103 protein-coding genes, 4 tRNA genes, 1 pseudogene and 1 riboswitch (1 of these 109 only partly in view) are annotated in these 112,557 nt (G+C 70.8%); of the genes and pseudogenes, 59 read left to right on the top strand and 49 right to left on the bottom strand.

Going from position 1 to position 112,557, the window contains the following annotated elements:
• A protein-coding gene (locus ACIBA9_RS35075; RefSeq protein ID WP_362149729.1) for an RNA polymerase sigma factor SigF crosses the window boundary here: on the top strand, positions 1-130 show its end. Its footprint begins 809 nt before the window's first position; only the last 130 of its 939 coding nucleotides appear in the window; the start codon falls outside the window, past its left edge; the stop codon is at positions 128-130.
• A 38-nt stretch (positions 131-168) separates the two neighbouring features.
• Positions 169-1,017 (top strand): hypothetical protein, encoded by an 849-nt coding sequence (locus ACIBA9_RS35070; RefSeq protein WP_399369412.1) that lies wholly within the window; start codon positions 169-171, stop codon positions 1,015-1,017.
• Positions 1,018-1,033: 16 nt separating this feature from the next.
• Here ACIBA9_RS35070 and ACIBA9_RS35065 read toward each other — a convergent pair whose 3' ends face one another.
• Positions 1,034-1,228, bottom strand: coding sequence for a hypothetical protein (locus tag ACIBA9_RS35065; protein ID WP_362149731.1), 195 nt, complete (start codon positions 1,226-1,228; stop codon positions 1,034-1,036).
• Between the two features lie 205 nt (positions 1,229-1,433).
• Between ACIBA9_RS35065 and ACIBA9_RS35060 the strand changes: the two genes are divergently transcribed.
• From ACIBA9_RS35060 to ACIBA9_RS35045, 4 genes are all read left to right on the top strand, one after another.
• Positions 1,434-1,937, top strand: a complete 504-nt coding sequence (locus ACIBA9_RS35060) for a MarR family winged helix-turn-helix transcriptional regulator (protein WP_399369410.1) — start codon at positions 1,434-1,436, stop codon at positions 1,935-1,937.
• 13 nt (positions 1,938-1,950) lie between these two features.
• A complete protein-coding gene (locus tag ACIBA9_RS35055; RefSeq protein ID WP_399369408.1) occupies positions 1,951-4,488 on the top strand; it encodes an MFS transporter in 2,538 nt (845 codons plus the stop codon).
• A gap of 108 nt (positions 4,489-4,596) precedes the next feature.
• Positions 4,597-5,418, top strand: a complete 822-nt coding sequence (locus ACIBA9_RS35050) for a YceI family protein (protein ID WP_399369406.1) — start codon at positions 4,597-4,599, stop codon at positions 5,416-5,418.
• A gap of 382 nt (positions 5,419-5,800) precedes the next feature.
• On the top strand, positions 5,801-6,271 hold the full coding sequence (locus ACIBA9_RS35045) for a PPOX class F420-dependent oxidoreductase (protein WP_393900460.1): 471 nt from the start codon (positions 5,801-5,803) through the stop codon (positions 6,269-6,271).
• A gap of 14 nt (positions 6,272-6,285) precedes the next feature.
• Here the strand turns inward: ACIBA9_RS35045 and ACIBA9_RS35040 are convergent, their stop codons facing one another.
• From ACIBA9_RS35040 to ACIBA9_RS35010, 7 genes are all read right to left on the bottom strand, one after another.
• Positions 6,286-7,044, bottom strand: a complete 759-nt coding sequence (locus ACIBA9_RS35040; protein WP_399369404.1) for a TetR/AcrR family transcriptional regulator — start codon at positions 7,042-7,044, stop codon at positions 6,286-6,288.
• Between the two features lie 176 nt (positions 7,045-7,220).
• Positions 7,221-9,467, bottom strand: coding sequence for an ArnT family glycosyltransferase (locus ACIBA9_RS35035; protein ID WP_399369402.1), 2,247 nt, complete (start codon positions 9,465-9,467; stop codon positions 7,221-7,223).
• On the bottom strand, positions 9,464-10,867 hold the full coding sequence (locus ACIBA9_RS35030; protein ID WP_399369400.1) for a glycosyltransferase: 1,404 nt from the start codon (positions 10,865-10,867) through the stop codon (positions 9,464-9,466). The genes ACIBA9_RS35035 and ACIBA9_RS35030 overlap by 4 nt, the downstream gene beginning before the upstream one ends.
• 14 nt (positions 10,868-10,881) lie before the next feature.
• The gene (locus ACIBA9_RS35025) at positions 10,882-12,594 is read right to left on the bottom strand and encodes an ATP-binding protein (RefSeq protein ID WP_399369398.1); all 1,713 of its coding nucleotides are present in this window, start codon (positions 12,592-12,594) and stop codon (positions 10,882-10,884) included.
• Positions 12,591-13,331, bottom strand: a complete 741-nt coding sequence (locus ACIBA9_RS35020; RefSeq protein ID WP_362149740.1) for a response regulator transcription factor — start codon at positions 13,329-13,331, stop codon at positions 12,591-12,593. The genes ACIBA9_RS35025 and ACIBA9_RS35020 overlap by 4 nt, the downstream gene beginning before the upstream one ends.
• Before the next feature lie 155 nt (positions 13,332-13,486).
• A complete protein-coding gene (locus tag ACIBA9_RS35015; RefSeq protein ID WP_399369396.1) occupies positions 13,487-14,359 on the bottom strand; it encodes a DUF2797 domain-containing protein in 873 nt (290 codons plus the stop codon).
• A 183-nt stretch (positions 14,360-14,542) separates the two neighbouring features.
• Positions 14,543-14,923, bottom strand: coding sequence for an HGxxPAAW family protein (locus ACIBA9_RS35010; protein WP_399369394.1), 381 nt, complete (start codon positions 14,921-14,923; stop codon positions 14,543-14,545).
• Between the two features lie 32 nt (positions 14,924-14,955).
• On the opposite strand from ACIBA9_RS35010, the gene ACIBA9_RS35005 reads away from it, so the two are divergent.
• Together ACIBA9_RS35005 and ACIBA9_RS35000 are read left to right on the top strand one after the other, a co-directional pair.
• Positions 14,956-15,384, top strand: a complete 429-nt coding sequence (locus ACIBA9_RS35005) for a MarR family transcriptional regulator (protein ID WP_399369449.1) — start codon at positions 14,956-14,958, stop codon at positions 15,382-15,384.
• A 152-nt stretch (positions 15,385-15,536) separates the two neighbouring features.
• Positions 15,537-15,731 carry a DUF1918 domain-containing protein gene (locus tag ACIBA9_RS35000; protein WP_399369392.1) on the top strand — a complete coding sequence of 65 codons (195 nt, stop codon included), beginning with the start codon at positions 15,537-15,539 and terminating at the stop codon, positions 15,729-15,731.
• A gap of 355 nt (positions 15,732-16,086) precedes the next feature.
• Here ACIBA9_RS35000 and ACIBA9_RS34995 read toward each other — a convergent pair whose 3' ends face one another.
• Positions 16,087-16,287 (bottom strand): hypothetical protein, encoded by a 201-nt coding sequence (locus tag ACIBA9_RS34995; RefSeq protein WP_399369390.1) that lies wholly within the window; start codon positions 16,285-16,287, stop codon positions 16,087-16,089.
• Positions 16,288-16,461: 174 nt separating this feature from the next.
• Here ACIBA9_RS34995 and ACIBA9_RS34990 point away from each other — a divergent pair, with 174 nt between their 5' ends.
• From ACIBA9_RS34990 to ACIBA9_RS34975, 4 genes and pseudogenes are all read left to right on the top strand, one after another.
• Positions 16,462-17,214 (top strand): DUF6879 family protein, encoded by a 753-nt coding sequence (locus ACIBA9_RS34990; protein WP_399369388.1) that lies wholly within the window; start codon positions 16,462-16,464, stop codon positions 17,212-17,214.
• Positions 17,215-17,226: 12 nt separating this feature from the next.
• Positions 17,227-18,078, top strand: a complete 852-nt coding sequence (locus ACIBA9_RS34985; protein ID WP_399369386.1) for a Scr1 family TA system antitoxin-like transcriptional regulator — start codon at positions 17,227-17,229, stop codon at positions 18,076-18,078.
• A 92-nt stretch (positions 18,079-18,170) separates the two neighbouring features.
• A pseudogene (locus ACIBA9_RS34980) lies at positions 18,171-18,290 on the top strand (site-specific integrase); the annotation flags it as partial.
• A gap of 9 nt (positions 18,291-18,299) precedes the next feature.
• Positions 18,300-18,524, top strand: a complete 225-nt coding sequence (locus ACIBA9_RS34975; protein WP_393901715.1) for a cold-shock protein — start codon at positions 18,300-18,302, stop codon at positions 18,522-18,524.
• Between the two features lie 122 nt (positions 18,525-18,646).
• Here ACIBA9_RS34975 and ACIBA9_RS34970 read toward each other — a convergent pair whose 3' ends face one another.
• The 4 genes from ACIBA9_RS34970 to ACIBA9_RS34955 all read right to left on the bottom strand — a co-directional run bounded on the left by ACIBA9_RS34970 (position 18,647) and on the right by ACIBA9_RS34955 (position 20,174).
• Entirely contained in the window at positions 18,647-19,117 is a 471-nt protein-coding gene (locus ACIBA9_RS34970) for an NUDIX domain-containing protein (protein WP_399369384.1), read from the bottom strand.
• 75 nt (positions 19,118-19,192) lie between these two features.
• A complete protein-coding gene (locus tag ACIBA9_RS34965) occupies positions 19,193-19,609 on the bottom strand; it encodes a DUF6234 family protein (protein ID WP_399369382.1) in 417 nt (138 codons plus the stop codon).
• Positions 19,610-19,804: 195 nt separating this feature from the next.
• A tRNA-Arg gene (locus tag ACIBA9_RS34960) sits at positions 19,805-19,877 on the bottom strand.
• 206 nt (positions 19,878-20,083) lie between these two features.
• A tRNA-Ser gene (locus ACIBA9_RS34955) sits at positions 20,084-20,174 on the bottom strand.
• A 217-nt stretch (positions 20,175-20,391) separates the two neighbouring features.
• Here ACIBA9_RS34955 and ACIBA9_RS34950 point away from each other — a divergent pair.
• Together ACIBA9_RS34950 and ACIBA9_RS34945 are read left to right on the top strand one after the other, a co-directional pair.
• Complete coding sequence (locus ACIBA9_RS34950; RefSeq protein ID WP_399369380.1) at positions 20,392-20,886, top strand: SSI family serine proteinase inhibitor; 495 nt, start codon at positions 20,392-20,394, stop codon at positions 20,884-20,886.
• A gap of 370 nt (positions 20,887-21,256) precedes the next feature.
• Positions 21,257-25,705 carry a PAS domain-containing protein gene (locus ACIBA9_RS34945; RefSeq protein ID WP_399369378.1) on the top strand — a complete coding sequence of 1,483 codons (4,449 nt, stop codon included), beginning with the start codon at positions 21,257-21,259 and terminating at the stop codon, positions 25,703-25,705.
• Positions 25,706-25,771: 66 nt separating this feature from the next.
• On the opposite strand, the gene ACIBA9_RS34940 is transcribed toward ACIBA9_RS34945, so the two are convergent.
• The 6 genes from ACIBA9_RS34940 to ACIBA9_RS34915 form a co-directional block, all read right to left on the bottom strand.
• A complete protein-coding gene (locus ACIBA9_RS34940; protein ID WP_399369446.1) occupies positions 25,772-27,427 on the bottom strand; it encodes a long-chain fatty acid--CoA ligase in 1,656 nt (551 codons plus the stop codon).
• A gap of 100 nt (positions 27,428-27,527) precedes the next feature.
• Positions 27,528-28,139 carry a SigE family RNA polymerase sigma factor gene (locus tag ACIBA9_RS34935; RefSeq protein ID WP_399369376.1) on the bottom strand — a complete coding sequence of 204 codons (612 nt, stop codon included), beginning with the start codon at positions 28,137-28,139 and terminating at the stop codon, positions 27,528-27,530.
• Between the two features lie 255 nt (positions 28,140-28,394).
• Positions 28,395-29,561 (bottom strand): lipid-transfer protein, encoded by a 1,167-nt coding sequence (locus tag ACIBA9_RS34930; RefSeq protein WP_399369374.1) that lies wholly within the window; start codon positions 29,559-29,561, stop codon positions 28,395-28,397.
• Positions 29,558-29,962 (bottom strand): MaoC family dehydratase, encoded by a 405-nt coding sequence (locus ACIBA9_RS34925; protein ID WP_393901682.1) that lies wholly within the window; start codon positions 29,960-29,962, stop codon positions 29,558-29,560. Before ACIBA9_RS34925 ends, ACIBA9_RS34930 begins: the two co-directional genes overlap by 4 nt.
• 103 nt (positions 29,963-30,065) lie before the next feature.
• Positions 30,066-31,133, bottom strand: a complete 1,068-nt coding sequence (locus ACIBA9_RS34920) for a bifunctional MaoC family dehydratase N-terminal/OB-fold nucleic acid binding domain-containing protein (protein ID WP_399369444.1) — start codon at positions 31,131-31,133, stop codon at positions 30,066-30,068.
• 293 nt (positions 31,134-31,426) lie between these two features.
• Complete coding sequence (locus ACIBA9_RS34915; protein ID WP_393901681.1) at positions 31,427-31,738, bottom strand: hypothetical protein; 312 nt, start codon at positions 31,736-31,738, stop codon at positions 31,427-31,429.
• Between the two features lie 368 nt (positions 31,739-32,106).
• Here ACIBA9_RS34915 and ACIBA9_RS34910 point away from each other — a divergent pair, with 368 nt between their 5' ends.
• Complete coding sequence (locus ACIBA9_RS34910; protein ID WP_399369372.1) at positions 32,107-32,979, top strand: bifunctional DNA primase/polymerase; 873 nt, start codon at positions 32,107-32,109, stop codon at positions 32,977-32,979.
• A gap of 150 nt (positions 32,980-33,129) precedes the next feature.
• On the opposite strand, the gene ACIBA9_RS34905 is transcribed toward ACIBA9_RS34910, so the two are convergent.
• A tRNA-OTHER gene (locus ACIBA9_RS34905) sits at positions 33,130-33,214 on the bottom strand.
• Between the two features lie 223 nt (positions 33,215-33,437).
• On the opposite strand from ACIBA9_RS34905, the gene ACIBA9_RS34900 reads away from it, so the two are divergent.
• Positions 33,438-35,117 carry a pentapeptide repeat-containing protein gene (locus ACIBA9_RS34900; RefSeq protein ID WP_399369370.1) on the top strand — a complete coding sequence of 560 codons (1,680 nt, stop codon included), beginning with the start codon at positions 33,438-33,440 and terminating at the stop codon, positions 35,115-35,117.
• Positions 35,118-36,477: 1,360 nt separating this feature from the next.
• Positions 36,478-36,744, top strand: coding sequence for a hypothetical protein (locus tag ACIBA9_RS34895; RefSeq protein WP_399369368.1), 267 nt, complete (start codon positions 36,478-36,480; stop codon positions 36,742-36,744).
• A gap of 135 nt (positions 36,745-36,879) precedes the next feature.
• On the opposite strand, the gene ACIBA9_RS34890 is transcribed toward ACIBA9_RS34895, so the two are convergent.
• A tRNA-Ser gene (locus ACIBA9_RS34890) sits at positions 36,880-36,966 on the bottom strand.
• A 166-nt stretch (positions 36,967-37,132) separates the two neighbouring features.
• On the opposite strand from ACIBA9_RS34890, the gene ACIBA9_RS34885 reads away from it, so the two are divergent.
• Together ACIBA9_RS34885 and ACIBA9_RS34880 are read left to right on the top strand one after the other, a co-directional pair.
• Positions 37,133-37,273 (top strand): hypothetical protein, encoded by a 141-nt coding sequence (locus tag ACIBA9_RS34885; RefSeq protein WP_399369366.1) that lies wholly within the window; start codon positions 37,133-37,135, stop codon positions 37,271-37,273.
• Between the two features lie 22 nt (positions 37,274-37,295).
• Entirely contained in the window at positions 37,296-37,847 is a 552-nt protein-coding gene (locus ACIBA9_RS34880; RefSeq protein ID WP_399369364.1) for a hypothetical protein, read from the top strand.
• A 62-nt stretch (positions 37,848-37,909) separates the two neighbouring features.
• Here ACIBA9_RS34880 and ACIBA9_RS34875 read toward each other — a convergent pair whose 3' ends face one another.
• Positions 37,910-39,370: a S1C family serine protease gene (locus ACIBA9_RS34875; RefSeq protein WP_399369362.1), complete on the bottom strand. Its 1,461-nt coding sequence runs from the start codon at positions 39,368-39,370 to the stop codon at positions 37,910-37,912.
• 230 nt (positions 39,371-39,600) lie between these two features.
• On the opposite strand from ACIBA9_RS34875, the gene ACIBA9_RS34870 reads away from it, so the two are divergent.
• From ACIBA9_RS34870 to ACIBA9_RS34860, 3 genes are all read left to right on the top strand, one after another.
• Positions 39,601-40,428, top strand: a complete 828-nt coding sequence (locus ACIBA9_RS34870; RefSeq protein WP_399369360.1) for a glycerophosphodiester phosphodiesterase — start codon at positions 39,601-39,603, stop codon at positions 40,426-40,428.
• A 62-nt stretch (positions 40,429-40,490) separates the two neighbouring features.
• Positions 40,491-41,129 (top strand): ATP-binding protein, encoded by a 639-nt coding sequence (locus tag ACIBA9_RS34865; protein ID WP_399369358.1) that lies wholly within the window; start codon positions 40,491-40,493, stop codon positions 41,127-41,129.
• Between the two features lie 255 nt (positions 41,130-41,384).
• The gene (locus ACIBA9_RS34860) at positions 41,385-42,374 is read left to right on the top strand and encodes a DUF5926 family protein (RefSeq protein ID WP_393900919.1); all 990 of its coding nucleotides are present in this window, start codon (positions 41,385-41,387) and stop codon (positions 42,372-42,374) included.
• Between the two features lie 278 nt (positions 42,375-42,652).
• Here the strand turns inward: ACIBA9_RS34860 and ACIBA9_RS34855 are convergent, their stop codons facing one another.
• Together ACIBA9_RS34855 and ACIBA9_RS34850 are read right to left on the bottom strand one after the other, a co-directional pair.
• Complete coding sequence (locus tag ACIBA9_RS34855; RefSeq protein ID WP_399369356.1) at positions 42,653-43,225, bottom strand: hypothetical protein; 573 nt, start codon at positions 43,223-43,225, stop codon at positions 42,653-42,655.
• 54 nt (positions 43,226-43,279) lie between these two features.
• Complete coding sequence (locus tag ACIBA9_RS34850; protein WP_399369354.1) at positions 43,280-43,960, bottom strand: bifunctional DNA primase/polymerase; 681 nt, start codon at positions 43,958-43,960, stop codon at positions 43,280-43,282.
• A gap of 614 nt (positions 43,961-44,574) precedes the next feature.
• On the opposite strand from ACIBA9_RS34850, the gene ACIBA9_RS34845 reads away from it, so the two are divergent.
• Positions 44,575-45,999, top strand: coding sequence for a SpoIIE family protein phosphatase (locus tag ACIBA9_RS34845; RefSeq protein ID WP_399369352.1), 1,425 nt, complete (start codon positions 44,575-44,577; stop codon positions 45,997-45,999).
• Positions 46,000-46,195: 196 nt separating this feature from the next.
• Positions 46,196-47,656, top strand: a complete 1,461-nt coding sequence (locus ACIBA9_RS34840) for an aminopeptidase P family protein (protein WP_393900916.1) — start codon at positions 46,196-46,198, stop codon at positions 47,654-47,656.
• Between the two features lie 366 nt (positions 47,657-48,022).
• On the opposite strand, the gene ACIBA9_RS34835 is transcribed toward ACIBA9_RS34840, so the two are convergent.
• Complete coding sequence (locus ACIBA9_RS34835) at positions 48,023-48,469, bottom strand: ATP-binding protein (RefSeq protein WP_399369350.1); 447 nt, start codon at positions 48,467-48,469, stop codon at positions 48,023-48,025.
• A 186-nt stretch (positions 48,470-48,655) separates the two neighbouring features.
• On the opposite strand from ACIBA9_RS34835, the gene ACIBA9_RS34830 reads away from it, so the two are divergent.
• The 9 genes from ACIBA9_RS34830 (at position 48,656) to ACIBA9_RS34790 (ending at position 58,598) form a co-directional block, all read left to right on the top strand.
• Entirely contained in the window at positions 48,656-49,501 is an 846-nt protein-coding gene (locus ACIBA9_RS34830; protein ID WP_399369348.1) for a hypothetical protein, read from the top strand.
• Between the two features lie 160 nt (positions 49,502-49,661).
• The gene (locus ACIBA9_RS34825; RefSeq protein ID WP_399369346.1) at positions 49,662-50,414 is read left to right on the top strand and encodes a YcnI family protein; all 753 of its coding nucleotides are present in this window, start codon (positions 49,662-49,664) and stop codon (positions 50,412-50,414) included.
• Between the two features lie 92 nt (positions 50,415-50,506).
• Positions 50,507-51,160 carry an SCO family protein gene (locus ACIBA9_RS34820; RefSeq protein ID WP_399369344.1) on the top strand — a complete coding sequence of 218 codons (654 nt, stop codon included), beginning with the start codon at positions 50,507-50,509 and terminating at the stop codon, positions 51,158-51,160.
• Positions 51,157-51,648, top strand: a complete 492-nt coding sequence (locus ACIBA9_RS34815) for a copper chaperone PCu(A)C (RefSeq protein WP_399369342.1) — start codon at positions 51,157-51,159, stop codon at positions 51,646-51,648. Before ACIBA9_RS34820 ends, ACIBA9_RS34815 begins: the two co-directional genes overlap by 4 nt.
• Positions 51,649-51,661: 13 nt before the next feature.
• Positions 51,662-53,692, top strand: coding sequence for a copper resistance protein CopC (locus tag ACIBA9_RS34810; protein WP_399369340.1), 2,031 nt, complete (start codon positions 51,662-51,664; stop codon positions 53,690-53,692).
• Positions 53,693-53,700: 8 nt separating this feature from the next.
• Entirely contained in the window at positions 53,701-54,984 is a 1,284-nt protein-coding gene (gene efeB, locus ACIBA9_RS34805; protein WP_399369338.1) for an iron uptake transporter deferrochelatase/peroxidase subunit, read from the top strand.
• A gap of 79 nt (positions 54,985-55,063) precedes the next feature.
• Complete coding sequence (gene pheA, locus ACIBA9_RS34800; RefSeq protein ID WP_399369336.1) at positions 55,064-55,996, top strand: prephenate dehydratase; 933 nt, start codon at positions 55,064-55,066, stop codon at positions 55,994-55,996.
• Between the two features lie 530 nt (positions 55,997-56,526).
• A complete protein-coding gene (gene serS, locus ACIBA9_RS34795) occupies positions 56,527-57,804 on the top strand; it encodes a serine--tRNA ligase (RefSeq protein ID WP_362149776.1) in 1,278 nt (425 codons plus the stop codon).
• Positions 57,801-58,598 carry an HAD family hydrolase gene (locus ACIBA9_RS34790; RefSeq protein WP_362149777.1) on the top strand — a complete coding sequence of 266 codons (798 nt, stop codon included), beginning with the start codon at positions 57,801-57,803 and terminating at the stop codon, positions 58,596-58,598. Before serS ends, ACIBA9_RS34790 begins: the two co-directional genes overlap by 4 nt.
• Positions 58,599-59,089: 491 nt before the next feature.
• Here the strand turns inward: ACIBA9_RS34790 and ACIBA9_RS34785 are convergent, their stop codons facing one another.
• The 5 genes from ACIBA9_RS34785 to ACIBA9_RS34765 all read right to left on the bottom strand — a co-directional run bounded on the left by ACIBA9_RS34785 (position 59,090) and on the right by ACIBA9_RS34765 (position 62,887).
• Positions 59,090-59,308, bottom strand: coding sequence for a hypothetical protein (locus tag ACIBA9_RS34785; protein ID WP_399369333.1), 219 nt, complete (start codon positions 59,306-59,308; stop codon positions 59,090-59,092).
• 78 nt (positions 59,309-59,386) lie between these two features.
• Positions 59,387-60,106: an ABC transporter permease subunit gene (locus ACIBA9_RS34780; protein WP_393900906.1), complete on the bottom strand. Its 720-nt coding sequence runs from the start codon at positions 60,104-60,106 to the stop codon at positions 59,387-59,389.
• 12 nt (positions 60,107-60,118) lie between these two features.
• Positions 60,119-61,030: an ABC transporter ATP-binding protein gene (locus ACIBA9_RS34775; protein ID WP_393900905.1), complete on the bottom strand. Its 912-nt coding sequence runs from the start codon at positions 61,028-61,030 to the stop codon at positions 60,119-60,121.
• Positions 61,027-61,935 (bottom strand): ABC transporter permease, encoded by a 909-nt coding sequence (locus ACIBA9_RS34770; protein ID WP_399369330.1) that lies wholly within the window; start codon positions 61,933-61,935, stop codon positions 61,027-61,029. Before ACIBA9_RS34770 ends, ACIBA9_RS34775 begins: the two co-directional genes overlap by 4 nt.
• Complete coding sequence (locus ACIBA9_RS34765) at positions 61,925-62,887, bottom strand: ABC transporter ATP-binding protein (RefSeq protein WP_362150432.1); 963 nt, start codon at positions 62,885-62,887, stop codon at positions 61,925-61,927. The genes ACIBA9_RS34770 and ACIBA9_RS34765 overlap by 11 nt, the downstream gene beginning before the upstream one ends.
• A 239-nt stretch (positions 62,888-63,126) precedes the next feature.
• Here ACIBA9_RS34765 and ACIBA9_RS34760 point away from each other — a divergent pair, with 239 nt between their 5' ends.
• From ACIBA9_RS34760 to ACIBA9_RS34730, 7 genes are all read left to right on the top strand, one after another.
• Positions 63,127-63,969 carry a M24 family metallopeptidase gene (locus ACIBA9_RS34760; RefSeq protein WP_362149782.1) on the top strand — a complete coding sequence of 281 codons (843 nt, stop codon included), beginning with the start codon at positions 63,127-63,129 and terminating at the stop codon, positions 63,967-63,969.
• The gene (locus ACIBA9_RS34755; RefSeq protein WP_362149783.1) at positions 63,966-65,720 is read left to right on the top strand and encodes an SDR family oxidoreductase; all 1,755 of its coding nucleotides are present in this window, start codon (positions 63,966-63,968) and stop codon (positions 65,718-65,720) included. The genes ACIBA9_RS34760 and ACIBA9_RS34755 overlap by 4 nt, the downstream gene beginning before the upstream one ends.
• 97 nt (positions 65,721-65,817) lie before the next feature.
• Positions 65,818-66,765, top strand: a complete 948-nt coding sequence (locus ACIBA9_RS34750) for a MerR family transcriptional regulator (protein ID WP_399369328.1) — start codon at positions 65,818-65,820, stop codon at positions 66,763-66,765.
• A gap of 122 nt (positions 66,766-66,887) precedes the next feature.
• Complete coding sequence (locus ACIBA9_RS34745) at positions 66,888-67,448, top strand: RNA 2'-phosphotransferase (RefSeq protein ID WP_399369326.1); 561 nt, start codon at positions 66,888-66,890, stop codon at positions 67,446-67,448.
• A 10-nt stretch (positions 67,449-67,458) separates the two neighbouring features.
• On the top strand, positions 67,459-67,929 hold the full coding sequence (locus ACIBA9_RS34740) for a hypothetical protein (protein ID WP_399369323.1): 471 nt from the start codon (positions 67,459-67,461) through the stop codon (positions 67,927-67,929).
• Positions 67,930-68,004: 75 nt separating this feature from the next.
• Positions 68,005-68,907: an LLM class flavin-dependent oxidoreductase gene (locus ACIBA9_RS34735; protein ID WP_362149787.1), complete on the top strand. Its 903-nt coding sequence runs from the start codon at positions 68,005-68,007 to the stop codon at positions 68,905-68,907.
• Positions 68,908-69,062: 155 nt separating this feature from the next.
• On the top strand, positions 69,063-69,932 hold the full coding sequence (locus ACIBA9_RS34730; protein WP_399369321.1) for a Cof-type HAD-IIB family hydrolase: 870 nt from the start codon (positions 69,063-69,065) through the stop codon (positions 69,930-69,932).
• Between the two features lie 169 nt (positions 69,933-70,101).
• On the opposite strand, the gene cydD is transcribed toward ACIBA9_RS34730, so the two are convergent.
• The 3 genes from cydD to ACIBA9_RS34715 are packed head-to-tail and all read right to left on the bottom strand — an operon-like array spanning position 70,102 to position 76,301.
• The gene (cydD, locus tag ACIBA9_RS34725; RefSeq protein WP_399369319.1) at positions 70,102-73,698 is read right to left on the bottom strand and encodes a thiol reductant ABC exporter subunit CydD; all 3,597 of its coding nucleotides are present in this window, start codon (positions 73,696-73,698) and stop codon (positions 70,102-70,104) included.
• A gap of 59 nt (positions 73,699-73,757) precedes the next feature.
• The gene (cydB, locus tag ACIBA9_RS34720; protein WP_399369317.1) at positions 73,758-74,777 is read right to left on the bottom strand and encodes a cytochrome d ubiquinol oxidase subunit II; all 1,020 of its coding nucleotides are present in this window, start codon (positions 74,775-74,777) and stop codon (positions 73,758-73,760) included.
• Positions 74,778-74,792: 15 nt separating this feature from the next.
• The gene (locus tag ACIBA9_RS34715; RefSeq protein ID WP_399369315.1) at positions 74,793-76,301 is read right to left on the bottom strand and encodes a cytochrome ubiquinol oxidase subunit I; all 1,509 of its coding nucleotides are present in this window, start codon (positions 76,299-76,301) and stop codon (positions 74,793-74,795) included.
• A gap of 209 nt (positions 76,302-76,510) precedes the next feature.
• On the opposite strand from ACIBA9_RS34715, the gene ACIBA9_RS34710 reads away from it, so the two are divergent.
• Entirely contained in the window at positions 76,511-76,891 is a 381-nt protein-coding gene (locus ACIBA9_RS34710) for a cyclophilin-like fold protein (RefSeq protein ID WP_362149792.1), read from the top strand.
• A gap of 27 nt (positions 76,892-76,918) precedes the next feature.
• Here the strand turns inward: ACIBA9_RS34710 and hisC are convergent, their stop codons facing one another.
• Entirely contained in the window at positions 76,919-77,998 is a 1,080-nt protein-coding gene (gene hisC, locus ACIBA9_RS34705) for a histidinol-phosphate transaminase (protein ID WP_399369313.1), read from the bottom strand.
• A gap of 429 nt (positions 77,999-78,427) precedes the next feature.
• Between hisC and ACIBA9_RS34700 the strand changes: the two genes are divergently transcribed.
• From ACIBA9_RS34700 to ACIBA9_RS34690, 3 genes are all read left to right on the top strand, one after another.
• Complete coding sequence (locus ACIBA9_RS34700; RefSeq protein ID WP_399369311.1) at positions 78,428-79,540, top strand: LacI family DNA-binding transcriptional regulator; 1,113 nt, start codon at positions 78,428-78,430, stop codon at positions 79,538-79,540.
• Between the two features lie 223 nt (positions 79,541-79,763).
• Complete coding sequence (locus ACIBA9_RS34695) at positions 79,764-80,843, top strand: metallophosphoesterase (protein ID WP_399369309.1); 1,080 nt, start codon at positions 79,764-79,766, stop codon at positions 80,841-80,843.
• A 182-nt stretch (positions 80,844-81,025) separates the two neighbouring features.
• Complete coding sequence (locus tag ACIBA9_RS34690; protein ID WP_399369307.1) at positions 81,026-81,895, top strand: hypothetical protein; 870 nt, start codon at positions 81,026-81,028, stop codon at positions 81,893-81,895.
• 19 nt (positions 81,896-81,914) lie between these two features.
• Here the strand turns inward: ACIBA9_RS34690 and thiC are convergent, their stop codons facing one another.
• Positions 81,915-83,702, bottom strand: a complete 1,788-nt coding sequence (gene thiC, locus ACIBA9_RS34685; RefSeq protein ID WP_399369305.1) for a phosphomethylpyrimidine synthase ThiC — start codon at positions 83,700-83,702, stop codon at positions 81,915-81,917.
• A riboswitch (TPP riboswitch) is annotated at positions 83,695-83,872 on the bottom strand. It overlaps the preceding gene by 8 nt.
• Before the next feature lie 80 nt (positions 83,873-83,952).
• On the opposite strand from thiC, the gene ACIBA9_RS34680 reads away from it, so the two are divergent.
• Positions 83,953-85,470: a YibE/F family protein gene (locus ACIBA9_RS34680; protein WP_399369442.1), complete on the top strand. Its 1,518-nt coding sequence runs from the start codon at positions 83,953-83,955 to the stop codon at positions 85,468-85,470.
• A 189-nt stretch (positions 85,471-85,659) separates the two neighbouring features.
• On the opposite strand, the gene ACIBA9_RS34675 is transcribed toward ACIBA9_RS34680, so the two are convergent.
• The 4 genes from ACIBA9_RS34675 to ACIBA9_RS34660 form a co-directional block, all read right to left on the bottom strand.
• Positions 85,660-86,097, bottom strand: a complete 438-nt coding sequence (locus tag ACIBA9_RS34675) for an SsgA family sporulation/cell division regulator (RefSeq protein WP_362149798.1) — start codon at positions 86,095-86,097, stop codon at positions 85,660-85,662.
• Positions 86,098-86,195: 98 nt separating this feature from the next.
• Entirely contained in the window at positions 86,196-86,921 is a 726-nt protein-coding gene (locus ACIBA9_RS34670; RefSeq protein WP_399369303.1) for an IclR family transcriptional regulator, read from the bottom strand.
• A gap of 452 nt (positions 86,922-87,373) precedes the next feature.
• Positions 87,374-87,586: a DUF5326 family protein gene (locus ACIBA9_RS34665; RefSeq protein ID WP_362149799.1), complete on the bottom strand. Its 213-nt coding sequence runs from the start codon at positions 87,584-87,586 to the stop codon at positions 87,374-87,376.
• A 131-nt stretch (positions 87,587-87,717) separates the two neighbouring features.
• Positions 87,718-88,035: a cupin domain-containing protein gene (locus ACIBA9_RS34660; protein ID WP_399369301.1), complete on the bottom strand. Its 318-nt coding sequence runs from the start codon at positions 88,033-88,035 to the stop codon at positions 87,718-87,720.
• A gap of 61 nt (positions 88,036-88,096) precedes the next feature.
• On the opposite strand from ACIBA9_RS34660, the gene ACIBA9_RS34655 reads away from it, so the two are divergent.
• The 5 genes from ACIBA9_RS34655 (at position 88,097) to ACIBA9_RS34635 (ending at position 91,887) form a co-directional block, all read left to right on the top strand.
• Entirely contained in the window at positions 88,097-88,474 is a 378-nt protein-coding gene (locus ACIBA9_RS34655) for a phage holin family protein (protein ID WP_393900888.1), read from the top strand.
• Between the two features lie 7 nt (positions 88,475-88,481).
• Positions 88,482-88,973: a low molecular weight protein-tyrosine-phosphatase gene (locus ACIBA9_RS34650; protein WP_399369299.1), complete on the top strand. Its 492-nt coding sequence runs from the start codon at positions 88,482-88,484 to the stop codon at positions 88,971-88,973.
• Positions 88,970-90,118 carry a cystathionine gamma-lyase gene (locus ACIBA9_RS34645; protein ID WP_399369297.1) on the top strand — a complete coding sequence of 383 codons (1,149 nt, stop codon included), beginning with the start codon at positions 88,970-88,972 and terminating at the stop codon, positions 90,116-90,118. The genes ACIBA9_RS34650 and ACIBA9_RS34645 overlap by 4 nt, the downstream gene beginning before the upstream one ends.
• 154 nt (positions 90,119-90,272) lie before the next feature.
• Positions 90,273-90,755 (top strand): NUDIX hydrolase, encoded by a 483-nt coding sequence (locus tag ACIBA9_RS34640; RefSeq protein ID WP_362149803.1) that lies wholly within the window; start codon positions 90,273-90,275, stop codon positions 90,753-90,755.
• Between the two features lie 265 nt (positions 90,756-91,020).
• Positions 91,021-91,887 (top strand): GNAT family N-acetyltransferase, encoded by an 867-nt coding sequence (locus ACIBA9_RS34635; RefSeq protein WP_399369295.1) that lies wholly within the window; start codon positions 91,021-91,023, stop codon positions 91,885-91,887.
• A 75-nt stretch (positions 91,888-91,962) separates the two neighbouring features.
• Here the strand turns inward: ACIBA9_RS34635 and ACIBA9_RS34630 are convergent, their stop codons facing one another.
• Complete coding sequence (locus ACIBA9_RS34630; RefSeq protein WP_399369293.1) at positions 91,963-92,382, bottom strand: heme-binding protein; 420 nt, start codon at positions 92,380-92,382, stop codon at positions 91,963-91,965.
• Between the two features lie 86 nt (positions 92,383-92,468).
• Positions 92,469-93,677, bottom strand: coding sequence for an MFS transporter (locus ACIBA9_RS34625; RefSeq protein ID WP_399369291.1), 1,209 nt, complete (start codon positions 93,675-93,677; stop codon positions 92,469-92,471).
• 144 nt (positions 93,678-93,821) lie between these two features.
• Between ACIBA9_RS34625 and ACIBA9_RS34620 the strand changes: the two genes are divergently transcribed.
• Together ACIBA9_RS34620 and ACIBA9_RS34615 are read left to right on the top strand one after the other, a co-directional pair.
• The gene (locus tag ACIBA9_RS34620) at positions 93,822-94,280 is read left to right on the top strand and encodes a MarR family winged helix-turn-helix transcriptional regulator (protein ID WP_399369289.1); all 459 of its coding nucleotides are present in this window, start codon (positions 93,822-93,824) and stop codon (positions 94,278-94,280) included.
• An 11-nt stretch (positions 94,281-94,291) separates the two neighbouring features.
• Positions 94,292-94,744, top strand: a complete 453-nt coding sequence (locus tag ACIBA9_RS34615; RefSeq protein ID WP_399369287.1) for a GNAT family N-acetyltransferase — start codon at positions 94,292-94,294, stop codon at positions 94,742-94,744.
• Positions 94,745-94,810: 66 nt separating this feature from the next.
• Here the strand turns inward: ACIBA9_RS34615 and ACIBA9_RS34610 are convergent, their stop codons facing one another.
• Both ACIBA9_RS34610 and dnaB read right to left on the bottom strand, forming a co-directional pair.
• Entirely contained in the window at positions 94,811-96,193 is a 1,383-nt protein-coding gene (locus tag ACIBA9_RS34610) for a serine hydrolase domain-containing protein (protein WP_399369285.1), read from the bottom strand.
• A gap of 55 nt (positions 96,194-96,248) precedes the next feature.
• Positions 96,249-97,727 carry a replicative DNA helicase gene (gene dnaB / locus ACIBA9_RS34605; RefSeq protein ID WP_362149809.1) on the bottom strand — a complete coding sequence of 493 codons (1,479 nt, stop codon included), beginning with the start codon at positions 97,725-97,727 and terminating at the stop codon, positions 96,249-96,251.
• Positions 97,728-98,209: 482 nt separating this feature from the next.
• Here dnaB and ACIBA9_RS34600 point away from each other — a divergent pair, with 482 nt between their 5' ends.
• A complete protein-coding gene (locus ACIBA9_RS34600) occupies positions 98,210-99,547 on the top strand; it encodes an MATE family efflux transporter (protein WP_399369283.1) in 1,338 nt (445 codons plus the stop codon).
• 112 nt (positions 99,548-99,659) lie between these two features.
• Here the strand turns inward: ACIBA9_RS34600 and rplI are convergent, their stop codons facing one another.
• The 4 genes from rplI to rpsF form a co-directional block, all read right to left on the bottom strand.
• Positions 99,660-100,106: a 50S ribosomal protein L9 gene (gene rplI, locus ACIBA9_RS34595; RefSeq protein WP_399369281.1), complete on the bottom strand. Its 447-nt coding sequence runs from the start codon at positions 100,104-100,106 to the stop codon at positions 99,660-99,662.
• A gap of 18 nt (positions 100,107-100,124) precedes the next feature.
• Positions 100,125-100,361, bottom strand: a complete 237-nt coding sequence (gene rpsR / locus ACIBA9_RS34590; RefSeq protein ID WP_003949403.1) for a 30S ribosomal protein S18 — start codon at positions 100,359-100,361, stop codon at positions 100,125-100,127.
• A gap of 57 nt (positions 100,362-100,418) precedes the next feature.
• Positions 100,419-101,015: a single-stranded DNA-binding protein gene (locus ACIBA9_RS34585; protein ID WP_362149813.1), complete on the bottom strand. Its 597-nt coding sequence runs from the start codon at positions 101,013-101,015 to the stop codon at positions 100,419-100,421.
• 81 nt (positions 101,016-101,096) lie between these two features.
• The gene (gene rpsF / locus ACIBA9_RS34580) at positions 101,097-101,387 is read right to left on the bottom strand and encodes a 30S ribosomal protein S6 (protein WP_009189556.1); all 291 of its coding nucleotides are present in this window, start codon (positions 101,385-101,387) and stop codon (positions 101,097-101,099) included.
• Positions 101,388-101,670: 283 nt separating this feature from the next.
• Between rpsF and ACIBA9_RS34575 the strand changes: the two genes are divergently transcribed.
• The 3 genes from ACIBA9_RS34575 (at position 101,671) to ACIBA9_RS34565 (ending at position 104,336) form a co-directional block, all read left to right on the top strand.
• Positions 101,671-101,988, top strand: coding sequence for a hypothetical protein (locus ACIBA9_RS34575; RefSeq protein ID WP_362149814.1), 318 nt, complete (start codon positions 101,671-101,673; stop codon positions 101,986-101,988).
• Positions 101,989-102,093: 105 nt separating this feature from the next.
• Complete coding sequence (locus tag ACIBA9_RS34570; protein WP_362149815.1) at positions 102,094-103,215, top strand: peptidoglycan bridge formation glycyltransferase FemA/FemB family protein; 1,122 nt, start codon at positions 102,094-102,096, stop codon at positions 103,213-103,215.
• 89 nt (positions 103,216-103,304) lie between these two features.
• Positions 103,305-104,336: an alanine racemase gene (locus ACIBA9_RS34565; RefSeq protein ID WP_362149816.1), complete on the top strand. Its 1,032-nt coding sequence runs from the start codon at positions 103,305-103,307 to the stop codon at positions 104,334-104,336.
• Between the two features lie 122 nt (positions 104,337-104,458).
• On the opposite strand, the gene ACIBA9_RS34560 is transcribed toward ACIBA9_RS34565, so the two are convergent.
• Complete coding sequence (locus tag ACIBA9_RS34560) at positions 104,459-106,018, bottom strand: glycosyltransferase family 87 protein (protein ID WP_399369279.1); 1,560 nt, start codon at positions 106,016-106,018, stop codon at positions 104,459-104,461.
• Between the two features lie 129 nt (positions 106,019-106,147).
• Complete coding sequence (locus ACIBA9_RS34555; RefSeq protein WP_399369277.1) at positions 106,148-108,859, bottom strand: transglycosylase domain-containing protein; 2,712 nt, start codon at positions 108,857-108,859, stop codon at positions 106,148-106,150.
• A gap of 394 nt (positions 108,860-109,253) precedes the next feature.
• Between ACIBA9_RS34555 and ACIBA9_RS34550 the strand changes: the two genes are divergently transcribed.
• From ACIBA9_RS34550 to ACIBA9_RS34540, 3 genes are all read left to right on the top strand, one after another.
• Positions 109,254-109,937, top strand: coding sequence for a helix-turn-helix transcriptional regulator (locus ACIBA9_RS34550; RefSeq protein WP_399369275.1), 684 nt, complete (start codon positions 109,254-109,256; stop codon positions 109,935-109,937).
• A 43-nt stretch (positions 109,938-109,980) separates the two neighbouring features.
• Entirely contained in the window at positions 109,981-111,063 is a 1,083-nt protein-coding gene (locus tag ACIBA9_RS34545; RefSeq protein WP_399369273.1) for an inositol-3-phosphate synthase, read from the top strand.
• A 100-nt stretch (positions 111,064-111,163) separates the two neighbouring features.
• Positions 111,164-112,456 (top strand): MFS transporter, encoded by a 1,293-nt coding sequence (locus ACIBA9_RS34540; RefSeq protein WP_399369271.1) that lies wholly within the window; start codon positions 111,164-111,166, stop codon positions 112,454-112,456.
• The last annotated feature ends 101 nt before the right edge of the window (positions 112,457-112,557 follow it).

Raw genomic sequence — 112,557 nt, 5'->3', positions numbered from 1 at the left:
CATGTTGCGCTTCTTCGCCAACATGACCCAGTCGCAGATCGGCGAGGAGGTCGGCATCTCCCAGATGCACGTCTCGCGGCTGCTGACCCGGACGCTGTCCCAGTTGCGGGAGGGCCTGATCTCCGACTGACGCTTCTCTTCTGACGGCCCGTCATCCACACTGACCCGATGCTGCGAGCGACAGGGTCGGGCCGGGCCGCGGGGACGACGCGTACGACAGGGACGCGTGGCCGCCGAGGCGCCGTTACGGCAGCGTCGGCGGCCGTCGTCTGTCTGGGCGGCGCCCTGGCCGGGTGCGCGGGTGCCGGGCAGGGCGGCGGTTACGCCGCCGTCGGGGCGGCGACGGGTTCCGGGCGGGGCGGTCCGGCGGCCGTCGCTCCCACCGGGTCGGTGACACTGGTCCCGCTCGACGGCGGGCGGGGCGACAAAATCGGCCGAGGCGGTGGTCCCGCCTCCGCGACGGCCGGTCCGGGTACGGACGGCGGGCGCGCGCGGACGAGCGGCGCGGACGCGGACGCCGGGGGCGCGAACCGGAGTACCGGAGGCGCGACAGACACCCCGCGGGCGCACACTCCGGAGCCGGACACGGCCCCTCCCGCCGGCACCGCGCACCCTCCCGGCGGCCAGGACGGCGACGGGCCCGGTCGTACGAAACCGACGCCCGCCTCCTCCACCCCGGCGCCCGGCCGCACCACGACCGCGCCCGCGTCCCCGGCCGCCCTCTCCTGGGGCGCCCCGGCGACCGAGGGAACGGGCCGGCGCTGGTGTCAGAAGGTGACGGTCGGCTTCCGCAACTCGGGCGGCACGGCGGTGCGTTCGGGCTCGGTGACGTTCGGGACGCACATCATCGGCGGCCTGGGCATCGACTGGGGCACGGTCGCGTCGAACGAGGACCTGCCGGTGCCGATCGGCGCGAGGACGCGCGCGGACCACACCTGGACGGTGTGCGTGGACGCCTGGCGCGTACCGCTCGGGATGCACATCGAGACGCGGGACGTGTCCGTCCGGTGGGAGTAGGCCCCGCGGCGCCTTCCTAGCCGAGCGCCAGCCACGCGACTCCGGCCACCACGAGGAGCGCGACGACGATGCCGACGATCAGGCCGATGCGGGGACCCGAGGAGGCCGCCTGCTGCTGGCGCGCGGGGGGAGCCTCGTCGACGAACGCGCGGAACATCTGGGTGTTGCCGGCGGGGTCGTAATTGCCCTGGGGGCCCTGGGTGTTAGCCATGCCCCGAGACACTAGCGAATCCCGTCGGCCGACCCAAGTGCGGGGCCACCGGGACAGACAGGGGCACGTCACCCGGGGTCATCTGCGTATTTACAGTAGCAATACTTGCCTTTGCCAAGTTTTTGCGTCCATGGACCCCTACTTGTTTGCCTGCAGCAACCAATCACCTCTATGGTTGCCCCAAGCAACGAATACGGGAGGTGTGATGGCCGAGCAGGCGCAGTTCGAAGAGCTGGCACGTCAGCTCAGTGCCGTCGGAGCCGTGAAACGGGACATGGGGCGGATCCTGCCGCCCGACTGCCCGGCCGGCTCGGCCGCCGTGCTGACCCTGCTCGGGCGCCACGGCGACATGCGCATGAGCAAGCTCGCGGAGCTGCTCGCCGTGGACATGTCGGTGACCAGCCGGCATGTCGCGCACGTCGTGGCGCGCGGCTGGATCGAGCGGTCCCCGGACCCCGCCGACAAGCGCTCGCGCATCCTGCGCCTGACGCCCGAGGGGATCCAGCAACTCGACGAGCTGTCCCGGCGGACCACGCATCTGCTCGCCGAGCGGCTGAGCGACTGGACCGACGACGAGGTCGGCCAGCTGATCGGGCTGATGTCACGCCTGCGCGCGTCCTTCGGCGACTGCCGGTCCGCCCCGGTCAGGGCGGTCCCCGCGGCCGCCCCCGTATTCGAAGAGACCACCCGTACACCCGCAAGCACGTAAGAAAAGGAAGCCCATGGCAACGACCACACCAGCCGGTGTGCGGGCTCACGCCAAGCACGGGGGAGGCTCCCACGGCGACGCCCCGATGACGCACCGGCAGATCATGGAGGCCCTGTCCGGGCTGCTGCTCGGCATGTTCGTGGCGATCCTGTCGTCCACGATCGTCTCCAACGCCCTGCCGCACATCATCGGTGACCTCGGCGGCGGCCAGTCCGCCTACACCTGGGTGGTCACCGCCGCCCTGCTGTCGATGACGGCGGCCACTCCCCTGTGGGGCAAGCTCGCCGACCTGTACAGCAAGAAGGCTCTCGTACAGATAGCCCTGATCATCTACGTCGTCGCCTCGATGGCGGCCGGTCTGTCGCAGAACCCGGGCATGCTGATCACCTTCCGGGTGTTCCAGGGCATCGGTGTGGGCGGTCTGTCCGCCCTGGCGCAGATCGTCATGGCGGCGATGATCTCCCCGCGCGAACGCGGCCGGTACTCCGGCTACCTGGGCGCCACCTTCGCCGTCGCCACCGTCGGCGGCCCGCTCCTCGGCGGTGTCATCACCGACACCTCCTGGCTGGGCTGGCGCTGGTGCTTCTACGTCGGTGTCCCCTTCGCGGTCATCGCTCTGATCGTGCTGCAGAAGACCCTGCACCTGCCCGTGGTCAAGCGGGACGTCAAGGTCGACTGGGGCGGCGCGACCCTCATCGCCGCCGCCGTCTCCCTGCTCCTGATCTGGGTCACCTTCGCCGGTGACAAGTACGACTGGATCTCCTGGCAGACCTACGCGATGGTCGGCGGTTCGATCGTCCTCGGCGCGCTGTTCGTGCTCGTCGAGTCCAAGGCGAGCGAGCCGATCATCCCGCTGCGCCTGTTCAGGAACCGCACCATCACGCTCGCGTCGCTCGCCTCGCTGTTCGTCGGTATCGCGATGTTCAGCGGCACCGTCTTCTTCAGCCAGTACTTCCAGCTGGCCCGCGACAAGTCCCCGACCATGTCGGGCGTCATGACCATCCCGATGATCGGTGGTCTGTTCGTCTCCTCGACCGTCTCGGGTCAGTTCATCACCCGCACCGGCCGCTGGAAGGCGTGGCTGGTCAGCGGTGGCGTCCTGGTGACGGCCGGCCTGCTGCTGCTCGGCGGCATCCGGTACGACACCGACTACTGGAAGATGGCCATCTACATGGCCCTGCTGGGTCTCGGCATCGGCATGATGATGCAGAACCTGGTGCTCGCCACGCAGAACCAGGTGGCGCCCTCCGACCTCGGCTCGGCCAGCTCCACGGTCACGTTCTTCCGTTCCCTCGGTGGCGCGGTCGGCGTCTCCGCCCTCGGCGCCGTGATGTCCCACAAGATCACCGACTACGTCAAGGACGGCGTCTCCGCCCTCAGCCCCAAGTACCAGGCCGCGCTGGCGGGGGGCTCCGGCTCCACCGACAGCATCCCGGACATGAACAAGCTGCCGGCACCCATCCGGACGCTGCTGGAGAGCGCCTACGGCCACGGCATCGCGGACGTCTTCTTCATCGCCGGCTGCCTCGCGGCCCTCGCCTTCCTGATCACGCTGTTCATCAAGGAGGTCCCGCTGCGCACCAAGGGCGCGCTCGCGCAGACCGCCGAGAGTGAGGCCCCCGTGACCGACCCGGCCGCCGCTCCGGTCGTCGCCGAGGCGCAGGCCCCGGCCGCCGAGCCGGTCCCGGCCGCGGTCGCCGACGCCCCGCTGTCCGCCGGTCCGCGGTCCGACGGCACGGCCACCCTGCCGATGACGGCCGTCGCCACGGCCGCCGAGCCCGGCACCGGTGGCGGCACCCCGGTCCACGGCTTCGTCCGCGGCGCCGAGAGCGCCCCGGTCCCGCAGGCCGCGGTCACCCTGATCTCGCTGTCCGGCCGCCAGCTGGGCCGCTCGGTCGCCCAGGCCGACGGCTCCTACGCGCTCGCCGCCCCGGGCACGGGCTCGTACGTCCTGATCGCCTCCGCCGACGGCTACCAGCCGCAGGCCTCCACCATCGTGGTGGGCGAGGAGCCGCTGTCCTACGACATCCTGCTCAGCGGCACCAGCGGGCTGACCGGTGTGGTCCGGGCCGTCGGCAGCGCGCTGCCGGTCAAGGACGCCATGGTGATCGTCACCGACGTCCGCGGTGACCTGCTGGCCACCGTCGCCACCGGCGAGCAGGGCGAGTTCGCCTTCACCGAGCTGGTGCCGGGCGTGGTGACCCTCGCGGTCAACGCGAGCGGCTTCCGGCCGCGCGCGCTGCCGGTCGAGATCGGCGCCACCGGGGTCACCCGGGTCGAGGTCGACCTGGACGCCGGTGCCCGGCTGCAGGGTGTCGTGCGGGCCCCGCACGGTCCGCTGGCCGACGCCCGCGTGACGCTGGTCGACCAGGCGGGCAACGTGGTCGGCACCGCCACCACCGGTTCGGACGGGGCGTACGCCTTCACCGACCTGGACAGCGGCGAGTACACCGTCATCGCGACGGGTTACCCGCCGGTGGCGACGGCCCTGACCGTCTCCGGCATCGGCGCCGACGGCCACGACATCACCCTCGCCCACCCCGGCGAGTAGCTCGAACCACGGCCCCGTGGCGCGCACCGCCCCCTCAAGGTGCGGCGCGCGCCACGGGCCGGTTGCACACGACCGAATTTTTGCAAGGCCTCGCAGGGAGAAAACGGGATGGGACTGACCGCGAAGATCCGCACGCGGGACGGGTGGGCCGTTTCGCACGCGGTCGTCACGGTGACCGACATGACCGGTACGCAGGTACTGCGGGCCGAGACGGACGCCGAGGGTGCCGTACGGGATGCCACCGAGCTGACGCCGGGGGCGTACACCGTGATCGTGACGGCCGTCGGGTACGCGCCCGTCGCCTCCAGCGCGATCGTCACCGCGAGCGGCCGGGCCGAGATCGGCACGGTCACGCTGGCCCGGCAGGGCGGCGCCGAGCTGCCGCCGCCCGGCCCGTGGACCATCGACCCGGTGCACTCCTCCGTCGCCGCGGTCGCCCAGCACCTGGGGATCTCCAGCGTGCACGGCCGGTTCACCGAGTTCGGCGGCACGATCGAGATCGCGCCGGACGACGTCGCCAAGTCCCGGGTCGAAGCGGTCATCGGGGCCGCTTCCATCGACACGGGCAACGCCATGCGCGACACGCACCTGAAGTCCGGGGACTTCCTGGACGTCGAACGGCACCCGCGGATCACCTACCGCTCGACGGGTCTGACCCTGGCCGGACCGGACCGCTGGACGGTGCACGGCGACTTGGCGATGCACGGAGTGGTGCGGCAGGTCGACCTGGACCTGTCCTACCTCGGCAGCGGCGCCGACCCGTGGGGCGGCACCCGAGCGGCCTTCCGAGCCACCGCGGAACTGCACCGCGAGGACTTCGCGATGAACTACAACCAGGTCCTGCAGGCGGGCATCGCCGCCATCGGCACGACCCTGCGGGTCGAGCTGGACATCCAGGCGGTCCAGGGCGACACCCTGCCCGCCGTCTAGCCACCACGCACACCCCCGACGCGGCGGACCGGCCCCCGGTCCGCCGCGTCCGCGCGTTCATGCGGCGCGTCGGGGCCGGCGCCTCGGGGGCGGCGCATCAGGGCCGGCGCCTCGGGGCCGGCGCCTCGCGGGTCGGCGCCTCGCGGGTCGGCGCCTCGCGGGTCGGCGCCTCGCGGGTCGGCGCCTCGCGGGTCGGCGCCTCGCGGGTCGGCGCCTCGCGGGTCGGTGCCTCGCGGGTCGGCCCTCAGGGCCGGTGCGTCGGGGCCGCCTCAGGGCCGGTGCCTCGGGGGTCGGTGCCTCGGGGGTCGGTGCGCGGCGGCGCGCCGAACCTGAGCCTCGCAGGGGCAGGCAGGCCGCCGCCCTCGCGCCCTAGGCTGCGTCCATGGCACCGAACATCGCGAGCAACACCCGGGTATCGCTGGCCGAGCTGCTGGAGTTCGTCCGCCCCCGCCACCGCGCCCTGCTGATCACCCGCCGCGCCGACGGCAGCCCCCAGGCCTCTCCGCTGACCTGCGGTGTGGACGACTCGGGGCGGATCGTCGTCTCGACCTACCCCGAGCGCGCCAAGACCCGCAACGCCAAACGGGACGACCGGGTCGCCCTGGTCGTCCTGAGCGACGAGTGGAACGGCCCCTGGGTGCAGATCGACGGCACGGCCGAGGTCGTCGACGCACCCGACTCCGTGGAACCGCTGGTGGAGTACTACCGCAACATCGCCGGCGAACACCCCGACTGGGACGAGTACCGGCGGGCCATGGCCGAGCAGGGCAAGTCCATCATCCGGGTGACACCGCAACGCTGGGGCCCCGTGGCCACGGGAGGCTTCCCGGCCCGCCTGGCGGGCGACCGGTAGCCGCCCCCGAGGGGTCAGCCGCGGATCACCATCGCCTCCATGCCGGCGATCAGCAGGTCCAGGGCGAAGGTGAAGTCGCGGTCGAGCATCTCGGCCACGGTGTCCCCGCCCCGGGCCGCCATGAGCTCCTTGGACTCCGCCATCACCTCGGCGGTGCCGGGATCCTCCGCCACCATGGTCATGGCCCGCTCCATGTACTCCTCGGGGCTCAGCCCGGTGCTCTCGATCCGCGCCGAGAAGTGGCCCTCGATCGTGCCGTAGCCGTACACGAACCGGAAGACGGCCGCGATCGCCCCGGTCACCCCGTGCGCGGGCAGCCCCGCCCGGCGCACCACCCGCTGGACCACACGGGAGAAGGCGAGCGAGCGCGGGCCGATGTTGAGGTAGCGCCCGGCCAGCGGCGACAGCCACGGATGGCGCGCCAGCAGCGCCCGGTAGTCGGTGGCCAGCGCCCGCAGCTGCTCCCGCCAGTCCTCGTCCGCGTCGTCCGGATCGGGCAGCGCCAGCTCGCCGAAGGCCGCGTCCAGGGCGAGTTCGAGCAGGTCGTCCTTGGTGTCGACGTACCAGTACAGGGACATCGCGGTGACGTTCAGCTCGCCGGCCAGCCGCCGCATGGAGAACCGCGCGAGCCCCTCGGCGTCCAGCAGCCGTACCGACACCTCGGTGATCCGCTCCCGGTCCAGCCCGGACGGCTGCCCGCCGCGTCCGCCGCGGCGGCCCTTGCCCGCCAGCCACACGCTGCCGCGCGCCGCCCGATCCGCTGCCTTCGTCACCGGCGCACCTTCCTCGACTCCCGGCCCCCGACCACGATGCCAGGGCCGCCGTCGGCCCGGAACACCGACGCCATGGCAGCCCTGGCCGCACGCATACCCATACCCCCGGGCGCGGGACGCAGCATGTCGTACACCGTGCGGCCATCGCCATCCGGTGTACGACACGGTGTCGGGCGTCAGCCGCTCGTCGTCACCTTCCGTGTGAGGTCGTAGAAGGTGACCGAACCGGCCGTCACCTTCTTGAAGTTGCTCTGCACCCACGTGCTGATCCGCGCGGACGTGCCGCTGTCGCCGCCGCGCGCGCCGCCTCCCATGCCGCCGCCGACGATGAAGTAGTGGATGCGTCCTTCCGCCACGTACTTCTTGAACTGCGCCGGCGTCGGGGACGGGTCGGTGCCGTTGAAGCCGCCGAGGGCCATCACCGGGTCACCCGTGGCGAGCTGGTAGCCGGCCGCGTTCTGGGAACCGACGGCCGCGGCGACCCAGGTGTAGGCGGACGCGTTCTTCGCCAGCAGCTTCTCGGCCGCGGCGGACACGGTCGCGCCGTTCAGCAGGCCGCCGGCGCCACCGCCGCCGCCCATCCGTCCGCCCTCGCGGCCGGCTCCGGCTCCGGCTCCGGGTCCGGCTCCGGGTCCGGCTCCGGGTCCGGCTCCGGGGAAGCCGTTGCCGTTCTGCTGGTTGCGGGTGCCGCCGGTGCCGTTCTGCCCCTGACCGCCCGGCATACCGCCGCCGAAGCCGCCGCCGGGGAATCCGTTGCCGTTCTGACGGCCCGGAGCGCCGCCGCCGAAGCCGCCGCGCGGGCCGCCATCGCCGCCCGGGCCGCCGCCCCGCCCGCCCATCATGCTCGCGCCCGCCGGTCCCGCCGTGACGATCGAACCGGTGTGGCCCTGCCCAAGGGTGCTGAGGGTGTACGCGGTCGGGCCCGCCAGCGCCGCCACGAGGCCCACCGCCGCCGCCACGAGGGCCAGTCGCCGCGGGATCCGGCCGGCGAAGACCAGGCCGAGCGCCGCCGCCAGTCCGCCGATCAGCACCAGCCAGCGCAGCCACGGCAGATAGTCGGGGGTGCGGTGCAGCAGCACGTATCCCCAGGACGCCGCCGCGACCACGGAGGCGGCGAGGGTGATCGACGCCCACAGCTCGCGCCGCCTGTCCCACAGCAGTCCGGCGCCCATGCCGACGACGGCCGCGAGGTAGGGGGCCAGGGCCACGGTGTAGTACTGGTGGAAGATGCCCGCCATATAGCTGAAGACGGCCATGGTGATCAGCAGCGAGCCGCCCCAGACCAGGAACGAGGCACGGGTGACGGACGTCCGCCTCAGTTTGCGGGTCGCCACCAGAGCGGCGACCAGCAGGATCAGCGCGGCGGGCAGCAGCCAGGAGATCTGGCCGCCGACCTCGGAGTCGAACATCCGGTTCCAGCCGGTCTCGCCCCACATGCCGGTGCCGCCACCGCCACCGCGTCCCCCGCCGCCGACACTGCCGGTCTCGTCGCCGTTCAGCCGGCCGAACCCGTTGTAGCCGAACGTCAGTTCAAGGAAGCTGTTGTTCTGCGAACCGCCGATGTACGGGCGGGAGGAGGCCGGCCACAACTCCACGATCGCGACCCACCAGCCGCCCGAGACGACCAGGGCGAGCGTCGCCGCGGCCAGCTGTCCGAACCGCCGGCGCACCGGCACCGGCGCGCAGACCGCGTACACGATCGCCAGCGGCGGCAGGATCAGGAAGGCCTGGAGCGTCTTGGCGAGGAACGCGAAGCCGATCGCGACCCCGGCCCACACCAGCCAGCGCGTCCGCCCGTCCTCCACGGCCCGGACCACGAGGTAGCAGGCCACGGCCATCAGCAGGGCCAGCATCGCGTCCGGGTTGTCGAACCGGAACATCAGCGCCGCCACGGGGGTGAGCGCGAGCACCACGCCCGCGACGAGCCCGGCCACGGCGCTGAACCGCCGGCGCACACCGGCGTACACCACGGCGACGGTCGCCACGCCCATCAGCACCTCGGGCGCGAGGATCGCCCACGAGTGGAGGCCGAAGATCCGCACCGACAGCTCCATCGGCCACAGCGAGGCCGGGGGCTTGTCGACGGTGATGGCGTTGCCCGCGTCCAGCGAGCCGAAGAAGAGCGCCTTCCACGACGTGCTGCCCGCCTGTACGGCAGCGGCGTAGAAGGAGTTGGCGTAACCGGAGGCGCTCAGGTTGTACAGGTACAGCAGCAGCGTGCCGGCCAGCAGGCCGAGGAAGGCCGGGCGCGCCCAGCGTGGATCCCCGGGCCGGCCACGCCACGGTCCACGAGCGGAAGCGGTCGCGGGGGTGGTGGTCGTGGGGGTGGTGGTCGTGGGGGTGGTGGCCGGGGGCGGGCTCCAGGGGGGCGGGGTGCCGGTGGTGTCGTCCCGCTGTGCCGACGGGTCGTGGTGGGTGGTCATCGGGTGTCCCCCGGGTCGGTGTCGTCCGCGGCTTTGCCTGCGCGGGCCTGGGTGGTCTGGTGGTCCTGCCGGTACGGCCGCTGGTACGGCCGCTCGTACGCCTGCTCGTAGGGCCGCTGGTACGTCTGCTCGTGCGGCACCGGGGTCCGGTGGAGTGGGGCGTCCCGGTCGGGGAAGACCCAGGCGCGGAAGAGCAGGAACCGCAGCACCGTCGCCGCGAGGTTGGCGGCGACGAGGACGGCCAGCTCGGTGGAGTGCGCCGGGCCGGCGGTGGCCGCGCCGAGAGCGGCAAGCGAGCCACTGGTCAGGGCGAGTCCGATGCCGAAGACGACCAGCCCCTGCGCCTGGTGGCGGACGGCACCGCCGCGACCGCGGATCCCGAAGGTGAGCCGGCGATTGGCGGCGGTGTTGCCCAGGGCGGAGACCAGCAGCGCGAGCGCGTTGGCGATCTGCGAGCCGGAGAACTGCCGGAAGAGGCTGTACAGCAGCAGGTAGAACAGGGTCGACAGCGCGCCGACCACACAGAAACCGACGAGCTGGCGGGCCAGCCCCCGCGGCACGTCGGACAGTTCGCGGTCGCGCGGGTCGTCTCCGAAGGGCCGGGCCAGCCGGTCCAGTGGCAGCGAACCGGTGGCCAGCGCCTTGCCGACGCGCCACACGCCCCTGAGGTCGTCGGTGGCGGTCCGCACGATGTGGACGGTGGAGTCGGGGTCGTCGACCCAGTCGACCGGCACCTCGTGGATGCGCAGCCCCGCCCGCTCGGCGAGCACCAGCATCTCGGTGTCGAAGAACCAGCCGGTGTCCTCCACCAGCGGCAGCAGCACCCGCGCCACGTCCCGCCGGATCGCCTTGAACCCGCACTGCGCGTCCGAGAAACGGGCCTGCAGGGAGCCGCGCAGGATCAGGTTGTAGGCCCGGCTGATGAACTCCCGCTTGGGGCCCCGTACGACCCGGGAGGCGTGGGCCAGCCGGGAGCCGATCGCCAGGTCCGAGTGCCCCGAGATCAGCGGCGCCACCAGCGGCAGCAGGGCGTTGAGGTCGGTGGACAGGTCGACGTCCATATAGGCGAGGATCGGCGCCTCGGACGCGGACCACACGGTCCGCAGGGCGCGACCGCGGCCCTTCCGCTCCAGGCGCACGTCGGTGACCTCGGCGAGTTCCGCCGCCAGGCGCGCCGCCACCAGCGCGGTGGTGTCCGTGGAGGCGTTGTCCGCGATGGTGATGCGGAACGCGTACGGGAAGGTCCGGGTGAGGTGCTCGTGCAGTCTGCGGACGCACGGCCGGAGGTCCTTCTCCTCGTTGTAGACGGGAATCACCACGTCCAGGACCGGGCTGCCGGCGTCTTGGGCCGGGAGGTGCTCCCGCGCCGGCAGGGCGCCGGGAGAAGAGTCGGTTCGCATGGGACCGACTCTTCTCAACCGCCCTGTCGCACCGATGTGGTGGCGCTGTGCCGGGCCTGTGAGTGCGCCGGCCGACCGGTCTCGGACACCGGGCGCGGCGCGGGCACCGAGAGCGGGGGCGCGGCTTGTGGGGGCGTGGCTTGCGCGGGCACCGCGGCTTGCGCGGGCGCCGCGGCTTGCGCGGGCGCCGCGGCTTGCGCGGGCGCCGCGGCTTGCGCGGGCAGGCGCACCGTGAACACCGTCCGCCCCGGCTCGCTGTCCACGGTCACGGCACCGCCGTGCGCGGTGACGACGGACCAGACGATGGCGAGCCCGAGGCCGGTCGACCCGGTGGCCCGGGAGCGCGCGGAGTCGCCCCGCGCGAACCGCTCGAAGACATGGGGCAGCAGGTCGCGCGGGATGCCGGGCCCGTCGTCCGCCACGTCGACGCACGCCCACGGCCCCTCCCACCGCACGCGCACGGTGACGGTCGTACCCGGGGGCGTGTGCGTGCGCGCGTTGCCCAGCAGGTTGACCAGCACCTGCTGCAACCGGGCGGCGTCCGCGGACACCGGCGCCGGCTCGTCGGGCAGCTCCAGCCGCCAGTCGTGGTCCAGGCCGGCCGCGCGGGCGTCGCTGACGGTGTCCACGACGAGCGGGACCAGATCGGTCCGCTCGAACTCCAGCGGCCGCCCCGCGTCGAGCCGCGCGAGCAGCAGCAGGTCCTCGACCAGGAGGGTCATCCGTCCGGCCTCGGACTCAATCCGCCCGAGCGCGTGCCGGGTGTCGGGCCCGACCCGCTCGCGCCCGCGCCGGGTCAGCTCCGCGTAGCCGCGGATGGAGGCGAGGGGCGTCCGCAGCTCGTGGCTGGCGTCGGCGACGAACTGCCGTACCCGGGTCTCGCTCTGCTGGCGTGCGTGCAGGGCGCCGTGCACATGGTCGAGCATGCGGTTGAGCGCGGCACCAACCCGGCCGACCTCGGTGTGCGGGTCGCACTCCGTCTCCGGCACCCGCTCGCCGAGGTTCACCTCACCGGTGTGCAGCGGGAGTTCGGAGACCCGGGTGGCGGTGCGGGCGACCCTGCGCAGGGGGCGTGTGGCCACGCCGACGAGCACGTATCCGGCGATGCCGGCGGCGACCAGTCCGGCGACGGTGACGCTGACCTCGATGAGGACCAGCGTGTTGACGGTGCCGTCGGTCTCCTTGGTGGGGATGCCGACGTAGTAGGCCCCGCTGGGCCCCTCGGCGTACCGCGCGCGGTAGGAACCGAGGCCGGGGAGGTCCACGGAGTGCGAATCGCCGTCCCGGGCGACGGTGGCGAGGGCGGCCAGCTGGCCGTGGTCGAGGGCCTTGGCGCTCATCGCGTACGTGTCGTGGGACTTGCTGCCCACCTTGCCGTGGATGGCGGCACCGTTGTCGACCTCGGCCGCGACCGTGTACTGGGGCTGCGGGCTGTGCGTGACGAAGTTCGCGAGGTCGTTGTTCCGCACCTCCCGCCCGTCCTGCCGGGCGGCCGGGCCGAGCGCGCCGGGTGGGGCGAACCGGCCGGAGACACGGACCCCGAGCTCGCCCAGCTGGTCGTCGAGCTGCGCGTACAGATGCGAGCGCAGGGCCAGCGCGGTGACCGTGCCGATCACCGCGCAGACCACGGCGATCAGCACCACCGAGGCGACGACGAGCCGGGTCCGCAGGGTGCGCGGCCGGCCCACTCGCCGGCCGCGCGGTCGCGGCCGCCCTCGTCCGCTCACGAGACGGCGGGCTTGATCAGATAACCGGCCCCCCGCCGGGTGTGGATCATCGGCTCCCGGCCGGCGTCGATCTTCCGTCGCAGATAGGAGATGTACAGCTCGACGACGTTGGCCTGGCCGCCGAAGTCGTACGACCACACGCGGTCCAGGATCTGCGCCTTGCTCAGCACCCGCCGCGGGTTGCGCATCAGGAAGCGCAGCAGCTCGAACTCGGTGGCGGTGAGGTGAATGGAGACACCCGCGCGCGAGACCTCGTGGCTGTCCTCGTCGAGCGTCAAGTCCCCTACGACCAACACGGATTCCGACCTCCGATCGGCTGCGCCGGCCCGGCGGATGAGCCCCCGCAGCCGCGCCACGACCTCTTCCAGGCTGAACGGTTTGGTGACGTAGTCGTCGCCGCCGGCCGTCAGCCCCGCGATCCGGTCCTCCACGGCGTCCTTCGCCGTCAGGAACAGGACCGGCACGTCCGGCCGTTCACGGCGCAGCCGGCCAAGGACGGTCAGCCCGTCCATGTCGGGCAGCATCATGTCGAGCACGACGGCGTCGGGCCGGAACTCGCGGGCCGCCTGTATGGCGCCCTGCCCGTCGCCCGCGCTCCTGATCTGCCAACCCTCGTACCGCAGGGCCATGCTCAGCAGTTCGCTGATCGACAACTCGTCGTCCACCACAAGCACGCGGACGGGGCTCCCGTCCGGCCTCAGCAGTTCGGTGCGCCCCTGGGGCGAGATCGTGGTCATGGCGGACACCTTGTCGGCGCCCTCTGAGAAGACGCTTTTCCCCGTCTGTGATTTCCCTGAGAAACACACAGGCGCCTCTCAGGGAACCCCTGGGAAGCGCGCTCGCACGGTATCCAGCCGGCCGGCCGGCCCCCTGGAACAGCCTCTCCCGCTCCCTAGAACAAGCCCTCCTGCTCCCTCGGGAACTCCCTTACGGGCACGGTGGATCCGTCCCCGCCGGCCGGGACGGGCAACAGCTCCCAGCCGGTGATCAGCCGGGTGTCGAGGACGACGGTCCCGCGTCCGCCGACCGCCAGATGGAGATCGGGCCCGGCGGCGGCGACCAGCTCACCGCTCAGGGCACCGCCCGGCACCAGCCCCACGACCTCGCCCAGCGCCGGCGGGCACCCCTCCAGCCCGAACACCCGCATGTGGTCGGTGACATGGCAGGGTTCGGGGCGCAGCGACTCCGGCCACCCGGCGAGCGCGGCGGCACGCGCGTGCAGCTCGCGCACCTCGGCGGCGCGCTCCGCCTCCGTCCCGGGCAGCTGCGACCGCACCGCCCGCTTCTCGGCGTAGGGGATGCGGTCCGGCACGCTCAGCGCGGCCCGCAGCAGTTCCTCGGTGCGCCGCGCGGCCATCAGCGGACCGCTGCCGAGCCAGCTGAAGCAGACGGCGCCCTGTTCGAGCAGCCGGGCCGGGCCCCGCTCCACGGCGGTGATGCCGACCTTGACCATGCCGGGCCCGAACCAGGCCAGGTACACGTGGTACGGCCGGGGGTCGTCGGCGATGGTGTCGGCGGCCACCGAGTGCGCCCGGTCCAGCCGCGCGCACTCCTCGCACCGGGCTCCCGTACCGCGCGCCGGCACCGGTGCCCGCACCGGGCAGGCATTCCCCCGGGCCCCCACGCAGGTACGCGCACCGCGCTCCGGCACCGCGAAGGCGACCCGCTTCCCCCAGGCCAGCGCACTGCGCCGGCCGCCGTCCCACACCAGCACGGGACCGTCCGCCGACCACCGCAGCCCCGAGCACTTCCACATCCGCTCCATCACCGGCGAGGGTACTGACCGGGTCGGACAACGCGCCCGGCCGCACGCCCGGCGAGCGCGCTCACACACCGGCCGACTCCGCCGGACGCCCCCTCAGCGGACGTCAGCCGCCAAGCTCCCCTCGGCCCCGATGCGTGACAAGGTCCGTCCCGGAGGGACGCTGCTGTTCGTGGGTGCCAGAGGTCACTCGACGGGTGACAGAGGCCTGGACCCGGCCCCCGCACCGGCGCCGCCGCTGCCCGAGGTCGTCACGGGGGTGGTGGCCACCCGCCGGCCGCGCCCCGCGAGCCTGCACCCCACACACCCCGGATGCCCTTCCCGGGCCCGCGTGTCCCGCACCCGCATCCCCCATTCCTCCCGGGGCCGCACTCCGGGTGCCTTGCCCCGGCCCGTCAGATGCAGCGCCCAGGCCACCAGGGGGCTCACGGCCACGAGCGCCAGACCGACCACGATCAGGGACGGCGAGCAGACGCAGACCCCCCATCCAGCCAGGCCGCCCCCGGCGGTCGCGATACCGACGCCGGTCCAGCCGGCGATCGTGTGACCCTCGTCGTACAGACTCATGGAAGCGCCTCCAGGCCCTCCGGGGACACCTCATCGCCGCCCATCTGATCGGCCGGCAGGAGCTGGCACGGCGACTGGGACTGAACCTCACCGACCTCACGTGCTTCGCCTTCGTCCTGGAGGCGGGCGACGACCTGCTCACGGCCGGCGACCTCGCCGCTCGCGTCCACGTCACGACCGGCGCGATGACCGGCATCCTCAACCGCCTGGAACGCGCCGGATACGTCACCCGCCGCCCCGACCCCGACGACCGCCGCCGCGTCCGGGTGGCCGCCGTACCGGACGCCGTCAGCCGGGTCGAGGCGGTCTACTCCGGCCACCATGCCCGCCTGACAGCCCTGTTCGCCGCCTACTCCGCACCCGAACTGGCGACCATCGCGGACTCGTTCACCCGCGCCACGGCCCTGGCCCATGAATACCTGGAGAAACTGAACCGGAACGACCCACAGGAAGACTGCTGACCCGGATCGCGTCCGCCGCGCATGGCATAGCCGCTGTACTTGTAGGCCGCCCGATCGGCCCTTCACTCACCCTTCCGGTGGCACCAGCGGTTCCGACACGGTGGCCTACGGGGTAGGGACAGAGGAGGACAGATCGACAGAAAGGGGCCACTGTGCGGGCGAGTGTTGGTGACAGACTTCTGGTTCACGGCCGGATCGCGGGGCAGCACGATCGCACCGTGGAGGTCATCGAGGTGCTCGGGGCTGAAGGAGGACCTCCCTACCGGGTTCGTTTCGAGGACGGGCACGAGACGCTGATGAGTCCCGGCCCCGACACCGTCGTCCGCCCGTTCGCTCCCGAGGGGTAGGCGGCTCCCTCGCGCCGACGGTCGCGGTCGCACACTGCCGTCAAGCAAAAGCCAGGGGCCCTGTGGATCACTCCACAGGGCCTCTGGTCTGTTGTGCACTCGACTGGATTCCAGCCTGCAACCACGAGGCGGTGTCGGTGGTGGGGGGCTCATCGCACTGCTCTCATGGCCCGGTGGTGAGGGCACGCACAGGGAGGGAACTCCTGCCCAAGGCTTGTGGGCGTCTCCGCTTCGGCGCCCTCGAAGCCGTGGATGCCGGAGTCGCTCGTGACGCGACCTTTGCGATCCACGGTGTAGACCCGCAGGGTCATCCGAGGCGGGAGACCGCCGTCCTCGCCGGGCTTACCCGCGCCGCTCACTCGTCGCCGCCGTGCCGGAGCGCCTCTGCCAGTCGCATCGCCACGTCGGCGCGTACGCGCCCCAGTTCCACGAGCCCAAGAGCGGGCGAGCCGGCATCGACTCCGAGCGACGGCAGCACGATTCGTGCCTGATCGAGAGCGGCACGTAGGGACTCCATGGCTGCGAGGGGATCAACATCGTCGCGTGCTGTGACCATGGACAGGACGCTAAGGATGGGGAGTTACTGGCCGCGATGCGATGTTCTCGAATGTTCTCTGAGTCTGGCTGAATGTTCTCGTGTGGTCTCACGCGAGGGGGTGCACGCTGTGGTGCGGGTGCTTCAGCGCCGGTGATGCTGATGGCGACAGGGCCCACACCATGGGAGGCGACCGTGGCACGACGACTGCGCTTCAACGGCACCGACAGCAAGAACGGTGGCTGCCCAGCCGTTCACGAGGATCTCGACTCTGGTGAGGTCATCGTCCAAGGAACACCGCTCACTGACCCCGAGGACATCGCCCGGCTCCAGCACTTCGGCCCTGGAGATGCTGCGGTGGTCGTGCCGCGTGAACTCCTCGTCAATCACGGGCCCAAGGAGGTCACCCGCGTGCCCAAGCTGATCGACCTGGAGGACTTCGGGAGGCTCTTTGAGACCTTCGAGCACTCGGCTTGGCATCTGGAGACCCGGCGGGGTTACGCATCAGACCGCGAAGACCCCGGATACGCGGAATTTCTTGCGACCGGAACGGCCCCGTGCGACCTCGACAGCGAGTGGTGCGCGAACATCCGCCAGCAGACGGCCGGCGGCAAGTACGTCGGGCGGGTGCGCGTCGTCGACAACCCGCCGACCGAGGGACAGTTGTTCCTGCTCGACTATGCGAAGTGCAACGCGGCGACGGGTGAGGACGTGCGGAACCTGTGGCGCGAGGACGCGGAGCGGCTCCGGCTGCCCGCGGAGGACTTCTGGATCTTCGACAGTCGGCTGGTGGCCGTGCTGCTCTTCGATGACGAGGACGCCTTCCATGACGTCGAGATCATCACGGAGCCTGCCGAGGTCTTGCGGTACTGCCAGGTCCGCGACGCAGCGGTGCACGTGGCTGTCCCGTACGACGAGTTCGCGGCGCAACTCGGCGCCGACCACTAGCGAGCGAAACCAGTGAGCACAGACTTCCAGCAGGCCAGGGAGGCTCTCGGGCTGCGCTTGAGGGAACTCCGGCTGTCGGCCCCGGGAGGACGGCTCACCGGCACGCACCTGGCTCAGCGACTCGGCTGGCCGCACTCCAAGATCTACAAGCTGGAGAACGGCCAACAGACCGCCACCAGCGAAGACCTGCGGGCCTGGGCCGGAGGCGTCAGCCAGCCGGACGTCTTCGATGAACTGGATGCCCGGCTCAAGGGCTTCGAGTCCCACATACGCTCCTGGCGCCGGCAACTGGCCGCCGGGCACCGGCCCGTGCAGGACGGTTGGAACCTTGAGGTCGGGCGGTCCCAGGCCATCTACGGCTGGGAGGAGTCTGTCGTCCCCGGAATGCTGCAGACGGCCGACTACGCACGGCACATCTTCCTGCGGTACGCAGACCTTCAGGGTTCGGTCCGCGACACAGATGCTGCCGTCCGCGCCCGCATGCGGCGCCAGGAGTGGTTGTACGGGGCAGGCCGGAAGTTCCACGCCCTGGTGTGGGAGGCGGCCCTACACGCGCTGATCTGTCCTCCGTCTGTCCTCGCCGGCCAACTCGATCGACTCGCGGGCATCGTCGGCATGGACACCGTGGAGCTGGGGATCATTCCGCTCGGTGCCTCACTCAAGATCCCGACAGCGAACGGCTTCTGGATCTTGGACCACAGACTCGTGATCACCGAGGACTGGCATGCAGAGCTGTGGCTGGACGACGCCGAGAGCGTGGCCACCTACCTGCGGGTCTGGAACACGCTCCGGGAGTCCGCCATGTACGGCGTTGACGCTCAGAACCTGATCAGTGCAGTACGACGGACCTTGCGCTCGGGTTGAACCCGATTTTCAGGAAAACTCGTTCTCGACGACGCCAGCGCTCCCGGGGTACGGGACTGGCCGGTTCCATTCGATGCGGCCATGGCGTGGACCGTCTCCTGGCCGATTCGGTCGCCCGGGAAGATCCGCTCTTCGCGGCCTGGGTCCTGGTCCTCTGCCTCGGCCTGCGGCGTGGTGAGGCCATGGGCCTGACCAGGCAGTCGATCGACTGGGTGCCGTCCATGGTGACTGCGACTGTCCGCGAGTGGGACGACGAGGAAGGGTGGGGCGTTCTCGACTCCCCCGATACCCCCGGCGGCTGCTTCGGCCATTACTCCAACATCCAGGCGGACGGCTTCCGCACGCTGTCGCCCGGACAGCAGGTCGACCTCACATGGGAAGCCCCTGGTTTCAAGCAGGACGGGTACGACTACCGCGCGGTGAGCATCTTGCCCCGGCCTGCCTGACATCCACAGCCGACATCAACGACGGCGTTCGCCCACGGTCTCCAGCGGTCCGCTACGCGACCGCACCCTTTACCGCAGCATGCAGTAGCGCCCGTTGGTCGAACTCCTAACGCGGTCGTCGATCAGCCGAGGTAGGGCCGCTCCCGGTGCTCCAGGAAGTGACGGATCCGGAGCCGCTGCGTGTGGTGCATCGGCAGTTGATCGATCTCCTCCGGCGGGACGAACCGCAGCTCCGTGGACTCGTCCGAGATCGCGAGCCGGCCGCCGACCACCCGGGCGGTGAAGCAGACGTTGAACTGCCTGCGCACCTCACCGTCCGAGTAGGCAATGACGTGGCGAGGGTCGGTGTACGTGCCGACGAGCCCGGTGATCTCCACCTCCAGACCGGTTTCCTCCTTCACCTCGCGGACGGCCGTTCCCGGAAGTGAGTCGGTCATCTCCATGCCGCCACCAGGGAGCGCCCAAAGATCGTTGTCACGGCGGCGCTGAAGGAGCACGCGCCCCTCGTCGTCGGTCACCACGGCCGACGCGGCGACCACCAAGCTGTTCGGCTCAGGTGCCGCCGGGTCGTCGTAGTACTCGGTCCGTGCCATCGTCACCCTTCGCGCAACCCGAACCCTGTGCGCCCGTGCCGGCGTCCGCAAGGTCCGCTGGCTCTCGAAGCACGTCTAGCTGTTGCCCTTACAGCCCGCCGCTGACGGCATGTCACGGCACAACTGATCCTGGTGGGACTGCGCCTCAGCCCCACCAAAGACGATGACGCAGATCAGGGCAGCCATGACGGCCTGGGTGACAACCGCTACGACGGCCCCGGCCCGCGCGGCGATCGCGGCCGCCGCGATGGCGAGGACTCCGACCCCGCCAGCGGCGGCCAGGTAGTTCCACAAGGAGTCGGTCGTGACGGTCTTGCCCGGGTCGAGGTTGAACCCGGACAGGAGCCAGAGTCCAAAGATCACCGCCAAGGCGAGCAGCTCCAGGAACACCAGACCGCACCCTGCTCCGATGTCGGCGCCCCGGTCGGCACGGCGGTGCTGTCCCGGGCCGGTGGTCGCGTCGAAGGCTGGCGGGGCGACGGGTAAGTTCATACTCGCCACCCTGCTCGTGCGGGCGAGGCGGGCGCATGAGTAGGAGTACTCAGCTCTGCCCCGGGTGAGTCCCATGATCGACCTGACACCCCTGATCGGCCCCACCCGCCTTCTGAGGCGGTTGCCGTCAAACACTGCCGTCAAGGCAAAAGCCAGAGGCCCTGTGGATCACTCCACAGGGCCTCTGGTCTGTTGTGCACTCGGCAGGATTCGAACCTGCAACCTTCTGATCCGTAGTCAGATGCTCTATCCGTTAAGCTACGAGTGCTTGTTTTTTTGTTTTTCGTCTCCGGTCCCGGCCCTTTCGGCCCGTTCCCGGCGACAGGAAGAACATTACATGACTGCCGCCGTCATGTGAAATCCGATAGGCGCACCCCTTGTGACCTGCGGAAACGTCCAGCGGGGGCGGTCTGGGGCCGGGGGCCGGGAACGCCGAAGCCCCGGTCCAGGAGGACCGGGGCTTCGGGATCTGTGCGGAGGCGGAGGGATTTGAACCCTCGATGGGCTTTAAGACCCAAACCGCATTAGCAGTGCGGCGCCATAGACCGGACTAGGCGACGCCTCCAGCACAACCGCTCACGCGAGCGCGCGAGTGGTGCGTGCAAATGATGACACAGTCAGGTGCGGTGTCACCAACCGCCCCCCACGGTACTAGGCAGGCGGGTCGCAGGGCAAAGGGCTTCCCCTCGGCACGCAGGGGCGGCGCAAGAGGGGCGGCATAAGAGGGGTGGTGCAGGAGGGGTGGCGCGCAACGTCCGGCCGACCCGGGCGTTGGACAGGGCATGGTTTCCGATCTGCCGGTCGCCGGGCGGCACCTTCTCGTGTCGTCCCTCGCCGCCGTCGCCGCCGTCGCCTCCCTCGTCCCCCTCACCGCCGCCCCCGCCGTCGCGGCCGGTGCCATGCCGCCCCCCGTCCGGCCGGAGGACCGGGCGCCGCGGCAGAGCGCCGATCACCTGACCGTCGTGGTCCGGCACGCCGGAACCGAGCGGGACGGCACCTTCGATGTGTCGTGTCATCCCGGTGCCGGCCATCACCCGGACGTGGAGGGGGCCTGCCGGACGCTCGACTCGCACACCCGCTGGGGCCGGGACCCCTTCGCCCCGGTGCCCTCCGGCAGCAACTGCACCATGCTCTACGGCGGCCCGGCCACCGCCCATGTCACCGGCACCTGGGCCGGGCGCCCGGTCGACGCCACGTACAACCGCGGCGACGGGTGCGAGATCGGGCGCTGGGACCGGATGGTGCCGCTCCTGCCGAAGCTGGGGTCACCCGTATAGCGGCCCGGCGCCCGAAAGCTTTGCCCCCCGGGCACCGGCAACCAGACCCCGGCTCCCAGCCCCCGGCAGCCAGAGCGCCGGCCCCCGGGGCCGGCGACTGGGGTCACCCGCACGGGTGTCGCGTCCCCGCCGCCCGCGGGCCCCGACGGAATCAGTCGTTCCGTAAAGGCCCCGCGAAGGTCTCGCGCAGTCACGGGCGCCGGAAGCGTCAGGTCACGCGTTCGCTGTCACTTCCACGTGGGACCTCCCCCGCATCCGGCGCCGTGAGCGCGACCCGTGCGCTTAGACTCCCTCGCGTGACACGTCGCGGGCCGGTTGGCAAGATGGCCCGAGCGGTCGGCAAGGTGCGGTAACAGGAGGGAAGCGTCTCGTGAGCAGCAGGCCATCCCGAGGCGCTGCTCGCCTCGCAGCCATACTCGACGCTCTGCCGGACGCGTTGGTCCTGGTCAACGCCAACGGCACCGTCGTCAACGCCAACACCATCGCGCTGGAGGCGTTCGAGGCGCCAGGCACCGCGCTCGTCGGGCGCGGGCTGCTCGATCTGCTGCCGCAGTTCGACTCCCGGCTCATCCCCGGATCCATGCGGCGGCCCGATCACATGGACCCGCGCGGACGGACCAAGCCGACGCGGATGATCGCGCGGCGCACCGACGGGACCGAGTTCCCGGTCGAGGTGACCAGCGCGAACCTGGAGAACGGGCAGCAGGCCTACGACGGTTACGGCTACACCGGCGACGAGCTGCTGATGATCGTCGTACGGGACCTGTCCGGGACCGTGGACACCGAGGCGGAGCTGGCCCGCTCACAGCGGCAGACCGAGATGATCCTGCGGGCCGCCTCCGAGGGTGTCGTCGGCACCGACACCGACGGGCGGATCGTGCTCGTCAACCCGGCCGCCGCCCAGATACTGGGATACCGGGCGGGTGAGCTGGGCGGCAAGGAGCTGCACACGCTCGTGCTGCACTCCCGCGCCGACGGCTCCCCCTTCCCCTACGAGGAGTCCCCGCTCGCCGACACCCTGCGCTCCGGACGCAAGCACCGGGTGCGCGGGCAGGTGCTGTGGTCCAAGGGCGACGAAGAGGTCTCGGTCGACCTGACCACCGCTCCGGTGCGCGACGGCGATCAGCTCGTCGGCGCCGTCATGACCTTCACCGACCGCCGGCCCTACGACGCCCTCGCCGAGGAGAAGGCCGCGCTGGAGAAGGCGCACGCCGAGGAGCTGGAGCGGCTCGCCGAAGAGCACGCCTCCGACCTGACCGCGCTGCGCCAGCGGCACGTCGCCGAGGTCGAGGAGCTGGGCGAGAAGCACGCGGAGGAGCTGGGCGCCGGCGAGGAGCGGTACGCGGCCCTCGCCGAGCGCGAGAAGGACCGGTACGAGGCGCTGGCCGGGCGGCACGAACAGCTGCTCACGCTGCTCGGGCAGTCGTTGCGCGGCCCGCTGGACGAGCTGCGGCGCGAGCTGTCGGCCCTCGCGGCCGACGACGCGGGGCAGCTGTGGCCCGAGGCCAACCAGGTGCTGCACCATCTGTCCGCCGGCTACTCGCGCATCACCAACCTCATCGACAACGTCCTCGGCTACCAGCGGCTGGACGCGGGCATCGAGGACATCACCCGTACGAAGGTGATGCTGGACGCCGTCGTCGCCGCCGGTGTGGACGGGGCCGTCGAGCTGATCGGGCCGGGCCGCGTGCAGTTCGCCGTGCACGCGCCGCCCATCGAGGCCGAGGTCGACCCGCAGCGGCTCGCCACCGCGCTCGCGCACCTGGTCGCCGATGTGGCCGGGGTCGACGCGACCGGCAACACGCCCGTGTCCGCGGGCGGTTACCTGGACAACACCGTCGTGGTCGCCGCCGCCCAGCGCGGTGAGGTCGCGCGGATCGAGGTGCGCGGCCCGTACGCGGGCGGGGACCCGGTGCACGAGCCGATCGTGCGCGGCATCGTGCGCGCCCACGGCGGCGTCCTCCAGACGCACGACGTGCCGGGGATGAGCGGCAGCGCCTACGTGCTGGAGGTGCCGCTCGGCGGTGGAGCCGGGGCGCTCGCCGCGCAGGCCGCAGCAGGGATCCCGGACGCTGGCGAGCCGGCGTCGCCGGAGGTCGCGACCGGCACCCATGGCGGACGGCGGCGGGCCCGGCGGGCCTCCACGGACGCCTTCCTGGAGAGCGAAGTGGCCGGCGCGGCCGAGCCCGCCGGTGAGTCCGAGGCCGTCGCGCCGACCGGGCGGCGCCGCCGCAGGGCCGGCGCGCCCGCCGAGGAGGCCGCCCTGGCGCTCCCGGTGGGCGCTACCGACCCGGCCGACGGCGCGGAGGCCGCGTCGGGCGGTACCGGGCGCCGCCGGGGCCGGGCCGCCGAGAACGGCGACGGCGAGGACGTGGCCGACGGCATGGCCGAGGGTGTGTCCGAGGGTGCCGTGGTGACCGCCGCCGAGCACGCGGCGGGCGCCGCCGCCTCGGGTACGGGCCTCGGTGGCACGGTGCCGCCGCAGGGCGTGCCCGTCCCCGCGGGTCGTCGCGCCCACGGTGGCTCCGAGGTGCCGCAGGCCGCCCTGCCGCCGGCCCTGCCCGTGGCGGGCGGGGAGCCGGTGCCGGACGCGCGGACCGCCGCGGCCGAGGACGCGCAGCCGGGCGGGCGGCGCCGCCGGGCGTTGGCCGCAGCGGCGGAACGTGCCGTGGCCCAGGAGGCGGAAGGTGCCCGTACGGTCTTCGCGCTGCCGCCGGCCGAGGCCGACCGCCGGCCCGGACCGGCGCACGTGAACCCGAACGCGAACCCGGGGGCCGGCGTACCTCCGGTTCCGGGAGCCGTCGTGCCGCCGGTGCCGCAGGTGCCGGCTGCCGGTGTCGTCGCCGGTCCGCAGGACGAGGTGTTGCCCGGTCAGGTGCGGATGCCCGCCCGGATGCCCCTGGCCGGTGCCGGTGTGCCCGGTGCCGACGGCCGGCACGACGCCGTACCGCTCGACCAGGCCGAGGACCACACGCCGCCGCAGCCGCATCCCACCAGCGCTCCGACCGGTCGGCGCCGTCGGGCCGTGGCCCAGCCGGCCGGGGACGCCCAGACCGGCGCGCCGGGCTCCGTGCCGGGCCCGGTGCCCGCGCCCGCTTCGTCCGCCGTTCCGCCCGCCGTGCCGGTTCCGGCCGCTTCCGGGCAGGCCGCCCAGGGCCCGGCGGTGCCGCCGACTCCCGCCCGGGGGAACGCCGTTCCCGGCATTCCGGCGCAGGGTACGACCGGACAGGGCGCCCCCGTCCAGGCCGCTCCCGGCGCCCAGCCGGCCGCCCCGGCTTCCGGCACCACGCCCTCCGGGACCACGCCCACGGGCCCCGGCGGCGTCCAGCCCGGCGTACCGGGTGCGCAGGCCGGCGTGCGGCCCGGTGCCGCCGTGCCCGGGCAGCCGGTGAACGCCTCTCACCCCGGGGTCCCCGCGCAGGGCGCCCCTGGCCGGCCGGTACCGGTGGCGCCGCCGGCCGCGCAGCCGTTGCCCGCGGAGTCGGCCGCCGGCCAGGTTCCGCCGACGGCCACCGTCCCGCAGCAGTGGCCCGGCGCCGACGACACCTCGGGCGCGGGCACGCCCGTACCGCAGACGGCCCCGGCCCGCGCCACGGCGCCCGCGGAGCACCCCGGCGCCGGGCCCCGCCGGGCCGCGCAGCCGTTGCCCGCCGAGGCGGCGGGAGCGGCCTACGACCCGAACTCGACGCAGGGGCGGGCGATCAGCGTCCGGACCCTGGGGCAGGGCGTGCCGTTCGCACGGCAGGCCGCGCAGGTGCAGCAGCCGACGGCGACCCCGCCCCCGCACGCGCCCGGTGGTTCCGGCCGCAGGCGCAAGCTGGGCACGCCCCCGGACCCGGCCGGGCGCGGCGAGACGCAGCCGGGGCAGGCCGCCGACCCGGCGCCCGGGCAGCCGTCGCCGGAGGGGCAGGCAGCCGTGCCGCAGCCGGCGGCGGGCGGCCCGGCCCGGGCCGTCCCGGGCACCGAGGGTGCCGGCCGGTCGTACGCCATAGGCGCTCCGGAGCCCGACGCCGCCGAGGGGCCCGAGCCGCTGGACGGTCCCGGCGGGGCCGTCGAGGTGGCGGACACGCCCCGGCCGCAGCCGCTGGACGACGAGCTGCCCCCCGAGCCGCTGGACAACCCGCGCCGGCTGCTGGTGTGGCCCGCGCCGGACGTGACGACCCAGCAGGCGCTGAGCGACCGCGGCTACCGGCCCGTCATCGTGCACTCGCGCGAGGAGGTCGACGCCCAGATCGCGGCCTTCCCCGCCGCGCTGTTCGTGGACCCGCTGACCGGGCCCATCACGCGGACGGCCCTGCAGTCGCTGCGCCAGGCAGCCGTGGCCGCCGAGGTGCCGGTGCTGGTCACGGCCGGGCTCGGGCAGGCCACGCGCGAGGCGGCGTACGGCGCCGACCCCGCCGTACTGCTGAAGGCGCTGGCCCCCCGGGACAGCGAGCAGCATCCGCCGCGGGTGCTGCTCATCGAGGAGCACGCGGAGATCGCGCTGGCCCTGACCGCGACGCTGGAGCGGCGCGGGATGCAGGTGGCGCGGGCCGCGAACGACAACGACGCGGTGACGCTGGCGGGGCAGTTCCGGCCGAACCTGGTGGTGATGGACCTGATGCAGGTGCATCGGCGGCGGGCCGGGATCGTGGACTGGCTGCGGGCGAACGGGCAGCTCAACCGCACCCCGCTGGTCGTCTACACCGCCGCCGTCGACCAGGTCGAGCTGCCCCGGCTGGCGTCGGGCGAGACCGTGCTGTTCCTCGCCGAGCGGTCCACCAGCACCGAGGTGCAGGCGCGGATCGTGGACCTGCTGGCCCGGATCGGCACCAACTGACCGGGCGGCGCCCCCCGCCGCAGTGCGGAGGGGGGCGCCGCCCGAGTACCGGTAGGGCAGGCGCGGTCAGAGGCGGGTGACGTCCAGCTGGCCGTCCGCGTACCGCCTGCGCAGCACCTTCTTGTCGAACTTGCCCACGCTCGTCTTCGGCACCGACTCGATCACCGTCCAGCGCTCGGGCAGCTGCCACTTGGCGATGCGGCCCTCCTCGGCGAGGAAGACGCGCAGGGTCTCGAAGTCGGCGGTGGCGCCCTCCCGCAGGACGACCGTGGCCAGCGGGCGCTCGCCCCACTTCTCGTCGGGTACGGCGACCACGGCGGCCTCGGTCACGTCCGGGTGGGACATCAGCGCGTTCTCCAGCTCGACCGAGGAGATCCACTCACCGCCGGACTTGATGACGTCCTTGGCGCGGTCGGTGAGGGTGAGGAAGCCGTCGGGGGAGATGGTGCCGACGTCACCCGTCTTCAGCCAGCCGTCCTCGCTGAACTTGTCGGTGGGGCGCAGGGGTTCGGCGTCGGGCCCGTTGTAGTAGGCGCCCGCGATCCATGGGCCGCGCACCTCCAGCTCGCCCGCCGACTCCCCGTCCCACGGCAGGCGCTCGCCGTCGGGACCGGTGAGACGGGCCTGGACACCGGCCGGGAAACGGCCCTGGGTGAGGCGGTAGGCGAACTCCTCGTCGGTGCCGGCGGCGTGGGCCGGCGGCCGGGCCACCGTACCCAGCGGGGAGGTCTCCGTCATGCCCCAGGCGTGACACACCCGCATGCCGAGCCGGTCGAAGGCCTCCATGAGGGAGGGCGGACAGGCCGCTCCGCCGATGGTGACCTGGGTGAGGGAGGAGACGTCACGCGGCCGGGCGAGCAGCTCGCCCAGCAGGCCCTGCCAGATGGTCGGCACGGCGGCGGCGTGGCTCGGCCGCTCCCGCTCGATCATCTCGGCGAGCGGCGCGGGCTGCAGAAAGCGGTCCGGCATCAGCATGTTGACGCCGGTCATGAAGGTGGCGTGCGGCAGGCCCCAGGCGTTGACGTGGAACTGGGGCACCACGACGAGCGAGGTGTCCTGGTCGGTCAGACCCATCGACTGGGCCATGTTGACCTGCATGGAGTGCAGATAGATCGAACGGTGGCTGTACACCACGCCCTTGGGGTCACCGGTGGTGCCGGAGGTGTAGCACATGGCGGCGGCCTGGCGTTCGTCCAGCTCGGGCCAGTCGTAGGTGGTGGACCGGCCCGCGATCAGCTCCTCGTACTCGTGGATCCGGGCGTGCGTGCCGTGCAGCGGGGAACGGTCGCCCGGTCCGGAGACGACGACGTGTTCGACCTCCGTGAGCTTCGGCAGCAGGGGCGCGAGCATGGGGATCAGGGAGCCGTTGACGAGGACGACCCTGTCGGCCGCGTGGTGGACGATCCACACCAGCTGCTCGGCCGGCAGCCGCAGGTTGAGCGTGTGCAGCAGCGCGCCCATGGACGGGATCGCGAAGTACGCCTCGACGTGCTCGGCGTTGTTCCACATCAGGGTGGCCACCCGGTCGTCGTCCCGGACGCCGAGTTCGTCGTGCAGGGCGTGGGCCAGCTGGGCGGAACGGGCCCCGATCGCGGCGAAGTCACGCCGGTGCGGCTCGGCCTCCCCGGTCCAGGTGGTCACCTGGGATGAGCCGTGGACCGTGGATCCGTGCGTCAGGATCCTCGAGATCAACAGCGGTACGTCCTGCATCGTGCTCAGCACGGCGTCCTCCCGGGCGACATTGCCTACGCGGTGGTAGAGGGCTGCGCTGATTCTGCGCACATACCGCGCGGTATGTCACTAGCGGAGGGAAAATTCGGGTCTACCGGGCCGGCACCAGCTCGGGGTCCTCGCGCAGCTTGCCGAGCGCCCGGGACACCGCCGACTTCACCGTGCCCACCGACACTCCGAGCACCTCGGCGGTCTGCGCCTCGCTGAGGTCCTCGTAGTAGCGCAGGACGACCATCGCCCGCTGCCGCGCGGGAAGTCTCGTGACCGCCCGCCACATGGCGTCGTGCAGCGCCTGGCGTTCGGCCGGGTCGTCGGCGGCGGGCGCGGGCTCCGGCTCGGGCAGTTCCTCGCAGGCGAACTCGTCCACTCTGCGCTTGCGCCACTGCGAGGTGCGCGTGTTGACCAGCGCACGGCGCACATAGCCGTCGAGCGCCCGGTGGTCCTCGATCCGGTCCCAGGCCACGTAGGTCTTGGCCAGCGCGGTCTGCAGCAGATCCTCGGCATCGCACGGGTTCGCGGTCAGCGCGCGCGCGGTACGCAGCAGGACCGGCTGGCGGTCCCGCACGTAGGACGCGAACGACGGGTACACCGAGGTCCCCTCGCTCGGACGCGGCCGGGGGTGCGGGAGCAGCCGGGAGTGGGCGCGAGTCTGCCGGCTTGGTGTGGCGGCGGCCGAGGCGCTGGTGCAGACGGGTGTGGTCATGACTCCACGCTAGGAGCGGGCCCCGCCCCGGCGGATCGGCCGCAGGTCCCGAAGGGGGGTCCCCCTCAGGTTGTAGGGGTGGGGCCCGCTCCACCTCCTGAAGGTGGAGGGCGCATCCACCCGGTCTGAGGGTCGGCCCCGAGCCGGGGCGGGGCGGGGCGGGGCGGGGCCGGGTAGTGCCCGGGCGGGCCTTTACGTGCGTGGGGGTCTGGAGCCCGAGGGTGCGCGGGTGCACGGGTGCGCGGGCTCGGTGGCTCAGTCGTCCCTCGTCAGCACCAGGCCCGACGTGGGTACCCCGGTGCCGGCCGTGACCAGGGCCCGGGACGCGTCCGGTATCTGGTTCGCCGCCGTGCCGCGCAGTTGCCGTACCGCCTCGGCCACGCCGTTCATCCCGTGCAGGTACGCCTCACCGAGCTGTCCGCCGTGCGTGTTCAGCGGCAGCCGCTCCTCGGCCACGAAGTCCGCCGCCTCCCCGCGCCCGCAGAACCCGAACTCCTCCAGCTGCATCAGCACGAACGGCGTGAAGTGGTCGTACAGGATCCCCACGTCGATGTCGGCGGGGCGCAGTCCGGAGGTCCGCCACAACTGGCGGGCCACCGCGCCCATCTCCGGCAGACCGGTCAGGTCGTCCCGGTAGAAGCTGGTCATCTGTTCCTGGGCCCGGCCGGCCCCCTGCGCGGCGGCCGCGATCACGGCCGGCGGACGCGGCAGCGCACGGGCCCGCTCCAGCGACGTGACGACCACCGCCTGCCCGCCGTCCGTCTCCTGGCAGCAGTCCAGCAGCCGGAGCGGCTCGACGATCCAGCGGGACGCCGCATGCTCGGCGAGCGTGATCGGGCGGCCGTGGAACCAGGCCGCCGGATTGGTCGCCGCGTACCGCCGGTCCACCACGGCCACATGCCCGAACACCTCCGGCGGCAGCCCGTACGCGTGCAGATACCGCCGGGCCGTCATCGCCACCCAGGAGGCGGGTGTGAGCAGCCCGAACGGCAGTGCCCAGCCCAGTGCCACGCCCTCCGCCGAGGGTTCCCGGTGCCGTACGCCGGCGCCGAACCTGCGGCCCGAGCGTTCGTTGAAGGCGCGGTAGCAGACCACCACCTCCGCGACGCCCGTCGCCACCGCGAGCGCCGCCTGCTGGACGGTGGCACAGGCCGCCCCGCCGCCGTAGTGGACCCGGGAGAAGAAGGACAGCTCACCCATCCCGCAGGCCTGGGCCACCGTGATCTCGGGGCTGGTGTCCATCGTGAAGGTCACGAGCCCGTCCACGTCGGCCGGGGTGAGGCCCGCGTCGTCGAGGGCGGCCCGCACCGCCTCCACCGCCAGCCGCAGTTCGCTGCGCCCGGAGTCCTTGGAGAACTCGGTGGCGCCGATGCCCACGATCGCGGCCCTGCCGCCCAGGCCGTCGCGGGCGCGCAGGCTCACGAGGCGCCCCCGGGGACCGTGACGGTGACCGTGCCCGTCACATGTGCGCCGATGCCGTTGGCGCCGACGACACGCACCGTGGCGGTGTCGCCGTCGACCGCTTCGATCCTGCCCGTCAACACCATCGTGTCCCCCGGGTAGTTGGGCGCCCCGAGTCTGATGGCGACCCTGCGGAGCACCGCCGTCGGGCCGAAGTGGTCCGTGATGTACCTGCCGACCAGGCCGTTGGTCGTCAGGATGTTCATGAAGACGTCCGGTGCGCCCTTGCTCCGGGCGAGTTCCGCGTCATGGTGCACGTCCTGGTAGTCCCGGGACGCGATCGCGCCCGCCACGATCAGCGTGCGGGTGACCGGGATCTCCAGCGGGGGCAGTTCGGCGCCCGCCGTCAGTGCCGTCGTCATGCCCTACCTCCCATTCGTCGTCAACGCGCCCATTTCCTGGCGGACTTGGGCCGCCACGCGCGGGGCCTTCCACGGTTCCGGGTGACCGCGTCCGACGTCCATGTCATCCCTCGCCTTCGACGACGCGGAAGACCGGCAGGACCTGGGTGCCTTCCTCGTCGTCGTAGGTCCGGAACTCGACCCGCACCGGCAGCCCGACGCGCACCTCGTCGTACGGCACCCCGACCACGTTGCTCACCATCCGCACCCCCTCGGCGAGTTCGATCAGCCCGACGGCGTACGGGCCCCCTACACCGGTCGCCTCGGGGGCGTCGGGGGCGTCGGCGGGCTCCGCGAAGGCCGGGGAGGGCGGGTGGTGCACCACCACGTACGAGTAGACCGTGCCCCCTCCGCTCGCCTCGACGGTGTCCCATTCGAGGCCGCCGCAGGCGTTGCACCCCGGCAGCCAGGGATGGCGCGGGGTGCCGCAGGCCGTGCAGCGCTGGACGAGGAGCCGGTGTTCGGCGACACCCTGCCAGAAGCCCGCATTGTCCCGGTTGACCACCGGACGGGGGCGCCGCGGCCGGGGGCCGGTGCGCACGGGGGCGTACTTGAGGACGCGGAAGCGGTGCGTGCCCACCAGGGCGCCGTCGACCCGGACGTCCGTGCGGGTCGTGACGAAGTGCCCCGTGCCGAGCCTGGTCCGCTTGGCGCCGGAGACCGATTCGATCACCGTGTCGAAGGTGACCTCATCGCCCGGGCGCAGCGGCCGTACGTACTCCTGCTCGCAGTCGGTGGCCACCACGGACGTGCAGCCGGCCGCGTCGAGCAGGCCGAGCAGCTCGTCGTAGGCGCCGGTGCGGCCCTGGTGACCGGAGAGGCCGCCCATCGTCCAGGCCTGGAGCATGGTGGGCGGGGCGATGGCACCGGGGCCGCGGTAGGCCGGGTTGGTGTCGCCCATCGCCTCGCACCAGTGCCGGATCATCGGCGCGTTCACCGGGTCCCGGCCCACGGCGGCGACGGCGGCCGGGAGCCCCTCGTAGACCTTGAGGCGCGACTCGGTCCCGTCCGTCCCCTCGTGCTCGTGGGCCGCGGAACGCGGACCGGTCCCATCCTTCCCCGGCCTACCCCCGGCCCCGCCGCTCCTCTCTCCGCCGTCCCTCTCCCCGCCGCCCCTGTCCTCCGCGCTCACCTTGGCGCTCACCTTCGCCCCCTCGTGAGTCCGAGCCGCGTCGTCGCGAAGATCTCCCGCCGCGCCTCGCTCACCCCGTCGCCGGGGGGTGAGGTGCACGACGGATCTGCCGGTCGCGGTTGCCCGGCAGAACGGTTTCTGACTGTCCGTCAGATCATGACGAGTGTCAAGGTCACCGTGACGCACCGGGGAAAACGCCGACGCGGCGGTACCGGAGTACCGCCGCGCCAACGTGTTGCGACCCCTGAGCACACCCCGCGAGGGCCCTCGTCAGGAGGAACCCCGCCCGAGGGTCACCAGAGGTGGCTGAAGTGGATGGCGACGTTCTCGTTGCCCTGCTGGATGGCCGTGAAGGCGGAGTGGTTCACCTGCGCGGTGTTGCTCTGGTTCGAGGCACCGGAGCCGACCGCGTTCTGCTGCGTGGTGGCCAGGTTGCCGTTGTTGTCGTGGCCGACCCCGCTGCCGATGATGCTCGCCACTCCCGCGTTCGATCCGTCGCCCGCGAAGGAGCCGTTGTCCGCTGCCGCGACGCCGGAGAAGAGAGCGGCTGCGAGCGGGAGCGCGGCGACGGCGGTGAAAACGCGGGCGGTACGGATGCTTGCCATGTTGTTCCTCCAGAACGAAACACTCTGCGACCCGAGGGCCGGATGTCTGTGAACTACGGCTTGTGTCAAGGCAGTTGGCCGACCGTCTTGACCGTGGTGGACGACGTCACGCCTCCAGAGTTGCCCACCGAATCCCCGGCGAACCGACCAGAACCAGCGATTAGCACGCAAGCGTGATGACAAGTCGATAAACCCCTCACGCCACCTTTCGCTCGCCGGCACCCGGGCCTGGACCGGCGCGGCCGCTCAGGCGGCAAGCGGCACAAGAGGTGAATCGTTCCGGCGCCTTCCGGCCAACCCGCTCGGCCAGGGGCGCGCCACGGCGGGCACCTCTTCCCTTTTTCGAACATATGTACGACCATCATTCCATGGCCACCATCGACCGGCAGGCCACGACGCTGGCCCTCGCGCACGCCCTGTCAGCCGCCGAACGCGGTCTGGCCGTCATCCCCCTGTCCCGGACGAAGCTCCCGGCCCTGCGCTCGCCCCACCGCGCGGGCTCCGAACCGGCCGGACCGCGCTGCCACGGCGAGTGCGGCCGCTTCGGCCACGGCGTGTACGACGCCTCCACCGACCCCGTCCGCATCCGCGAGCTGTTCGCCGCCGCGCCCTGGGCCACCGGCTACGGCATCGCCTGCGGGCTGCCGCCGTACCGTCTGATCGGTGTCGACCTGGACACCAAGACCGGCACGGACGCCTCCGTCGCCCTGCGCGAGCTGGCCCTGCGCCATCTGTTCGGCATCCCGGAGACGGTCGTCGTCCTCACCCCGAGCGGCGGCCGGCACCTGTGGCTGACGGGGCCGCGGGACGTCGTCGTCCCCAACTCCGCGGGCCGGCTCGCGCCCGGCATCGACATCCGGGGGGCCGGCGGCTACCTCGTGGGCCCCGGCTCCCGCACCGACCACGGCGTCTACGCCACCGCCCCCGACACCGCCCGGCTGGCGCCCGCCGCCTGTCCGTCGTCCCTGCTGCGCCTGCTCCTGCCGCCGCGCCACGACAGCCGCCCGCATCGGCCCACCCCCGGCGACCATGGCCGCGGCCTGGTCCACTTCGTCCTCTCCGCCCACGAGGGCCAGCGCAACACCCGCCTGTTCTGGGCGGCCTGCCGCGCCTACGAGAACGGCCTCGGCCCGGCCCTGGCCGACCCCCTGACCGAGGCGGCCCGCACCACCGGACTGCCCGAACACGAAGCCCGGGCGACGATCGCCTCGGCAGCCCGCATGACGGGACACCGCCCCTGAGGGCCCACCGGACATCTGGAGGCCGCCGGCCGACGTGCCCCTCCCGTGGCCGCCCGGTCGGGAGCGAGCGGGGAGCCGCAGCCGCCGGCGGACAACGCGCACACGAGAACGGCCCCCGACCGAGATATCTGGTCGGAGGCCGTTCACCTGCGGTGGGTGTGGGATTTGAACCCACGGTCACATCGCTGCGACGACGGTTTTCAAGACCGCCTAGCCTTCGCCTCTCAAACTAACCGTGACCTGGCCTTTTCTCCGATATACCTGGCCTGCAAGTGGCACTCTGGCCAGAAGATGGCCACGGGGCAGCCTGAAGCCTCACTTCTGTGCCATGTCCCTCAAGTACGTCGGATGGTCTGGGTTTGATGGCACAGAACAGTCCGATCCTTTGCTGATCACGGAGTGACTGCAACCGCATGCCGCTAGACCGGCATGTACGGGGCATGAGGAAACCTCACCCTGTGCGCTACCTCCTGCGGCCGTCCAAGCAGCGCAGGGCCGATTGGCACGCCCTGACCAGGCTTGAGCAGCGCCGCCGTCGAGTCCGGCGGAAGAACCGGGCGCGACGCTTGGGCGTGATCGCCCTGTTCGTTTTCGGAGCCCTGGCATTATTGGTCGGACTTCCCTGGCTCGTCTGGCGCGGGCCCTACGTCTTCGATGCCAAGTACATCGATCGCAAAGCCCTTGGCAGCGGATCCGCAGCCCTCGTCACCGGCCTGCGCACCGCCGTCGTAGCTTTCACCGCCGCCCTCGGCGCCGGCATTGCCCTGCTCTACACGGCCCGCACCTACCGCCTCACCCACCGAGGCCAGATCACCGACCGATTCACCAAAGCCCTCGAGCGCCTCGGCTCACCCGAGATCTATGTACGCATCGGCGGCATCCTCGCCCTCGAACAAATCGTGCAAGATGCACCCGAACAAGCCGCCACCGACGCCGCCCGCGTCCTCGGTCACTTCATCCGCCACCGTGCCCCCAAAGCCGAGCCCCCACTTGACCCCAATACACCGGGCCTCGATCCACTACCGGATGAACCCGCCGCTGACGTACAGGCAGCCCTCACCGCCCTCACGCGAGCGGAATCACGAACCCACGTCGACCCCCGCGAACCACTCGACCTCCACGGCCTCCACCTCGCTGGCGCCAACCTCAACCAAGCCGATCTCACTCAAGCCAACCTAAGCGGGGCGACGCTGACGGGCGCCCACCTGTCCGAGGCGACGCTGACGGCAGCCGACCTGCACGAGGCGACTCTGACGAGGGCCAACCTGTCAGGGGCGGCGATGACGGCGGCCAATCTGTGCGCGGCGACTCTGACGGATGCCGACCTGCACGAGGCGACTCTGACGAGGGCCAAACTCCACGAGGCGACACTAACGGGGGCCAAGCTGTACAAGACGACGCTGACAGGCGCCAATCTGTGCGCGGCGACCCTGACGGCGGCCAACCTGTCAGGGGCGACGATGACGGGGGCCAATCTGTGCGCGGCGACTCTGACGGCGGCCAACCTGCACGAGGCGACGCTGACGAGGGCCGACCTGAGGCGGGCCAACCTGCACGGCGCGACGCTGACGAGGGCCGACCTGCACGAGGCAACGCTGACGGATGCCGACCTGCACGAGGCAACGCTGACGAGGGCCAAACTGCACGAGGCAACGCTGACGAGGGTCAACCTGCATGGAGCGACGCTTACGGATGCCGACCTGCACGAGACGACGCTGACGCGGGCCAACCTGCACGAGGCGACGCTGACGCGGGCCAACCTGGACGGCGCGACGCTGACGGATGCCGACCTGCACGAGGCGACGCTGACGCGGGCCGACCTGATCAAGGCAACGCTGACGGCGGCCAAACTGTCAGGGGCGGAGATGAGGGCGGCCAATCTGTGCGAGGCGACGCTGACGGATGCCGACCTGCACGAGGCGACGCTGACGCGGGCCAACCTGACGCGGGCCAACCTGCACGGCGCGACGCTGACGAGGGCCGACCTGTCCGAGGCGACGCTGACGGATGCCAGACTGCTCTACACCGATCTATCCACCAGTCGATCGTTCACCGCCGGACAAGCGGCATCCGCAATCACTGACCAATCAACGGTCATGCCGCCACACCTGTACGTTTCGGTTGGCTCAGGCATGTGAAGCCTGTGCCGTTCGCACGCCAGCAGCCCCCGCCGAACGTGGCTCCCTCTCTCGATTACCTCAGAAGTCCGAAAATGACTCCTGGAGCCAGCGTCGCCTCTTATCAGGCCGCGTCGTGGCGGGGCGCGGCTTGATCATAGACGTCGCCGGTGACGGCGCATAGCCGTGGGTGTGCGCTGCTGTTGGCGTACGGGTTGGCGTACCCCCCGATCCGTTGAATGCCTTGTCAGGGCCTACGCGGCAACGGTGGCCGGTGATGCCCTGTGACAGCCAAGTTGATAGTTGACATACGCCAGGTTTCGCCACCCCCTCGACCTTCCTAGCTGCACGTTTGTGTCCGCCACCCCCGAAACGCCACCGATCGCCGTGATCATTCGCCAGGGAAATGTCGACAAATTACGGCGGAATGAAACTTGATCTCTTGTGGGACGCTGATGACTTGCGGTTATCTCGTGTAGTACCAGCCATGGGGAGCAACCTCCCGGCGCTTCGATCTCCCGCGTACGCAGAAGGCCTGGCTTGGGATGCATCCCCAAACCAGGCCTGTGCGCGGGACAGGGTGGGCCCGGCCGAGTAATCGGCGGTCGGGCCTGCTCGCCCAACCAGTCGTCCGGCTCCCCCTAAGTGCGTCACAAGAAGTGTTGGACGCACCCCGCGATGGCAGTGACCGCGCTAAGAGTCACTACCGCCAACTCCACCCAGTCCCGCTTGCGGCGTTGGCGGCGCATCCTCTGTTTGGGTCGCACCATCGTTCGGCTCCTGTCTGTTGTCGCTCTCGACCGGGTTAGTCACCAACCAGGCCGGACCCCGCCCAAGACGAGCGAGGCGTCTAGGCACGACAGAGCCGATTCCTCAGCAACCTACCGCGTGCTCTGGCGCCAACGGGGACCGAGCGATTAATCGCTACCGTTCGCCAGGACCAGCCAGATGTAGAGCCACTCAGGGTGGACGGGCTATGCGTGTGCGACGGGTTGGCCTTGCGTCGTGACCTAACCCATGACGCAAGCTCGCGCAGGTCACATGCTCTATGGCTCTATGGGTGCCCCCTCCTGCTGGTGCTAGCTGAGATTCAGGTGTCCATGCTCAGTGCCGACCAGTGCGACCTACCCGAGGAGGGTTGGGGACGGCTCATGCTCGCCGGTGCCCGGCCGCCGGGGGGTCCGCATGGACTGATGACGGCAAGCCATACGAGGAGCGGCAACTCAAACACCGGGCCCGGCGGGCGGTGCGGCCCGTACCCATTCCGCCCGTCCTGGTCGCCATCCTCCGGGAGCACATCGACACGTTCGGGATTACGGCTGACGGCCGACTGTTCAGCGCCGTAGGCGGCGGCCCGGTTCGGTCGCAGGAGTACGGCGCTGTGTGGAAGGAGACCCGGCGGAAGGCGCTCACCCCGGCGCAGGTCGCCTCTCCGCTGACAGCGATCCCGTACGGCCTGCGACATGCCTCCGTGTCGTTCTGGCTTCGCTCCGGGGTGAGCCTCGCCGAGACGGCCCGCCGCGCGGGACAGAGCGTCGCCGTACTCCAGCGCTACTACGCCAAGGTGCTCGACGGTGAAGAGGCCAAGATGAACGCTCTGATCGAGCAGGGGTTGGCGGAGCACGAAAGCACCGCCGAGGGGCCGTGAATCCTGGCCGCAGGTTGGCCATACGCACTGGTCAGAAGTGGGATACGGCCGAATCAGGGTGAGACAGGGTGAACGCAGAAGGGGTGCCGCTCCGGAGAGGGCACCCCTTCTGACCTGCAACGCTCTGACCTGCTGCGGTGGGTGTGGGATTTGAACCCACGGTCACATCGCTGCGACGACGGTTTTCAAGACCGTTCCCTTAGGCCGCTCGGGCAACCCACCCGCGCCCCGGCCCACCTGGGGCGGAGCGGGTACAGACTACCGGCCTCCGGCCGCGCGCGGGGTTCGTGGTCCCTACGGGGCGCACTGGATCCGTTTCGGGGCACTTCCTCGTAGCACTCCACACGGCACGCGGCCCGGGTGCCGTCAAGGGGAGAAGGCCCGACGGATGGAGCACGGGGCCCGCCGCCTGCTGACCGCCGATCCGCACGGGCACAACGCCGAGGCGGAGAACCTCGTCCTCTTGAGGGGGAACACCTCGGACGTGATCGAGAAGGTCACGATCGTCAGGGCCAAGGACCGCGGGTAGCAGGGACGTTGAGATGCGAAGGTTGAAGCGGAGCCGTACGACGGCCGGATGGCCGGCAGCGGCGGCGGTATTGCTGACGTCTGGATGTGCTGTCCTCGACAGCGGCTCTGCCGATGCCGGCGGACCGGGCGCGTCTTACGAGCAGGCGTACGCCGATCACGAGCCGTTGCACGTGGTCGGCTACCCCTCCACCGGCTCTCTGCTGGTGGTGCAAAGGCTCGTGTGGGACATCGCCGACGGCAGGACGGACGAGCTTCGCAAGCTGGCGACCAGCGACAGCGGCGAGACGGACGCCCGGAAGACCGCCGAGAACTGGATCAAGGGCTTCGGTGCCGGCGCCCGTGGTGAAGTGACAGGCGACTTCTACGACGACGGCTCAGAGCGCCAAGTCGTGGTCCTGTACTTCCACGACACCCGCCAGGTCGAAGACTTCAGCGTGCGGCTGGATGGCGACGCGGGCAAGGAGGACTGGCGAGTCCTGATGAAGTCGACCGATTTCAAGGACGCCACACAGGCTCCCGGCTGGGCGCCCAAGGAGCCGGGAGGAACCGGCTCCAGGACGAAGAACACCTGATCACACGAGCGTCCGAGGCCCCCTCTCTCCGGAGCGAGCCGGAGAGAGGGGGCCGACCCTTGTTAGTCGTCGCCGTCGCGCGCGCCGAGGGTCAGGTTCACCGTGTGCTCCTGGCCGCCGCGCTTGTAGGTGATCGCGACCTTGTCGCCGGGCTGGTGGGTCCAGATCTCGCCGATCAGGGTCGGACCGCTGTCGATCACGTGGTCGTCGAGCTTGGTGATCACGTCCCCGGGCTTGAGGCCGGCCTGGGCCGCGGGGCCGCCCGCCTCGACCGCCGCGGCGCCGCTCGCGCCCTGGTCGGTGATCTTCGCCCCGTCGGTGGAGTCCGCCAGGGAGACGGACGCGCCGATCTTGGCGTACACCGGCTTGCCGGACTTGATCAACTGCTGGGCGACGTACTTGGCCTGGTTGATCGGGATCGCGAAGCCGAGGCCGATGGAGCCGGACTGCCCGGAGCCGAAGCCACCGCTGCTGCTGGACTGGATCGCCGAGTTGATGCCGATGACCGCGCCGGAGGCGTCCAGCAGCGGGCCGCCGGAGTTGCCCGGGTTGATCGACGCGTCGGTCTGCAGGGCGCTCATGTACGACGCCTTGCTGCTGGCGCTGCCGTCGCTGGAGGCCACGGGGCGGTTCTTGGCGCTGATGATGCCGGTCGTCACCGTGTTGGACAGGCCGAAGGGGGCGCCGATGGCGATCGTCTCGTCGCCGACGGCCACCTTGTCGGAGTTGCCGAGGGCGAGCGGGTTGAGGTCGGACGGGGCGTTCTTGAGCTTGATGACGGCGACGTCGTAGCCCTGCGCGTGGCCCACGACCTCCGCGTTGTACTTCTTGCCGTCGGGGAAGGTCGCCGTGAGCTTGCCGCCGTCCACCGCGTCGGCCACCACATGGTTGTTGGTGACGATGTGGCCCTGCTTGTCGAAGACGAACCCGGTGCCGGTGCCGCCCTCGCCGTTGCTGCTCTCGGCCTCGATGGTGACCGTGCTGGGCAGCGCCCTGGAGGCGACGTTGGCGATCGTGCCGGGCGCGCGCTTGATCTGCGAGGCGCCGTTGTCGGAGGCCGAGACGGTGGTGGAGCCGCTGTCGTTGTCCTTGGCCAGGGTGTAGCCGAGGCCGCCGCCCAGGCCACCCGCGACCAGCGCGGCCACCAGCACCGCGGCGACCAGTCCGCCGCGTCCGCCGCGCGGCTTGGGAGCGGGCTGCTGGTAGGCGGCTCCCCAGCCGGCACCGGCCGCGCCGCCCGCGCCGCCGTAACCGCCCGCGCCCTCGTAGCCGCCGGGTCCGCCGTACCCGCCGCCGGCACCGGCGGTGCCGGCGCCGCCGTCGGCGTAGGAAGGGGTGGACGGCGGCGGGGGCGGCCAGGAGCCGTCCGGGGCCGGGGGCCCCTGGGGTGCCGGCGGCAGGGGAGCCGTCGGCGCGTCGCCCCGGGGCGCGTGGCCTTCCGGGGCGACGTCGGGAGAGGCCACCGGCACGGGAGGTGCGGACGGGGCCGGGGGTACCGCGTTGCCCTCGTTCTCGGTGCTCACAGCTCTTCTCCTCGATCCACGCCTGTTGTCGTCGGTCGTATTCGGTCTGCAGTCAGCTTTTCCCACGGGCCGTCAGAGCACCATAAGCGGTGCCTGTGGGTCCGGGGCCACTCTTTATATAGGATCTATTAGGCAAAAGTTACATAAACGAGCAGGGTGTACGACCTCGGCCGTCGCACAGTCGTGTACACGACGCCACACACACCCGGCGACGGTGGCACCATGACGCGGTGACCCACGCACCACAGCACCCCATCCAGGTCGTCGCCCACCGGGGCGCCTCCGAGGACGCGCCCGAGCACACCCTCGCCGCCTACCGGAAGGCCATCGAGGACGGGGCGGACGCCCTCGAGTGCGACGTACGGCTGACCGCCGACGGCCATCTTGTCTGCGTCCACGACCGGCGGGTGAACCGTACCTCCAACGGCCGCGGCGCCGTATCCGCGCTGGAACTGGCCGATCTCGCCGCGCTCGACTTCGGCTCCTGGAAGAACCGCGACGCCTGGCGCGGCAGGGACGAGGAGCCCGACTGGGAGCACCGGCCGGAGGACACCGCGGACACCTCCGTGCTCACCCTGGAACGCCTGCTGGAGCTGGTCGCGGACGCCGGCCGGCGGGTGGAGCTGGCCATCGAGACCAAGCACCCCACGCGCTGGGCGGGCCAGGTGGAGGAGCGGCTACTGATGCTGCTGAAGCGATTCGGCCTTGACGCACCGGCCACCGCCGCCGAGTCCCCGGTGCGGGTCATGAGTTTCTCGGCGCGGTCACTGCACCGCGTGCGTGCCGCCGCGCCGACGCTGCCGACGGTCTACCTGATGCAGTTCGTCTCACCGCGGCTGCGGGACGGCCGGCTGCCCGCGGGCGTGCGGATCGCGGGCCCCTCCATCCGCATCGTGCGCAGCCACCCCCAGTACGTGGAGCGGCTGAAGCGCAACGGTCACCAGGTGCACGTGTGGACCGTGAACGAGCCCGAGGACGTCGACCTGTGCGTCGGGCTCGGCCTCGACGCCATCATCACCAACCGCCCGCGCGCGGTGCTGGACCGCCTCGGCCGCTGACCACCCGACCGGAGGTCACCGGGTGTGCTCCGGCGCGTTCGTCGCGTGCCCGGGCGTTTCGAATGCGTCAGCGGAAGGGGACTGGCCGGTTTCCGGTACAGGCCAATGGGGCATCCACACCGTGGCGTGGGGCGAAGGAGGTCTCGGGGGTGGCGTTGGTGGTGGCACAGGAGGTGCCCGCGTCGTCGAGCATGGCCGTTCCCCATGGCCCTGCCGGCGTGGGAGAGGCGCGGCACCGGATGCGCGCTCAGCTGCGCGGCGGCGGCGTCTCGGAATCGGTCGTCGACGATGCCGTACTGATCCTGTCGGAGCTCTTGAGCAACGCGTGCAGACACGGGCGTCCCCTGGGCGACGCGCCGGCCGGTGACGGTGACGTCCGGGCCGCGTGGCGGATCGACCGGCGGGGCCGGCTCATCGTCGAGGTGACGGACGGCGGCGGCCCGACCCGCCCGGCGCCGGCCACACCCTCGGTGACCGCGCACGGCGGCCGGGGGCTGAACATCATCACCGCCCTCGCCGACGACTGGGGTGTCCGGGACGACGTCAGCGGCGAGGTGACGGTCTGGGCGGTGGTCCACAGGGACGTCCACGATCCCGACGCGGGCTGCCCGCGCGAGGCCTTCGCTACGCGCGTCACGACGCCCGCGCTGGCGGACGTGTCCTGCCTGGACTTCGCGGACGCCTTCGAGAACCTGGACTGATCCGCCGCGCCCCGGACCGAACCGCCGCCGTCGCCGTCGCCGTCGCCGTCGCGTCAGGAAACGCCCGGCGCGCACGGGTTCGCCCGGTGGCGCCGGATGCGCACCGTTGCGTCGCCGGGTTCACACCCGTGGCGTCGCCGGGTTCACACCGGTGGCGTCGAGCGCACGTGCGTTGTCCACAGGTTCCCGTCGGTACGGGTTTGAACGGCTAGGCTCCCGCCCGTACGAGAAGAGCCGTAACCGGGAGATCCCACGATGGCCAAGAAGCGACCCCAGACGAAGGCCAAGCGGCCCCGGCCCAGCGACGAGGCCCGCGCCGCCGGAGCCGACGCGCCGGTTCCGGTCGTCGGTGCCCGCGAACCCTGCCCGTGCGGCAGCGGCCGGCGCTACAAGGCCTGTCACGGCCGGGCGGCGGCGCACGCCGCGACCGAGCTGGTGCAGCGCCCGTTCGAGGGGCTGCCGGGCGAGTGCGACTGGGTGGCCCTGCGCGAGCTGGTGCCGGCCGCGACGGCCGAACTGACCGTCAAGGACGGCCTGCCCGAGGACGTCCCGTCGGTCACCCTGGCCACCGTGCTGCCCATGGCCTGGCCGGCGCTGCGCCGTGACGACGGCTCGATCCTGATCGGCCTGCAGAACGACACCGCCTCCGGCGACATCAGCCGCGACCTCGCCGACACCCTCCTGCGCGCGCTGGAGGCGGAGCCCGGCACCCCGGTGCAGGGCCGCCGCGCCCCCGCCGACGGACCGCGGCTGCAGGACCTGCTCGACGCCGAGGCGCCGTTCGAACCGGTCGTGCAGAGCGGTTTCGAGTTCTGGGTGCCGGACGTGGAGAACGCCACCCCGGAGGTGACCGCATCCCTGGAGCGGGCCAACGCCGCCGCGATCCCGACGGTGAAACTGGCCGGCGTGGACGCCGCCTATTGGTGCGAGACCCCGGAGAAGAACCACCTGCGCTGGGTGATGCCCCATCCGGAGGAGCGGCTTCTGGACGCTCTCGCCCGACTGCACGCGGCGGGGCGCACCAGCCTCGGCGAGGGCACCCGGCTCGTGGGCTCCTTCCGCGCTCACGGCCTCACCGTGCCGGTCTGGGACCTGCCGAGCGGGGTCGGCGCGCAGGACGTGGAGAAGCCGGCCGCCGAGTTCGCCGAGCGTCTCTCCGCCGCTCTCGCCGTCCAGGAGCCGCTGACCCCGGAGGAGCGGCGGGCGCGCGGCGGCCTGACCAACCGGCAGGTCACGCTCAGCTGACGGCCCGCACCGCGCGTCAGGACTGAACAGTCGGTCAGTCCTGACATCAGCTCCCCCAGCAGGTGACTCCTGTCACAACTCCCCCTCGTGGCAGGGAAATCGGTGGCCGAATGCCCCGGGCCGAATTTGCGAACCGCCGATCTCTTGTTACCGTCTAATAGCCCGGTTGCTGGTGCATCCCCCGTCGCCAGCAACCGGGTCTTTGCATATCTGCGCCCGGTGCGCCGAGCCTCCCGTGTGAGGACCGAGCCGCCCGCGCGTGAACCGCCCCGAGCGCCTCAGGAGTTGCTGCCGGAACGCAGCAGCAACGCGCCGCCGGCCCCGCGCTCGGCGAACTCGGTGACGGCGGTGTAGGCGCTGGGCCCGCCGCGGCTGTGCCGGCGCGGCGTCTCGCAGGTGGCCGGCTCGTCGTCGGCGCCCGTGACACAGCGCGTCTGCAGGGTGCGGCCCCCCGGGCCGAGCAGGCTCAGCACGGAGTCCAGCGATTTGCCGGTGGCGTTGCGGTAGTAGGTGCGCGCCCAGGTGTCCGTGCCCTGGACCAGCACACAGGTCTGCGCCTCGATGCCCTCGGGCGAGGTGAGTTCGGGGCCGCAGCGCGCCGCGGTGGCCAGACCCAGGCCGAGGATCAGCGGTGAGCGGCTCGGAACGGCGGACGGCTCCTTGGCGTCGACGCGTTCCCCGCGGTCCTGGCCGCGCGACGGCGTGCGCACGACTTTCTGCCCCGCGTCGCCCACCTGCCCGGCGGACGCCACGGCCAGCGGCAGCGCGACCGCGCCGGCCACGACACCCACGAGGGCGAGCAGGCGAAGCTTCCGGGGGTCCGGGGGACGACCCCCGGAATAACACACCATGTGCGGAAGATAACGAGCGCCGGGACCGCTCCGCTCCGTCCGCGCCCGAGATCCCTACAACTCGGGCGCGCTCACACCCGTACGGGTGAGGGCGTCGACCACGGCGTCCACCACCGCCTCCACGCCGGGCACCCAGGGCGAGGCCGAACCGGGCAGCGGGGCACGCTCCCAGCGGACGGCGCCCTGGCCGGTCTCGGACGGGGGCAGCGCGACATAGCCGCCCTCGCCGTGGAAACGCAGCGAGCCGGGCACGAAGTCCTTGGCGTACAGCAGCTCGCCCAGCTGCTCCAGGGAGTACGGGCGCACCAGCAGCGACCAGCGGGTGGGCGAGGCGATCACCGGTCCGAGGCGCATGCCCCGCCGGTCCAGCAGGGCGAGGGCGCGGGAGGCGGCCAGCGCCGGCAGGCTCACCGCGCAGGGTGCCCGGCCGCCCGTCGCGAGGATGATCGGCGCGCTCGGCCGGTTGGTCCACCACCAGCGCACCATGCGCGGATCGGTGGTGGCCGCGAGCAGGCCGGGGTCGAAGGGGTGCGCGCCGGGCACCGTGCACTCCGGGTCGGGACAGGCGCAGCGGGCGGGGCCGCGTGATTCCGGGGCCACGCCGGGGAGCACGGGCCACTGCCACTGCGACGCGAAGGTCAGGGCCGCGCCGATCAGCTCAGGCCTCCCGTCGTTCCGCCTGGACAGGAGCCTGCTGGACAGGAGCCTGCGCCGCCTTCCGGGGATCTCGCGCATGAGCGCTCGTTCCTTTCCGTTGCACCGCTGGCAACACCGAGGACCTCATCACACCATGTGTCGATCACTTCACTGTGCGTACCTATGGGCGCATCACACCCCTGCGTACGGCAGGGGGAACCCCCCAGGGGGTCGAGCATCGGCCGCGTCCGCATCCGTAGTGCGTCTGTCACGAGCACGGCTGCGGGCGTGGGGGTGGCGAAGTATGGCGTTTTGCCGTCGCGCGTGTTTCTCTCCGCCTCCGCCACGGGAGGATGGGGCTCGGCCGTCGGTGGTTATGACGCCCGGGTCCGTCGCCAGGTTCCGGGTGGCCCCCAACCACCCCTGGCCTTCTCCGAGTACGTACCCATCACGACCGCTGTGACGCTCCGTCGAGCAGGGCCAGTCGACCGCAATGAACCGATACCCGAGATAGTTTTCAGCCAACTTGGCAGTAGGGCAAGGGCTTCGAAGGAAATCCCGGCCAACCCCTGGACACCAGGAATCCTCGCAGGACAATGCTGGACATCCCCTTACGAGTGCGTGTACATGTGGAGACACTGCTAGCGGCGCAAAATGACATGGGGGTTTGCGATGCTTTTCAGCAATACGCACCGGTCTGAAAGCCGGACACCATGAGTGCCCCGCACCCTCCTAAAGTGGCTGGAATCGATCCAACGCTTCCGACACCCGCACACACTGTCGCGCCCACTCCCGCCGGCCCGGGCACCGGACCCGCGCCGGACCCGCACCCGCCCGTAGGCAACGCTCCCCTCCCGCACGCCCCGGCACCCGGCGCCCTCCTCCAGGACCGGCTGGCCGGCTGGGTCTCCGACCTGACCACCCTGCACGAACTCACCGAGCGGCTCTCCCGCGCGAACACGCTGGACTCCGCCCTGCACGAGCTGCTGCGCGCCGGAGCCGCCCTCGTCGGCGCCCGCCGCGGCCTGGTCGTCCTGGAACCCGGCGACGGCCTCGGCCCCCGCACCACCCTCGGCCTCGGTCTCGGCCCCGCCGACCTCGGCCACATCGAGACCGTCCCCCACGGCTCGCTGTCCCACGGCGCCCTCCTGGAACCCGGCACGCAGACCGAGGCCGTCCGTCCCGACCTGCTCGCCGAGGACGGCCTCGACCCCCGCCACCGCGAGGTGGCCGGCCGGCTCGGCTACGCCGCCAGCTACGCCCTGCCCCTCGCCACGGACTTCGCCGGCCGGCTCGGTGCCGCCGTCTGGCTCTACGACGAGCCGGCGAAGCCGCACGAGCGGCAGCGCCATCTGGCCGGTCTCTACGCCCGGCACGCCACCGAGCACCTGGCCCGGTTGGTCGAAGTGGACCGCACGCGCGCGCGTATGGCGACCATCACGGAGGAACTGCTGCCCTCCCGGCTGCCCCGGGTGACCGGCGTCCAGCTCGCCGCGCGGCACCGCACCGGCCCGCGCGGCGGCGGCGACTGGTACGACGCGCTGCCCCTGCCGGACGCGGCCCTCGGCCTCTCCGTCGGCTCGGTCACCGGTTCCGGGCCGAGCGCCGTCGCCGCCATGGGCCGGCTGCGCGCCTCCCTGCGGGCCTACGCCGTGATGGAGGGGGAGGACCCGGTCGCCGTCCTGTCCGACCTGGAACTGCTGCTGCGGCTCACCGAGCCCGCCCGCTCCGCCACGGCCCTGTTCGCCTATTGCGAGCCGGCGCTGCGCAAGATCACGCTGGCCGGCGCCGGGCACAGTCCGCCGCTGCTGCTCGGCGAGCGGCGCACGGAGTTCGCCGAGACCTCCGTCTCCGCGCCGCTCGGCATGCTCGCCTGCTGGGAGGCGCCCAGCGTGGAGATCCAGGCGGAGGCCGGGGACACGGTCCTGCTCTACACCGACGGGCTGCTGCACCGTACCGGCGAACCGATGGACCGCGCCTTCGCTCGGCTGCACGCGGCCGCCGCGGGCGTGCCGCGCGCGCTGCGCCTGGATCCGGGCGCCGTCGCCGACCACGTCCTGCGCGCCGTCCTGCCGGACGGCTCCTGCGGGGCCGACAGCGAGGAGGACGTGGTCCTGCTGGCGGCCCGCTTCGACTGACCGCAACCGCCGCCCCGCCTGGACCCACAACCTCCCGGGCCGCACGCGTCCGCGCTGCGATGACCGGGCATAACAGCTCATCGGTCCTGGTCCGCTTCCGGTACGACCGTACGATGATGGAGGTCCCCCCGCTCGGCCACCGGCCCGGGTGTCGCGGGCCCCGGGGGAGATCACAAGCCGTACCGAGGAGGTTCACGTGTCCGACGAGCTCAACCCGGAGACCCCGGAAGCCGAGTCCGAGGAGCCCATCAAGCAGCGGAAGAACGGCCTGTACCCGGGCGTCTCCGACGAGCTGGCCGAGAACATGCAGTCCGGCTGGGCCGACACCGAGCTGCGGGACCTGGAGCCGATCGCACAGGCCGGGCACACCGCCGACCGCCGTGCCGCGCTCTCCGCCCGCTTCCCGGGCGAGCGCCTGGTGATCCCGGCGGGCAACCTGAAGACCCGCTCGAACGACACCGAGTACCCCTTCCGCGCCTCGGTCGAGTACGCCTACCTCACCGGCGACCAGACCGAGGACGGCGTCCTGGTGCTGGAGCCCCGAGGCGACGGCCACGAGGCGACGATCTACCTGCTGCCCCGCTCGGACCGCGAGAACGGCGAGTTCTGGCTCTCCGGCCAGGGCGAGCTGTGGGTCGGCCGCCGGCACTCCCTCACCGAGTCCGAGGCGCTGTACGGCATCCCGGCGTCCGACGTGCGCGAGCTGGCCGACCGGCTGCGCGAGGCCACCGGCCCGGTGCGGGTCGTGCGCGGCCACGACGCGGGGATCGAGGCGGCCCTGACCGACAAGGTCACCGCCGAGCGCGACGAGGAGCTGCGCGTCTTCCTCTCCGAGGCCCGGCTGCTCAAGGACGAGTTCGAGGTGGGCGAGCTGCAGAAGGCCGTCGACTCCACCGTCCGCGGCTTCGAGGACGTCGTGAAGGTCCTGGACAAGGCCGAGGCGACCAGCGAGCGCTACATCGAGGGCACCTTCTTCCTCCGCGCGCGCGTGGAGGGCAACGACGTCGGCTACGGCTCCATCTGCGCGGCCGGCCCGCACGCCTGCACCCTGCACTGGGTCCGCAACGACGGCCCGGTCCGCTCCGGCGACCTGCTCCTGCTCGACGCGGGCGTCGAGACGCACACGCTGTACACGGCCGACGTCACGCGCACGCTGCCGGTCAACGGCAGGTACAACGAGATCCAGAAGAAGATCTACGACGCCGTGTACGAGGCCCAGGAGGCCGGTATCGCGGCCGTCAAGCCGGGCGCCAAGTACCGCGACTTCCACGACGCCGCCCAGCGCGTGCTGGCCGAGCGGCTCGTCGAGTGGGGCCTGGTCGAGGGCCCCGTCGAGCGCGTCCTGGAGCTGGGCCTCCAGCGCCGCTGGACCCTGCACGGCACCGGCCACATGCTCGGCATGGACGTCCACGACTGCGCTGCCGCGCGCGTGGAGACCTACGTCGACAGCACGCTGGAGCCGGGCATGGTACTCACCGTCGAGCCCGGCCTGTACTTCCAGGCCGACGACCTGACGGTCCCGGAGGAGTACCGGGGCATCGGCGTGCGCATCGAGGACGACATCCTCGTCACGCAGGACGGCAACCGGAACCTCTCGGCGGGCCTCCCGCGCCGCTCCGACGAGGTCGAGGCGTGGATGGCGTCGCTGAAGGGCTGACGGGACACGGATGGCCGGGCACCGGGAAGGTGCCCGGCCATCGGCGTGTCCGTACACGCGCGAGCGCTTCACGGGTGCGATCGACGTGCCCGACGAGGCCGGGGTCTGCCGCGTGCGGAGGCGGCGGCCCTGGCGCTCGGCGCCCCGGGCGACCACTGGCACACCCCGGGGCCCGGCCGGCCGCAGGACCTGGCCGTCGGCTACGGCACCCCGCGCGAGCGGGCGGTGAAGAAGGACTCCGGCCGGACCGGCTCCCAGGGTCGGAGGTGCCTGCGGTTGGCCACGTAGGCCGCGCACAGCTCGTCCACGTCACCGCGCGCGAGCGGCCGCAGCGTGACCCGGACGCGTCCGCCCGCGCTGAGGCTCTCACACCGCCACGGGCGGCACGTCCCCGCGCCACTTGAGCATCTTGTCGAAGCTGACCACCGTCCCGCCCCGGCCCGACCTGGCACCGATGTGCACGTGGTCGGCCAACTCCCGGATGAGACAGAGCCCGCGGCCGTGCTCGGCGTCCGGGCGGGCCGGTCGGATGTCGTGGGCCGGGGTGATGCCGGGACCGGAATCGGCCACTTCGATCCGGCATTTCTCACCGTCGAGGTAGGCGGTCACCCGGTACGCCTCCGGGGTGCCGCCGGAGAGCGTCCGCCCCCCGTGCTCCACGGCGTTGGCGCAGGCCTCGCTCAGGGCGACCGAAAGGTCGTAGGAGACCTCCGGGTCGACACCGGCCGTCTCCATGGTGCCGATCAGCAGGCGCCGGGCCAGGGGCACGCTCGCGGCTTCGCGGCGCAGATGGAGTGACCACCAGATGCTCATGCTCCAGCCTCCAGGCCGCGGCTCGACATACCGTTACCTATTGCCGCCCGTAGGCGCTCGTAAGCACTCCGTCGACGTGACTCCGCCCATACGGCCGATGCGCTGGGGGAGGAAACGGTGTATGAGGGGCGCGTTCGACGACCTGCCGTACGCCTCCGGAGCGGTCGATGCGATGATGAGCCCGCCATGACTGCCCCCCACCCGCGCCCGGCGCGTCCCGGAGCCGGGCTCCGGACCCTGCGGGCCGCGGTGTTCGCCGCGGCCTGTGTCGTGTTGGCCGCGGCGGGGCACGCACTGGCCTCCTGCGCGAGCGTGCCACTGTGGACGCTCGGCGCGGGCTTCCTCGGCACCCTGCTGCTCGTGGCACCGCTCACCGGGCGAGTGCGCTCGCTGCCGGGCATCGCCGCCCTCCTCGCGCTCGGCCAGCTCGTGCTGCACACGCTGTTCGGGCTGGGCCAGCACGGGACCGCGGCCGTGGCCTCCGCCGGCATGCCGACGGCGGCGAACGGGGCGCTGAGCGACACCGCGCTCGTCGAGCGGGCCGCGCGGCTCGTGTGCGGTTCCGGCCCGTCGGTGCTCACCCCCGGGCACGCCTACCGTCTGCTGCTCGACGCACACCTCATCCACCCCTCCGGCCGGCCGGAGGGCGCGATGCCGCCCATGCCGGACATGGCCGCCGGCGCCGGCTCCCCGGCCTCGCTGCTGCCCTCCCTGCCGATGCTGCTGGGCCACCTCCTCGCGGCCCTCGTCACGGGCTGGCTGCTGCGCCGGGGCGATCTCGCCGTGCTGCGGCTGATCGAACTGTCCGCGCCGTCGGCGCACACCATCGCCGAGGGGGCGCTCGTACGCTCCCTGCGCGGGGCCCTCGCGCTGACGCGCGCCCTGTGCGCCGGGCTGCTGCCCGCCGCCGAGCCCGGTCCGCGCGGCCGCCGGCCCGTCCAGGACGAGGCACCCGCCCCCCGCACCACCGCACTCCAGCACACGGTGATCCGGCGCGGCCCGCCCGCCGCCGCCTTCCTCCTGGCCGCCTGACGCGACCGCGCCACTCCACACCGCCGGTGGGAGAGGGGCCGCCGTCGCGCGGTCCACGCGCGTGCGCACGGTGAACGCCCCTGGTGGGACGTCCACGCGCACGCGTGCCTCTCGGCAACACCGTCATCACCGGAACTCATCCAGAGTGGAGTGCCCTGCCATGCAGGCTTCTCGTACCGCCTCCCGTCGTATCGCCTCCCGTGTCGCCGCCGCCGGTGCCGTCGCGGGTGCCGCCGTGCTGACCCTGTCGGCCCCCGCCTTCGCGCACGTCACCGTGCAGCCCGAAGGGTCCGCGGCCAAGGGCGGGTACGCGGTCGTCGACTTCAAGGTCCCCAACGAGCGCGACAACGCCTCGACCACGAAGCTCGAGGTCAGCCTCCCGACCGACCACCCGATCGCCTCGGTGATGCCCGAGCCGATCCCCGGCTGGACCGTGCAGGTCACCAAGTCCAAGCTGGACAAGCCGCTGACCATGCACGGCGAGAAGATCGACGAGGCCGTCTCCAAGGTCACCTGGACCGCCGACGGCAAGGGCGTCCAGCCCGGCTACTTCCAGAAGTTCCCGCTCTCCGTCGGCGCCCTGCCCGAGGACGCCGACCAGCTCGTCTTCAAGGCGATCCAGACGTACTCCGACAAGGAGGTCGTGCGCTGGATCGAGGTGCAGCGAAAGGGCCAGGACGAGCCGGAGAACCCGGCTCCCGTGCTGGAGCTGACCGCCTCCACCGACGGCCACCACGGATCGGCCGCCGCCAAGGACGCCTCCGACAAGACGGAGCACACGGCCGCCGCCGACTCCGGCTCCGACGACGGCAGTGACACCACCGCGCGCGTCCTCGGCGTGGTCGGCATCGTCGTCGGCCTCGCGGGCGTCGGCTACGGCGTCGTCGCAGGTCGTCGCCGGACCACCGGCTGAGCCCACATACCGTTCGCGCACGGGGGGCCGTGCGACGCTGTCGTACGACCCCCCGGTGCGCGCCGGAGTTCTCACATCTGGGACATTTCTCTATGCGCAAGAACACGTTCGCCGCGGCCGCGCTGCTCGCCGCCGCCACCCTGACCCTCACCGCCTGCGGCAGTGGCAACGACGGCGACTCGTCGGCCGCCGTGGTCTCCGGCGGATCCGGCTCGGGCAAGGCCGCCACGGTCCTCGACCAGCCCTTCGCCAAGCCTGACCTGGTGCTCACCGACACCCACGGCGAGAAGTACGACCTCCGCAAGGAGACCAAGGGCCACCCGACCCTGGTCTACTTCGGCTACACACACTGCCCCGACGTCTGCCCGACGACGATGAGCAACCTCGCCGTCGCCACGCAGAAGCTGCCCAAGGCGGAGCGAAACGACCTCAGGGTCGTCTTCGTCACCACCGACCCCGGCCGTGACACCCCGGCCGAGCTGGGCAAGTGGCTCAAGAGCATCGACCCCGGGTTCATCGGCCTGACCGGCGACTTCCGCACCGTCCAGGCCGGCGCCCGCTCCCTGGGCATCTCCATCGAGCCGACGAGGAAGGACAAGCACGGCAAGCTCGTCTCGGTGCACGGCACGCAGGTCATCGCGTTCTCGCCGAAGACCGACGCCGGTTACGTCCTCTACGGCGAGTCCGCCACGGTCGACGACTACGCCAAGGACCTGCCCAAGCTCGTGAAGGGAGCGAAGCCGTGAGGCGCGCAGGGCTCACCGCCGCCACCCTCACCTCCGCCCTCGCCCTCGCCCTCGCGGGCTGCGCCGGGGCGGCCCCGGACTCCGGCTCCGACGGCTCCGGCTCCGGCTCCGGGAAGGCGGACCTGTCCGTCAGCTCCTCGTACATGCCCCAGCCGGTCTCCGCCGACATGGCCGCCGGTTTCCTGACGATCGCCAACAAGGGCGGGGCCAAGGACGAACTGACCTCGGTCACCAGTGACGTCGCCGGCGAGGTCACCATGCACAGCACCAACGGCGGCGCCATGACGGAGGAGAACTCCTTCGCCATACCGGCCCACGGCCGGCTCGTGTTCAGAAGCGGTGGCAACCATCTGATGTTCGAGATGCTGAAGCGCAAGCCGCGGCAGGGCCAGTCCGTCACCGTGAAGCTGACCTTTGCCAAGTCCGGGCCGCTCACCGTCGAGATGCCGGTGAAGTCCGCCACGTACAACCCGTCGACCGGCCACTGAGGGAGGGACCACCTTGACGCGGACCATCACCCCACGCCTGCGGACCCTGTTGCTGCTGCTCCTCGCCGTCACCGGCGCGCTGCTGGCGGGCGCCGCACCGGCCTCCGCGCACGCGGCGCTGACCGGCAGCGACCCCGCGCAGGGGGTGGTGGTCACCAAGGCACCCACCCAGGTGTCGCTCACCTTCTCCGAGAAGGTGGCGATGAACGGCGACTCGCTGCGCGTGCTCGACCCCAGGGGCAAGCCGGTGCAGAAGGGCGCGCCCGCCAACGTGAGCGGGACGACGTACGCCGTGCGGCTCACCGACGGTCTGGCGAAGGGCACCTACACGGTCACCTATCAGGTCGTCTCCGCCGACAGCCATCCCGTCTCCGGCGCCTACACCTTCTCCATCGGGGCGCCCTCGCAGACCGTCGTCTCGGGGGCCACGCCGGCCGCGGGCGGCGGAGTCGTGGGCGTGCTCTACGCCTTCGGGCGGTACGTGTCCTACGCCGGCTTCATCGTGCTCGCCGGCGGCGCGGCCTTCGTGCTCGCCTGCTGGCAGCGCGGCGCGGGGGTACGGGCCCTGCAGCGGCTGGTCGTCGGCGGCTGGCTGGCGCTGACCTCGGCCACGCTGTGGCTGCTGCTCCTGCGCGGCTCGTACACCACCTCCGGCACGTTCGCCGACGTCTTCGACCTCGATCTGCTCGGCCAGGTGCTGCAGACCAAGACCGGTGCCGCGCTGGTCTCCCGGCTGCTGCTGCTGGCCGCCGCCGCGCTGTTCGTCGCCGTCCTGTTCGGCGCCTACCACCGGCGCGAGGAGGGCGCGGAGAAACGCGACCTGACCTTCGGGCTCGCCGTCGGTGGAGTGGTCGTCGCGGCCGGGCTCGCCTCCACCTGGGCGATGGCCGAGCACGCCTCGGTCGGGCTCCAGCCGACCATCGCCATGCCGGTCGACGTCCTTCATCTGCTCGCCGTCGCCGCCTGGCTCGGCGGGCTCACCGCCCTGCTGGTCGCCTTGTACCGGGCGCCCGCCGAGACCCCGATCGAGACGACCGCCGTACACCGCTTCTCCCGGCTTGCGTTCGGCTCGGTCGTCGCGCTCGTCGCCACCGGTGTCTACCAGTCCTGGCGGCAGCTCGGCTCCTGGTCGGCGTTCACCGACACCGGGTACGGGCAACTGCTGCTGGCGAAGATCGCGCTGGTGGCGGTGCTGGTCGGTGTCGCCTTCACCTCGCGGCGGTGGACGGGACGGCTCGCCGACGCGGTCGTGACCGGCGAGGGCAAGCGGGAACGGAAGGAGCGGGTGACCTCGGCCGCGGCCGGGCAGGCCGCCGGGTCGGACCAGGAAGCGGAAGCGGTCGCGCGGGGTGGCGAGGCCGCCCGAGACGGCACGGCCAAGGCCACCGGGGGCGGCGAGGATCCGGGGAACGGCACGGCTTCCGGAAACGGCAAGGCAGCCGGTGGCGAGGGCTCCGAGCGTGCCGCCCAGCTCGCCCGGCAGCGGGCCGCGGTGGACGCGGCCCGGCAGAAGCGGCTGCGCGAGGCCGACCCGAACCGCTTCGGACTGCGCCGCTCGGTATTCGCCGAGGCCGGCATCGCGGTCGTCCTGCTCGCAGTCACCACCGCGCTGACGCAGACCGAACCGGGCCGCACCGAGCAGGAGGCCAAGGCGGCCACGTCCGCCTCCACCAGCTCCTCGTCCTCGTCGTCCTCCCCGTCCGGTGCGCTGACCCTGGACATGCCCTTCGACACCGGCGGCGCCGACGGCAAGGGCGTCGTCAGCATCGACCTCGACCCCGCGCGCGTGGGCGGCAACACCATGCACGTCTACGTCCAGCGGCCCAACGGCCGGGCCTTCGACATCCCCGAGGTGAAGGTCTCCTTCACCCTGGAGGCGAAGAAGATCGGCCCGCTCACCGTCGACCCCGACCACATCACCACCGGCCACTGGTCGGCGAACGAGGTGCAGATCCCGATGGCCGGCGACTGGAAGATCGCCGTCACCGTGCGCACCTCCGACATCGACCAGGTGACCGTCTCCAAGAACGCCCAGATCGGCTGACCCACACCATGCCCGACCCCTCCCTCCCCCAGACCCGTACGCCCGAGTCCGCGGCGCCTGCACCCGGCCCCGACGGCGGCCGGGGCGTCTCCCGGCGCGCGCTGCTCGGCACCGCGGGTGCCACCGGACTCGTGCTCGGCGCGGCCGGCGGAGCCGCGGGCTACGCCGCCGCGCCCGCCCAGGCCACCCCGTTGACCTCGGTGGGCGCCGACCGGTCGATGTTTCACGGGAAACATCAGCCCGGCATCACCGACGGGCTGCAGGCGCGTGGCCATCTCGTCGCCTTCGACCTGGCGGCGGGCGCGGGCCGCAAAGGGGCGGCGGCCCTGCTGCGCCGCTGGTCGGCGACGGCCGAGCGGCTGATGGCGGGCGAGGCCGCCCCGCACGACGACACCGGCGTGGCCCGGGACGCCGGCCCTTCCTCACTGACGATCACCTTCGGCTTCGGGTACGGCTTCTTCACCAGGACCGGCCTGGAGAAGCAGCGGCCCAGCGCCCTGGCCCCGCTGCCGGACTTCTCCTCCGACCACCTCGACAAGGCGCGCAGCGACGGCGATCTGTGGGTGCAGATCGGCGCGAACGACGCCCTGGTGGCCTTCCACGCCCTGCGCGCGATCCAGAAGGACGCCGGGCAGGCCGCGCGGGTGCGCTGGCAGATGAACGGTTTCAACCGCACTCCGGGTGCCACGGCCCGCCCCATGACGGCCCGCAACCTCATGGGCCAGATCGACGGCACCCGCAATCCCAAGCCGGCCGACGCCGACTTCGACCAGCGGATCTTCGTGCCGTCCTCGGGCGAGCCCGCGTGGATGGCGAACGGCTCCTACGCCGTCGTCCGCCGTATCCGGATGCTCCTGGACGACTGGGAGCGGCTGTCGCTCTCCGCTCAGGAGCAGGTCATCGGCCGCCGCAAGGCCGACGGGGCGCCGCTGTCCGGCGGTGGCGAGTCGACCGCGATGGACCTGGAGAAGACCGACGCCGGGGGCGAGTACGTCGTCCCGCTCAACGCGCACGCCCGGATCACCCGGCCCGACGAGAACGGCGGCGCGGCGATGCTGCGGCGCCCGTTCTCCTACCACGACGGCATCGACGCGGACGGCACGCCGGACGCCGGGCTGCTCTTCGTCTGCTGGCAGGCGGATCCGCTGCGCGGGTTCGTGCCGGTGCAGCGCAAGCTCGACCGGGGGGACGCCCTGTCGAGGTTCATCCGCCACGAGTCCAGCGGTCTGTTCGCCGTGCCCGGCGGGGCGGCGCGGGGCGAATACGTGGGACAGCGGCTCCTGGAGAGCTGATCCGGGTTCAAACCACCCGGTCGAGTGGCTGTCGTGAGACAGAAGGGACGGCGCGTCCTGCCGCCATTAGGGTGAGGGCATGCCAGCGAGCTATGCGTATCTCGGTCCCGAGGGCACCTTCACCGAAGTGGCCCTGCGGACGCTTCCGGAGACGGCCACCCGGGAGCTGATCCCCTACGTGTCGGTGCAGTCCGCGCTGGACGCGGTGCGCGCCGGCGAGGCCGAGGCGGCGTTCGTGCCGATCGAGAACTCCGTCGAGGGCGGTATCACCACCACCCTCGACGAACTGGTCGCGGGCGAACCGCTGATGATCTACCGCGAGGTGCTGCTGTCGATCACCTTCGCTCTGCTGGTCCGGCCGGGCACGAAGCTCGCGGACATCAAGACGGTCTCCGCGCATCCGGCGGCCCAGCCCCAGGTACGCAACTGGCTGCGCCGTCATCTGCCGGACGCCGTCTGGGAGTCGGCCGCCTCCAACGCGGACGCCGCCCGCCAGGTCCAGGAGGGCCGCTACGACGCCGCCTTCGCCGGCGAGTTCGCCGCCGCGCTGTACGGCCTGACGGCCCTGGAGACCGGGATCCACGACGCGGAGAACGCGCAGACCCGGTTCGTGCTGGTCGGCCGCCCCGCCCGGCCCGCCGCGCCGACCGGCGCCGACAAGACCTCGGTGGTGCTGTGGCAGCGCGACGACCACCCCGGCACGCTGCGCGACCTGCTCGGCGAGTTCGTCTCCCGTGGCATCAACCTCATGCTGCTGCAGTCCCGGCCGACGGGGGCCGGTATCGGCAATTACTGCTTCTGCATCGACGCCGAGGGCCATATCTCGGACCGCCGGGTGGCGGAGGCGCTGATGGGGCTGAAGCGGATCTGTCTGCAGGTGCGCTTCCTCGGTTCCTATCCGCGTGCCGACATCGTGCCGGGCGAGGCCCGGCCGACGCCGCCCGGGACGTCGGACGAGGAGTTCGTGGCGGCGGCGGACTGGCTGGCGCGCTGCCAGGACGGCCGTCCCTAGCCGGTCGTACCAGCGGTTCATCGTTATCCACAGAAGTTATCCACAGGTGCCCTTCTCGACCTGGGGACAAGTCGACACAGGAGTGCCACCTGGTCGACAAATCGCCCTCCAGGCCCCAGACGGGACGACCGTCGCATGAGTCACCCTTCGTCCACCTGTTTCCTGCGGTTCATCTCCCAGGGCGACCGTTTTCCACCCGAAAGTGGGTGTCGATGGGGTTTGACCGGGGAATTCTTCCGTCCGTCCACGACGTGCGGAGTGATCAATTCCGAAGTCCACAGACCTTCCACACAGCCTGTGGATAACTTTTCGCGCCGTGTGGATTTCTGTGGACAACGGGATGCCCAAGTCCCTTCCCCGACAAGGGAATCCGGTCAACCGGGCACTTGAGGCGTGCCCCGTCCCAGGGAATGAGACACTTTTCCTTGACACGCTCGGCAATTAGCGCATAACGGAACGTAAGCCGCGAATCCCAACACCCCGGAATAGTGATTCGTGGGCGGCAACCCCGCACCGGTAGCCTTGGCCCCGTGATTGACCTTCGCCTGCTCCGTGAGGACCCCGACCGTGTGCGCGCGTCCCAGCGCGCCCGTGGAGAGGACGTCGCGCTCGTCGACTCCCTCCTGTCTGCCGACGAGCGGCGCAGGTCCTCCGGCGTCCGCTTCGACGAACTGCGCGCCGAGCAGAAGCAGCTCGGCAAGCTGATCCCCAAGGCCTCCGGCGACGAGAAGGCCGAGCTGCTCAAGCGCGCCGAGCAGCTGAAGGCCGAGGTCAAGGCCGCCGACGCCGAGCGCGACGCGGCCGACGCCGAGACCCAGGAACTGCTGCTCCGGCTCGGCAACCTCGTCCACCCCGACGTGCCCGTCGGCGGCGAGGAGGACTTCGTCACGCTGGAGACGCACGGCACCATCCGCGACTTCGGCGCCGAGGGCTTCGAGCCCAAGGACCACCTGGAGCTCGGCCAGCTGCTCGGCGCGATCGACGTCGAGCGCGGCGCCAAGGTCTCCGGCTCCCGCTTCTACTTCCTCACCGGCGTCGGCGCCCTGCTGGAGCTGGCCCTGGTGAACGCGGCGATCGCGCAGGCGACCGCCGCCGGGTTCACGCCCATGCTCACCCCGGCGCTGGTCCGCCCGCAGTCCATGGCGGGCACCGGTTTCCTCGGCCAGGCGGCCCAGGACGTCTACCACCTCGACAAAGACGACCTCTACCTGGTCGGCACCTCCGAGGTCCCGCTGGCGGCCTACCACATGGACGAGATCATCGACGTCGACCGGCTGCCGCTGCGCTACGCGGGCTTCTCGCCCTGCTTCCGCCGCGAGGCCGGCTCGCACGGCAAGGACACCAAGGGCATCTTCCGCGTCCACCAGTTCGACAAGGTGGAGATGTTCACCTACGTCACTCCCGAGGAGTCCGCCGCCGAGCACCAGCGCCTGCTGGCGTGGGAGAAGCAGTGGCTGGAGTCGCTGGAGCTGCCGTTCCGCGTCATCGACGTCGCCACCGGTGACCTCGGCGCGTCCGCCGCCCGCAAGTTCGACTGCGAAGCGTGGATCCCGACCCAGGGCAAGTACCGCGAGCTGACCTCGACCTCGGACTGCACCGAGTTCCAGTCCCGCCGGCTGTCCATCCGCTACCGCGACGGCAAGCAGGTGCGCCCGCTGGCCACCCTCAACGGCACGCTGTGCGCCGTGCCGCGCACCATCGTGGCGATCCTCGAGAACCACCAGCAGGCCGACGGCTCGGTCTGGGTCCCCGAGATCCTGCGCCCGTACCTGGGCGGCCGGGAGGTCCTGGAGCCGGTGTCCCGGTGAGTTTCCCGTACGGGCTGGTCGCCACCGACCTGGACGGAACCCTGCTGCGCTCCGACGAATCGGTCTCGCGGCGCACCCGCGACGCGCTCGCCGCGGCCACGGCGGCGGGCGCCGCGCACATCGTCGTCACCGGCCGGGCCGTTCCCTGGACCCGGCACATCCTGGACGACCTCGGCTACGACGGCCTCGCCGTGTGCGGCCAGGGCGCGCAGGTCTACGACGCCGGGGCGCACCGCCTGCTGACGTCCGTGACCCTGGACCGGCAGCTGGCGGGCGTGGCCCTGGCCAAGATCGAGGCCGAGGTGGGTCCGCTGTACCTGGCGGCCAGCCGGGACGGCCTCGACGGCGAGGTGCTGGTGGGGCCGGGATACGCGGTCACCGGCAAGCTGCCCGCCACGCCGTTCACCGACGCGTCCGACCTGTGGACCGCGCCGCTGAACAAGATCTACGTCCAGCATCCGACCCTGGGCGACGACGAGCTGGCGGAGGCGGCCCGGCAGGCGGCCGGCGGGTTCGTCACGGTGGCCATGGCGGGCGAGGGCATCGTGGAACTGTTGCCCCTCGGGCTGTCCAAGGCCACGGGGCTGTCGCTCGCCGCCCGCCGGCTGGGGCTGAAGGCCGCCGACACGATCGCCTTCGGCGACATGCCCAACGACATCCCGATGTTCGCCTGGGCGTCCCGCGGCGTGGCCATGGCCAACGCCCACCGGGAGCTGAAGACCGTGGCCGACGAGGTGACGGCCTCCAACGAGGAGGACGGCATCGCGGTGGTGCTGGAGCGGTTGCTGGCGTAGCGGCTCCGGGTCCATCGGCGGGTCCATCACCGGGTTGCGGATCCGCCGTGCGGGGTCCTCCAGGTCTCCTGACACCGGGGCGGACGGGCGCGCGGTGGCACCTCACGGCGCCGGGTCACGCGACCTTCCCGTTCCGCCCCGGCTCCTTGCCCCCCCGCGCGGGGCGGTGACAGGGAGGGCGGCCCACGCAAGCGCGGCGCCTGCGTGCTCGAAGCGGCCGCCCCGGGCAGCGCCCGTGGCTCCACGGAGCGGTGACGATCACTCCGGAGCCGGCCTCGGGCCGCCCTGTCGGAAGCCGGGCGCCATGCCGTACGGCACCATCGCCCGCCTCCTCTCCCAGCACGCACACCAGGACGATCCCGGCGAACGGGGCCCCCTCACTCTGCTCCGCCCGCAGGCCTCGACGCCACCGAATAAAGGCGCCGCCCGGCAGTGGACGCACACGGCACCCGCCCGGGAAGGGAAGCCGCTCCCGCCCCGAGAGGGCGCCGCTACCGTCGGCGCCATCTGCGTCTGCGTGCCTTGCTGAAGAACCAGCCCGCCGGTGGCTCGTCGGAGCGCCAGGGGCCGGGCTGTGGTTCCTCGGCACGCCAGCGGGCGGCGAGCATCCGGGCCCGGGCGGACGGTTCGCGGGTCTCGGCGGACCGCACGAAGTCCTCGTCCAGCACCGGCTCGTCCCAGTCGTCGCCCTGCGGTATCTCCTCGGTCATCCACGGCCTCCCAGCCCTGCTTCCGCACGGTCCAGTGTGCCGGGAGGCGGATGAAGCCCCCGTCAGGACCGGGACCTGTCATTCCTCGCCGGCGAGCGTCAGCGTGCGCAGCTTCCGGCCGGCGTACCAGGTGGCGAGCACGGTGACCGCGACCAGCAGCACCACCGCCGTGGGCAACCCGACGTCCGAGGTCACCAGGTCCCCGCCCGTCACCTTGTGGGCGACGGCGAGTGCCCACTGCTGGACGCTCAGGGTGCGGGCGCCGGACACCAGGGAGCCGAACAGGGCCTCCCAGACGAGGGCGTAGACGAGACCGAACACCACCGCGTGCCGGGACACCGTGCCGAGCAGCAGGAACATCGACGCGTAGGCGATCGACGCGACCAGCGCGGCCACCGTGTAGGCGACGGCGATCTGCTGCCCGTTGCCGTTGAGGATGAGGCCCGCGATCAGTGTCGGCAGGGCGGAGAACACCATCGTCACGGCGATCGCCACGATCAGCTTGGTGAAGATGATCGTCGGTCGTTTCACCGGCTTGGCCAGCAGATACACCACCGAGCCGTCGTCGATCTCCGGCCCGATCGCACCGGTGCCTGCGATGACGCCGATGATCGGGACCATCGTGGCGAGAGCGAGCCCGCCGAGCAGGTCGGAGGCGGTCTGGTCGTCGGCTCCCGCGAGGCCGCGGACGACGATGGAGATCGCGATCAGCAGCAGGGGCAGGGCGCCCAGGATGAGGGCCCGGCGACGGCCGAGCAGGGCCCGGTAGGTGAGCCGGGCGACTGTGGGGTCGTACATCTTTTCGGCCTCCTACGCCGTGACCAGGTAAGAGAACACGGACTCGAGGGACTCGTCGGACGGCGAGACCGTGAGCAGCCGGATGCCGTGGTCGCGGGCGACCTTCGGCAGCAGGGCCGTGAAGCGGCCGAAGTCGACGGCCTGGACGCGCAGCGCGCCCTCGGCCTGGTCGACCTCGATGCCGGCCGTGGACGGGTCGGCGATCAGCGCGGCCGCGAGCGCGCGGTCGTCGCTGGAGCGGACCAGATACCGGTGCGGGCGGTCGGTCATCAGACGGCGGATCTTGCGGAAGTCACCGCTGGCCGCGTGCCGGCCGGCGACGACGACCTCGATGTGCCGGGCGAGCTGCTCGACCTCTTCGAGGATGTGGGACGAGAACAGCACGGTGCGGCCCTCGTCGCCCATCCGCCGCAGCAGGTCCATCAGCTGCATGCGCTGGCGCGGGTCCATGCCGTTGAAGGGCTCGTCCAGCAGGAGCAACGACGGGTCGTGCACCAGGGCGCTCGCCATCTTCACGCGCTGGCGCATGCCCTTGGAGTACGTGGAGATCTTCCGGTCCTGCGCGTACTCCATCTCCACCGTGGCGAGGGCCCGCGCGGCCGCCTTGGCGCCCAGGCCGTGCAGCTCGGCGTTGGCGACGACGAACTCCCGGCCGGTGAGGAAGTCGTACATCGCCTCGCGTTCGGGGACGATGCCGATGTGCCGGTAGATGGTCTCGTTGCGCCACACCGGCTGCCCGTCCAGGGTGACCGAGCCGGTGGAGGGGGCCAGGAAGCCGCCCATCATGTTGATCAGGGTGGACTTCCCGGCGCCGTTGGGGCCGAGCAGGCCCGTGACGCCGGGGCCGACGGTCATGCTGATGTCGTTGACGGCGACCACGTTGCCGAACCAGCGGGAGACGTGGTCGATGGAGAGCGTGGTCACAGTCCCACCTTCCGGTAGCGGCGCACGAGGAGGCCGTAGGCGGCGGCGATCAGGCCCAGGACGACGAGGACGTAGACCACGCCCTGCCCGTGCGACGGGCCGGCCGCGCCGGGGAACGCCGAGGTGGCGCCGAGGAACGCGGACTGGACGCCGTCGATGAGCGTGACGGGCGAGAAGAGGCCGATCCAGGGGATGGCGGAGGCGCTGTTCTGCGCCTCCGCGATGGCCTGGAGCGTGGAGACCGCGCCGTAGGAGATGGTCATGACGGCGATGACGGCCGCGATGCCGAAGCCGCGCCGCGGGGTGACCGAGGCGATGACCAGGCCGATTCCGGCGAAGAGCAGCGACAGCAGGATCACGGACACCAGTCCCTGGGCGAATCCCTCGGTCTGGTCGGCGAAGTCGAGCTTGGCGAGCAGCGCGCCGATGTAGAGCACCAGCAGCGGGGCCGCGGTGAGCACGAGCAGCGCGGAGGCAAGCGCCGCGTACTTCGCGCGTACGTAGTCGGCGGTCTCGATCGGCCGCGAGAAGTAGAGCGGCACGGTCTTGAAGCGCAGGTCGCGCGAGACCGACTGGGGCGCCTGCGAGGCGACGTACAGGCTGATGACGGCCTGCATGACGATCGCGTAGCGGGTGTAGTCGAGGGGCAGGTCCTTCGCCTTGGTGGCGACCGCGACGGCGACCATGATGGCCGCGGGCACGCACATCACCACGAACAGCAGCATCGGCAGCACCTTGGACTTGACCGAGCGGCCGAGGCCGTAGGAGCCGCGCAGGGACTGCGAGTAGAGGGAGCGGGTGGCGTAGGAGCGGCCGAGGCGCGGGCCGTCGTAGCCGCGGTAGCCGATGTCGTGGATGCGGGTCTGGTCGCCCGGGGGCGTTGCCAGGGGATGCTCAACCGCCATGTCCGACGGCCTCCTTGCGCTGCTCGTCGCCGGTGGTGAACACCTCGGAGATGTGGTGCCGGCGCTGTTCCATGCGCACCAGGCCGAGTCCCAGGTCGGCGACGAGGTCGCGCACCAGGTCGTACGTCTGTTCGCCCTGCGCGGTGAGCAGCAGGATGTGCCCGGCACCGGGAAGCCCGCTGCTGTCGTGGGTGTCGATCCCGCGCGCGCGGAGCGCCTCACGGACCGCGCGGGTGCCGTCGGGGTGGGTGTCGCTGTCGGTGACCTCGATCGCCAGGGTGGTGGTGGTCTGCGTGAAGTCGGTGGTGGAGCTGGAGCGCAGCAGCTTGCCGCCGTCGACGACGACGACGTGGTCGCAGGTGCGCTCCAGCTCGCCGAGCAGGTGGGAGGTGACCAGCACCGAGATACCGAAGTCGGTGTGGACGCGGCGGATCAGGCCCAGCATCTCGTCCCGGCCGACCGGGTCGAGGCCGTTGGTCGGCTCGTCCAGGAAGACCAGCCGCGGGTCGTGCACCAGCGCCTGGGCCAGCTTCACCCGCTGCTTCATGCCGGTCGAGTAGCCGCCGATTGGGCGGTAGCGCTCCTCGTACAGGCCGACGTGGCGCAGGGTGTCCGCGGTGCGCTCGCGCGCGGCGGCGGGCGGCAGACCGGACATGCGCGCCATGTGGACGACGAACTCGGTGGCCGAGACGTCCGGCGGCAGGCAGTCGTGCTCCGGCATGTACCCGACGCGCTCACGGATGGTGGCGCCCTGGGTGGCGACGTCGAGGCCGAGCACCTCGGCGCGGCCCTCCGTGGCGGGGGACAGACCCAACAGGATCTTGATCAGGGTGGACTTGCCGGCGCCGTTGGCTCCGACGAGTCCGGTCACACCGGGTCCGATGTCCATGGACAGCCGGTCGAGCGCGGTCACCCGGGGGAACCGCTTGCTCAGGCTTTCGGTCGCGATCACAGTCACGTGGACGACAGTAGTGATCCGGACCACCCCGGTCGTCAGACCTCAGAGCCGTCTTCCCATCAGCCTCGAGTATTACGAACCCCTGAGAAGCCCCCTGCAGGGGAGTGAGGGGCGGCCCGCGCGCCGGGCGTCGTCCACAGCCCCCACCCTCCTATTGACGCAGCCTCTAACAACTGTCACATTCACCAGTGTCAAGTTACGGACGCGTACCGCGATCAACGGGACGGGGCGGCATGACGACGGCAGTGAGCAGCGAACCCTCCGTGGAACTGCGGGGGTTCAGGCGGGTGCAACGCCTCGCCTACGAGTGCGCGGAGGCGGTCGCCGCGCGGCTGGAGCCGGGCGTGACCGAGCGCGAGGCCGCGCGGATGCAGCGCGAATGGCTGCGCGAGCGCGGGGTGCGGGACTGGTTCCACCTGCCGTTCGCCTGGTTCGGGGACCGCACGGCGTTCGTGAACTTCCGCGTCCCGCTGCAGTTCTTCCCCACCGACCGCGCGCTGGAGCCCGGGATGCCCTTCATCCTGGACATGGCCCCGGTCTACGAGGGGTGCACGGCCGACATCGGCTACTCGGGCTCGCTCGGCGTCAACCCGGTGCAGGACCGGCTGATGGCCGATCTGGAGGCACACCGGGAATTGATCCTGCGCGAGGTGCGCGAGAAGCGCCCGCTGCGGGAGATCTACGAGGACGTGGACCGGCTCATGGTCCGCCAGGGGTACGCCAACCGGCATCGCGCCTACCCCTTCGGGGTGATCGCCCACAAGGTGGGCCGGGTACGGCAGCGCCGTTTCTCGCCCCACCTCTTCGGCTTCGGCACTCAGTCCCTGAAGGGCCTGGTCTCCGACGCGCTGCACGGCCACCGTGACGGCTGGTCGCCGCTGTGGTCGCCGTACCGCTTCTCCGACCACCCGCCGCGGCCGGGCCTGTGGGCGGTCGAACCACACCTCGGCTTCCGGGGTACGGGCGCGAAGTTCGAGGAGATCCTCGTGGTCACCGACTCCCGGGACCCCGAGGAGAGCGCGTTCTGGCTGGACGACGATCTGCCGCACGTGCGGCGTTGGGCGGAGGACAAGTGACACTGGAAGGCGCGCGCGAGCGCTGGGTGCGGACCGGTGGGGTCGAGCTGTGCGTGGCCGAGCTGGGCGACCCGGAGCAGCCGACCGTGGTGCTGGTGCACGGCTACCCCGACAGCAAGGAGGTGTGGTCGCAGGTCGCCGCCCGTCTGGCGGACCGCTTCCACGTGGTCCTGTACGACGTCCGGGGACACGGCCGTTCCTCGGCGCCCAAACCGCTGCGCGGCGGCTTCACGCTCGCCAAGCTCACCGACGACTTCCTGGCCGTCGCCGACGCGGTCAGCCCTGACCGGCCGGTGCACCTCGTCGGGCACGACTGGGGTTCGGTGCAGTCGTGGGAGTTCGTCACCGTCGGCCGCACCGAGGGTCGTATCGCTTCCTTCACCTCGATGTCCGGGCCGTCCCTGGACCACTTCGGTCACTGGATCGACGCGCGCGTGAAGCGTCCGACGCCCCGCCGGGTCGGCCAGCTCCTCGGCCAGGGAGCCAAGTCCTGGTACGTCTACCTGCTGCACACCCCCGCTCTGCCGGAGCTGGCCTGGCGCGGGCCGCTCGGCAAGCGCTGGCCGAGGATCCTGGAGCGGGTCGAGCAGGTCCCGGGCGGGGACTACCCGACGTCCTCCCTGCCGTCGGACGCGGCACACGGCGCCTGGCTGTACCGGGACAACGTCCGCGCCCGGTTGCGCAGGCCCCGCGCGGACGCCTACGCGCACGCGCCCGTGCAACTCATCACGCCCCAGGGCGACGCGTTCCTCTCGGAGCGTCTCTACGACGACCTGGAGCAGTGGGCACCGCGCCTGACCCGCCGCACGCTCCCGGCCAAGCACTGGATCCCGCGCACCCGCCCCGACCAACTGTCCGCGTGGATCGAGGAATTCGTCATGTCCGTGGAAGGCGGCCGCCCCGCCCCGAAGGCCACCGGCCGCCACGCAGAGCGGTTCGGCGGGCAGTTGGTGCTGGTCACCGGCGCGGGCAGCGGCATCGGCCGGGCGACGGCGTTCGCGTTCGCCGAGGCCGGCGCCCGCGTGGTGGCCGTCGACCGCGACGCGGAGGCGGCGGCCCGCACCGCTGAGCTGTCCCGGCTGGTCGGCGCCCCCGAGGCCTGGGCCGAGACGGCCGACGTCTCCGACGAGCACGCCATGGAGAAGCTCGCGGAGAAGGTCCACCGCGAGTACGGCGTGCTGGACGTGCTGGTCAACAACGCGGGCATCGGTCTGTCGGGCTCCTTCTTCGCCACCACCTCCGAGGACTGGCGCAAGGTCCTCGACGTCAACCTGTGGGGCGTGATCCACGGCTGCCGGCTGTTCGGGGCGCGCATGGCCGAGCGCGGACAAGGCGGCCACATCGTCAACACCGCGTCCGCGGCGGCCTACCAGCCCTCCCGGTCCCTTCCCGCCTACAGCACCTCCAAGGCCGCCGTGCTGATGCTCTCCGAGTGCCTGCGCGCCGAACTCGCCGGTCAGGGAATCGGGGTGAGTGCGATCTGCCCCGGTTTCGTCAACACCAACATCACCTCCACGGCCCGCTTCGCCGGAGTCGACGCGGCCGAGGAGCGGCGTCGGCAGAAGAGCTCGGCCCGCCTGTACGGCATGCGCAACTACCCGCCAGAGAAGGTGGCCTCGGCGATCCTGGACGCGGTGATCCGCAACCGGGCGGTGGTGCCGGTGACGCCGGAGGCCCGGGGCGCCCACCTCATGTCCCGTTTCCTGCCCGGGGCGTTGCGCCGGCTGGCCCGGGTGGAACCCCGGTTGTGAGGGCGCGTGGACCGGGAGGGCAGGCGTGCGCCCGTGCCGACGCGCGGCCCAGTGCCCCTCCCGTCCCCACTCCACCGATCGACCGAGGAACCCGGCCATGACGGACGCCACGCCCCCCAGGTCCTACCGCATCGAAGAACTGGCCCACCGGACCGGCACCACCGTGCGCACCATCCGCGCCTATCAGGACCGAGGCCTCCTCCCGCGCCCCGAACGCCGGGGCCGGGCCAACCTCTACGCACCGGCCCACGTCACCCGGCTCCACCAGATCGCCCACCTCCTCGACCGCGGCTACACCCTCGCCTCGATCAAGGAGCTGCTGGACGCCTGGGACACCGGCCGCGGCCTGGGAGGCGTCCTCGGCCTGGTCACCGAGGTCGAGGGCCCCTGGACGGACGAGCGGCCCGACCGCGTCACCCGCGCCGAACTCGACGCCCGCTTCGGTGGATCCCCCGACGAGGATGCCGTGACCGAGGCGGTCGAACTGGGCGTGCTGGAGCGGATCGACGGCGATCCCGACACCTTCCTCGTACCGAGCCCCCAAGAACTGTCCGTGGCGGTGGAGTTGCACGCTGCCGGGGTGCCGCTGACCGCGATCTCCGCTCATCTGCGGGAGTTGAGGTCGCAGGTGGAGCACATCGCCGCCCGTTTCCTGGAGTTCACCTCGGAACACGTCTTCGCTCGCTATCTGGAGGACCCCGGGCACCGCACCGACGCGCACGCGGCCGAAGCCGCCTCGCTCGTGCGCCGACTGCGCCCTCTCGCCCAGCAGACGGTGGACGCCGAACTCGCCCGCGCCATGAGGGCGTTCGCCACCCGGCACCTGCGGGAGCGGCTGGGCGCCGAAACGCCCGCGACCCAGCGCCAGGACGTCCGCGCCGTCAACCTCCCGACCGACACGATCGAGGCCGTGGAGCGGCTCGTTGGCCAGGAGCACGCCGCACGGTTCATCGCCGTGTCCGCCGAACGCGAGGTGCACGCAAGAACGTTGGACGCCCTCGCTCCACCCGCGCCTGCGGCAGGGGAAGTTCGCGAATCACCTTGAAATGACCGCTGGTTGTCCACACTTTCGCCAACGAGCCTGTGGATAACCCGACTTGGTTGTGGATCAAACCTACGCACGAAAAACAACCTGCGTGATCCATGTCTCTGCCGCACGCTGGAGGCATGGACGAAAGACGCACCGTCAAGGTGTCCAAGTATCTCTCCAGACACCTGCGCCACCAACCGGAGCGCATCGGTCTCACACCGGACTCGGGCGGCTGGGTGGAGATCGGGGCGCTGATCGCCGCGGCCGGCGCGCACGGATTCCCGTTCACCCGCGAGGAACTGGACCGGGTGGTGGCCGCCAACGACAAACAGCGCTTCGTGATCGACGGCACCCGGATCCGCGCCAGCCAGGGCCACAGCATCGAGGTGGACCTGGGGCTTCCCCCGGTGACCCCGCCGCCGTACCTCTTCCACGGAACCGTGGCCCGTAGCCTGGACGCGATCCGGGCCGAGGGCCTCAAGCCCATGAACCGGCACGACGTCCATCTCTCGGCCGACCGGGAGACCGCCACCCGTGTCGGCGCCCGGCGCGGGCGTCCCGTGGTACTCGGCGTCGACGCCGGCGCCATGCACCGCGACGGCCACGTCTTCCACGTCAGCGCCAACGGAGTCTGGCTGACGAAGGCGGTACCCCCGCGCTACCTGCGCTTTCCCGGCCCCACTGACGACGGGCGCTGACCCACGGGTCATGATCGGCGGTATGGACCGCTCGCCCGGACATCTGCCGACCACCGAGGCCGCCGTCACCGTCCTGCGCTCACTCGCCGCGCACTACGCGCGCGAGATCGAGGTGAGCCACGACATCGGCGCCGACCGGACCTCCCGCCGCGCCGCCGCGGGCACCGGTGTGACCACGGACCCGGACGGCTCCCTGCCGCACGAGGCGTACGTCGAGTTCGGCGGCGTGCCCCGGGTGTCCGTGCGCCTCTACCCGGAGGGCGACGCGCTGATCACCGTCGAGAACGTGGAATGCCCCGACATCCCGCGCGACGACGTGCCCGCCTTCCTGCGCTCCGTCTTCGAAGGCCTCGCGCACGTCACGACCCGCCGCTTCCCGCCCGGCTACCGCCTGGTCGTCCCGCTGCCCGGCGATCGCGCCCACAAGGAACACGTCCCCGGCTTCCTGCTCGGCCCGTGGCTGAGCGGCCGCGTACGGTGACCACCCCGCCGCCTCTCCGGCCCCCCGTGCGGTGGCCGTTTCTCCCCCTGTCCGGGTCCGTTTACGCTCGGACGCATGAGTCTGCGCCTGAGCACCGTGATCCTGCCGTACCGCCGCTGGAACGAAGGTGGCCGCTCGGCCTGGACACGGGCCGAAGAGCTCGGCTTCCACACCGCGTACACCTACGACCACCTGTCCTGGCGCACCTTCCGTGACGGCCCGTGGTTCGGCGCGATCCCGACACTGACCGCCGCCGCGTCCGTCACCGACCGGCTCCGGCTCGGCACCCTGGTCACCTCGCCCAACTTCCGGCACCCGGTGACGCTCGCCAAGGAACTGATCTCCCTCGACGACGTCTCCGGCGGCCGGGTCACCCTGGGCATCGGCGCCGGTGGCACGGGCTTCGACGCCACCGCCCTCGGCCAGGAGCCCTGGAGCCCGCGTGAGCGCGCCGACCGGCTCGCCGAGTTCGTGCCGCTGCTCGACCGGCTCCTCACCGAGGACGCGGTGTCCTTCACGGGCCGGTACTACTCGGCGCACGAGGCCCGCAACATCCCCGGCTGTGTCCAGCGGCCCCGGCTGCCGTTCGCGGTGGCGGCCACCGGGCCGCGCGGCCTCGCGCTCGCCGCCCGGCACGGCCAGGCATGGGTGACCACCGGCGACCCGAAGCTCTACGAGACCGGGACGCCGGAGCAGTCCGTGGAAGCCCTGCGCGGACAGGTCGGCAAGCTGACCCAGGCGTGCGAGGCCGTCGGACGGGACGTGGCGGAACTGGACAAGATCCTGCTCACCGGATTCACCCCGGACCGCGGCCGGCCACTGGAGTCCCTTGACGCCTTCGTGGACTTCGCCGGCCGGCACCGGGAGCTGGGCTTCACCGAGATCGTGCTCCACTGGCCCATCCCGGACTCCGACTTCGCGGCGGACCAGAAGGTGTTCGAGCGGATCGCCCTGGAGGCCCTCGCCGAACTGGGCTGAGCGGGCGCGGAACCGGGCGGAGTCCTACCGAACCGGGCGGAGGCGCGGCTCCGTCCGGCCCGGGCGCGTTGCGCCGCCCCGCGCCCAGGGTCATCTATGTCTCATACGTGCGGACTCCCGCCCGACCGTGCAGGCATATGCGCGAGAATGACCGGGTGACCTCAGCGACCAGACAGCCCGGGACCCCTGCCGCCGCCACACCCGCGCGGCTGATCGCCACCGACCTCGACGGCACGCTGCTGCGCGACGACAAGTCGGTCTCCCCCCGGACGGTCGCCGCACTGGCCGCCGCCGAGGAGGCCGGTATCGAAGTCTTCTTCGTCACCGGCCGCCCGGCCCGCTGGATGGACGTCGTCAGCGACCATGTCCACGGCCACGGACTGGCGATCTGCGGCAACGGCGCCGCCGTGGTCGACCTGCACGGCGGCCCCGGCGCCCACCGCTTCGTCAAGGTGCGTGAACTGACCCGGCGCAACGCCCTGGACGCCGTACGGCTGTTGCGCGAGGCGGCGCCCGGCACGATGTTCGCGGTGGAGCAGACATACGGCTTCCACCAAGAGCCGGACTATCCCAAGCTGCACCTGGAGAAGCCCGACCACCTCCAGCCGGCCGAGAAGCTGCTCGCGCCCGACGGCCCGGACGCCGACCAGCCCGTGCTCAAGATCCTGGCCTTCCACCCCACTCTCGACCCCGACGCCTTCCTCACGCTCGCCCGCCTGGCGGTCGGCGACCACGCCACCGTCACCCGTTCCAGCCCCAGCGCCCTGCTGGAACTCAGCGGCCCCGGCGTCTCCAAGGCCAGCACCCTCGCCCTGTGCTGCGCCGAGCGCGGCATCTCGCACGATCAGGTCGTGGCCTTCGGCGACATGCCCAACGACGTCGAGATGCTCACCTGGGCCGGCCGGTCGTACGCGATGGGCAACGCCCACCCGGACGTCCTCGCCGCCGCGTCGGGACGCACGGTCGCCAACAACGACGACGGCGTGGCGGTCGTGATCGAGCAGCTGCTCGCGGAGCACGGCTAGCGGCCGTGGGCGGATGACCGTGGCGGGCGACGGCACGCAGTCGGTGGGCCGGTCGCCCTCCTCGGCGACGCCTCCGATCGCCGCCTACCGCGCGCCCCGCCAGGTCGGCGTCGCCCCCAGAGGGCAATGGGCCCTGTTCATCCGAAACAGCGAACAGCCGACGGCCGCTTCAGCGCGCTCCCACGAGCGACTCCGCCGCCGCCTCCCGTCGCGCCATCGCCCGCACCGGGCCGTCCACCGCGACCAGTTCCGCGTACGGGCCCCGCTGCACCACCCGGCCCGCCTCCAGTGCGATCACCTCGTCGACCACGTCCAGTCCGGCCAGCCGATGGGTGATGAGCAGCGTCGTACGACCCCGGGTGGCGGCCAGCAGATCGGCGGTGAGCGCGTCGGCCGTCGCCAGATCCAGATGCTCGGCCGGTTCGTCGAGCACCAGGACCGGAAAGTCGGCCAGCAGCGCACGGGCCAGCGCCAGCCGCTGCCGCTGACCGCCGGACATCCGGGCACCGTGCTCGCCCACGAGCGTGTCCAGCCCGTCGGGCAGCCCCTCCACCCAGTCCAGCAAACGGGCCCGGGCCAGCGCGCCGCGCAGATCGGCCTCGGTGGCATCCTTCCTGGCCAGCAGCAGGTTCTCGCGCACCGAGCTGTCGAAGAGGTGCGCGTCCTGTGCGCACAGCCCGACGAGCCGCCGTACGTCGTCACCGGCCAGCTCGCACGCGTCCACACCGGCGAGCGTGTAGGAGCCCGCCTCCGGGTCGAGGAAGCGCAGCAGCACCTGGGCGAGGGTCGTCTTGCCGGCGCCCGACGTACCGACGACGGCGATCCGGCGTCCCCGCTCCAAGGTGAGGTCGAGGCCGGTCAGCGCCGTGTCCGGCCGCCCCTCATAGCGTGCGGTCAGTTCCCTGACCACCAGCGGGAACGGCGAGGCGGGTACCTGCCGGGGCCGCTCGGGCTCGGCCACGGGCTCCGGGGCGTCCAGGACCTCGTACACGCGCTCCGCGCTCCGCCGTACCCGCTGCCGGTAGCGCACGGCGAGCGGCAGCCCCAAGACGGCCTCGAAGACGGCGAGCGGGGTGAGGACGACCACCGCCATGGCCACGCCGCCGAGCCGGCCGGCCGCCACCGCCTGGGCGCCGAACAGCGCGGTGGCCGTGACGGTCAGGCCGGAGATCAGCGCGGTGAGCCCGTCCCCGAGCGCGGTGACGGCGGCGCCGCGGGTGGCGATGCGGGTGAGGACACCGTCGGCCCGCCGCGCGGCGTCGGTACGGGACGGCAGCGCACCCGCGACGGTCAGCTCGGCGGTGCCGGTGAGGAGGTCGGCCACACGGGTCGCCAACGCGCCGCGGGCCGGCGCCAGCCGCCGCTCGGCCTGCCGGGCCGCGGTCGCGGTCACCAGCGGGACACCGACTCCGGCCGCCACGAGCCCTATGGCGAGAGCTGCCCCCGCCTCGGGCAGCAGCCAGGCCGTGAAGCCGACGGAGGCGACGGACACGGCCACGGCGACACCGGCGGGCAGCAGCCAGCGCAGCCAGTAGTCCTGTAGCGCGTCCACGTCGGCTACCAGCCTGGTGAGCAGGTCCCCGCGGCGGGTGGTGCGCAACCCGGCCGGTGCGAGGCGTTCCAGGCGGCGGTAGACCGCCACCCGGGTGTCGGCCAGCATCCGCAGCACGGCGTCGTGCGACACCAGCCGCTCGGCGTAGCGGAAGACGGCCCGCCCGATTCCGAACGCCCGCGTCGCCGTCACGGCCACCATCAGATACAGCACCGGCGGCTGCTGCGAGGCCCGCGAGATGAGCCAGCCCGAGGTGGCCATCAGCCCGACGGCGCTGCCGAGCGCCAGGGCACCGAGCAGCAACGCCAGCAGAAGCCGCCCTCGCCGCTGCCCGGCAACCCCCCGAACCCTGCCCAGCACCCGGGGCCGCGCCCGGCCCCCCGAAACGCTCTCGCCGCGACCCCCCGACCGAGCCTTCCGCGGCCCATCGCCCGGCGGGCCTGGCCGAGCCGCCTCCACTCCACCTTCCCGTCGGCCGAGTCGGGCCTCGGAGAGGCGAGGGCCGGAGTCCAGGGGACGGGAGTCCAGGGGGTGGAGTTCCCCGGTGGGCCGAGCATCGCCCGGGTGCCCCACCGCCTCGGTGCCCTCCAGCCGTACCACCCGGTCCGCCACCTCCAGCAGGGCCGGCCGGTGCACCACCAGCAACACCGTCCGCCCCACCGCGAGCCGCCGCACCGCCGCCACGACCTCGGCCTCCGTCACCCCGTCCAGCGAGGCCGTCGGCTCGTCCAGCAACAGCACGGGCCGGTCCGCGAGAAAGGCCCGGGCGAGTGCGAGCCGCTGCCGCTGCCCTGCCGACAGACCCGCCCCGTCCTCCCCGAGCACCGTGCCGGCACCGCCGGGCAGGGCGTCCACGAAGTCCAGCGCTCCCGCGTCCCGAAGCGCCCGACGTACGGCGGTGTCGTCCGCGTCGGGCCGGGCCAGCCGCACGTTCTCCGCGATGGTCCCCGCGTACAGGTGGGGCCGCTGCGGTACCCACGCGATCCGTGAGTGCCACTCCGCGAGGTCGAGCCCGGCGAGATCGGCGCCCCCGATCCGCACCCGGCCCTCGGCGGGCCGTACGAATCCCAGCAGTACGTCCAGCAGCGTCGACTTGCCCACGCCACTGGGTCCGACGAGCGCCACGGTCTCCCCGGGCTCGACGCTGAAGGACACATCGGCCACCGCATCCACCGAGCGACCCGGGTAGCGGACGGTGATCCCCTCGAACGACATCCCACCCACGGCCGCGGGCAACGCCCCGGTACCGGACGCCGGAACCGGCGTCTCCAGCACGGTGAAGATCTCCTCCGCGGCAGCGAGCCCCTCGGCCGCCGCGTGATACTGCGCACCCACCTGCCGCAACGGCAGATAGGCCTCGGGCGCCAGCACCAGGACCACCAGGCCGACAGAGAGGTCCATGTCGCCGTGGACGAGCCGCATACCGATCGTCACGGCGACCAGCGCGACCGACAGCGTGGCCAGCAACTCCAGGGCGAAGGAGGAGAGAAAGGCGATACGCAGAGTCCGCAGCGTGGCTTGGCGGTACTCGCCGGTGATCCGGCGGATCGACTCGGCCTGCGCCTTGGCCCGACCGAACACCTTCAGCGTGGGCAGGCCCGCGACGACGTCCAGGAAGTGGCCGGACAGCCGGGAGAGCAACCGCCACTGCCGGTCCATCCGGGACTGGGTCGCCCAGCCGATCAGCATCATGAAGAGCGGGATCAGCGGCAGCGTACCGACGATGATCGCCGCCGACACCCAGTCCTCGGTGACGATCCGCGCCAGCACCGCCACCGGCACGACGACCGCGAGGCCCAACTGGGGAAGGTAGCGGGAGAAGTAGTCGTCCAGGGCGTCCACACCGCGCGTGGCCAGGGTGATCAGGGAGCCGGTCCGCTGTCCGCTCAGCCATCCGGGACCCAGCGCGCCCGCATGGTCCACAAGCCGTCCCCGCAGCTCCGACTTCACCGCCGCGCTCGCGCGGTGCGCGGCAAGCTCGGTGAGCCACGCCACCACCGACCGGCCCACGGCCACGGCCGCCAGCAGGAGCAGGAGAGTACGCAGGTCGGCGACCGACTGCCCGCGCTGGAAGGCTCCGACGACGACGTCGGCGATGAGCATCGCCTGGGCGATGAGAAGCCCCGAGCCGACGGCGCCCAGACCGATGACGGCCGCCAGGAAGAGCCGGGTGGCGCGGGCGTACCGCAGAAGGCGTGGATCGATTGGTTTCACGTGAAACATGCCCTTCGGTCCAGAGGGTGTGTTTCACGTGAAACACACCCTCGGCGGACTCAGTGTGCGCTGCCGGCCCCGGCGTCAGGCGCGATGTGCTGTATGCCGATCCGCTTGCGGAACACCCAGTAGGTCCAGCCCTGGTAGAGCATGACGATCGGCGTGGCGACGGCCGCGCACCAGGTCATGATCTTCAGGGTGTACGGGCTCGACGAGGCGTTGGTGACCGTCAGGCTCCACTCCCCGTCGAGCGTGGAGGGCATGACGTTCGGGAAGAGCGACAGGAAGATCATCGCCACGGTTGCCACGATGGTGATCCCCGACAGCGCGAACGACCATCCCTCGCGGCCGAGTTGATTGGCGATGAGGGCGATCACCAGGGCACCGACCGCCACGATCAGGGCCACCATGCTCTTGCCGTCACCACTGTGGGCCTGTGTCCACAGCAAGAAGGCGAGCGCCACGACGGCAGCCACGACACCGACCCACCGGGCCAGTCTCCGTGCCCGGAGCCGGATGTCGCCGACGGTCTTGAGCGCGGTGAACACCGCCCCGTGGAAGGTGAACAGGGTGAGCGTCACCAGGCCGCCGAGCAGCGCGTAGGGGTTGAACAGGTCCCCGACGGTGCCGACGTACTCGAAGTGCCGGTCGATCTTCACGCCCCACGCGATGTTGCCGAAGGCCACGCCCCACAGGAACGCCGGGAGCAGCGAGGTCCAGAAGATCGCCGTCTCCCAGTTGCGCTGCCAGTTCTCCTCTGGCCGCTTCGCCCGGTATTCGAAGGCGACGCCCCGGACGATCAGACAGACCAGGATCAGAAGCAGGGGCAGATAGAACCCGGAGAAGAGTGTGGCGTACCACTCCGGGAAGGCGGCGAAGGTCGCGCCTCCCGCCGTGAGCAGCCACACCTCGTTGCCGTCCCAGACGGGCCCGATGGTGTTGATCAGCACCCGGCGCTCCGGCCGGTCGCGGGCCAGCAGCTTGGTGAGGATGCCGACCCCGAAGTCGAACCCCTCCAGGAAGAAGTAGCCGGTCCACAGGACGGCGATCAGGACGAACCAGACGTCGTGAAGTTCCATGACTGTTCCCTCGGCCTAGTACGAGAAGGCCATCGGCTTGTCGGCGTCACGGGTGTCGCCGCCGATCTTCGTGGGCGGGTTGAGGTCGGCTTCCGTCAGCTCGGGCGGACCGGCCTTGACGTACTTGGCGAGCAGCTTGACCTCGACGACGGCCAGGACCGCGTACAGCGCCGTGAAGACGAACATCGAGGTGAGGACCTCGCCCTGCGAGACGCCGGGGGAGACCGCGTGCCGGGTCTGCAGGACGCCGTAGACCACCCAGGGCTGGCGGCCCATCTCCGTGAAGATCCATCCCCAGGAGTTGGCGATCAGCGGGAAGGCCAGGGTCCACACCGCGATACGCCAGTACCAGTGGGTGAGCTTCGGGCTGAGCGCCTTGTTCTTGAACAGCACCAGGTGCGGCACCTCGTCGTCACCGACCCTCAGGTGCCCGGGCAGCAGGAACTTCTTGCGGGTCAGCCAGAGCCCGGCCAGGCCGATCGCGAAGGAGGCCATGCCGAACCCGATCATCCAGCGGAATCCCCAGAAGGCGACGGGGATGTTGGGCCGGTAGTCGCCCGGTCCGAACTTCTGCTGCTCCGCCTTGTTGACGTCGTTGATGCCGGGGACGTACGAGGTGAAGTTGTCGTCGGCCAGGAAGGACAGCAGGCCCGGGATCTCGATGGCGACGGAGTTGTGGCCCTTCTCCACGTCGCCATAGGCGAAGATCGAGAACGGGGCCGGCTTCTGGCCGTCCCACAGCGCCTCGGCGGCGGCCATCTTCATCGGCTGCTGCTTGAACATGACCTTGCCGAGGGTGTCGCCGCTGACCGCCGTGAGCATGCCGGCGATGACCACGGTGATCAAGCCGAGCCGCAGCGAGGTCTTCATCTCGCGTATGTGCTTCTTGCGGGTCAGGTGGTAGGCGGAGATGCCCACCATGAAGGCGCCACCGGTCAGGAAGGCCGCCGAGAGGGTGTGGAAGGCCTGGCTGAGCGCGGTGTTCTGGGTCAGCACCGCCCAGAAGTCGGTCAGCTCGGCGCGCCCCTTCACCTTGTCGATCTTGTAGCCGACGGGGTGCTGCATCCAGGAGTTGGCCGCGAGGATGAAGTAGGCCGACAGGATCGTGCCGATCGAGACCATCCAGATGCAGGCCAGGTGGATCCTCTTGGGCAACTTGTCCCAGCCGAAGATCCACAGGCCGATGAAGGTCGACTCGAAGAAGAACGCGATCAGGGCCTCGAAGGCGAGTGGGGCGCCGAAGATGTCCCCGACGAAGCGCGAGTAGTCGGACCAGTTCATGCCGAACTGGAACTCCTGCACGATGCCGGTGACCACGCCCATCGCGATGTTGATCAGGAAGAGCTTCCCCCAGAACTTCGTCGCCCTGAGGTACTTCTCCTTCTCCGTGCGCACCCAGGCCGTCTGTAGCCCGGCCGTGAGGGCGGCCAGGGAGATCGTCAGCGGGACGAACAGGAAGTGGTAGACGGTGGTGATGCCGAACTGCCAGCGCGCCAGCGTTTCCGGCGCCAGAGCCAGGTCCACGTCGTCACTCTCCTTACTACGCCGTGATGAAGCGGCGGTTTGCCCCTTTTGCCGCACGCATACAGGAGCAATCGGGACGCGCTTGTGAACGCGTTCACATTCACAAGCCATTATGACGCACTGATTTTCCACAATCGAGGGGGGGTCCCTCCTCTGCCCCGACGTCGACCCCTTGGCAGCGACTTCAACATCTTGTTGAATTGCGCGCCATGCAGATACGCGTTTCCTGGCCCGCGGGCAACATCACCGCGACGCTCGTCGGGCACACCCCGACCGCACAGGCCCTCGCCAAGGCACTGCCGCTGACCTCCACCGCGTACACATGGGGCGAGGAGGTGTATTTCGATACAGGAGTCTCCGTTTCACGTGAAACGGACGCCCGGGAGGTCGTGGAGCCGGGCACGGTGGCCTTCTGGACGGACGGCGACGCGCTCGCCCTCCCCTACGGCCCCACGCCGATCTCGCGAGGCGGCGAATGCCGCCTCGCGAGCCCGTGCAATGTCCTCGGCACGCTGGACGCGGACGCCCGTGCGCTGGCGACCGTCCGGCACGGTGACCCCGTGCGGGTGGAACTGATCGACGAGGACTGATCGACGGCCGGAGCGCCGCCGGAGCGGCTAGAGCTCCCTGCGGAAGCCCTCCGCCGCCTTCAGGAAGATGTCGTTCGCCTCGGTCTCCCCGACCGTCACCCGCACACCCTCGCCCGGGAACGGCCGGACCACCACACCATGCTGCTCACAGGCCTGCGCGAACGCGGCCGTCCGGTCCCCCAGCCGCAGCCACACGAAGTTGGCCTGCGTCTCCGGCACCGTCCAGCCCTGGGCGCGCAGCGCGTCGACCACGCGCGTGCGCTCACAGACCAGCGACCCGACCCGGCCCAGCAGTTCGTCCTCCGCGCGTAGCGAGGCGACCGCAGCCTCCTGCGCGAGCTGGCTCACCCCGAACGGGACCGCCGTCTTATGCAGGGCCGCGGCCACCGGCTCATGGGCGATCGCGAAACCGACGCGCAGCCCTGCCAGGCCGTACGCCTTGGAGAAGGTCCGCAGCACACAGACGTTGGGGCGCTCCCGGTACAGCTCGACACCGTCGGGCACCTCGGGGTCCCGGATGAACTCGCGGTAGGCCTCGTCCAGTACCACCAGCACATCGCGCGGCACCCGGTCGAGGAATCGTTCCAGCTCGGCCCGCCGCACCACCGTTCCGGTCGGGTTGTTGGGATTGCAGACGAAGATCAGTCGGGTGCGGTCGGTGATCGCCTCCGCCATCGCGTCCAGGTCGTGCACATCGCCCGGTGTGAGCGGGACCTGCACCGGCCGGGCACCGCTGATCCGCGTGATGATCGGGTACGCCTCGAAGGACCGCCAGGCGTACATCACCTCGTCACCGGGGCCGCTGGTGGCCTGGATCAGCTGCTGGGCGACCCCGACCGAGCCGGTGCCGGTGGCCAGATGCGCGAGCGGAACACCGAACCGCTCCGACAGCTCCGCCATCAGCCCGCTGCAAGCCATGTCCGGGTAGCGGTTGAAGTCGTGGGCCGCCGAGGTCACGCTCTCCAACACCCCCGGCAGAGGCGGGTACGGGTTCTCGTTGGAGGACAGCTTGTAGGCGACCGGGCCGCCGGCCGTGGCGGGCCTGCCCGGCTTATAGGTGGGGATACCCTCCAGCTCGGCGCGCAGCTTGGGGCTCGTCTCGCTCACGCAGTCCTCCTCACAGGCACCGGCGGACCGTCGACGCCGCCGGCTTCCAATACTCCTCACCTTATGAGGATTCGGCGCCGCTGCGTACAGGTGCGTGACAGCGAGAGGTGAAGCCCGTCGGATCCGACCGGCATCAGGGGCATCACCGTACGAAGGCGTACGTTTCAGGGGGCGCGCCGTACATATATCTACGCGCCGGTAGCTCGCGCCCTGGCGCGCATCCCTCGTGAAGGTGAGTTGAGACCTCTTCGAGACATCGAGGAGTTGGCAGGTCCATCCGCGTCAACAAGTCACGTCTTGGCATAGGATTCATCAAGTACCTTGGTTTCAAAGGCAGTTGGGGCTGTACGACCATGCAGAAACGTGCCTGTCAACGCGTGCATATGCGTCCGCACTACCCCACCGCATGAGCCCTACTATCGGCTCGCCATGACAGCAGCAGGGAAGCACCAGGTGAGCCGCGCGGAAACCTCACGGCGAGGCAGCCGGCCGGGCCGGGCGGGCATCAGAGACGTGGCCGCCGCCGCCGGCGTCTCCATCACGACCGTCTCCGACGCCCTCAACGGCAAGGGCCGACTCCCGGATGCCACCCGGCGCCATGTCCGCGAGGTCGCCGACCGGCTGGGGTACCGCCCCTCTGCCGCCGCCCGCACCCTCCGTACCGGCAAGTCGGGACTGATCGGCCTGACCGTGACGACGTACGGGGATGAACCTTTCACCTTCACGGAGTTCGCGTACTTCGCCGAGATGGCCCGGGCCGCCACCTCCGCCGCGCTCGCCCGCGGCTACGCCCTCGTCATCCTGCCCGCGACCTCACGCCACGACGTGTGGTCCAACGTCGCTCTGGACGGCACGGTCGTCATCGACCCCTCCGACCAGGACCCGGTCGTCAGCGAGCTCGTCCGGCAGGGCCTGCCGGTCGTCTCCGACGGCCGCCCGGCCGGTTCGCTCCCGGTCACCGCCTGGGTCGACAACGACCACGAGGCCGCCGTACTGGACATCCTCGACCACCTCGCCGACGCCGGCGCCCGCCGCATCGGCCTGCTCACCGGCACCTCGACGGACACCTACACCCATCTGTCGACCACCGCCTATCTGCGCTGGTGCGAGCGCGTCGGCCAGGATCCCGTCTACGAGGCCTACCCGGCACACGACCCGCGCGCGGGCGCCGTCGCCGCCGACCGCCTGCTCGCCCGCCCCGACCGGCCCGACGCCGTCTACGGCCTGTTCGACCCCAACGGCACCGACCTGCTCGCCGCCGCCCGCCGCTACGGCCTGCGGGTCCCCGACGACCTGCTGCTGGTGTGCTGCAGCGAGTCCATGGTCTACGCCAACACCGAGCCGCCCGTCACCACGCTCTCCCTCAAGCCCCGCCGCATCGGCACCGCCGTCGTCCAACTGCTCATCGACGCCATCGAGGGCGTCGAGACGGACCGGCCGGTGGAGCAGGTGATACCGACCGAGATGATCGTGCGCGCCTCCTCACAGCGTCGTCCCCCGCGCACGACGGTCAGTCCGCCGCGGACACCGGACGACACATAGCGACCGCGGGCCGTGATCGTGGGCCCGCCGCCCGGTGCGGGCCAGCCGAACACCGGCCAAAGGGGGCGAAAGCCGCGGTGAACTGGAGTCTTGTTCCGATTCAGCACCCCTGGGTCATCACACGGCGCTACGCGCATTCCTATGATGGGCGCACGACACCGTGGACCGCTGCGACCAGGCAGTCCGAAGCGGTGCAGATGCGGCGCGATGGTGGAGGGGTCTGATGACTCAGGGGGCCGGTCAGGGACCCGAGGTGGAGCGGACGGCGACGCTACGCGACTTCCGGGTGCCCGCGTACGTCCATGAAACCGGTCCGTTCGCCGGAAGCGTCCACCCGGGAGACACCCTCCCGCCGGTCGACGAGGCGTATCCCGAGGGATACACGCCCACCCAGCGCGACCTGCCGGTCATCAACCGCGGCGACACCGTCCAGGTGCCCGCGGACCCCGCCCCCGCCGCGGCCGCACCGCAGCCGACGGCAGGGCCCGGACCGCTGTTCGTCGTCGGTGACGTCCACGGATACCTCGACGAACTGATGTCCGCCCTCCGGGGTCAGGGACTGATCGACACCGAGGGCCAGTGGTGCGCCGGCACCGCCCGGCTGTGGTTCCTCGGCGACTTCACCGACCGCGGGCCGGACGGCATCGGCGTCATCGACCTGGTGATGCGGCTGTCCGCCGAGGCGGCCGCGGCCGGCGGCTACTGCAAGGCACTCCTGGGCAACCACGAACTGCTGCTGCTGGGCGCCAAGCGGTTCGCCGACACCCCCGTCAACTCCGGCGCGGGAACGGCCACCTTCCAGGCCGCCTGGCTGCTCAACGGCGGCCAGAAGACCGACATGGACCGTCTCCAGGACCACCACCTGCAGTGGATGGCCCGACTCGACGCGGTGGAGGAGGTCGACGGCTATCTGCTCCTCCACTCCGACACCACCGCCTATCTCGACTACGGCGACTCGATCGAGGCGGTCAACGACACCGTCCGCGAGACCCTCACCCGTAATGACGCGGACGAGTGCTGGGACCTGTTCCGCAAGTTGACCAAACGCTTCTCCTTCCGCGACGAGGGCGGCGCCGACGCCGTCCGCTCCCTCCTCGATACGTACGGGGGCACCCGGGTGGTTCACGGCCACAGCCCCATTCCCTACCTCCTGGGCGACGTCGGGTCCGAGGACGACGACGAGGGCGGCGGCCCGGTCGTCGAAGGACCGCACGTCTACGCCGACGGGCTCGCCATCGCCATGGACGGCGGAGTGACCATGGCCGGAAAGCTGCTGGTCCAGCAACTTCCCCTGGGCGGCTGACGGTTCCTCGGGCCGGTGTCCGCCGGCGGAGTACGCGCGGACCGGAAGGGCAATTTCCGGCAACCCCCTGTCACCGTGGACCGCCACGGCTCTACCATCGGCTTATCCGTAGCAGGCTCCCCTCCGTTTCTGCCCGACGGCTCGCCGGCGTGCGAGCCCCAAGCCCTACGGAGCATCGGGGGATGCACATGAACAGCGTTCCGCAGCACCTGCAGAACGAGGACCGCCAGGAGTTCGAGCGGATCCTCGATGAGGCGCTGCGCTCCGCACCACACCGACCGGATCTGGCCGCCGTCGGACAGCGGCTCAACCCCGAACAACTGCGCACCATGGCACTCGACGCCACCGCCCTGATCACCGCGGCCGCGGCGGCCGAGTACCAGCACTACGTAAGGGTCCGCGACGAACTGCGCCACCCGGCGCTGTCCGGTGCCTCGCCCCCCGGCGACACCACCAGCGCGGGTCCCGAGCCGGCCGCGGCCGCGGCGGACCTCGCCGCCACGCTCGGCGAGGCCGCCGAGACCACCGGCGCGGGCGCCATCGCGGTCATCGCCGTCCTCGCACCCGTCTTGTCCGGAACCGCCTCGGCGCTCTTCCTGCTGGTCGGGTACATCCTCAGAGCGCTCGACCCCGGGCAGACCATCGCCCGGACCATGCTCACCGCCGGCTGGGTGTTCGGCGCGGTGACCGCTGCGGCGATCCTCATCGCGGGCGCCGGACTGCTGATCACCGCGCTGCGCAACGGCAACTCCGCGGAGGCCCGGGCACGGGACGCCGCACAGGAGGACCTGGAAAGGGCCAGAGCGGCCTGGCGGGACGCCCTCCTGGAGCGGGGCGTCCTGCCGTTCCTGCGAGAGGCCCTCGCCGAGCCCGGGTCGCCGCCCGTGCGCCGCACGACCCCGCCCGGGCCGAGCGGCCGCATGCCACGCCTCGGCTACGACCGCCCCGGCTTCAGCAGCCCCGACGACGGCGCCGCCCCCGGCCGCCCGAGATTCACCAGCCCCGACTACACGAGCCCGGACTTCGGCGGCCCCGAGCACCAGCCGGAGTGAGGGCACCCGCCCCCGTCGACTACCCGTCAGCGAGCGGCAGATACACCCGGTTGCCCGCGGCCGCGAACTCCTTCGACTTCTGAGCCATCCCCTCCTCGATCTCGGTCCGGCTGCCGCCGTGCTCCCGGCGGATGTCCTGCGAGATCTTCATGCTGCAGAACTTCGGGCCGCACATGGAGCAGAAGTGGGCCGTCTTGGCGGGCTCCGCCGGGAGGGTCTCGTCGTGGAACTCGCGTGCCGTGTCCGGGTCCAGAGCGAGGTTGAACTGGTCCTCCCACCGGAACTCGAAGCGGGCGTCGGACAGCGCGTCGTCCCACTCCTGGGCGCCCGGGTGGCCCTTGGCGAGGTCGGCCGCGTGCGCGGCGATCTTGTAGGTGATGACGCCCGTCTTGACGTCGTCCCGGTTCGGGAGGCCCAGGTGCTCCTTGGGCGTGACGTAGCAGAGCATCGCCGTGCCCCACCAGGCGATCATCGCCGCACCGATACCGGAGGTGATGTGGTCGTAGGCCGGTGCGACGTCGGTGGTCAGCGGGCCGAGCGTATAGAACGGAGCCTCATCGCAGATCTCCTGCTGAAGGTCGATGTTCTCCTTGATCTTGTGCATCGGGACGTGGCCCGGGCCCTCGATCATGGTCTGTACGTGAAAACGCTTGGCGATCCGGTTGAGTTCCCCGAGCGTGCGCAACTCCGCGAACTGCGCCTCGTCGTTGGCGTCCGCGATCGACCCCGGCCTGAGACCGTCGCCCAGCGAGTACGTGACGTCGTAGGCGGCGAGGATCTCGCACAGTTCCTCGAAGTTCTCGTACAGGAACGATTCCTTGTGGTGCGCCAGACACCACGCGGCCATGATCGAGCCGCCGCGCGAGACGATGCCCGTCTTGCGGTTGGCCGTCAGCGGTACGTAGGCGAGGCGCACGCCGGCGTGGACGGTCATGTAGTCCACGCCCTGCTCGGCCTGCTCGATGACGGTGTCCTTGTAGATCTCCCAGGTCAGCTCCTCGGCCCGGCCGTCGACCTTCTCCAGGGCCTGGTAGAGCGGCACCGTGCCGATGGGGACGGGGGAGTTGCGCAGCACCCACTCCCGGGTCGTGTGAATGTTGCGGCCGGTGGAGAGGTCCATGACCGTGTCGGCGCCCCAGCGGGTGGCCCAGGTCATCTTCTCGACCTCCTCCTCGATGGAGGAGGTCACCGCGGAGTTGCCGATGTTGGCGTTCACCTTCACCAGGAACCGCTTGCCGATGATCATCGGCTCGATCTCGGGATGGTTGACGTTGGCCGGCAGCACCGCACGACCTGCGGCGATCTCCTCACGGACCACTTCCGGCGCCACGTTCTCCCGGATGGCCACATACTCCATCTCCGGCGTGATCTCGCCCCTTAGCGCATAGGCGAGTTGGGTCACCGCCGTGCCGGCCCGGCCCCGGCGCGGCTGACGCGCGCGGCCGGGGAACACCGCGTCCAGGTTTCGCAGGCCGCCGCGCGGTGAGGTGTGCTTGATTCCGTCGTCCTCGGGACGGACGGGCCGGCCCGCGTACTCCTCGGTGTCGCCGCGAGTGATGATCCAGTTCTCCCGCAAGGGGGCCAAGCCCCTGCGGACATCGGTGTCCACGAGCGGATCGGTGTACGGGCCCGAGGTGTCGTACAACGTGACCGACTGCCCGTTGGTGAGGTGCACCTGACGGACCGGCACGCGCAGGTCGGGACGCGAGCCCTCGACATACGCCTTGTGCCAGCCGATGGACGTTCCGGCCTCCTCGGACTTTTCGTCCTGGACGGAGACAGGCGTGCGTGCGTCCTTGTTGGTCATGAGACCTACTCCCTACGCCGGCATTACCCGGTAACAGGTTCGGCGGTCGACGCAGCGGTGTCCGTCTGACGACGCTTCCCGCGGAACGTCGTTCGTTCCACGTGAAACATCGCGTGTACGGAGGTCAGCGCCCTCTCAGCCCGGTGCTCCGAGCTCCCGCGTGTGCAAAGGTGCCTCCACGCTAGCGTCATGTGTGGTGCGGTGAACAGTGGGCCCCGGCCCTTCTTGCGATGATCGGGTGGTGACCAGAATGGAGCAGTACCCCTACCAGCCACCCGAGCCGCGCCGCCGCGGCGCCTCGGGGCCGGCCGGTGCGTACGACGGTGAACGCGGTCACGCGGGCCACGGTTCCCCCGGCGACAACGGACAAGGGCATGGCTCCGGCGACGGCAGCACGCACGAGCACGGTTCCGGCGACGGCAGCAGGCAGGAGCTTGGCTCCGGCGGCGGCCAGAGGAGTGGGCACTCACACGGCCACAGTCACAGCCATGGGCCCGCCGCGCCCGTCTCCAAGCATCTGCGCAAGGTCATCGCCGCGATCCTGGTGCCGTTCACCGCGGCGGTCCTGGTCGGTCTGGTGGTGCTCTGGCCCGGGGGAGCGCCGTCCCACAAGCGCACGGGCGTCGGTTTCGACCGCCAGACCCAGCAGGCGACGGTCACCAAAGTCGTCGAGGTGAGCTGCAAGTCGGTGAACGCCTCCGGCGGGACGACCACCGGTGACCCCACCGCCGTTCAGGGCGATCCGGCGGCACGGAAAGCGGGCGGCACCTGCAAGAGGGCGACCGTCCGGGTCGACACCGGCAAGGACAAGGGCCGTACGTTCACCGAGATCGTGCAGCCCGACCAGCCGCGGCAGTTGCACCAGGGCGAGCAGGTCGTGGTCGCCTACGAGCCCTCGGCGCCACGGGAGTTGCAGTATTCGGTGACCGATGTGAACCGGAAGTTCCCCATGGCGCTGCTCGCGGGGATCTTCGCGGTCGCGGTCGTCGTGGTCGGGCGGCTGCGGGGACTGATGGCGTTGATCGCGCTGGCCGTGAGCTTTCTGGTGCTGACCCTGTTCATCCTGCCCGCGATCCTTCAGGGGGCGAATCCGCTGCTGGTGGCCGTCGTCGGGGCGAGTGCGATCATGCTCATCGCGCTCTACATGTGCCACGGGCTGTCGGCCCGCACCTCGGTCGCGGTGCTCGGCACACTGGCCTCCCTCCTACTGATCGGCTTCCTCGGCTCGGAGTTCATCGACTGGGCCGCCCTCACCGGAAACACGGACGACAACACCGGCCTGATCCATGGCCTGTATCCATCGATCGACATGAGCGGCCTGCTGCTGGCCGGCGTCATCATCGGTTCCCTCGGCGTCCTAGACGATGTGACGGTGACGCAGACGTCGGCCGTCTGGGAGTTGCACGAGGCCAATCCCTCGATGGGCTGGCGCGGGCTGTACCGGGCGGGCATCCGCATCGGCCGTGACCACATCGCGTCCGTCGTCAACACGCTCGTGCTCGCCTACGCCGGTGCCGCGCTGCCGTTGCTGCTGCTGTTCTCCATCGCACAGAGCAGCGTGGGGGCCGTGGCCAACAGTGAACTGGTCGCCGAGGAGATCGTGCGGACGCTGGTGGGATCGATCGGCCTGGTGGCCTCGGTCCCGCTCACCACCGCGCTCGCCGCGTTGGTGGTGTCGGCCGACCGGCCCGGCACAGGCAGGCCGGGGGCCGGCGCGGCACAGCCCCTTCCGGCTCGTACCGGCAGAGGCCACCGCCGTAAGCGGTGACCCCCGGCGGGGCCCGTCGTCAGCTCGGGCGCGAACTCGGGTTCGGGTACAGGCGCCGGGCCTGGCTCCGGGCCGGCTCCGGCTCTAGGACGCGCCTCGCCGCCCGCATGGGCCCTTCCGGTGCAGAAGCGTTCCTGCACGCGGTTCGACGTACGGGCCGGAGTACTCGGCGCTCCAGCTCGCGACGCTTCAGCCGGCGCTCTGCTCCTCGGCCAGGATGCGGTCCAGGGCCTCGTCGAGATGAGCGTCGAAGTCGGCCAGCGCACCCTCCTGACCGAGCGGCACGAGCTTGTCCGTCCGGTCGAGGAAGGCCACGAGCGGTGGTGTGGACGAGCGGAACAGGGCCTGGTCGCATCCGACCTGAAGCCGGATCAGCACCTCGCCCAGCACCTCCGTATCGGCGGGCGCGATACGCACGTCCCCCTCCCCGCACGGCCGGCCGACTCCGTCGATCAGGAGCTCCCGTCCGAAGGCCCAGGTCACCGGGGCATCGCCGGGCAGGTGGAAGGTGAGGCGCACCGCATAGGGATCCCGGGTCTCATAGCGCAACTCCACCGGAATGCGGAAGGAGAGCTCCTCCGAGACGAGAAAGCTCATCATGACCTCTGCCTGTACGGACTCGCGCATCGCCTACCCCGTCATATGACATTGACTGGCCGGGATTCATCCCTCGACCGTGGTCAAATCTTGCTTAAAGTACACGACAGATCACAAGGAGTAGGTTTTCAGATACTGATAGAGAGGCTCAAGGACCCCAAGTGGCGCCCGATCTCCGTCTGTAGCCGGTGCGCCGTGGGGAGCAGCCGATCGGCGTGACGGACCGGCACGGAGATGGCAATCGCGGCCGCGGTGGTGCCGGCGGTGATCGGAACGGCCGCGCAGACCGTGCCCAGCGCGTACTCCTGCCGCTCCACCACCGTCTGCATGGGACGCGTCCGGGTCAGGCGACGCAGCAGGGCGCCGCCGTCTCGCACGGTGTAGGGCGTGAGGGCCTGCACGGGATGGCGGACGAGATGGTCGCGCCTGGCGTCCTCGTCCAACTGTGCGAGCAGGCACTGCCCGATCGCGTGCGCGTGACCGGTCTCGCGGAAGACGGCCCACTCCTCGACCGCGGGGGCCTCCGGGGATTCCGAGACACACACGACCTCGATCTCGCCCTCCCGGTAAAGCGCGTAGTACACCGGCACACCGAGCGAATCACGCCAGTGCGCGAGGGTGTCCGCCACCACGCTGCGACGTTTCTGCTGTGCCCCGCTGCTGCTCAGCCGCTCCACCGCGGCGCCGAGGAAGAACAGCCCCTTCTCGCGGCGTAGATAGCCCTCGTGCACCAGGGTGCGCAGCAGGTGGTACGTCGTGGGCAGGGCGAGGCCGGTCTGGCGGGCGAGGAGTTTGGCGGGGGCACCGTAAGGGTGCTCGGCGACGCTCTCCAGCAGCCGCATGGCGCGCTGCACGGACCCGATGAGTGTCGCGGCGCCGGACGGGCCGGAGGGGTGCGCGGGGACCGACGGCCCGGAAGGGCGCGCGGTGGCCGGGCGCTCCGCGCGGCTCGCCGGGGGTGAGTGTTCCAAGTGGTCCGCCGCTCGCGGCTGCCCGGGGACCATCGCGGCGGGCGCGCGCTGGGCGGGTGGGCAGGAACGCGGTGGGGTAGGGGGTGCGGTGGGGGGTGCGTGAGGTTCTGCCGGTGCGGTGTCAACCGTGGCCAAGGGTCACTCCCGAAGCGCGAGGGGGCAGCCCGTGCGGAGAAGAGCACGGAAGGGGCGTCTGCGCCGCCACGGGGCAGACCCCCGTGGGGAGTTCCGGACTCTAATCGTCAGCCACCGCGCGCCGACGGTCTCGCGGGGAAACTTCCCTCCCCCGAGGGAACCGGTCCCGTCACCGGTGACCGGTCACATCCCCCACCTTCTCACCAGTCGCTGCGCGACGATGAGTTCGACATGAACTTGCGTACCAGGTAGATCACTCCACCGACCAGGGCGACGAAGATCAGCAGCTTGAACAGCAGCTTGATCACGATGCCGAGCACAGCCACTATCAGGCCGCCGAACACGACCAAGGCGATGACCGGCACCGCGACCCACTTCACCCACCACGGCAGCCCCGCGAAGATCTCTCGCATCGCCCTCGTCCTTTGCGTTCTCGTGCGTTGTCGATGTTGCACTCGATGCTAGGGCCGCCGAGGGCACTCGCGGGGCCTCCGTGCCCCTTGCCGTCCCCTGAGCTGTCCCCTAGGGAATGCGAGGGCCGGGATCACGCCTCGGGCGGAGAGAAGACGACGAGAACCCTCAGGTCCTCGCTGATGTGGTGGAACTTGTGGGTCACCTCGGCGGGCACGTACACGACGCTGCCCCGCGAGACCTCGGTCGTCTCCAGCCCCACGGTGATCGACGCCCGGCCGCTGACGACGAAGTACACCTCGTCCTGACGGTGCGGGTTCTGCGGGTCGGGTTCGCCCGCGTCTAGGGCGTATAGCCCGACCGACATGTTCCGCTCCCGCAGGAATTGCAGATAGGCCCCGTCGTTCGCGGCGCGCTCCGCCTCCAGTTCGTCCAGCCGGAATGCCTTCATCGCCGCTGCCACCCTCGCCTCACTGCGCACTTCCGATCAGGTCTCTGCCACGATCAGACACATGAAGAATTTCGTAGTCAAGACGATCGTCAACGCGGGCGCCCTCGCGGTCGCCGTGTGGCTGCTCGACAAAATCACCCTGACCGGTGACAACACGGCCAAGAAGGCCGGCACGCTGATCGTCGTGGCACTGATCTTCGGCTTGGTGAACTGGCTGGTCAAGCCGATCGTGAAAGTGCTCACCTTCCCGCTGTTCATTCTGACCCTGGGGCTCATCACCCTGATCGTGAACGCGCTGATGCTGCTGTTGACGTCGTGGGTGTGCGACAAGCTCGACCTGAGTTTCCACGTGCAGGGATTCTGGACCGCCGTCCTGGGCGGCCTGATCATCTCGGTGGTCTCCTGGGCGCTGCACGTCGTCCTGCCCGACGAGGACTGAGCCCGCCATGACGTACCGCGTCTGCTTCGTGTGCACGGGCAACATCTGCCGGTCCCCGATGGCCGCATCCGTTTTCCGCGCGCGCGTGGCGGAGGCCGGGCTGGAGGGCCTGGTCGAGGTCGACAGCGCCGGGACCGGAGGCTGGCATGAGGGCGAGGCGGCGGACTCGCGCGCCGCCTCGGTGCTCGCCGAACACGGCTACGGCACCGAGCACGTCGCCCGCCGTTTCGAGCCGTCCTGGTTCGACCGGCTCGACCTCGTGATCGCACTCGACACCGGCCACCTCAAGGCCCTGCGCCGCCTCGCACCCACCGAGTCCCACGCGAGCAAGATCCGCCTGCTGCGCTCCTACGACCCGGCCGCCCACGACGACCTCGACGTACCGGACCCGTACTACGGGGCCCGGGACGGCTTCGAGGAGTGTCTTGAGATGGTGGAAACGGCGAGCACGGGTCTGCTCGCCGCCATACGTGAGCAACTGGAGGGACGGGCCGCATGAGCGACGCCACCGAGTACGAGGGCCGCGTCGGCGACGGCACGCGCGCGGTACGGGCCGGACTGCCCGAGCCGGTCAAACACGAGCCGACCCTCCCGGGACCGGTGTTCGCGGCCCACTTCCATCTGCCCGGCGAGGTGACGGGGCCGTACACCTACGGCCGGGACGACAATCCCACCTGGACACTGCTCGAACGCGCTGTGGGCGAGCTGGAGGCGCCCGGGCGGGAGGACGTCGAGACGCTGGTGTTCGCCTCCGGCATGGCCGCGATCTCCGCGGTGCTCTTCTCCCAGGTACGGGCCGGCGACGTGGTCGTGCTGCCCTCCGACGGCTACCAGGTACTCCCTCTGGTCCGGGCCCAGCTGGAGGCCTACGGCGTCGAGGTACGGACCGCGCCCACCGGCGGCGACGCCCAGCTGGAGGTCCTCGCGGGCGCCCGGCTGCTGTGGCTCGAGTCCCCGTCCAATCCCGGCCTGGACGTGTGCGACATCCGTCGGCTGGTGGAGGCGGCGCACGCGGGCGGCACGCTGGTGGCCGTCGACAACACCCTCGCCACACCGCTCGGCCAGCGTCCGCTGGAGCTGGGCGCCGATTTCTCCGTGGCCAGCGGCACCAAGCAGCTCACCGGGCACGGGGACGTCCTCCTGGGCTACGTCGCCGGACGCGACGCTGAGGCCATGGCCGCCGTACGCCGCTGGCGCAAGGTCGTCGGGGCGATCTCCGGCCCCATGGAGGCCTGGCTCGCGCACCGGTCCATCGCCACGCTCCACCTGCGTGTCGACCGGCAGAGTGCCACCGCCCTACGGGTCGCCGAGGCGCTGCGCGAACGGCCCGAGGTGTCCGGCCTGCGTTACCCCGGCCTGCCCGACGACCCCTCTCACAAGATCGCCTCGCGGCAGATGAGCCGTTACGGCTGCGTCGTCTCCTTCACGCTGCCCTCGCGCGTGCACGCCGAGCGGTTCCTCGAAGCCCTGCGTCTGGTGGAGGACGCGACGAGCTTCGGCGGGGTGCGCTCCACCGCCGAGCGCCGTGGCCGCTGGGGCGGGGACGCGGTATCCGAGGGCTTCATCCGTCTGTCCGTCGGCGCCGAGGACCCCGAGGACCTGGTGGCCGACCTGCTGCGCGCCTTGGACGCGTCGGCGGGATGAGCCGGGATGTATCCGCCGGCTGATGGCGCACGACGGTCCGAGCCTTCCCCTCGTGGTTCGGCCAAAGGTTGTTGATCGACATGACGTCCAGGTGCTGTCGCATGCTGGCGTGGTGCGATGTTTCACGTGGAACCAGCCGGGCCACATTTCTCCCATGACCGTCCGACCCGTGGTCAAGCGCACCGCCCGCGCCGTTCTGCTGGACGGTGACGACCTGATCCTGATCAAGCGCACCAAGCCCGGTGTCGATCCCTACTGGGTCACCCCCGGTGGCGGGGTCGAGCCCGAGGACCCGACCGTCGTGGACGCCCTGCACCGGGAGGTGTACGAGGAGCTCGGCGCCAAGATCACCGATGTGGTGCCGTGCTTCGTGGACACGGTGGAGCACATCGGCCAGGACGGGGGCGCCACCGGTGTGAAGGTGCAGCACTTCTTCGTATGCCGGCTGGGATCCATGGACCCCGCCCTGCGACACGGCCCCGAAGTGGAAGAGCCGGCCGGCGAGTATGAGATCGTCCGCATCCCGTTCACCCGCGTCGGCATCGCCTCTGTCCACCTGGTGCCGATGTCGCTGCGTCACTATCTGGACGGCAACATCGAAGGCGTGCGGGCCATGCACGCTCCCGACCTTGGATAGCGCTCGGAAACCGACGGCCGATCTCGGCCATCGTGCGGCGGACGAGGAACCCGTCGGCTGACCCACCACGGCTTCGGCGACGGCAGCCGGCACGAGCGAGGGCGATCGTTCGCCATGGCATGCGGCTGATCGCCTGCCGATGTTTCACGTGAAACACGTACCGCCGTCCATGGGCTGTGCGGAGGACTACGGCATGGCCAAAAGCACGTACGTATCCCTCGAAACGGGTGGACGCCGGGGGTGCCCGTCGGACAGCCTGACCTGCGTGCCGACACCTTCCCTCGCCGCTCTGCCCATTCGCCGACTGACGCTTCGCGATCTCCGCGCGTGCGCCGACTTGTCCGAGGACCGGGGGTGGGAACGCGAAGAGCACAAGTGGGGGTTCCTGCTCACGGCCGGGAAGGGTTACGGCATCGACGACCCCCGGGGCGGCCTCGTCGCCGCCTGCGTGGTCACCGAGTACGGCTCGTGGGAGCGGCCGGAACTCGGCGCCGTCGGCATGGTCCTGGTGGCCGAACGTCATGCCCGTCAGGGAGTCGGACGGCGACTGATGCGGCACGTGGTCTCCGTCATGGGCACAACCCCGCTGACGCTGCACGCCACCCCCTACGGCCGGCCTCTGTACGAGGAGCTGGGCTTCAAGGTGACGGGCCGGGCGGAGATGCTGACCGGCACCTTCACGCCCGACACAACGGAGTACGGGGTGCCGACGCGGGCGGCGACCGCAGAGGACCTTCCCGCGATCCTGCGGCTCGACGAAGAGGTCTTCGGCGCCGACCGCACCCCGCTCATCACCCGGCTGCCCGCCTTTGCCGACCAGCTGCGGGTGGCCGAGGAGGACGGCCGGATCATCGGCTACACAGCCGCATGGCCCAATATGGACACCCATGTCATCGGCCCGCTGATCGCCCGGGACACCAGTACCGCCAAGGCTCTGGTCGTCGCGCTGGCCGCCGGCACGGACCGTCCGCTGCGGACCGACATCGACGTACGCCACGAGGAACTGCTGGCGTGGGCGAAGGCGCGGGGACTGGCCTCCGTGGCCTTCAACTCCGTGATGAGCTACGGCATCACGGAACTGCCGGGCGACTGGACGCGCCGGTTCGCGCCGCTGACGGTGGCCGCGGGCTGAACCGTCGTACGACGCACGCCGGCCCAACCGCTCGAAGCGGTGGGGCCGGCTCTGTCGTCCCTGGTAGCCGTGTGGTCAGGCGAGCGTCTGCACAGCCGCGTTGGCGAAGCCGTGGTCCTGCTCCGGCGCACCGCCGCCGACACCGATGGCGCCGATCAGCCGGCCGTCACGGTGGAGGGGTACACCTCCCGCGATGAACAGCAGAGGCCGGTCGAGAGCCGTGGGCAGCGTGTGGAAGAGACCACCCGGCTGCACCGCGTCGACCAGGTCGGCGGTGGGCGCGTTCAGCTGGAGCGCCGTGTAGGCCTTGCGGGTGCTGGTCTCACCGGAGATCAGCACGGCCCGGTCGTCCCGGCGGAAGGCGAGCAGATGACCGCCGGCGTCCAGGACGGTGACGCTGACGGTGACTCCGGCGTCCTCGGCCGCACGGCGGGCCGCGTCGACCAGGAGCTCGGCGTCTTCAATGGTGAGCGGAGCGACGACGGTGGTGCTCATGGAGCTTCTCCTTGGTGGTACCGGGGTGAGTGCTTGCCGCACCGGAGCGCACCCCGGTGCGGGCGTCTGTCGGGGTTGGGTCCGGCTCAGTGGTGGACGGGCGTCCGCTGCCCGGTGGGCGTACCGGAGGCGGTCGCCCGTCCGGAAGTGCCCTGACGGCGCTCCAGGGCGGCGGAGAGGACGGCGAGGACCAGAGCGGCAGCGGCGAGGGCGGCACCGACCCAGTTGGGGGCGGTGTAACCGAAGCCGGCCGCGATCACGATGCCGCCGAGCCAGGCGGACAGGGCGTTGCCCAGGTTGAAGGCGCCGATGTTCACGGCCGAGGCAAGCGTCGGGGCGCCGTGTGCCTGGTCGAGGACGCGCTTCTGCAGGGGCGGGACGGTGGCGAAGCCCAGGGCGCCGATCAGGGTGATGGTCACCGCGGCCGCGATTTTGTTGTGGGCGGTGACCGTGAAGAGCGCCAGGACGACCGCCAGGGCGCCCAGGGAGATGTACAGCATCGGCATCAGGGCGCGGTCGGCGAACTTCCCGCCGATCAGGTTGCCACCGACCATGCCGAGGCCGAACAGGACCAGCAGACCGGTGACCGAGCCGTGGGCGAAGCCCGCGATGTGGGTCATCATCGGCGCGATGTAGGTGATGGCCGCGAAGACACCGCCGAATCCGAGGACGGTCATCGCCATGGCGAGCAGGACCTGTGCGTTCTTGAAGGCGGCCAGTTCGTGCCGCAGGTGCACACCCTCCGGCCGCGGCATGTCGGGCACCAGCTTGGCGATACCGGCGAGACCGACGAGGCCGAGGGCGGCGACGACGCCGAAGGTGACGCGCCAGCCGACGTGCTGCCCGATGAGGGTGCCCAGGGGGACACCGACGACGTTGGCGACGGTCAGGCCCGTGAACATCATGGCGATGGCCCCGGCCTTCTTGTGGGGGGCCACCAGTTCGGCGGCGACGACCGAGCCGATACCGAAGAACGCTCCATGGGCGAGTGAGGCGACCACGCGTCCGATCAACATGACCGCGAAGGACGGAGCCACCGCGGAGAGCAGGTTTCCGGCGATGAAGAGGCCCATCAGCAGCATCAGCATCCGCTTGCGCGAGATCTTGGTGCCCAGGACGGTCATCAGCGGAGCCCCGATCACCACGCCGAGGGCGTAGCCGGTCACCAGCAGGCCTGCCGTGGGGATGGAGACCCCGAAATCGCCCGCGACGTCGGGCAACAAGCCCATGATCACGAACTCGGTCGTGCCGATTCCGAAGGCCCCGATCGCGAGGGCCAGAAGCGCGAGAGGCATGAGGGGGGGTACACCTTCCCAAACGATTGCAGGAGCGCTTTGCGTGCGTTCACAATAATTGCAGACGCGGGCTACTTGCAACCGCCGACTATTGCGAGAGTGCTCTACCCTTGTTTCAGCCGCTCCGGGATGGAGGAGAACGCCATGACAGCGACGGATCCCGCGCTCACCGCCCTTGCACAGGGGTGGTGCGCCCTCTCTGCGCTGCACGGAAAGATCGAGGCGCACATCGAACGCGCTCTGCAGACCGGCCACGATCTGAGCGTGCGCGAGTACTCGCTGCTCGACGTCCTCAGCCGACAGCACGACGGCGAGGGCGGACATCTGCAGATGAAGCAGGTCGCCGACGCGGTCGTACTGAGCCAGAGCGCCACCACGCGCCTGGTGACCCGCCTGGAGGACCGCGGCCTGCTGGAGCGCTATCTGTGCCCCACCGACCGGCGCGGCATCTACACCAACGTCACCGAGGCGGGCCTGCGACTGCTCGAGGAAGCGCGACCCACCAATGACGCCGCCCTGCGCGAGGCGTTGGACGAGGCGTCCGCCCATCCCGAGCTGGCGCCCTTGGTCCGGGTCGTGGAGTCGTTGCACGTACCCGCGTAGGGTGCGGGCACATGGGAGATCTTGAAATACGCCAGGCGACCGCCGAGGACCTGCCGGAAATCGTCGGGATGCTCGCCGACGATCCGCTGGGGGCCCAGCGCGAGTCACCGCACGATCTGACTCCCTATCGGACCGCGTTGCGGCGGCTCTCCGCCGATGAGAACCAGCATCTCGTCGTCGCCGTGCGCGAAGGCCGTGTGATCGGAACCCTCCAGCTCACGATCATCCCGGGCCTTTCCCACCAGGGAGCGACCCGCGCCCTCATCGAGGCCGTACGCGTCCATGGAGACGAGCGGGGCAGCGGCCTCGGCAGCCGGCTCATCCAATGGGCCATCGACACCGCCCGCCGTCTCGACTGCCGGATGGTGCAGCTGACCTCCGACAAGTCACGTACCGACGCTCACCGTTTCTACGAGCGGCTGGGCTTCACGGCCTCACACGAGGGGTTCAAGCTGAAGCTGTGACGACATATCAGGGCGAACACGACGTGCGGTGCGTTTCACGTGAAACACACCGCGTTGGCGCTTCTGTTAGCGGATCCCCCGCCAGCCCTGAGGGTCTACTCCGCCCGGCACGACATCCTCGTCGTCGTACGGCTGCCGGGTGAACACGAACGAGCCCAGGTCGAGATGGCTCACGGACCCGTCCGGACGGCGTACGGGCCGTAGCAGCTCGCCGGCGTAGTAGCCCTCCAGTCCCGTCCAGGTGCCGTCGCCGTTGACGCGGAAGCGGGCCCGGCGTCCGCCGCCGGTCAGCGGGCCCAGGGCGATCAGGCCGTCGGCACTCACCCGCAGGCCGAAGGTTTGAGTCCCCCAGTACCACTGCCCCGCCAGCTCGAGCACCGCCGGGTCGACCTCGCGCAGCGGCTGCCAGGGCTGCGGGATCCGAGGTTCGGCCTCGGCGACGATCCGCACCAGATCGGCGCCCACCGCGCCCAGCAGCGGGCCACTGGTGCAGTTGGCGAGCACGACCGCGGCCACGTCGTCTTCCACGCTGATGGTGAGGTTCGCCAGAAAGCCGGGCAGCGAACCGGAGTGACCGACGAGCAGCCTGCCGTCCCGGCGCTGGATCTGCATCCCCAGGCCGTAGGCGGTCCCGTCCATCACATCCGCGGCCTCGGCGGGTGCCGCCGGGGTGCGCATCTCCCGTAGGGACTCCGCACCGAGGACCCGGTCGTCCCCGCGGACCAGGAAGGCGGCGAACCGCGCCAAGTCGCCCGTGGTCGACCACAGCTGTCCGGCCGCGGCCATCCGTCCCAGGTCCTCCAGTGGCTCGGGAAGCATGGCGTCGGCCCAGGGATGGACGGCCCAGCCGCCCGCGTACGGGGCCTGGGGCTGCGCACTCGTACGGTGCAGGCCGAGCGGTTCGAGGATCCCCTCGCGCAGTGCCTCCTCCCAGGGAACACCGCGCACCTCCTCCACCAGCGCACCGAGGACGGTATAGCCGGGGTTGGAGTAGTGGTGCCGTCGACCGACAGGATGCCGAAGGGGCTCATCACCGAGCACGTCGCTCAACTCGGGCCGCAGGCTGCCGGGGGTCCGCTCCCACCAGGGAGCGGGTGACTCGGCCGCCAAGCCGGCGGTGTGGGCGAGCAGTTCGGCGACCGTCGCCTCCCCCACCCCGGTACCCGGCAGATGCTTCTCCAGCGGATCACCGAGATCGATCAGACCCTCGTCACGCAGCCGCATCACCAGTACGGCGGTGAAGGTCTTGGTGATGGACCCGATCCGGTACTGCACGTCCTCGTCCGAACCGTGTCCCTCGACCGAGGTACGCGCCCCGTGCCACACAGCCTGTCCGTCCCGGGCGACGGCCGCGACCAGCGACGGTGCCCGTCCCTCGGCCTGAGCCACGGCGATCCGGTGCAGCAAGGCACGTCGAGTACCGGGAAGCAGCGATTCCTGAGATGTCATGAGCCCAGTCCACCGGTTGCCGCGGCGGGCGTCGAATCCGTTTCTCCGCGAGTGCTCAGGTCTGGGCCATGTCCACGAAGCGGGAGTAGTGGCCCTGGAAGGCGACCGTGATCGTGGCCGTCGGGCCGTTTCGGTGCTTGGCCACGATCAGGTCGGCCTCGCCCGCGCGCGGGGACTCCTTCTCGTAGGCGTCCTCACGGTGCAGCAGGATGACCATGTCGGCGTCCTGCTCGATGGAACCGGACTCTCGCAGGTCGGAGACCATCGGCTTCTTGTCGGTGCGCTGCTCGGGACCACGGTTGAGCTGGGAGAGCGCGATGACCGGAACCTCCAGCTCCTTCGCCAGCAGCTTGAGGTTACGGGACATGTCCGAGACCTCCTGCTGACGGCTCTCGGCGCGCTTGGAGCCGCCGGACTGCATCAGCTGCAGGTAGTCGATGACGACCAGCCGCAGATCGTTGCGCTGCTTGAGGCGACGGCACTTGGCGCGGATCTCCATCATCGACAGGTTCGGGGAGTCGTCGATGTAGAGCGGGGCGGCCGACACGTCCGGCATACGGCGGGCGAGCCGGGTCCAGTCCTCGTCGGTCATGGTGCCGGACCGCATGTGATGCAGGGCGACTCTGGCCTCTGCGGACAGCAGACGCATCGCGATCTCGTTGCGACCCATTTCGAGCGAGAAGATGACGCTCGGCAGGTTGTTCTTGATCGAAGCCGCTCGCGCGAAGTCCAGGGCCAGCGTCGACTTACCCATGGCGGGCCGGGCCGCGATGACGATCATCTGGCCCGGATGCAGGCCGTTGGTCAGCGAGTCGAAGTCGGTGAAGCCCGTGGGCACACCCGTCATCTCACCGCTGCGGGAACCGATCGCCTCGATCTCGTCGAGGGCGCCCTCCATGATGTCGCCGAGCGGCAGATAGTCCTCGCTGGTGCGCTGCTCGGTGACGGCGTAGATCTCGGCCTGGGCGCGGTTGACGATCTCGTCGACGTCGTCGTCGGCCGCGTATCCCATCTGCGTGATGCGGGTGCCGGCCTCGACCAGGCGCCGCAGGACCGCCCGCTCGTGGACGATCTCCGCGTAGTACTCGGCGTTCGCCGCCGTCGGCACCGTCTGCACGAGGGTGTGGAGGTAGGACGCGCCGCCGACCTTGGTGATCTCACCGCGCTTGGTGAGCTCGGCGGCGATGGTGATGGGGTCGGCCGGCTCGCCCTTGGCGTAGATGTCCAGGATCGCCTGGTAGATCGTCTCGTGCGCGGGCTTGTAGAAGTCGTGTCCCTTGAGGACCTCGACGACGTCGGCGATGGCGTCCTTGGACAGCAGCATGCCGCCCAACACCGACTGCTCCGCGTCCAGGTCCTGCGGCGGGACCCGCTCGAAGGAGGCACCCCCGCCCTCCCAGCCGCCGTTCTCCCGGCCCCGGTCGTGCTGTTCGTCACGACCCCGGCCACCGTCGCTCCTCCGACGGGAGGCCGGCAGACGATCACTGGGCCCGCTGTCGGCCCACGGATCGTCCAAGGGCTCGGAAATGCTCACCGAGCCACCTCCTCCCGTCCGCACAGCGGACCTCGCCGTGTCCTTATTTGTACGGCACGACACTGACAAATCGAGAGGCCCAACTCCGGTTCACACGCGTCGGATTTGTGACGGTTCCGAGGCCGCGGAAGAGGCACTTTCCGGGCCCGGGAAAGGAGTGGGCGCCGGACCACGGTAGGCCTGTCGGCACCGTCAGCCAATCTGGTTATCCACAGGCCATGTGGACGACGGCTCCGATGCTGTGGAGAACTCGCCGAAACCTGTGCACGAGCCGGTGGACAGCCCTGTGAACAAGCCCTCGCTCTTCTCGGCCACCCCGCTCTGACCTGCGCCTTTACCGTCCACCGGCTGTGCAGAAGAAAAAGTTTCCCGGTCGGGCCAAGATCCCTTCGAACGCCACGCGAAAGGACACGGCCCAGGATGCGATGTAATAGGCATCAGCTTGTTGCATCTCTTACCTGTGGACGATTAGATTAGCGCTCATGTCCCAGGCTCCCGCTCCACCGAAGGCCACCCCCCGGCGACACGACCGCGAGATCGTGGCGCTCGCCCTGCCGGCCTTCGGCGCCCTGATCGCCGAGCCTCTCTTCGTCATGGCGGACAGTGCGATCGTCGGCCACCTCGGGACCGCTCAACTCGCCGGCCTCGGTGTCGCCTCGGCTCTCCTCACCACCGCCGTGAGCGTCTTCGTCTTCCTCGCCTACGCCACGACAGCCGCCGTCGCCCGCAGGGTAGGCGCCGGTGATCTCCAGGCGGCCATCCGGCAGGGCATGGACGGCATCTGGCTGGCCCTGCTGATCGGCGGCGCCGTCATCGCCGTCGTCCTTCCGCTGGCTCCTGACATCGTGAACCTCTTCGGTGCCTCCACGACCGCGGCCCCCTATGCGACGACCTACTTGCGTATCTCCTCGCTGGGCATTCCGGCCATGCTCGTCGTCCTGGCCTCGACGGGCGTGCTGCGCGGTCTGCAGGACACCCGGACCCCGCTCTACGTCGCCATCGCCGGGTTCATCGCCAACGGCGCCCTCAACGGAGGGCTGGTCTACGGCGCCGGGCTCGGCATCGCCGGCTCGGCCTGGGGCACTGTCATCGCCCAGTGCGCCATGGCAGCCGTCTATCTGACGGTGGTCGTGCGCGGCGCCCGTCGGCACGGCGCTTCCCTGCGGCCCGACGCCGCGGGTATCCGGGCCTCGGCGCAGGCAGGTGTACCCCTCCTGGTGCGCACCCTCTCGCTGCGGGCGATTCTCATGATCGCCACGGCGGTCGCGGCCCGTCTCGGTGACGCCGACATCGCCGCCCACCAGATCATCCTCTCCCTGTGGAGCCTGCTGGCCTTCGCTCTCGACGCGATCGCGATCGCGGGACAGGCGATCATCGGCCGGTATCTCGGCGCGGGCGATGCCCAGGGAGCGCGCGAGGCCTGCCGCCGCATGATCCAGTGGGGCATCGCGACCGGGATCGTGCTCGGTCTGCTCGTGGTGGCCAGCCGGCCGCTCTTCCTGCCGTTGTTCACCAGCGATTCGGCGGTGACGGACACGGCGTTGCCCGCGCTGCTGATGGTGGCGTTGTCCCAGCCCATCTGCGGGATCGTCTTCGTCCTGGACGGTGTGTTGATGGGGGCGGGCGACGGACCGTATCTCGCCTGGGCCATGGTCGTCACGCTCGCGGTGTTCACGCCGGTGGCACTGCTCGTCCCCACCTTCGGCGGCGGGCTCACCGCCCTCTGGGCAGCGATGATGCTGATGATGGCGGTCCGCATGCTGACCCTGCGGCTGCGCACCCGCTCGGGCCGCTGGATCGTGACGGGCGCGACCCGTTGACCGTTTCACGTGAAACATGCCGCCGAAGCCCTGCGGGCATCGGAAAGGGGCCGCACCCTTACGGGTGCGGCCCCTTCCGTGTACTCAGACGAGCACAGCGATCATGCGGCGATCAGGCCGCGACGACCTCGACGTTGACCTTGGCGGCAACCTCGGGGTGCAGACGCACGGACGTCTCGTGGGCGCCCAGGGTCTTGATCGGAGCGGTCAGCTCGATGCGGCGCTTGTCGACCTCGGGGCCACCGGAAGCCTTGATCGCCGAGGCGACGTCGGCCGGGGTGACGGAACCGAAGAGACGACCGGCGTCGCCGGAGCGAACGGCCAGGCGGACCTTGACGCCTTCGAGCTGGGCCTTCACAGCGTTGGCCTGCTCGATGGTCTGGATCTCGTGGATCTTGCGAGCACGACGGATCTGCTCGACGTCCTTCTCGCCACCCTTGGTCCAGCGGATAGCGAAGTTCCGCGGGATCAGGTAGTTGCGAGCGTAACCGTCCTTGACGTCGACGACGTCGCCCGCGGCACCGAGGCCGGAGACCTCGTGGGTGAGGATGATCTTCATGTTTCGGTCACCCTTCCCTTATCGCGCGGTGGACGTGTAGGGCAGCAGCGCCATCTCACGGCTGTTCTTGACGGCCGTGGCGACGTCACGCTGGTGCTGCGTGCAGTTGCCGGTCACGCGGCGGGCACGGATCTTGCCGCGGTCGGAAATGAACTTCCGCAGCATGTTCGTGTCCTTGTAGTCCACGTACGTGACCTTGTCCTTGCAGAAAGCGCAGACCTTCTTCTTAGGCTTGCGCACAGGCGGCTTCGCCATGGTGTTTCTCCTGTGTGATCAAGAAGTTGGGGTACGACCCACCCTCGGCCCGAGGGCCTAGAAGGGGGGCTCGTCCGAGTAGCCGCCACCGCTACCGCTGCCGGAGCCTCCGCCCCAGCCGCCGCCGCCCTGGTTGCCGCCGGCGGGAGCACCGCCGGTCGCCCACGGGTCGTCGGCCGGAGCGCCGCCGCCCTGCTGGCCGCCACCGGGGCTTCCGCCCCAGCTGCCGCCACCCTGGCCGCCGCCCTGACCACCGCCGCCGTAACCGCCCTGGCCACCGCGAGCGCCACCGGCGGTCTTGGTGACCTTCGCCGTGGCGTTTCGCAGACTGGGGCCGACCTCGTCGACGTCCAGTTCGTAGACCGTGCGCTTGACGCCCTCACGGTCCTCGTAGGACCGCTGCTTCAGCCGGCCCTGCACGATGACGCGCATGCCTCGCTGGAGCGACTCCGCGACGTTCTCCGCCGCCTGGCGCCAGACCGAGCAGGTGAGGAAGAGGCTCTCGCCGTCCTTCCACTCGTTCGTCTGGCGGTCGAAGGTGCGGGGGGTGGACGCGACACGGAACTTCGCGACCGCCGCACCGGACGGGGTGAAGCGCAGCTCGGGGTCATCGACAAGATTGCCGATGACCGTGATGACGGTCTCGCCTGCCATGGGGGAACCTCTCGGCGGGTTTGCTGGTCTGGCTGCTTGGTTGCTGCTACTCGGATCCCGAGATCAGCTGAGCGGGGAAGCTCAGTGGGTCTCGGGGCGGAGGACCTTGGTCCGGAGGACCGACTCGTTCAGGTTCATCTGGCGGTCGAGCTCCTTGACGACCGCAGGCTCGGCCTGCAGGTCGATGACCGAGTAGATGCCCTCGGGCTTCTTCTTGATCTCGTAGGCGAGACGACGACGGCCCCAGGTGTCGACCTTCTCAACCTTTCCGCCGCCGTCACGGACGACAGACAGGAAGTTCTCGATCAGCGGGGAGACCGAACGCTCCTCGAGATCGGGGTCGAGGATGACCATCACCTCGTAGTGACGCATGTGGAACCCACCTCCTTTGGACTCAGCGGCCACGGTCGTTCCGTGGCAGGAGGGTCGTGATGCGTACGCAACGGTATCGGCCGCCACTGACAACGAGGGGTCCCGAAGGGGATCCCGCAGCATGGCCGCGGTGTGAAACCGACAGGCCTGGGCAGACACCGGTGCAGACGGTACAGACTACCTGCACACCGCTTCCGGTTGAAATCCGGCCGGGAGGACCGTCACTCTGTACACGTCGGGTGTGTACGGCGCTACGTTGCGCCGCCTTCCGCAGGAGGTGCCCATGGCACAGGCATTGCAGCCCAATACAGCCGGTTCTCTCTTCGCCACGGACGGCAAGCCCCATCCGCTCCAGGACACCCTCATGGCGGTGACACTGTTCCTGGGCCTGCTGTCCTTCATCACGTCGTTCTTCCACGGCCTCCATCTGCTGACGTCCTGGGCCGGTCTGGTCGCTCTCCTCGTCGGCGTCTACGGACAGTGGATCTCGGTGACCACGCGGGAGCGCTTCGGCCTGATCCTGGGCCTCGGTGCCGCGGGGGTCGGATTCCTGATCGGCATGGCGCACGGCGGACTGTTCGGCGGGCTTCTCGGGAGCTGAGTCCCTGGTCCCAGTCGGGGCGCTCCCAAGGGCGCAGTAGGCTTCGGCGCGAGAGCCGGAGCCCCTGTACCCATGGGGACACACCAGCCCGAGGAGCGCCCCGACATGAGCCTGACCCTGAGGACCATCAGCCGAGAGCAACATCTGGCTTACATCCAGAGCCTGCCTTCGGCGAGCCACATGCAGGTCCCGGCCTGGGCCGACGTGAAGGCTGAGTGGCGTTCGGAGAACCTCGGCTGGTTCGACGACCGCACCGGTGAGATGGTCGGCGCCGGCCTGGTCCTCTACCGCCAGCTGCCCAAGATCAAGCGCTATCTCGCCTATCTCCCCGAGGGCCCGGTCATCAACTGGTTCGCGCCGAACCTGGACGACTGGATCCAGCCGATGTTGGCGCACCTGAAGCAGCAGGGCGCGTTCTCGGTGAAGATGGGCCCGCCCGTGATCATCCGGCGCTGGAACGCGGAGACCATCAAGAGGGGCATCCAGGACCAGGACGTGAAGCGCCTGCGCGACCTGGAGGCCGACTTCATCGAGCCGCGCGCGTTCGAGGTGTCCGACAAGCTGCGCCGTATGGGCTGGCAGCAGGGTGAGGACGGCGGTGCCGGCTTCGGTGACGTGCAGCCTCGCTACGTCTTCCAGGTGCCGCTCGCCAACCGCTCCCTGGAAGAGGTCCACAAGAACTTCAACCAGCTGTGGCGCCGCAACATCAAGAAGGCCGAGAAGGCCGGTGTCGAGGTCGTCCAGGGCGGCTACCAGGACCTCGCCGAGTGGCAGCGGCTGTATGAGATCACGGCTGTGCGGGACCACTTCCGGCCCCGTCCGCTGTCGTACTTCCAGCGCATGTGGACGGCCCTCAACACCGAGGACCCCAACCGCATGCGGCTGTACTTCGCCCGCCACAACGGTGTGAACCTCTCCGCGGCGACGATGCTGATCGTCGGTGGCCACGTCTGGTACTCCTACGGCGCCTCCGACAACATCGGCCGCGAGGTCAGGCCGTCGAACGCGATGCAGTGGCGGATGCTGTGCGACGCGTACGCCCTCGGCGCCACCGCGTACGACCTGCGTGGCATCTCCGACTCCCTGGACGAGACGGACCACCTGTTCGGCCTGATCCAGTTCAAGGTCGGCACGGGCGGACAGGCCGCGGAGTACCTCGGCGAGTGGGACTTCCCGCTGAACAAGCTGCTCCACAAGGCGCTCGACATCTATATGTCGCGCCGCTGAGCCGCGAGGCTTCGATCCCATAGCCTGCATAGGCCTCATCGCTTCACATCTCTGACACCGCAGCCACGAGAAAGGTCCCGGGTCCGGCCATGGCGCTCACGCTTTCCGTCGACACCGCGCGCTGGCGGGCGCACCACAAGCATGTGCAGGAGCAGTTCCCGGGTCTGGTCCCGGTCTGCAAGGGCAACGGCTACGGCTTCGGGCACGAGCGGCTGGCGGAGGAAGCCACGCGGCTCGGGTCCGACCTGCTCGCCGTCGGTACGACGTACGAGGCCGCGCGCATCAAGGACTTCTTCGGCGGCGACCTGCTGGTCCTGACGCCGTACCGGCGGGGCGAGGAGCCCGTGCCGCTGCCCGACCGGGTCGTCCGTTCGGTGTCGTCGATCGACGGGGTGTACGGGCTCGTCGGCGCCCGTGTCGTCATCGAGGTGATGTCCTCGATGAAGCGGCACGGCATCAGCGAGCAGGACCTGCCGCAGCTGCACCAGGCCATAGAGAACGTCCGCCTGGAGGGCTTCGCCATCCATCTGCCGCTGGACCGCACCGACGGCTCGGACGCCGTCGAGGAGGTCATCGGCTGGATGGACCGGCTGCGCGCGGCCCGGCTGCCGCTGCACACGATGTTCGTCAGCCACCTCAAGGCCGACGACCTCGCCCGGCTCCAGCAGCAGTTCCCGCAGACCCGGTTCCGTGCCCGCATCGGCACGCGGCTGTGGCTGGGCGACCACGACGCCACCGAGTACCGCGGTGCGGTCCTGGACGTCACGCATGTGACCAAGGGCGACCGCTTCGGCTACCGCCAGCAGAAGGCGGCCTCCGACGGCTACCTGGTGGTCGTGGCGGGCGGTACGTCGCACGGGGTGGGCCTGGAGGCTCCGAAGGCCCTGCACGGCGTCATGCCGCGCGCCAAGGGCGTCGCACGGGCCGGCCTCGCCACGGTCAACCGGAACCTTTCTCCGTTCGTCTGGGGCGGCAAGCAGCGCTGGTTCGCCGAGCCGCCGCACATGCAGGTGTCGATCCTCTTCGTCCCGTCGGACGCTCCGGAGCCGAAGGTCGGTGACGAGCTGATCGCCCATCTGCGGCACACCACCACCCAGTTCGACCGGATCGTGGACCGCTAGGCCCCGTCGGACGCGCTACCGCGAAGTGAAGAAGGCCGTACACGCAGCGTGCGTGTACGGCCTTCTTCACACCCTCCTCAGGGACTCCCGTCCCGGAGACTCTCGCCTGAGGGGCTGTTCGCTCAGAGCGAACGGTCCTCGTGGGTCAGTAGTTCGGGCCTGCCCCAGTCGACCGCAGGCCCCTCGAATGGGGCCGCGTGCCGCGCCGGATGGGCGGCAGCGCCGAGTACGAAGGCGTCCGCCGCACCGTCGAGGACCCCACCCGAGGGGTCGTCGTCGCCCGAGCGGCGGACCACGTCGCGCTCCGGCATGAGGATGTCCCGGACGACGACGGCGCACAGGTACAGCGTCCCCGCCAGGTGCAGCACGATCGCCCACTGGTAGCCGTGCGTCGGCAGGCCCTTGTGGGCGTCTCCGCTGGTCGTGTAGGCGAGGTACATCCAGATGCCCAGGAAGTACGCGATCTCGCCCGCCTGCCAGATCAGGAAGTCCCGCCACTTGGGCCGGGCCAGGACGGCGAGGGGCACCAGCCACAGGACGTACTGCGGGGAGTAGACCTTGTTGGTGAGGATGAACGCCGCCACGATCAGGAAGGCCAGCTGCGCGAAGCGCGGACGGCGCGGGGCGGTGAACGTCAGGGCCACGATACCGAGGAAGCAGAGCACCACCAGCACCGAGGCGGCGGTGTTCACGAAGGCGGTGGTGGGCGGGTTGCTGGAGTTCTGCGCCCAGATCAGCCAGAAGGAGCCGAAGTCGACGCCGCGCTCCTTGCTGAAGGTGTAGAACTTCGCCCAGCCCTCCCGGATGTGGAAGCCGGTCGGGTCATGCGTGAGCATCACCGGCAGGTTCACCACGACCCAGGCACCCGCCGCGCCGGCCGCGGCCTGGAAGAACTCCCGCCATTTGCCGGCCCGCCAGCACAGCGGGAGCAGCGGGCCCAGCAGCAGGACAGGGTAGAGCTTGGCCGCCGTGGCCAGCCCCAGCAGGATGCCGAAGGCGAGCGCCCGTCCCCGCGACCACATCAGCATCGCCGCGGCCGTGAGAGCGACTGCGAAGAGGTCCCAGTTGATGGTGGCGGTCAGCGCGAAGGCGGGTGCCAGAGCGACCAGCAGGCCGTCCCAGGGGCGCCGGCGATGGGTGCGAGCCACGCAGACGGCGATGACGGCCGCGCACACCATCAGCATCCCGGCGTTGACGAACCAGTACCACTGCTCCTGGCGCTGGATGCCTCCGCTGTGCGGGGTCAGCCAGGAGGCCACCTCCATGAACACTCCGGTCAGCACCGGGTATTCGAGGTAGTCCATGTCGCCCGGCAGCCTGTCGAAGTACGGCACGAGATGGTCGGCGAAGCCGCGCCCCTGGTAGAGGTGCGGGATGTCCGAGTAGCAGGCGTGCGTGTACTGGCTGCTCGCGCCGAAGAACCAGGCGCTGTCGTAGCAGGGGACCTTCTGGACCAGGCCGAGGGCGAACATTCCGATCGCGACGAGCGCGACGACCCGCACCGGAGTCCACCAGGAGGCCCGGGGCAGGGCAAACCGGCCGAGGGGGCCACCGATCAGCTCACTGCCGGCCGCGGCGACCTCGTCCTCCCGGGTAGGGCACACCGCTTCCACCGGGGCGGTCCGCGCCGGCTCGGCCTCGGACTCGGGCATGCTCGCGGGCGTCATCTCTGCACTGGGCATGGCCCACATCCTGCCGTACCCGCCCAGGGATACGCCGAGGGCCGCCGCACCTCGTCGGTGCGGCGGCCCATGTTTCACGTGAAACACCCGCGGCGGGCGATATGACCGCCAACCGGTCAGGTCCGGCAGTTACCCGTTCTGGCCTCCGAAGATGCCGCCCCCGTTGCCATTGCCCCGGGGATTGCCGTCACCCGGCGTGTCCGTGATGCTCGGCGTCGGAGTGGTGCCTCCGTCCGTGCCGCCCGTGTCGGTTCCGCCGTTGGCGTTGTTGTCGCACTTGTTGCCCCAGCCCCACGACTGACACGTATCGCTCGGCGTCGGAGTCGGCGAGGAAGTCGTCGGCGTAGGCGTCGGGGTCGGCGTGTCGCTGTGCGTCGGGGACGGGGTGATGGTGACGGACGGCTTCGGCGACGGGGCGCCGGCCTCGTCCTGGATCTTGCCGATCTGCGTGGCGTCCGGGAAGCCGGGGTCGTTGCTGCCCTTGAGCGCGTCCTGCATGTACGCCGTCCACACCAGGGTCGGGATGTCACCACCGTGGATGGAGTCGGTGTTCGCCGTGCCGTTCATGGACAGCAGCTTGTGGTCCTTGGGGTTCTCACGGAACATCGCCACCGAGGTCGACAGCTGCTGCGTGTAGCCCACGAACCATGCCGACTTGTTCTGGTCGGTGGTACCCGTCTTGCCGGCAGCGGTGCGGCCGAGGGCCTTGGCCTTGATGGCCGTGCCGTTCTGGATCACGTTCTGCAGGACGTCCGTGACGTTGTTGGCGATGTTGGGGTCCATCGCCTCCTTGGGCTGCGGCTTGGGCTTGGCGAAGCTGGGGGCATCCGCGCCGTTGAACTTGACGGCCGTCACGGAGTAGGGGTCCACCTGCTGCCCGGACGCGGCGAACGTGGCGTAGGCATCGGCCATGCGGATCGCGCTGGGGGTCGAGGTACCGATGGCGAAGGACGGATTGAGGTCCTGCGACATGCTCGACGGGAGAATGCCCGCTGCCTTGGCCATGTCGCGGACGTGCGTCATGCCCACATCGACGCCGAGCTGCACGAAGGGCGTGTTGATGGACTGCTCCATCGCCTTGCGCAGGGTGATGTAGCCCCACGCACGTGGGCTCTCGTTCTTCTGGTAGAAGGGCGAGTTGTCCTTGTTGAGGTAGAACGTGCCGTCCGGCTTGAAGACCTTCAGGTGATCGTTTCCGTTGTACTTGCTCAGCGGCGACACCCCCCCTTCCGACTTGTACGTGCCGTACTGCATGGCCGCGGCCAGCACGAACGGCTTCCACGTCGAGCCGACGGGCACGCCGGAGGTGTCGGCGTTGTTGGTGAAGTGGCCGTTCTCGTAACCGTCACCGCCGTACAGGGCGACGATCGCGCCGTCCTTCGGCTTCACGGAGGCCGCCCCGAACTGGACGTACTTGTCCAGATCGCGCCGCTTGGGATCGAGCCGGTCCTTCTGGACCTTCTTGACCGCCCTGGTCAGCGCGGCGACCTTGGCCTTGTCGAAGGTCGTGTAGATCTGGTAGCCGCCCTGGTCGAACCGCGCCTCGGTGATGTCGGAGTGCGCGAGGACGTACTTCTTCGCGGTGTCGGCGAGGTAGCTGATCTGACCGGTCATGCCCTTGGTCGCCTTGCGGCCCTGAGGCGTCGGGTACTTCGCGTGCGCCTTCTGGTAGTCGGCGTCGGACAGATGCCCGTCCTTGCGCATCTCGCCGAGGATCCATCCCCAGCGGGCCTCCGAGCGCTGCTCGTTGGCCGTGGCGGTGGCCGCGGGGTCGAGGTCGGCGTTACCGGCCGGGTCGTAGTAGGTCGGGCCCTTCAGCAGGGCCGCGAGGAAGGCGCACTGACTCGGCTTGAGGTCGAAGGCGTCGACGCCGTAGTAGGTCTGCGCGGCTGCCTGGATGCCGTAGGCCCCACGGCCGTAGTACGACGTGTTCAGGTAACCCTGCAGGATCTGGTCCTTCTTGAGCTTCGTCCCCACCTTGATGGAGATGAACATCTCCTTGAACTTACGGGTGACCGTCTGGTCCTGGCTCAGGTACGTGTTCTTCACGTACTGCTGGGTGATCGTCGAGCCGCCCTGCGTCTGGCCGCCCCGAGCCATGTTGGCCACGGCCCGTGCGATGCCCATGGGGTCGACGCCCGAGTCCTGGTAGAAGCTCTTGTTCTCGGCCGAGATCACGGCCCACCGCATGGCCGGCGGAATCTTGTCGATGGTGACGTTCTGCCGGTTGACACCGGTGCCCGTGGCCACCATCTGGCTCCCGTCGGCCCAGTAGTAGACGTTGTTCTGCGACCGGGCGGCGTCGTTCTCGTTGGGGATGGTGACCATCGCGTAGCTGATGCCGACCAGTGCCACCAGGCTTCCGACGAAGCCGACGAACATCCCGGAGACGAGCTTCCAGGAGGGCACCCAGCGGTGCCACCCGTACTTGCCGGCCCTCGGGTAGTCGATGAACCGCTTCTTGCCGGGCGCCGTGGTCGCGCGGCCCCTGCCGCGTCCGGGGCCGGTCGGGCCGCCCGGACCACCGGGGCCGCCTGGACCCCCCGGGCCGCCGGGGCCGCCACGGCGGCCGCCGCCGGAGCCGGCGTTGTCGGCCGTTCTGCGCCGGCCGCCCTTCTGCGCCGCCCGGCGGGCCTCGGCACGGCCGCTATAGGGGCGCTCTTCGGCTCCCGAGTCGTACGAGTCCGATTCGTAGGAGTCGGACTCGTAGGAGTCGGAAGGAGACCCGGTGGCGCCTCGCGGTGCCGCACGGCGGCCGGAGGTCGGGCCGGACTGGCCGCGTCGGGCCGCGGCACGTCCGCCTCCCTGCGGCTGCGGCGGTTTGCGACGGTGCTCGCTCATCGAACGATTACTCCTCGGGCAGGCGCACCCGTGCGCGCCTGGAACGGCGGCTGATTTCCGGTCCCCCCGAAGTACGGATGTGGTCGGTCCTGCATTCACCCGTACCGCACCGAGGACCACGACGCTCCCCGGGCATCACTTGGTTCCCGGTGGTGTGCATGCCGCACAGACTACGCACCGCCAAAACCTGCCGAGTCCCGAAGTTCACCCCAAAACAGGCAAGTTGCCTCCTACGAATCGGTGATGTGATCCCGTTCACCACTTCACCTCTTGTCGCTCGCGCAAGGCCGTTCTATCGTGCTGATGTATCGAGTCGATACATCAGCACGAGATAAAGACGCTGAGTGCACTGCGAGACCTGCGGGACAGACCTGCTGGACGAGAGGAGGCGACGATGAGCCGGCGCTCCGGCATCCTCGAGTTCGCCGTGCTCGGCCTGCTCCGCGAGTCCCCGATGCACGGCTACGAGCTGCGCAAGCGGCTCAACACGTCGCTGGGTGTGTTCCGTGCGTTCAGCTACGGGACCCTCTACCCCTGCCTCAAGACGCTGGTCACCAACGGCTGGTTGATCGAGGAACCCGGAAGCACCCACGAGGACGCCCTCGCCGCGCCCCTCACCGGCCGCCGCGCCAAGATCGTCTACCGGTTGACGGCGGAAGGTAAGGAGCACTTCGAGGAGCTGCTCTCGCAGGCCGGCCCCGACGCGTACGAGGACGAGCACTTCGCCGCTCGCTTCGCCTTCTTCGGCCAGACCTCGCGCGATGTGCGCATGCGCGTGCTGGAGGGCCGGCGCAGCCGCCTGGAGGAACGCCTGGAGAAGATGCGCGCCTCACTGGCACGCACCCGGGAGCGCCTCGACGACTACACACTCGAGCTCCAGCGCCACGGGATGGAATCCGTGGAGCGCGAAGTGCGCTGGCTGAACGAGCTCATCGAGAGCGAGCGGATCGGGCGGGACCTGAAAGGGTCCGTGTCCGGGGGGCCCGCTCAGCAGGACACCACCACTGGATCGACGGGCGACCTGCCCCGTGCCGGGGACACCCCTCGGACGGATTCGCCCGAAGACACCGCCACGTGAGACCCGGTCAGGGCCTCACTCGTACACACAGGGAGCAACCGGAATGGGTTCGGTTCGCGTAGCCATCGTCGGCGTGGGCAACTGCGCGGCGTCGCTGGTGCAGGGAGTCGAGTACTACAAGGACGCCGACCCGGCGTCCAAGGTCCCCGGCCTGATGCACGTGCAGTTCGGTGACTACCACGTGCGCGACGTCGAGTTCGTCGCCGCGTTCGACGTCGACGCCAAGAAGGTCGGCCTCGACCTCGCGGACGCGATCGGCGCCTCCGAGAACAACACCATCAAGATCTGCGACGTGCCCAGCACCGGTATCACCGTGCAGCGCGGCCACACCCTGGACGGTCTCGGCAAGTACTACCGCCAGACCATCGAGGAGTCCGACGCCGAGCCGGTGGACGTCGTGCAGATCCTGAAGGACAGGCAGGTCGACGTTCTGGTCTGCTACCTCCCCGTCGGCTCCGAGGACGCGGCGAAGTTCTACGCCCAGGCCGCCATCGACGCCAAGGTCGCCTTCGTCAACGCCCTCCCGGTCTTCATCGCCGGTACCAAGGAGTGGGCGGACAAGTTCACCGAGGCCGGTGTGCCGATCGTCGGTGACGACATCAAGTCCCAGGTCGGCGCCACCATCACGCACCGCGTCATGGCGAAGCTGTTCGAGGACCGCGGTGTCGTCCTCGACCGCACGATGCAGCTGAACGTCGGCGGCAACATGGACTTCAAGAACATGCTCGAGCGTGAGCGCCTGGAGTCCAAGAAGATCTCCAAGACGCAGGCCGTCACCTCCCAGATCCCCGACCGGGACCTCGGCGAGAAGAACGTCCACATCGGCCCGTCCGACTACGTGGCCTGGCTGGACGACCGCAAGTGGGCCTACGTCCGTCTCGAGGGCCGCGCCTTCGGTGACGTCCCGCTGAACCTGGAGTACAAGCTCGAGGTCTGGGACTCCCCGAACTCCGCGGGTGTCATCATCGACGCCCTGCGCGCCGCGAAGATCGCCAAGGACCGCGGCATCGGCGGCCCGATCCTCTCGGCGTCCTCGTACTTCATGAAGTCCCCGCCGGTGCAGTACTTCGACGACGAGGCCCGTGAGAACGTCGAGAAGTTCATCAGCGGCGAGGTCGAGCGCTAAAGCGCCCACGGTCTGCGCTCGCGCGACAACGCTCCTGCCAGGGCTGTGAAGGTCCCCGGGTTGGCCCCGGGGACCTTCCGCATGTGTGAGGGTGTGATCCATGCCCGTCGTCCGTGACCTGCGCGTCCTGCTGCGCCTGCGGAACTTCCGGCGGCTGCTGTACGTCCGCCTGCTGTCCCAGGGCGCCGACGGCGTCTACCAGGTCGCGCTCGCCGCCTACGTCGTTTTCTCCCCGGAGAAGCAGACCTCCGCCACCGCCGTCGCCTCCGCGATGGCGGTCCTGCTGCTCCCCTACTCACTGGTCGGCCCGTTCGCGGGTGTCCTGCTGGACCGCTGGCGTCGTCGGCAGGTCTTCGTATACGGCAATCTGCTGCGTGCCCTGCTGGCCACCGCCACCGCCGTCCTCGTGCTCGGTCACGTCCCGGGCCGACTCTTCTACGCCTCAGCGCTGTGCGTCACGGCGGTCAACCGCTTCGTCCTCGCCGGTCTGTCCGCCTCCCTGCCCCGTGTGGTCGACGTCGACCGCCTGGTGCTGGCCAACTCTCTGTCGCCGACGGCCGGAACGCTCGCCGCGACCGCGGGCGGAGGACTCGCCTTCGTCGTCCGGCTCGCGACGGCGGGCTCCGACGCCGCGGTGGTGCTGCTGGGCGCGTTTCTGTATCTGTGTGCGGCCCTCGCCTCCCTGAGCATGGCGCCGGCACTCCTCGGCCCCGACCGGTGCCCGGCCCGGCCGCACCTGGGTGCCGCGCTCGCCGGCACCGCCCGTGATCTGTTCGCGGCCGTACGGCATCTGGCCGCCTCCCGCCGCAGGGAAGCCGCCTGGGCGCTGGCCGCGATGACGTGGATGCGATTCTGCTACGGCGCGCTCCTGGTCCTGATGCTCATGCTGTGCCGCTACGCCCTCTCCGGCAGTGCCGAGGAGGGTCTCCGACTGCTGGGGCTGACACTCGCCTTGTCCGGCGCCGGGTTCTTCGCGGCCGCCGTGCTGACCCCCTGGGTGGTGGGACGCCTCGGCCCCGGCCGATGGATCGTGGCGTGCTCCACCCTGGCGGCGGTGCTGGTGCCCGCCCTCGGCCTGACGTTCACCACCGGGCCGCTCCTCGCGGCGACCTTCTTCCTCGGGCTGATCACCCAGGGGGCCAAGATCGCCACGGACACGATCGTCCAGGCGGGCGTCGATGACGGCTTCCGCGGCCGGATCTTCTCCGTGTACGACGTCCTCTTCAACATCGCGTTCGTCGGCGCGGCGGGAGTGGCGGCGCTGATACTTCCACCGGACGGCCGTTCGACCGCTCTGGTGGCACTGGTTGCCGTGATCTACGCCGCGGTCGCCACCGGGCTGTACCGCTTCGAGCGACAGCGGGACAGAAACAGAGAGGGGCGGTGTTTTTAGGGGAAAAAAGCCCCCCCGCGCGGGGCGCGGGGGGGGGCGGTTTGTAGGGGGAAAAAGCCCCGCCCCCCCCGGGGCCGTGCGGGGGGGGCCCCCACAACATG

Source organism: Streptomyces sp. NPDC051452, assembly GCF_044454765.1.
In the GTDB taxonomy this organism is placed as follows: domain Bacteria; phylum Actinomycetota; class Actinomycetes; order Streptomycetales; family Streptomycetaceae; genus Streptomyces.
This window is presented reverse-complemented; position numbering and strand designations above follow the sequence as displayed.

What these genes read in the sequence shown, in the direction of transcription:
- ACIBA9_RS34830 (WP_399369348.1), top strand. Translation starts at nt 48,656, where the DNA reads ATGACTGCCCCCCACCCGCGCCCGGCGCGTCCCGGAGCCGGGCTCCGG.
- ACIBA9_RS34610 (WP_399369285.1), bottom strand. Translation starts at nt 96,193, where the DNA reads ATGACATCTCAGGAATCGCTGCTTCCCGGTACTCGACGTGCCTTGCTG.
- rpsR (WP_003949403.1), bottom strand. Translation starts at nt 100,361, where the DNA reads ATGGCGAAGCCGCCTGTGCGCAAGCCTAAGAAGAAGGTCTGCGCTTTC.
- ACIBA9_RS34700 (WP_399369311.1), top strand. Translation starts at nt 78,428, where the DNA reads ATGACAGCAGCAGGGAAGCACCAGGTGAGCCGCGCGGAAACCTCACGG.
- cydB (WP_399369317.1), bottom strand. Translation starts at nt 74,777, where the DNA reads ATGGAACTTCACGACGTCTGGTTCGTCCTGATCGCCGTCCTGTGGACC.
- ACIBA9_RS34845 (WP_399369352.1), top strand. Translation starts at nt 44,575, where the DNA reads ATGAGTGCCCCGCACCCTCCTAAAGTGGCTGGAATCGATCCAACGCTT.
- ACIBA9_RS35060 (WP_399369410.1), top strand. Translation starts at nt 1,434, where the DNA reads ATGGCCGAGCAGGCGCAGTTCGAAGAGCTGGCACGTCAGCTCAGTGCC.
- ACIBA9_RS34735 (WP_362149787.1), top strand. Translation starts at nt 68,005, where the DNA reads ATGAGTCTGCGCCTGAGCACCGTGATCCTGCCGTACCGCCGCTGGAAC.
- ACIBA9_RS34865 (WP_399369358.1), top strand. Translation starts at nt 40,491, where the DNA reads ATGCGTCAGCGGAAGGGGACTGGCCGGTTTCCGGTACAGGCCAATGGG.
- ACIBA9_RS34860 (WP_393900919.1), top strand. Translation starts at nt 41,385, where the DNA reads ATGGCCAAGAAGCGACCCCAGACGAAGGCCAAGCGGCCCCGGCCCAGC.
- ACIBA9_RS34740 (WP_399369323.1), top strand. Translation starts at nt 67,459, where the DNA reads ATGATCGGCGGTATGGACCGCTCGCCCGGACATCTGCCGACCACCGAG.
- ACIBA9_RS35010 (WP_399369394.1), bottom strand. Translation starts at nt 14,923, where the DNA reads ATGAGTCTGTACGACGAGGGTCACACGATCGCCGGCTGGACCGGCGTC.
- ACIBA9_RS34850 (WP_399369354.1), bottom strand. Translation starts at nt 43,960, where the DNA reads ATGCGCGAGATCCCCGGAAGGCGGCGCAGGCTCCTGTCCAGCAGGCTC.
- ACIBA9_RS34975 (WP_393901715.1), top strand. Translation starts at nt 18,300, where the DNA reads ATGGTGACTGCGACTGTCCGCGAGTGGGACGACGAGGAAGGGTGGGGC.
- ACIBA9_RS34680 (WP_399369442.1), top strand. Translation starts at nt 83,953, where the DNA reads ATGGAGCAGTACCCCTACCAGCCACCCGAGCCGCGCCGCCGCGGCGCC.
- ACIBA9_RS34665 (WP_362149799.1), bottom strand. Translation starts at nt 87,586, where the DNA reads ATGCGAGAGATCTTCGCGGGGCTGCCGTGGTGGGTGAAGTGGGTCGCG.
- ACIBA9_RS34675 (WP_362149798.1), bottom strand. Translation starts at nt 86,097, where the DNA reads ATGCGCGAGTCCGTACAGGCAGAGGTCATGATGAGCTTTCTCGTCTCG.
- ACIBA9_RS34950 (WP_399369380.1), top strand. Translation starts at nt 20,392, where the DNA reads ATGGTTTCCGATCTGCCGGTCGCCGGGCGGCACCTTCTCGTGTCGTCC.
- ACIBA9_RS35070 (WP_399369412.1), top strand. Translation starts at nt 169, where the DNA reads ATGCTGCGAGCGACAGGGTCGGGCCGGGCCGCGGGGACGACGCGTACG.
- ACIBA9_RS35065 (WP_362149731.1), bottom strand. Translation starts at nt 1,228, where the DNA reads ATGGCTAACACCCAGGGCCCCCAGGGCAATTACGACCCCGCCGGCAAC.
- ACIBA9_RS34995 (WP_399369390.1), bottom strand. Translation starts at nt 16,287, where the DNA reads ATGGTCACAGCACGCGACGATGTTGATCCCCTCGCAGCCATGGAGTCC.
- pheA (WP_399369336.1), top strand. Translation starts at nt 55,064, where the DNA reads ATGCCAGCGAGCTATGCGTATCTCGGTCCCGAGGGCACCTTCACCGAA.
- ACIBA9_RS34560 (WP_399369279.1), bottom strand. Translation starts at nt 106,018, where the DNA reads ATGCCCAGTGCAGAGATGACGCCCGCGAGCATGCCCGAGTCCGAGGCC.
- ACIBA9_RS34585 (WP_362149813.1), bottom strand. Translation starts at nt 101,015, where the DNA reads ATGGCAGGCGAGACCGTCATCACGGTCATCGGCAATCTTGTCGATGAC.
- ACIBA9_RS34760 (WP_362149782.1), top strand. Translation starts at nt 63,127, where the DNA reads ATGACGACGGCAGTGAGCAGCGAACCCTCCGTGGAACTGCGGGGGTTC.
- rpsF (WP_009189556.1), bottom strand. Translation starts at nt 101,387, where the DNA reads ATGCGTCACTACGAGGTGATGGTCATCCTCGACCCCGATCTCGAGGAG.
- ACIBA9_RS34910 (WP_399369372.1), top strand. Translation starts at nt 32,107, where the DNA reads ATGGCCACCATCGACCGGCAGGCCACGACGCTGGCCCTCGCGCACGCC.
- ACIBA9_RS34615 (WP_399369287.1), top strand. Translation starts at nt 94,292, where the DNA reads ATGGGAGATCTTGAAATACGCCAGGCGACCGCCGAGGACCTGCCGGAA.
- ACIBA9_RS34925 (WP_393901682.1), bottom strand. Translation starts at nt 29,962, where the DNA reads ATGACGACGGCACTGACGGCGGGCGCCGAACTGCCCCCGCTGGAGATC.
- ACIBA9_RS34565 (WP_362149816.1), top strand. Translation starts at nt 103,305, where the DNA reads ATGGCGCTCACGCTTTCCGTCGACACCGCGCGCTGGCGGGCGCACCAC.
- ACIBA9_RS34915 (WP_393901681.1), bottom strand. Translation starts at nt 31,738, where the DNA reads ATGGCAAGCATCCGTACCGCCCGCGTTTTCACCGCCGTCGCCGCGCTC.
- ACIBA9_RS34855 (WP_399369356.1), bottom strand. Translation starts at nt 43,225, where the DNA reads ATGGTGTGTTATTCCGGGGGTCGTCCCCCGGACCCCCGGAAGCTTCGC.
- ACIBA9_RS34820 (WP_399369344.1), top strand. Translation starts at nt 50,507, where the DNA reads ATGCGCAAGAACACGTTCGCCGCGGCCGCGCTGCTCGCCGCCGCCACC.
- ACIBA9_RS34695 (WP_399369309.1), top strand. Translation starts at nt 79,764, where the DNA reads ATGACTCAGGGGGCCGGTCAGGGACCCGAGGTGGAGCGGACGGCGACG.
- rplI (WP_399369281.1), bottom strand. Translation starts at nt 100,106, where the DNA reads ATGAAGATCATCCTCACCCACGAGGTCTCCGGCCTCGGTGCCGCGGGC.
- ACIBA9_RS34620 (WP_399369289.1), top strand. Translation starts at nt 93,822, where the DNA reads ATGACAGCGACGGATCCCGCGCTCACCGCCCTTGCACAGGGGTGGTGC.
- ACIBA9_RS34745 (WP_399369326.1), top strand. Translation starts at nt 66,888, where the DNA reads ATGGACGAAAGACGCACCGTCAAGGTGTCCAAGTATCTCTCCAGACAC.
- ACIBA9_RS34655 (WP_393900888.1), top strand. Translation starts at nt 88,097, where the DNA reads ATGAAGAATTTCGTAGTCAAGACGATCGTCAACGCGGGCGCCCTCGCG.
- ACIBA9_RS35055 (WP_399369408.1), top strand. Translation starts at nt 1,951, where the DNA reads ATGGCAACGACCACACCAGCCGGTGTGCGGGCTCACGCCAAGCACGGG.
- ACIBA9_RS34785 (WP_399369333.1), bottom strand. Translation starts at nt 59,308, where the DNA reads ATGACCGAGGAGATACCGCAGGGCGACGACTGGGACGAGCCGGTGCTG.
- ACIBA9_RS34885 (WP_399369366.1), top strand. Translation starts at nt 37,133, where the DNA reads ATGGAGCACGGGGCCCGCCGCCTGCTGACCGCCGATCCGCACGGGCAC.
- ACIBA9_RS34965 (WP_399369382.1), bottom strand. Translation starts at nt 19,609, where the DNA reads ATGAACTTACCCGTCGCCCCGCCAGCCTTCGACGCGACCACCGGCCCG.
- ACIBA9_RS34600 (WP_399369283.1), top strand. Translation starts at nt 98,210, where the DNA reads ATGTCCCAGGCTCCCGCTCCACCGAAGGCCACCCCCCGGCGACACGAC.
- ACIBA9_RS34710 (WP_362149792.1), top strand. Translation starts at nt 76,511, where the DNA reads ATGCAGATACGCGTTTCCTGGCCCGCGGGCAACATCACCGCGACGCTC.
- ACIBA9_RS34690 (WP_399369307.1), top strand. Translation starts at nt 81,026, where the DNA reads ATGCACATGAACAGCGTTCCGCAGCACCTGCAGAACGAGGACCGCCAG.
- ACIBA9_RS34935 (WP_399369376.1), bottom strand. Translation starts at nt 28,139, where the DNA reads ATGACCACACCCGTCTGCACCAGCGCCTCGGCCGCCGCCACACCAAGC.
- ACIBA9_RS35045 (WP_393900460.1), top strand. Translation starts at nt 5,801, where the DNA reads ATGGCACCGAACATCGCGAGCAACACCCGGGTATCGCTGGCCGAGCTG.
- ACIBA9_RS34970 (WP_399369384.1), bottom strand. Translation starts at nt 19,117, where the DNA reads ATGGCACGGACCGAGTACTACGACGACCCGGCGGCACCTGAGCCGAAC.
- thiC (WP_399369305.1), bottom strand. Translation starts at nt 83,702, where the DNA reads ATGACCAACAAGGACGCACGCACGCCTGTCTCCGTCCAGGACGAAAAG.
- ACIBA9_RS34780 (WP_393900906.1), bottom strand. Translation starts at nt 60,106, where the DNA reads ATGTACGACCCCACAGTCGCCCGGCTCACCTACCGGGCCCTGCTCGGC.
- ACIBA9_RS35015 (WP_399369396.1), bottom strand. Translation starts at nt 14,359, where the DNA reads ATGGAGCGGATGTGGAAGTGCTCGGGGCTGCGGTGGTCGGCGGACGGT.
- ACIBA9_RS34650 (WP_399369299.1), top strand. Translation starts at nt 88,482, where the DNA reads ATGACGTACCGCGTCTGCTTCGTGTGCACGGGCAACATCTGCCGGTCC.
- ACIBA9_RS34540 (WP_399369271.1), top strand. Translation starts at nt 111,164, where the DNA reads ATGCCCGTCGTCCGTGACCTGCGCGTCCTGCTGCGCCTGCGGAACTTC.
- ACIBA9_RS34575 (WP_362149814.1), top strand. Translation starts at nt 101,671, where the DNA reads ATGGCACAGGCATTGCAGCCCAATACAGCCGGTTCTCTCTTCGCCACG.
- ACIBA9_RS34625 (WP_399369291.1), bottom strand. Translation starts at nt 93,677, where the DNA reads ATGCCTCTCGCGCTTCTGGCCCTCGCGATCGGGGCCTTCGGAATCGGC.
- ACIBA9_RS34645 (WP_399369297.1), top strand. Translation starts at nt 88,970, where the DNA reads ATGAGCGACGCCACCGAGTACGAGGGCCGCGTCGGCGACGGCACGCGC.
- ACIBA9_RS35030 (WP_399369400.1), bottom strand. Translation starts at nt 10,867, where the DNA reads ATGCGAACCGACTCTTCTCCCGGCGCCCTGCCGGCGCGGGAGCACCTC.
- ACIBA9_RS34545 (WP_399369273.1), top strand. Translation starts at nt 109,981, where the DNA reads ATGGGTTCGGTTCGCGTAGCCATCGTCGGCGTGGGCAACTGCGCGGCG.
- ACIBA9_RS35020 (WP_362149740.1), bottom strand. Translation starts at nt 13,331, where the DNA reads ATGACCACGATCTCGCCCCAGGGGCGCACCGAACTGCTGAGGCCGGAC.
- ACIBA9_RS35035 (WP_399369402.1), bottom strand. Translation starts at nt 9,467, where the DNA reads ATGACCACCCACCACGACCCGTCGGCACAGCGGGACGACACCACCGGC.
- ACIBA9_RS34835 (WP_399369350.1), bottom strand. Translation starts at nt 48,469, where the DNA reads ATGAGCATCTGGTGGTCACTCCATCTGCGCCGCGAAGCCGCGAGCGTG.
- ACIBA9_RS34660 (WP_399369301.1), bottom strand. Translation starts at nt 88,035, where the DNA reads ATGAAGGCATTCCGGCTGGACGAACTGGAGGCGGAGCGCGCCGCGAAC.
- efeB (WP_399369338.1), top strand. Translation starts at nt 53,701, where the DNA reads ATGCCCGACCCCTCCCTCCCCCAGACCCGTACGCCCGAGTCCGCGGCG.
- ACIBA9_RS34770 (WP_399369330.1), bottom strand. Translation starts at nt 61,935, where the DNA reads ATGGCGGTTGAGCATCCCCTGGCAACGCCCCCGGGCGACCAGACCCGC.
- ACIBA9_RS34750 (WP_399369328.1), top strand. Translation starts at nt 65,818, where the DNA reads ATGACGGACGCCACGCCCCCCAGGTCCTACCGCATCGAAGAACTGGCC.
- ACIBA9_RS34640 (WP_362149803.1), top strand. Translation starts at nt 90,273, where the DNA reads ATGACCGTCCGACCCGTGGTCAAGCGCACCGCCCGCGCCGTTCTGCTG.
- ACIBA9_RS34825 (WP_399369346.1), top strand. Translation starts at nt 49,662, where the DNA reads ATGCAGGCTTCTCGTACCGCCTCCCGTCGTATCGCCTCCCGTGTCGCC.
- ACIBA9_RS35050 (WP_399369406.1), top strand. Translation starts at nt 4,597, where the DNA reads ATGGGACTGACCGCGAAGATCCGCACGCGGGACGGGTGGGCCGTTTCG.
- ACIBA9_RS34550 (WP_399369275.1), top strand. Translation starts at nt 109,254, where the DNA reads ATGAGCCGGCGCTCCGGCATCCTCGAGTTCGCCGTGCTCGGCCTGCTC.
- ACIBA9_RS34630 (WP_399369293.1), bottom strand. Translation starts at nt 92,382, where the DNA reads ATGAGCACCACCGTCGTCGCTCCGCTCACCATTGAAGACGCCGAGCTC.
- ACIBA9_RS34570 (WP_362149815.1), top strand. Translation starts at nt 102,094, where the DNA reads ATGAGCCTGACCCTGAGGACCATCAGCCGAGAGCAACATCTGGCTTAC.
- ACIBA9_RS34555 (WP_399369277.1), bottom strand. Translation starts at nt 108,859, where the DNA reads ATGAGCGAGCACCGTCGCAAACCGCCGCAGCCGCAGGGAGGCGGACGT.